This window comes from Corticimicrobacter populi, from assembly GCF_003123725.1.
Taxonomy (GTDB): domain Bacteria; phylum Pseudomonadota; class Gammaproteobacteria; order Burkholderiales; family Burkholderiaceae_B; genus Corticimicrobacter; species Corticimicrobacter populi.
The window spans coordinates 227,788-343,130 of record NZ_QETA01000002.1 but is presented as its reverse complement, the minus strand read 5'-3'; the positions used below and the strand labels follow the sequence as shown (position 1 = coordinate 343,130).

100 protein-coding genes, 2 tRNA genes and 1 pseudogene (2 of these 103 only partly in view) are annotated in these 115,343 nt (G+C 61.4%); 58 read left to right on the top strand and 45 right to left on the bottom strand.

Going from position 1 to position 115,343, the window contains the following annotated elements:
- From DD235_RS06875 to DD235_RS06865, 3 genes are all read left to right on the top strand, one after another.
- A protein-coding gene (locus tag DD235_RS06875) for an outer membrane protein assembly factor BamE (RefSeq protein WP_109061316.1) crosses the window boundary here: on the top strand, positions 1-392 show its 3' portion. It extends 37 nt beyond the left edge of the window; only the last 392 of its 429 coding nucleotides appear in the window; the start codon falls outside the window, past its left edge; its stop codon occupies positions 390-392.
- Positions 393-408: 16 nt separating this feature from the next.
- Positions 409-1,200, top strand: a complete 792-nt coding sequence (dapB, locus tag DD235_RS06870; RefSeq protein ID WP_109061315.1) for a 4-hydroxy-tetrahydrodipicolinate reductase — start codon at positions 409-411, stop codon at positions 1,198-1,200.
- Positions 1,201-1,355: 155 nt separating this feature from the next.
- Positions 1,356-3,074, top strand: coding sequence for a mechanosensitive ion channel family protein (locus DD235_RS06865; protein WP_109061314.1), 1,719 nt, complete (start codon positions 1,356-1,358; stop codon positions 3,072-3,074).
- A gap of 3 nt (positions 3,075-3,077) precedes the next feature.
- Here DD235_RS06865 and DD235_RS06860 read toward each other — a convergent pair whose 3' ends face one another.
- The 8 genes from DD235_RS06860 to DD235_RS06825 form a co-directional block, all read right to left on the bottom strand.
- The gene (locus DD235_RS06860) at positions 3,078-3,806 is read right to left on the bottom strand and encodes a glutamine amidotransferase (RefSeq protein WP_109061313.1); all 729 of its coding nucleotides are present in this window, start codon (positions 3,804-3,806) and stop codon (positions 3,078-3,080) included.
- Positions 3,803-4,429 carry a molybdopterin adenylyltransferase gene (gene mog, locus DD235_RS06855; RefSeq protein WP_109061312.1) on the bottom strand — a complete coding sequence of 209 codons (627 nt, stop codon included), beginning with the start codon at positions 4,427-4,429 and terminating at the stop codon, positions 3,803-3,805. The genes DD235_RS06860 and mog overlap by 4 nt, the downstream gene beginning before the upstream one ends.
- Positions 4,430-4,534: 105 nt before the next feature.
- On the bottom strand, positions 4,535-5,470 hold the full coding sequence (locus DD235_RS06850) for an AEC family transporter (RefSeq protein WP_109061311.1): 936 nt from the start codon (positions 5,468-5,470) through the stop codon (positions 4,535-4,537).
- Positions 5,471-5,727: 257 nt separating this feature from the next.
- Positions 5,728-7,080 (bottom strand): Na+/H+ antiporter NhaA, encoded by a 1,353-nt coding sequence (nhaA, locus tag DD235_RS06845; protein ID WP_109061310.1) that lies wholly within the window; start codon positions 7,078-7,080, stop codon positions 5,728-5,730.
- 170 nt (positions 7,081-7,250) lie between these two features.
- On the bottom strand, positions 7,251-8,135 hold the full coding sequence (gene yddG / locus DD235_RS06840) for an aromatic amino acid DMT transporter YddG (RefSeq protein WP_109061309.1): 885 nt from the start codon (positions 8,133-8,135) through the stop codon (positions 7,251-7,253).
- 8 nt (positions 8,136-8,143) lie between these two features.
- The gene (locus DD235_RS06835; protein WP_109061308.1) at positions 8,144-8,776 is read right to left on the bottom strand and encodes a TetR/AcrR family transcriptional regulator; all 633 of its coding nucleotides are present in this window, start codon (positions 8,774-8,776) and stop codon (positions 8,144-8,146) included.
- Between the two features lie 6 nt (positions 8,777-8,782).
- Positions 8,783-9,364: an NAD(P)H-dependent oxidoreductase gene (locus DD235_RS06830; protein ID WP_109061307.1), complete on the bottom strand. Its 582-nt coding sequence runs from the start codon at positions 9,362-9,364 to the stop codon at positions 8,783-8,785.
- 318 nt (positions 9,365-9,682) lie between these two features.
- On the bottom strand, positions 9,683-10,231 hold the full coding sequence (locus tag DD235_RS06825) for a DMT family transporter (protein WP_109061306.1): 549 nt from the start codon (positions 10,229-10,231) through the stop codon (positions 9,683-9,685).
- A gap of 101 nt (positions 10,232-10,332) precedes the next feature.
- On the opposite strand from DD235_RS06825, the gene DD235_RS06820 reads away from it, so the two are divergent.
- Positions 10,333-11,235 (top strand): LysR family transcriptional regulator, encoded by a 903-nt coding sequence (locus DD235_RS06820; protein ID WP_109061305.1) that lies wholly within the window; start codon positions 10,333-10,335, stop codon positions 11,233-11,235.
- A gap of 306 nt (positions 11,236-11,541) precedes the next feature.
- Positions 11,542-13,254 (top strand): amidohydrolase, encoded by a 1,713-nt coding sequence (locus tag DD235_RS06815; RefSeq protein ID WP_109061304.1) that lies wholly within the window; start codon positions 11,542-11,544, stop codon positions 13,252-13,254.
- A 437-nt stretch (positions 13,255-13,691) separates the two neighbouring features.
- Here the strand turns inward: DD235_RS06815 and DD235_RS06810 are convergent, their stop codons facing one another.
- The 12 genes from DD235_RS06810 to DD235_RS06755 form a co-directional block, all read right to left on the bottom strand.
- Positions 13,692-15,773, bottom strand: a complete 2,082-nt coding sequence (locus tag DD235_RS06810) for a DEAD/DEAH box helicase (RefSeq protein WP_094771177.1) — start codon at positions 15,771-15,773, stop codon at positions 13,692-13,694.
- The gene (locus DD235_RS06805; protein ID WP_146193451.1) at positions 15,770-16,624 is read right to left on the bottom strand and encodes a HamA C-terminal domain-containing protein; all 855 of its coding nucleotides are present in this window, start codon (positions 16,622-16,624) and stop codon (positions 15,770-15,772) included. The genes DD235_RS06810 and DD235_RS06805 overlap by 4 nt, the downstream gene beginning before the upstream one ends.
- Before the next feature lie 430 nt (positions 16,625-17,054).
- The gene (locus DD235_RS06800) at positions 17,055-17,270 is read right to left on the bottom strand and encodes an antitoxin VbhA family protein (protein WP_239990086.1); all 216 of its coding nucleotides are present in this window, start codon (positions 17,268-17,270) and stop codon (positions 17,055-17,057) included.
- Between the two features lie 698 nt (positions 17,271-17,968).
- Positions 17,969-19,045, bottom strand: a complete 1,077-nt coding sequence (locus tag DD235_RS06795) for a TrbL/VirB6 family protein (RefSeq protein ID WP_239990066.1) — start codon at positions 19,043-19,045, stop codon at positions 17,969-17,971.
- The gene (locus DD235_RS06790) at positions 19,045-19,305 is read right to left on the bottom strand and encodes an EexN family lipoprotein (RefSeq protein ID WP_109061302.1); all 261 of its coding nucleotides are present in this window, start codon (positions 19,303-19,305) and stop codon (positions 19,045-19,047) included. The genes DD235_RS06795 and DD235_RS06790 overlap by 1 nt, the downstream gene beginning before the upstream one ends.
- Positions 19,302-19,781, bottom strand: a complete 480-nt coding sequence (locus tag DD235_RS06785; protein WP_109061301.1) for a hypothetical protein — start codon at positions 19,779-19,781, stop codon at positions 19,302-19,304. Before DD235_RS06785 ends, DD235_RS06790 begins: the two co-directional genes overlap by 4 nt.
- Before the next feature lie 14 nt (positions 19,782-19,795).
- The gene (virB5, locus tag DD235_RS06780) at positions 19,796-20,521 is read right to left on the bottom strand and encodes a P-type DNA transfer protein VirB5 (protein WP_109061300.1); all 726 of its coding nucleotides are present in this window, start codon (positions 20,519-20,521) and stop codon (positions 19,796-19,798) included.
- 258 nt (positions 20,522-20,779) lie between these two features.
- Positions 20,780-21,037, bottom strand: a complete 258-nt coding sequence (locus DD235_RS06775; protein WP_239990065.1) for a hypothetical protein — start codon at positions 21,035-21,037, stop codon at positions 20,780-20,782.
- Positions 21,038-21,062: 25 nt separating this feature from the next.
- Entirely contained in the window at positions 21,063-22,058 is a 996-nt protein-coding gene (locus tag DD235_RS06770) for a relaxase/mobilization nuclease domain-containing protein (RefSeq protein ID WP_109061298.1), read from the bottom strand.
- On the bottom strand, positions 22,055-22,597 hold the full coding sequence (locus tag DD235_RS06765) for a plasmid mobilization relaxosome protein MobC (RefSeq protein WP_109061297.1): 543 nt from the start codon (positions 22,595-22,597) through the stop codon (positions 22,055-22,057). Before DD235_RS06765 ends, DD235_RS06770 begins: the two co-directional genes overlap by 4 nt.
- Positions 22,594-23,601, bottom strand: a complete 1,008-nt coding sequence (locus DD235_RS06760; protein WP_109061296.1) for a hypothetical protein — start codon at positions 23,599-23,601, stop codon at positions 22,594-22,596. The genes DD235_RS06765 and DD235_RS06760 overlap by 4 nt, the downstream gene beginning before the upstream one ends.
- Positions 23,598-23,825: a hypothetical protein gene (locus DD235_RS06755; protein ID WP_231968100.1), complete on the bottom strand. Its 228-nt coding sequence runs from the start codon at positions 23,823-23,825 to the stop codon at positions 23,598-23,600. The genes DD235_RS06760 and DD235_RS06755 overlap by 4 nt, the downstream gene beginning before the upstream one ends.
- Before the next feature lie 499 nt (positions 23,826-24,324).
- On the opposite strand from DD235_RS06755, the gene DD235_RS06750 reads away from it, so the two are divergent.
- Entirely contained in the window at positions 24,325-24,978 is a 654-nt protein-coding gene (locus tag DD235_RS06750) for a metallophosphoesterase (protein ID WP_239990064.1), read from the top strand.
- A 493-nt stretch (positions 24,979-25,471) separates the two neighbouring features.
- On the opposite strand, the gene DD235_RS06745 is transcribed toward DD235_RS06750, so the two are convergent.
- Both DD235_RS06745 and DD235_RS06740 read right to left on the bottom strand, forming a co-directional pair.
- Positions 25,472-26,557, bottom strand: coding sequence for a site-specific integrase (locus DD235_RS06745; protein WP_109061294.1), 1,086 nt, complete (start codon positions 26,555-26,557; stop codon positions 25,472-25,474).
- Positions 26,558-26,690: 133 nt separating this feature from the next.
- Positions 26,691-26,775: transfer RNA gene (locus DD235_RS06740), tRNA-Leu, on the bottom strand.
- A gap of 205 nt (positions 26,776-26,980) precedes the next feature.
- On the opposite strand from DD235_RS06740, the gene DD235_RS06735 reads away from it, so the two are divergent.
- The 10 genes from DD235_RS06735 (at position 26,981) to DD235_RS06690 (ending at position 38,477) form a co-directional block, all read left to right on the top strand.
- The gene (locus DD235_RS06735) at positions 26,981-27,511 is read left to right on the top strand and encodes a sigma-70 family RNA polymerase sigma factor (RefSeq protein ID WP_239990085.1); all 531 of its coding nucleotides are present in this window, start codon (positions 26,981-26,983) and stop codon (positions 27,509-27,511) included.
- Positions 27,512-27,561: 50 nt separating this feature from the next.
- Entirely contained in the window at positions 27,562-28,572 is a 1,011-nt protein-coding gene (locus DD235_RS06730) for a FecR domain-containing protein (RefSeq protein WP_109061292.1), read from the top strand.
- 111 nt (positions 28,573-28,683) lie between these two features.
- Entirely contained in the window at positions 28,684-31,146 is a 2,463-nt protein-coding gene (locus DD235_RS06725; RefSeq protein ID WP_109061291.1) for a TonB-dependent siderophore receptor, read from the top strand.
- A 143-nt stretch (positions 31,147-31,289) separates the two neighbouring features.
- Positions 31,290-31,541, top strand: a complete 252-nt coding sequence (locus tag DD235_RS06720) for an AbrB/MazE/SpoVT family DNA-binding domain-containing protein (RefSeq protein ID WP_109061290.1) — start codon at positions 31,290-31,292, stop codon at positions 31,539-31,541.
- Positions 31,535-31,951, top strand: coding sequence for a type II toxin-antitoxin system PemK/MazF family toxin (locus DD235_RS06715; RefSeq protein ID WP_109061289.1), 417 nt, complete (start codon positions 31,535-31,537; stop codon positions 31,949-31,951). Before DD235_RS06720 ends, DD235_RS06715 begins: the two co-directional genes overlap by 7 nt.
- Before the next feature lie 112 nt (positions 31,952-32,063).
- Positions 32,064-33,965: a molecular chaperone HtpG gene (gene htpG / locus DD235_RS06710; RefSeq protein ID WP_109061288.1), complete on the top strand. Its 1,902-nt coding sequence runs from the start codon at positions 32,064-32,066 to the stop codon at positions 33,963-33,965.
- Between the two features lie 48 nt (positions 33,966-34,013).
- Complete coding sequence (locus tag DD235_RS06705; protein WP_338028408.1) at positions 34,014-34,466, top strand: DUF6547 family protein; 453 nt, start codon at positions 34,014-34,016, stop codon at positions 34,464-34,466.
- An 83-nt stretch (positions 34,467-34,549) separates the two neighbouring features.
- Positions 34,550-35,905, top strand: a complete 1,356-nt coding sequence (clcA, locus tag DD235_RS06700; protein ID WP_204524207.1) for a H(+)/Cl(-) exchange transporter ClcA — start codon at positions 34,550-34,552, stop codon at positions 35,903-35,905.
- 56 nt (positions 35,906-35,961) lie between these two features.
- Complete coding sequence (locus DD235_RS06695) at positions 35,962-36,648, top strand: response regulator transcription factor (protein WP_109061286.1); 687 nt, start codon at positions 35,962-35,964, stop codon at positions 36,646-36,648.
- Positions 36,558-38,477 (top strand): sensor histidine kinase, encoded by a 1,920-nt coding sequence (locus tag DD235_RS06690; RefSeq protein ID WP_109061285.1) that lies wholly within the window; start codon positions 36,558-36,560, stop codon positions 38,475-38,477. The genes DD235_RS06695 and DD235_RS06690 overlap by 91 nt, the downstream gene beginning before the upstream one ends.
- A gap of 33 nt (positions 38,478-38,510) precedes the next feature.
- Here the strand turns inward: DD235_RS06690 and DD235_RS06685 are convergent, their stop codons facing one another.
- Positions 38,511-39,422 (bottom strand): LysR family transcriptional regulator, encoded by a 912-nt coding sequence (locus DD235_RS06685; protein WP_109061284.1) that lies wholly within the window; start codon positions 39,420-39,422, stop codon positions 38,511-38,513.
- A gap of 140 nt (positions 39,423-39,562) precedes the next feature.
- Between DD235_RS06685 and DD235_RS06680 the strand changes: the two genes are divergently transcribed.
- The 7 genes from DD235_RS06680 (at position 39,563) to DD235_RS06650 (ending at position 47,053) form a co-directional block, all read left to right on the top strand.
- Positions 39,563-41,191, top strand: coding sequence for an ABC transporter substrate-binding protein (locus tag DD235_RS06680; RefSeq protein ID WP_109061283.1), 1,629 nt, complete (start codon positions 39,563-39,565; stop codon positions 41,189-41,191).
- A 46-nt stretch (positions 41,192-41,237) separates the two neighbouring features.
- Entirely contained in the window at positions 41,238-42,215 is a 978-nt protein-coding gene (locus DD235_RS06675) for an ABC transporter permease (protein WP_109061282.1), read from the top strand.
- Positions 42,215-43,168: an ABC transporter permease gene (locus tag DD235_RS06670; protein WP_109061281.1), complete on the top strand. Its 954-nt coding sequence runs from the start codon at positions 42,215-42,217 to the stop codon at positions 43,166-43,168. The genes DD235_RS06675 and DD235_RS06670 overlap by 1 nt, the downstream gene beginning before the upstream one ends.
- Complete coding sequence (locus DD235_RS06665) at positions 43,168-44,160, top strand: ABC transporter ATP-binding protein (protein WP_109061280.1); 993 nt, start codon at positions 43,168-43,170, stop codon at positions 44,158-44,160. Before DD235_RS06670 ends, DD235_RS06665 begins: the two co-directional genes overlap by 1 nt.
- Positions 44,157-45,161 (top strand): ABC transporter ATP-binding protein, encoded by a 1,005-nt coding sequence (locus DD235_RS06660; RefSeq protein ID WP_109061279.1) that lies wholly within the window; start codon positions 44,157-44,159, stop codon positions 45,159-45,161. The genes DD235_RS06665 and DD235_RS06660 overlap by 4 nt, the downstream gene beginning before the upstream one ends.
- Before the next feature lie 34 nt (positions 45,162-45,195).
- Positions 45,196-46,332, top strand: coding sequence for a M20 family metallopeptidase (locus DD235_RS06655; RefSeq protein WP_109061278.1), 1,137 nt, complete (start codon positions 45,196-45,198; stop codon positions 46,330-46,332).
- Positions 46,333-46,432: 100 nt separating this feature from the next.
- Positions 46,433-47,053 (top strand): glutathione S-transferase family protein, encoded by a 621-nt coding sequence (locus tag DD235_RS06650; RefSeq protein ID WP_109061277.1) that lies wholly within the window; start codon positions 46,433-46,435, stop codon positions 47,051-47,053.
- Positions 47,054-47,101: 48 nt separating this feature from the next.
- Here DD235_RS06650 and ppk2 read toward each other — a convergent pair whose 3' ends face one another.
- Positions 47,102-48,055, bottom strand: a complete 954-nt coding sequence (gene ppk2, locus DD235_RS06645) for a polyphosphate kinase 2 (RefSeq protein ID WP_109061276.1) — start codon at positions 48,053-48,055, stop codon at positions 47,102-47,104.
- Between the two features lie 226 nt (positions 48,056-48,281).
- Here ppk2 and DD235_RS06640 point away from each other — a divergent pair, with 226 nt between their 5' ends.
- The 4 genes from DD235_RS06640 to DD235_RS06625 all read left to right on the top strand — a co-directional run bounded on the left by DD235_RS06640 (position 48,282) and on the right by DD235_RS06625 (position 54,286).
- A complete protein-coding gene (locus DD235_RS06640) occupies positions 48,282-49,565 on the top strand; it encodes a YbfB/YjiJ family MFS transporter (RefSeq protein WP_239990063.1) in 1,284 nt (427 codons plus the stop codon).
- 78 nt (positions 49,566-49,643) lie between these two features.
- Entirely contained in the window at positions 49,644-50,777 is a 1,134-nt protein-coding gene (locus DD235_RS06635) for a M20 family metallopeptidase (protein WP_420810452.1), read from the top strand.
- A 3-nt stretch (positions 50,778-50,780) separates the two neighbouring features.
- A complete protein-coding gene (ppc, locus tag DD235_RS06630) occupies positions 50,781-53,651 on the top strand; it encodes a phosphoenolpyruvate carboxylase (RefSeq protein WP_109061274.1) in 2,871 nt (956 codons plus the stop codon).
- A 20-nt stretch (positions 53,652-53,671) separates the two neighbouring features.
- Positions 53,672-54,286, top strand: coding sequence for a GNAT family N-acetyltransferase (locus tag DD235_RS06625; RefSeq protein ID WP_109061507.1), 615 nt, complete (start codon positions 53,672-53,674; stop codon positions 54,284-54,286).
- Here DD235_RS06625 and DD235_RS06620 read toward each other — a convergent pair whose 3' ends face one another.
- The 3 genes from DD235_RS06620 to mntR all read right to left on the bottom strand — a co-directional run bounded on the left by DD235_RS06620 (position 54,287) and on the right by mntR (position 56,817).
- Positions 54,287-55,591: an NAD(P)/FAD-dependent oxidoreductase gene (locus tag DD235_RS06620; protein ID WP_109061273.1), complete on the bottom strand. Its 1,305-nt coding sequence runs from the start codon at positions 55,589-55,591 to the stop codon at positions 54,287-54,289.
- A gap of 104 nt (positions 55,592-55,695) precedes the next feature.
- On the bottom strand, positions 55,696-56,316 hold the full coding sequence (gene trhA / locus DD235_RS06615; RefSeq protein ID WP_109061272.1) for a PAQR family membrane homeostasis protein TrhA: 621 nt from the start codon (positions 56,314-56,316) through the stop codon (positions 55,696-55,698).
- A 33-nt stretch (positions 56,317-56,349) separates the two neighbouring features.
- Entirely contained in the window at positions 56,350-56,817 is a 468-nt protein-coding gene (mntR, locus tag DD235_RS06610; protein WP_109061271.1) for a manganese-binding transcriptional regulator MntR, read from the bottom strand.
- Positions 56,818-57,017: 200 nt separating this feature from the next.
- Between mntR and DD235_RS06605 the strand changes: the two genes are divergently transcribed.
- From DD235_RS06605 to DD235_RS06590, 4 genes are read left to right on the top strand one after another with little or no spacing between them, the layout of a single operon-like run.
- The gene (locus tag DD235_RS06605; protein WP_275667542.1) at positions 57,018-58,013 is read left to right on the top strand and encodes a metal ABC transporter substrate-binding protein; all 996 of its coding nucleotides are present in this window, start codon (positions 57,018-57,020) and stop codon (positions 58,011-58,013) included.
- Entirely contained in the window at positions 58,010-58,915 is a 906-nt protein-coding gene (locus DD235_RS06600; RefSeq protein WP_109061270.1) for a manganese/iron ABC transporter ATP-binding protein, read from the top strand. Before DD235_RS06605 ends, DD235_RS06600 begins: the two co-directional genes overlap by 4 nt.
- Positions 58,912-59,826, top strand: a complete 915-nt coding sequence (locus DD235_RS06595; protein ID WP_146193449.1) for a metal ABC transporter permease — start codon at positions 58,912-58,914, stop codon at positions 59,824-59,826. Before DD235_RS06600 ends, DD235_RS06595 begins: the two co-directional genes overlap by 4 nt.
- Positions 59,823-60,665: a metal ABC transporter permease gene (locus DD235_RS06590; RefSeq protein WP_109061269.1), complete on the top strand. Its 843-nt coding sequence runs from the start codon at positions 59,823-59,825 to the stop codon at positions 60,663-60,665. The genes DD235_RS06595 and DD235_RS06590 overlap by 4 nt, the downstream gene beginning before the upstream one ends.
- A gap of 9 nt (positions 60,666-60,674) precedes the next feature.
- On the opposite strand, the gene DD235_RS06585 is transcribed toward DD235_RS06590, so the two are convergent.
- From DD235_RS06585 to DD235_RS06560, 6 genes are all read right to left on the bottom strand, one after another.
- Complete coding sequence (locus DD235_RS06585; protein ID WP_109061268.1) at positions 60,675-61,586, bottom strand: bestrophin family protein; 912 nt, start codon at positions 61,584-61,586, stop codon at positions 60,675-60,677.
- Positions 61,587-61,680: 94 nt separating this feature from the next.
- Positions 61,681-61,757, bottom strand: a tRNA-Pro gene (locus DD235_RS06580).
- Positions 61,758-61,808: 51 nt separating this feature from the next.
- A complete protein-coding gene (locus tag DD235_RS06575; protein WP_109061267.1) occupies positions 61,809-62,735 on the bottom strand; it encodes a polyprenyl synthetase family protein in 927 nt (308 codons plus the stop codon).
- Positions 62,736-62,939: 204 nt separating this feature from the next.
- Complete coding sequence (locus DD235_RS06570; RefSeq protein WP_109061266.1) at positions 62,940-63,377, bottom strand: type II toxin-antitoxin system death-on-curing family toxin; 438 nt, start codon at positions 63,375-63,377, stop codon at positions 62,940-62,942.
- Positions 63,378-63,394: 17 nt separating this feature from the next.
- Positions 63,395-63,616, bottom strand: coding sequence for an AbrB/MazE/SpoVT family DNA-binding domain-containing protein (locus DD235_RS06565; protein ID WP_109061265.1), 222 nt, complete (start codon positions 63,614-63,616; stop codon positions 63,395-63,397).
- A 162-nt stretch (positions 63,617-63,778) separates the two neighbouring features.
- Complete coding sequence (locus DD235_RS06560) at positions 63,779-64,378, bottom strand: nitroreductase family protein (RefSeq protein WP_109061264.1); 600 nt, start codon at positions 64,376-64,378, stop codon at positions 63,779-63,781.
- A gap of 133 nt (positions 64,379-64,511) precedes the next feature.
- Between DD235_RS06560 and DD235_RS06555 the strand changes: the two are divergent.
- Positions 64,512-65,360, top strand: a pseudogene (locus DD235_RS06555) (LysR family transcriptional regulator); the annotation flags it as partial.
- A 37-nt stretch (positions 65,361-65,397) separates the two neighbouring features.
- Here DD235_RS06555 and DD235_RS17005 read toward each other — a convergent pair.
- Complete coding sequence (locus DD235_RS17005; protein ID WP_109061262.1) at positions 65,398-66,333, bottom strand: LysR substrate-binding domain-containing protein; 936 nt, start codon at positions 66,331-66,333, stop codon at positions 65,398-65,400.
- A gap of 108 nt (positions 66,334-66,441) precedes the next feature.
- Here DD235_RS17005 and DD235_RS06545 point away from each other — a divergent pair, with 108 nt between their 5' ends.
- Positions 66,442-67,836 carry an L-serine ammonia-lyase gene (locus tag DD235_RS06545; protein WP_109061261.1) on the top strand — a complete coding sequence of 465 codons (1,395 nt, stop codon included), beginning with the start codon at positions 66,442-66,444 and terminating at the stop codon, positions 67,834-67,836.
- Between the two features lie 72 nt (positions 67,837-67,908).
- Here DD235_RS06545 and DD235_RS06540 read toward each other — a convergent pair whose 3' ends face one another.
- The 4 genes from DD235_RS06540 to DD235_RS06525 all read right to left on the bottom strand — a co-directional run bounded on the left by DD235_RS06540 (position 67,909) and on the right by DD235_RS06525 (position 73,070).
- Complete coding sequence (locus tag DD235_RS06540; RefSeq protein ID WP_109061260.1) at positions 67,909-69,084, bottom strand: M20 aminoacylase family protein; 1,176 nt, start codon at positions 69,082-69,084, stop codon at positions 67,909-67,911.
- A 17-nt stretch (positions 69,085-69,101) separates the two neighbouring features.
- Positions 69,102-70,601 carry an aldehyde dehydrogenase family protein gene (locus DD235_RS06535; protein ID WP_109061259.1) on the bottom strand — a complete coding sequence of 500 codons (1,500 nt, stop codon included), beginning with the start codon at positions 70,599-70,601 and terminating at the stop codon, positions 69,102-69,104.
- A gap of 84 nt (positions 70,602-70,685) precedes the next feature.
- Positions 70,686-71,555 carry an NAD(P)-dependent oxidoreductase gene (locus DD235_RS06530; protein WP_109061258.1) on the bottom strand — a complete coding sequence of 290 codons (870 nt, stop codon included), beginning with the start codon at positions 71,553-71,555 and terminating at the stop codon, positions 70,686-70,688.
- A gap of 174 nt (positions 71,556-71,729) precedes the next feature.
- Positions 71,730-73,070, bottom strand: a complete 1,341-nt coding sequence (locus tag DD235_RS06525) for a DUF3100 domain-containing protein (RefSeq protein ID WP_109061257.1) — start codon at positions 73,068-73,070, stop codon at positions 71,730-71,732.
- Between the two features lie 200 nt (positions 73,071-73,270).
- Here DD235_RS06525 and DD235_RS06520 point away from each other — a divergent pair, with 200 nt between their 5' ends.
- The 6 genes from DD235_RS06520 to proB all read left to right on the top strand — a co-directional run bounded on the left by DD235_RS06520 (position 73,271) and on the right by proB (position 78,225).
- Positions 73,271-74,182, top strand: a complete 912-nt coding sequence (locus DD235_RS06520; RefSeq protein WP_109061256.1) for a LysR family transcriptional regulator — start codon at positions 73,271-73,273, stop codon at positions 74,180-74,182.
- Positions 74,183-74,204: 22 nt separating this feature from the next.
- The gene (locus DD235_RS06515; RefSeq protein WP_109061255.1) at positions 74,205-75,032 is read left to right on the top strand and encodes a hypothetical protein; all 828 of its coding nucleotides are present in this window, start codon (positions 74,205-74,207) and stop codon (positions 75,030-75,032) included.
- 106 nt (positions 75,033-75,138) lie between these two features.
- Positions 75,139-75,450 carry a 50S ribosomal protein L21 gene (gene rplU / locus DD235_RS06510; protein WP_109061254.1) on the top strand — a complete coding sequence of 104 codons (312 nt, stop codon included), beginning with the start codon at positions 75,139-75,141 and terminating at the stop codon, positions 75,448-75,450.
- Positions 75,451-75,489: 39 nt separating this feature from the next.
- Positions 75,490-75,753, top strand: a complete 264-nt coding sequence (rpmA, locus tag DD235_RS06505) for a 50S ribosomal protein L27 (RefSeq protein ID WP_109061253.1) — start codon at positions 75,490-75,492, stop codon at positions 75,751-75,753.
- A gap of 131 nt (positions 75,754-75,884) precedes the next feature.
- The gene (gene obgE / locus DD235_RS06500) at positions 75,885-76,982 is read left to right on the top strand and encodes a GTPase ObgE (protein ID WP_109061252.1); all 1,098 of its coding nucleotides are present in this window, start codon (positions 75,885-75,887) and stop codon (positions 76,980-76,982) included.
- A gap of 109 nt (positions 76,983-77,091) precedes the next feature.
- A complete protein-coding gene (gene proB / locus DD235_RS06495) occupies positions 77,092-78,225 on the top strand; it encodes a glutamate 5-kinase (RefSeq protein ID WP_109061251.1) in 1,134 nt (377 codons plus the stop codon).
- Between the two features lie 15 nt (positions 78,226-78,240).
- On the opposite strand, the gene DD235_RS06490 is transcribed toward proB, so the two are convergent.
- On the bottom strand, positions 78,241-79,035 hold the full coding sequence (locus DD235_RS06490) for a response regulator transcription factor (protein ID WP_109061250.1): 795 nt from the start codon (positions 79,033-79,035) through the stop codon (positions 78,241-78,243).
- Between the two features lie 283 nt (positions 79,036-79,318).
- Here DD235_RS06490 and DD235_RS06485 point away from each other — a divergent pair, with 283 nt between their 5' ends.
- From DD235_RS06485 to DD235_RS06465, 5 genes are all read left to right on the top strand, one after another.
- Complete coding sequence (locus tag DD235_RS06485) at positions 79,319-79,723, top strand: helix-turn-helix domain-containing protein (RefSeq protein WP_109061249.1); 405 nt, start codon at positions 79,319-79,321, stop codon at positions 79,721-79,723.
- Positions 79,724-80,008: 285 nt separating this feature from the next.
- Positions 80,009-81,922, top strand: coding sequence for a phosphomethylpyrimidine synthase ThiC (thiC, locus tag DD235_RS06480; protein ID WP_109061248.1), 1,914 nt, complete (start codon positions 80,009-80,011; stop codon positions 81,920-81,922).
- A 217-nt stretch (positions 81,923-82,139) separates the two neighbouring features.
- Complete coding sequence (locus DD235_RS06475; protein ID WP_109061247.1) at positions 82,140-82,709, top strand: RNA polymerase sigma factor; 570 nt, start codon at positions 82,140-82,142, stop codon at positions 82,707-82,709.
- Positions 82,702-83,742: a FecR family protein gene (locus DD235_RS06470; protein WP_162300429.1), complete on the top strand. Its 1,041-nt coding sequence runs from the start codon at positions 82,702-82,704 to the stop codon at positions 83,740-83,742. Before DD235_RS06475 ends, DD235_RS06470 begins: the two co-directional genes overlap by 8 nt.
- A gap of 105 nt (positions 83,743-83,847) precedes the next feature.
- Positions 83,848-86,238, top strand: coding sequence for a TonB-dependent siderophore receptor (locus DD235_RS06465; protein ID WP_109061245.1), 2,391 nt, complete (start codon positions 83,848-83,850; stop codon positions 86,236-86,238).
- A gap of 69 nt (positions 86,239-86,307) precedes the next feature.
- Here the strand turns inward: DD235_RS06465 and DD235_RS06460 are convergent, their stop codons facing one another.
- The 3 genes from DD235_RS06460 to DD235_RS06450 form a co-directional block, all read right to left on the bottom strand.
- On the bottom strand, positions 86,308-87,405 hold the full coding sequence (locus DD235_RS06460) for a lipid A deacylase LpxR family protein (RefSeq protein ID WP_164497337.1): 1,098 nt from the start codon (positions 87,403-87,405) through the stop codon (positions 86,308-86,310).
- 247 nt (positions 87,406-87,652) lie between these two features.
- The gene (pbpC, locus tag DD235_RS06455; RefSeq protein ID WP_109061244.1) at positions 87,653-90,040 is read right to left on the bottom strand and encodes a penicillin-binding protein 1C; all 2,388 of its coding nucleotides are present in this window, start codon (positions 90,038-90,040) and stop codon (positions 87,653-87,655) included.
- Positions 90,037-95,886, bottom strand: coding sequence for an alpha-2-macroglobulin (locus DD235_RS06450; protein WP_162300428.1), 5,850 nt, complete (start codon positions 95,884-95,886; stop codon positions 90,037-90,039). Before DD235_RS06450 ends, pbpC begins: the two co-directional genes overlap by 4 nt.
- Positions 95,887-96,068: 182 nt before the next feature.
- Between DD235_RS06450 and DD235_RS06445 the strand changes: the two genes are divergently transcribed.
- The 9 genes from DD235_RS06445 to DD235_RS06400 all read left to right on the top strand — a co-directional run bounded on the left by DD235_RS06445 (position 96,069) and on the right by DD235_RS06400 (position 105,684).
- Complete coding sequence (locus tag DD235_RS06445; protein WP_109061242.1) at positions 96,069-97,499, top strand: gamma-aminobutyraldehyde dehydrogenase; 1,431 nt, start codon at positions 96,069-96,071, stop codon at positions 97,497-97,499.
- A gap of 17 nt (positions 97,500-97,516) precedes the next feature.
- A complete protein-coding gene (locus tag DD235_RS06440) occupies positions 97,517-98,290 on the top strand; it encodes a nuclear transport factor 2 family protein (RefSeq protein ID WP_109061241.1) in 774 nt (257 codons plus the stop codon).
- A gap of 30 nt (positions 98,291-98,320) precedes the next feature.
- Positions 98,321-99,073 (top strand): FadR/GntR family transcriptional regulator, encoded by a 753-nt coding sequence (locus DD235_RS06435; protein ID WP_109061240.1) that lies wholly within the window; start codon positions 98,321-98,323, stop codon positions 99,071-99,073.
- 25 nt (positions 99,074-99,098) lie between these two features.
- Entirely contained in the window at positions 99,099-99,839 is a 741-nt protein-coding gene (locus DD235_RS06430) for a cache domain-containing protein (protein ID WP_109061239.1), read from the top strand.
- A 110-nt stretch (positions 99,840-99,949) separates the two neighbouring features.
- On the top strand, positions 99,950-100,318 hold the full coding sequence (locus DD235_RS06425; RefSeq protein WP_109061238.1) for a DUF805 domain-containing protein: 369 nt from the start codon (positions 99,950-99,952) through the stop codon (positions 100,316-100,318).
- A gap of 21 nt (positions 100,319-100,339) precedes the next feature.
- Positions 100,340-101,872, top strand: coding sequence for an NAD(P)/FAD-dependent oxidoreductase (locus tag DD235_RS06420; protein ID WP_109061237.1), 1,533 nt, complete (start codon positions 100,340-100,342; stop codon positions 101,870-101,872).
- Positions 101,873-102,497: 625 nt separating this feature from the next.
- Positions 102,498-103,367: a toll/interleukin-1 receptor domain-containing protein gene (locus tag DD235_RS06410; protein WP_109061236.1), complete on the top strand. Its 870-nt coding sequence runs from the start codon at positions 102,498-102,500 to the stop codon at positions 103,365-103,367.
- Between the two features lie 132 nt (positions 103,368-103,499).
- On the top strand, positions 103,500-104,165 hold the full coding sequence (locus DD235_RS06405) for a hypothetical protein (RefSeq protein ID WP_109061235.1): 666 nt from the start codon (positions 103,500-103,502) through the stop codon (positions 104,163-104,165).
- 403 nt (positions 104,166-104,568) lie between these two features.
- The gene (locus DD235_RS06400; protein WP_109061234.1) at positions 104,569-105,684 is read left to right on the top strand and encodes a restriction endonuclease; all 1,116 of its coding nucleotides are present in this window, start codon (positions 104,569-104,571) and stop codon (positions 105,682-105,684) included.
- 212 nt (positions 105,685-105,896) lie between these two features.
- Here the strand turns inward: DD235_RS06400 and DD235_RS06395 are convergent, their stop codons facing one another.
- Positions 105,897-109,361: a hypothetical protein gene (locus DD235_RS06395; RefSeq protein ID WP_146193447.1), complete on the bottom strand. Its 3,465-nt coding sequence runs from the start codon at positions 109,359-109,361 to the stop codon at positions 105,897-105,899.
- Between the two features lie 781 nt (positions 109,362-110,142).
- A complete protein-coding gene (locus DD235_RS06390; RefSeq protein WP_109061232.1) occupies positions 110,143-110,781 on the bottom strand; it encodes a YiaD family glycine zipper/OmpA-like lipoprotein in 639 nt (212 codons plus the stop codon).
- A gap of 163 nt (positions 110,782-110,944) precedes the next feature.
- On the opposite strand from DD235_RS06390, the gene DD235_RS06385 reads away from it, so the two are divergent.
- The 4 genes from DD235_RS06385 to DD235_RS06370 all read left to right on the top strand — a co-directional run bounded on the left by DD235_RS06385 (position 110,945) and on the right by DD235_RS06370 (position 114,776).
- Positions 110,945-111,736: a thiazole synthase gene (locus DD235_RS06385; protein WP_109061231.1), complete on the top strand. Its 792-nt coding sequence runs from the start codon at positions 110,945-110,947 to the stop codon at positions 111,734-111,736.
- A gap of 59 nt (positions 111,737-111,795) precedes the next feature.
- The gene (gene thiD / locus DD235_RS06380; RefSeq protein ID WP_109061230.1) at positions 111,796-112,608 is read left to right on the top strand and encodes a bifunctional hydroxymethylpyrimidine kinase/phosphomethylpyrimidine kinase; all 813 of its coding nucleotides are present in this window, start codon (positions 111,796-111,798) and stop codon (positions 112,606-112,608) included.
- Between the two features lie 107 nt (positions 112,609-112,715).
- Positions 112,716-113,396: a protein-L-isoaspartate O-methyltransferase family protein gene (locus tag DD235_RS06375; protein ID WP_109061229.1), complete on the top strand. Its 681-nt coding sequence runs from the start codon at positions 112,716-112,718 to the stop codon at positions 113,394-113,396.
- A gap of 6 nt (positions 113,397-113,402) precedes the next feature.
- Positions 113,403-114,776: a TolC family outer membrane protein gene (locus DD235_RS06370; protein WP_109061228.1), complete on the top strand. Its 1,374-nt coding sequence runs from the start codon at positions 113,403-113,405 to the stop codon at positions 114,774-114,776.
- Here the strand turns inward: DD235_RS06370 and DD235_RS06365 are convergent.
- On the bottom strand, positions 114,700-115,200 hold the full coding sequence (locus tag DD235_RS06365; RefSeq protein ID WP_109061227.1) for an adenylyltransferase/cytidyltransferase family protein: 501 nt from the start codon (positions 115,198-115,200) through the stop codon (positions 114,700-114,702). The genes DD235_RS06370 and DD235_RS06365 overlap by 77 nt on opposite strands.
- 106 nt (positions 115,201-115,306) lie before the next feature.
- On the opposite strand from DD235_RS06365, the gene lptG reads away from it, so the two are divergent.
- A protein-coding gene (gene lptG / locus DD235_RS06360) for an LPS export ABC transporter permease LptG (RefSeq protein WP_109061226.1) crosses the window boundary here: on the top strand, positions 115,307-115,343 show its 5' end (the start). Its footprint extends 1,148 nt past the window's final position; only the first 37 of its 1,185 coding nucleotides appear in the window; it begins with the start codon at positions 115,307-115,309; its stop codon lies off the right edge, out of view.

The following is a 115,343-nucleotide window of genomic DNA, read 5'->3' as shown; positions in this document are numbered from 1 at the left end:
TGGCAGCGGGACTGCTGATCGGCTGCCTGGCACTGACCGGTTGCTCATCTGGCAAATGGGGTTTCCCCTACCGGGCCGGCGTCCAGCAAGGCAACTGGATCACCAAGGAACAGGTCGATCTGCTGCGTACCGGCATGACGCGTGCGCAGGTTCGCTTTGCACTGGGCAGCTCCACGCTGACCAGCGCGCTGCACGCAGACCGCTGGGAATATCCGTACTATTATCAGCCGGGCTACGGCGAAGCACAGCACCGCATTTTCACCGTCTGGTTCGAAAACGACGTGCTGGTGCGCTGGGCCGGCGATCCTCAACCTGAACTGGAACCCTTCCAGCAGGCCAAGGAAGACGAAAAACTGGAAAAAGCAGCCGAAGAGGCCGCAGAGAACCAGTAAACACAAGGATTCTGCTATGCGTATCGCCATTGCTGGCGCCAGCGGCCGCATGGGCCGCATGCTGATCGAGGCCGTTCTGGCCGATCCCGAACTGACCCTGGCCGTGGCGCTCGACCGCAGCGGCAGCCCGGCGCTGGGCCAGGATGCCGGTGCTTTCCTGGGCCAGAACAGCGGGGTGCTGATGACCGACGACCTGTCGGCACTGGCCAACGCCGACTGCCTGATCGATTTCACCCGCCCCGAAGCCACCCTGGCCCACCTGCCGGTCTGTGCCGCACATGGCGTGCGCATGGTGATCGGCACCACGGGTTTTGACGAAGCCGGCAAGCAGGCCATCCAGGCCGCCTCCGAACGGACCGGGATCGTCTTCGCCCCCAACATGAGCATCGGCGTCAACGTCACGCTCAAGCTGCTCGAAACAGCCGCGAAGCTGCTGGACGATGGCTACGATATCGAAGTCTTCGAGGCACACCACAAGCACAAGGTCGATGCACCTTCCGGCACGGCCATCAAGATGGGCGAAGTCATCGCCGCTGCACGTGGCGAAAAACTCGAAGACGTGGCCACCTGGACCCGTCATGGCCTGACCGGCCCGCGCGAGCAGGACACCATCGGGTTCTCGGTCGTGCGCGGCGGTGACATCATCGGCGACCATACCGTCTTCTTCTGCGGTACCGGCGAGCGCATCGAAATCAGCCACCGCTCGGGCAGCCGGGCCGGCTACGTGCAAGGCAGCCTGCGCGCCGCCCGTTTCCTGCAGGCCCATCAGAACGGCCTGTTCGACATGCCTAAGGTGCTGGGCTTCTGACCCCGGGCCTCGCCCGACCGTCGCCGCCCACACGCGTTACCATCTTGCGTGCCTGGCACGCAGGATTTGCCCCTGATGCGGGCCAGCCCAGGCCAGGTTAACGCGCCTGCGCTTCCCGCAACGATTCGGCTCCACCATCACACAGAGGACAGATCTTGCGCAAATTTCTTCTGCTGCTCCTGATGGGGCTGTGTTCCGTGATATCCGTGGCACAGGCCGCAGAAGCCACACGGCCGCTGGAACCCATCAACCGCACGAGTCCCCGCGACACCTACCAGTCCTTCCTGGCAGCGGTGCAGCGGCTGGAACACGATTATGCGGCCTACGTGGCTGACAAGAGCAACGCCCAGGTACCGCAACTGCGTCGTGATTTGCAGCGCATCCGCAACGTGATGGACCTGGAAAACCTGCCGCCTGCCACGCGCGCCAAAATCGGCAATGCGGCCACCGGCTATCTGTACGACATCCTGGCCCGCCTGCCGCCTCTGGATCCAGCCAGTATCCCCGGCCCCGCCGAAGACGGCACCCTCGACGAACAGAAACTGCCCAGCCGCTGGACCGTTCCCGGTACGGATATTCAGATCGCCCGCGTCAGCGACGGCCCCTATGCCGGCGAATACCGCTTCACGCCGGAAAGCATCCAGCATCTGCGCGAGTATTACTTCAGCATTGTCGACCAGCCCGTCCTGAATCCGCGCATCTATCCGCTCATGCACCGAACGCAGATCAATGCCACCGGGCCGCTGATTCCGGATGCACTGGTCCTGAGCCTGCCGGAGAGTCTGACCGGCACCTATTATTTCGACGCCCCGCTCTGGAAAATCCTGGCTGTCGTCATCGTCATCCTGAGCGCGCTGCTGATCGCCGCACTCTGGGCCGTGACAGCCGTACGCCTGTCCCGACGCGCATCGCTGGCAGGACGCCGCTGGTGGCAACTGACCATTCCCCTGGTCATCCTCGCGCTGTTTTCTTTCAGCGAATGGTTCATCGTTGTCCAGATCAACCCGGCCGGCCTGTTCGCCACCTCGGAAAGCATTTTCGTGTCCGTGGTGTCATACCTGACCTGGGCCTGGGCAGCATGGCGGTTCATCTACTTCATCGTGGATGCCATCATCAGCTCGCCGCGCATTCCGGAGAACAGCTACGACGCACACTTGCTGCGGCTGATCGCCCGCATCGCGTCGCTTGGCACCGTCTGCATCATCCTCATCAACGGAGCCAACGAGATCGGCATTCCGGCGTTGGGGCTGGTGGCCGGCCTGGGCGTGGGGGGCTTTGCGCTGGCACTGGCCTCGCAATCCACCATCGAGAACCTCTTCGGCGGCCTGTCCCTGTTCGCCGACCGCCCTTTCCGGGTAGGCGAAAGCATCAAATTCGGCGACCAGACTGCCAAGGTGGAACGCATCGGGCCGCGCTCGAGCCGCCTGCGAGCCCGCAATGGCACGCTCTGTACCGTCCCCAATGCCGACCTTGCCAGGATGCACATCGTCAACTACTCGATGCGCTCGCAGTGCTACATGGATCAGCACATTTTCCTGCGCGGAGACAGCCAGCCCGATGCTGTCCGGCTACTGCTGGAGCGCCTGCGCGCCCTGTTGCTTGCCGAACCGCTGCTCGAACAGGACAAAGGCTGGCCGACCGTGCGCATCATCGGCACACGGGACGGCCACATCGAACTCTGGGTCCGGGCCAATGTCCTGACTTCGGAGTACGACGTCTTCCTGGAAATCCAGGAACGCATTCTGTTGAGCCTGCTGGATATGCTGCGCGAACTTGACCTGAAACTGGGGCGTCCCCTTGATGCCGCAGCAGTCGATATGCCGCCAGCATCCCCTCAAGGCATCGAGGCAGCACCGACGCAAAAGACCTGGTAGGGATCACCCTTCCAGGTAGCGCCCCACGAACTGCGTCAGCAACGAGCGCGCCTGGGGTGTATCCTGCAGCGCATTCTCCAGCCCGGCGACGTCCAGGCCCTGCCCCTGCAAGGCCTCACGGCGCACACCGATGATCGCACCCAATTCGACCACCGTCATTTCCGGGTGAAACTGACTGGACATGGCCCGTTCGCCATAACGAATGATCTGGTGTGCATCATGATCCGACTCCGCCAGCCGCACGGCACCGGCCGGCATGCGCCGCACGCTCTGGTAATGCGTCAGTTGCGCCGGGAAGCTCGCCGGCAGGTGTGACAGCATGGGATCGGCCGATGCGCCGGGCAGCAGGCTGACCGTGCGCGTCCCGATCTCGATGCCCTCGGGGTGATCGGCCACCTCGCCGCCCAGGGCGTGGGCCATCAACTGGTGTCCGTAGCACACCCCCAGCAAGGGAAAATCACTGGCAACGGCTTCGCGGATCCAGCCGGCCACGGCTTCGCTCCAGGGCGCGCGGTCGGTCACCATCGCCCAGGAACCGCTGATCACGCCCACGGCATAACGGTTTTTCCAGTCCTGCGGCACCGTTTCACCCTCGAACACGCGCAGCACATCGACCTGCGCGCCTTGCGTCCCCAGCGCCCGGCGAAACCAGTCCGGCACATTGCCACCAGCGGCCGTCTGCACTGGTGCTGGTGCATCACCGGCTTGCAACAGCAAGACGCGCCGGGTCATGACGCCCTCCGGGCCGACTTGGGACGAAACGCCGCCACGACCTCGGGCCGGGTTTCGGCATACGGCCCGCCAATCAGGTCAATGCAATAAGGCACGGCGGCAAACACCCCCGGCACGACCACTGCGCCCTGCTCGTCACGCAGGCCTTCCAGTGTTTCACGGATCGCCTTGGGCTGGCCCGGAAGGTTGAGGATCAGCGCAGCATGGTCATCGGTTTCGCGCAGCACACCCACCTGGCGCGACAGGATCGCCGTCGGCACGAAACGCAGGCTGATCTGCCGCATCTGCTCGCCAAAACCGGGCATCTCCCGCGTCGCCACGGCCAACGTGGCCTCGGGCGTCACATCGCGACGTGCCGGGCCTGTGCCGCCGGTAGTCAGCACCAGGTCGCAGCCCAGCTCATCGACCAGTTCGACCAGCGCCGCCGAGATCCGTGCAGGTTCATCGGGCACCAGCCTGGACACACACTGCGGTGCGACCGTCAGCGCCTGCGCCAGCCACGACTGCAGCGAAGGAATGCCTTCATCGACATACACCCCTGCCGAAGCCCGATCCGAAACCGAAACCAGACCGACCAGCAGCTGGTCGGGGTGCGTGCGCGTCAAGCGCTGTGCCTTGCTCATGATGCCCTGCTCCTGAAAATCGTACCTGCGCATTGTACGCAGGCGCAGCCCGCCGCAACAGCTGCCCCGCAGCGTCCGTCAGATGCATATGCCCCAATCGGAAGATCAGGCCGGTGCCAGCAGAAAAGCCGCCATTGTCACCACGGACAACAGCGTGCTCACACCCAGGATGGATGCCATTTCCTTCTCGGCCACGTGGTACTGCACGGCAAGGATCACGCACATGGATGCCGTCGGAATCGCCAATGTGATGACCGACATGCGCAGGGCATCCGTGTCCATCCCCATCCACAGCCCGATGGCCAGCGCCGCAGCCGGTATCACGACATTGCGGACGACCACCGCCCACGCCACCGTGCGGCTCAGGGAAATCCGATAGGAAAACAGAATCACGCCCGAGGCAAACAGCGCCACGCCGCCGGTCGCACTGCCCAGCAACTGCAGGGACGTCCGGATCTGGCCCGGCAGGCGCACATCCAGGATCAACAGCACAAAAGCCAGCACGGGAGCCCAGACAATCGGCTCGCGCAGCGTCTTATTGAACATGTCGACCGGCGTATCCTGGGGTTCGTTTTCATCCTCGTTGGCATCCCGGGAGAGAACGAACAGCGTGGCCGGCACCTGCACCAGATTCATGACCAGGCCGCACAGTGCCACCGGCACCGCACTGATGCCGCCATACAGTTCGCCCAGTACAGGCATACCGACAAAAGGGGCCGCCGGGCCGGAAACAGCCAGCGCCAGCAAGGCCGCCGTCTTGATATCCCGCCCGAACACCTTGTGTGCCAGCACGAAGACCAGCGCATAGCTGGCCGTCATGCAGATCGCCAGCAAAGCCGCCATGGGCCCCTGCGCCAGCAACTGGGCACGCTCAATCCCCATCATGCCGGCGAACAGGGTCAGCGGCAGCGCATAGAGCATGACCATGCGATTGAGCACGCCCCCCTGACTGGCATTGAAGTCATGGTGCCAGCCCGCGAAATAGCCAAGGCTCAACGTCACGACTATCGGCAGCAGCGCAGCAACGACAGTATCTATCATGATGCCCCCAGGATTTGGGCAAATTTAGGTGAACAACCGGAATCCGGTTGGATGGAACGAGGCCGACGGAACCGCACGCTCAGTGGCGGCACACGCGGGAGAACACGCGTTGACGACTTACAGCTCATGAGCCAACGTGTAATGAATACATAAATCTGAAATGCAAAGTTACATAACAGCCAGACGACTGTCAATGATGGGAGACAAGTGTCATCTCCTTTTCGAACTCGTACCAAAGCAGGCGAGTACGGATGCATTCAGCGCGTGCGCAAGCTGCGTGCGTAGAGCCTCCCGATCAACAGGCCCAGCACCACTGCGACCAGGGAGCCCAGCAGCACACCCAGCTTGGCCGCCCCCAGCATCTGCTCATCCACAAAGGCCAGCATGGCAATGAAAATCGACATCGTAAAACCGATACCAGCCAACATGCCGATCAGGCCAATACCCTGCCAGGTCACACCCGGCGGTAAACGGCACCAGCCCAGCCTGACCACCAGCCAACTGACCCCGATCACACCTACCGGCTTGCCCAACACCAGGGCCAGCGCCACGCCAGCCATGACCCACTGTGGGCCCTCGGCCGACAGATCGATACCATCCAGGCTGACACCCGCATTGGCCAGGGCAAACAGCGGCATCACCCCATAAGCCACCCAGGGATGCAGCGCTATCTGCACGCGAGACACTGGCGGCAGCATTTCGCGCTGGGCACGGCGCAGCTCGTGCAACGGGTGCGCAATATTCGACACGCTCTTGCTGGCCCCGCCATCGAGCCACAGTAGATCACGAGCCACGCGCTGGATCATGTCCTGTGGACGTTCACGCATCAACACCGGCACCACCGGTGCCATCAACCCCAGCACCACACCGGCCAGTGTGGGATGCGCGCCCGTGACCAGCAATCCAATCCAGACCACAGCCCCCGGAATGACATATGCATAGGCCGAACCGATACCGATCCGCTGCAAACCCAGCACCATCAGGAGACCCACGCCGGCAATCAGAAAGCCCGTGTAGTCCAGGCCCCCCGTGTAGAAAAACGCAATGATCAGTACAGCCATGATGTCGTCGATGATCGCCAGTGCCAGCAGGAACACCCGCACATTGCCGGGTATCGAACGCCCCAGCAACGCCAGTACCCCGACCGCAAAGGCAATGTCGGTCGCCGTCGGCACTGCCCAGCCACCTTGGCGGGCAGGATCACTGTTGAGCGCCAGGTAGAACAGCGCCGGCACCACCACACCACCCAGGGCCGCCACGATGGGCAGCGCGGCCTGACGAAAGTCGCTCAAGGCACCTTCATGGATTTCACGCCGGATCTCCATGCCGACCACCAGAAAGAAGATGGTCATCAATGCATCGTTGATCCAGAAATGCAGGGTCTGGGAAAAAATATATTCCCCGACCCCGATGGTCAACTGCGCATGCCACAGGGCATGGTAGCTGTCAGCCCAGGCGGAATTGGCCCAGATCAGGGCAATAGCCGCCGCCGCCAGCAGCACAATGCCGCTGACCGCCTCGATATGAAGAAAACGCTCCAGCGTGGAAAAGGCTCGCTCGGCCAATTGCTGCGCGCGCGGCAGTGCCTGCCGTGAAGAAGGATGGGACATGGTCGCACTTCGCTCCGCGTGGCGGCCCGACCAGCGCATGAACCTGTCCCGCCGCAGAATGCGGCTAACACCCTATTACGCGATATTACACGAAGATAACCATGAAATCGATCTCATACCTTCCTCCTGGCTTGCTGATCACGAGATCAGCGCATCGCTGGCACAGGCTCCTAACGCCTGCGCGTCGCCAGCCAGCACAGCACCGACCCCAGGCAGACCATCGCCGCGCCCTGCCAGAAAGACAACGACAGTGGCGTGCGTAGCACCAGTGCCGCCAGCGCAGCAGACAGGACCGGAATGAAATACGACGCCCCGGCCAGCACCGTGACATTGCCATGCAGGATACCCACATTCCACGCGGCATAGCCAAACCCCATGGCTGCCGCCGCCAGCAACAGGTAGACAATAGCCGAGCTGCTGAACACCATCGGTTCGGCCCCCATGGCCAGGTACTTGATCCACAGTGCCGCCGCCGTCAGCATGAAAAACAGCGTGACACCGTTCTTGCCCTCGGCAATGCGTGCGGTCACCGTGCAATAGACAGCCCAGATAATCGCGCCCGTCAGGGCCAGGCCATAGCTCAGCGGGTTGTCCCGGACATTCTCCAGCATGACGGCAAAATCCAGCCCCTGGTCACCCCCCAGCACCCAGCAGATACCGGCAATGGCCAGCAGGAATCCGGGCACGATCAGCCAGTTCGAGCGCTGCCCGTTGAACACGATCGCACAAACCATGGTCAACGCCGGCCAGAGATAATTCACCATCCCGACCTCGATGGCCTGCCTGCCGGTATTGGCGTAGCCGATGGACAGCGCCAGGCACAGCTCGTACGACGTAAACAACACGCTGCCCCAGAACAGATAGCGCCGGGGAAATGTCCGCACCCTGGAAAAACCGACAGTCAGCACCAGAAACACCGATGCCACGGTATAAATCATGGCAGCCCCACCCGTCGCGCCCAGGCTTTCGCTGACACTGCGGATCAGGCCAACGATGGCGCTCCACAGCAGGACGGCGGTCAGGCCGATCAGGGTGGCGTTTTTTCTGCTTTGCATGGGCCGCTTCAATCCACTTGTGGCTGACTGCGCCGGATCATGGACAGCATCGTGTCATATAGTTCGGCGCAGGCCTGCGCCTCATTGATGTCACCCGTCACAGCCGCACAGGCCAGAGCATCGGCGGCACCCAGCATCGCCCACAGGCTGGCCGCCGCCAGTCCCTGCGGACCCACGAATGGGGCAAAAGTCTCGCGGCACCGGTCAAGAAATCGCAGCTGACACTGCCGCTTCATGACAGCCAGCTCCGGCGACCCTTCAAGCGCAGCCAGCACGCCTGGAATCTCCCGTCCTTCGGTCAGCACGCATGTGATATAGCCACAGGCGATGGTGCGGATCAGGTCTTCCAGGTTCTGCTGGCCGTCGGCAAGTGCCGTCTCGAAAAGCGTGTCATGCCGGATGTCATAGTCGCGGTAGAGTGCCGCGAGCAGGCCTTGCCGCGTTCCGAAATGATCGTAGACGGTCGGCTTGGTGATGCCCGCCGCCTCGGCCAGGTGCCCCAGCGTCAGCGCATCCGTGCCTTCGGTACGGATGATCTCCAGCGCCACGTCCAGCAATTGCCTCAGGCGATCGGCCCGTGACATCCGCTTGCGCACCGGCGCATGTTCCGGGACCTCGGACTCGGGCATCTGATCCGGCATGTTCGTTCACTCCTTTTGGACAATACGGCGGCCCAGCGCCTGCGCCTCCTCGAAATGCGCCTGCGGAAAGCCAGCTTCCGCCAGGGAGAATAGCTCGGATGACTGCACTTGCGCGCCGCAGTAGCCAAAAATTCCATGGTCGATCTGCGTACGCATGGCACCGAAATATCCATGCCGGGCATACGTGCGCATATCGGCTGCGCCGATAGCGACCGAATGCACCCGCAACCGGCCCAGCAATCCCCTGGGGCCGTCATCATAAGCCCATCCTTCGGTAAATACCCGGTCTATCCAGCCCTTGAGCAGTGCGGGAAACGACCACCAGTAGATGGGATAGACCAGCACCAGCGCATCGGCCCGATCCACCCGCGCCTGTTCGGCCGCGACATCGACCGACACCTGACCCGGCTGGCGGAATGCCGCCAGATCGGCATCGCTATATCGAGGGTCGAAGCCTTCGGCGGCAAGATCGGCGATCTCGACGGAATGTTGCGGCCCCGCGGTGGCAATCCCCCGGGCCACCTGCGCCGCAATAGCGTGCGTCAGCGAATCGGGCGAAGGATGCGCCACGACAATCAATACATGCATGATGAACTCCTGTTCAGCATCGAAAAACCCGGGAACGGGCCAGGATGCCTTTGATATCGGCGTAACACTGCAGCACCGTCCGAACACCGGTTGTCGGGCATCTGCACTGCAATCGTTATGTACTAATAGCAGCATACCTTTAGTATATAACGATTGATGGAGCCAGAAGCAGAACTGGATGATCTTCGGGCTGGGTGCCGAAGCCCAGTTGGGCAGGGGCTCGCTGCAGATCATGGGCAACACCACGACTGAAACGGATGGCCTGCGTCATTGGGGCAGCATCACATATCGGTTGCCGCTCCAAGCCGCCACACGTTTTCAGCGAGCAACAGGCCGATGCTGGGCTTGCGCTCGCTGCGCGGCTACCGCATCAGCCCCTTCTCCGGATAGAGGCAGCGCTGCCCGACGATCCAGCCCCTGGATCAGAAACACCCCCACAAGCATCAGCACGACACCCGCAATACGCGGCACGGTCAAAGGCCTTGTCGCCAGCCCCATCAGCCCGAAGTGATCCACCAGTACCGCCGCGACCATCTGGCCCGCCACCACGCAGACCAGGAACCCGCCTGCGCCGAGCCGGGGAATAACCGAGGCAGCCACCGCAACATACAGGGCACCGATGACGCCGCCGACCCATAGCCACCACGGCCCCTGCACGACACTGCCAAGATTGGGTGCAGGTACGCGAAAGACGGCCATCGTAGGCAAAATGACCAACAGGCTGACGCACAGCGAGATCAACGCCCCCCACAGCGGACTGCCCATCAAACGCCCCACGGTGGCATTGGCTGTTGCCTGAAAAGGCAGTACCGCACCCGCCAGTAGCGCCATGGCCAAAGGGGCCAGGTATTCGATTCTGTTCAACATGGATTTGCTCCGTTCTGGCCTGCTTGATTGCCGACAGGAACATGCTGAGTCATGTGATAGATTTATGGAAATCGTTTATATGCACATGAATTATTCGCATCATGGATGAACTCAGACGGATTGACCTGAACCTTCTGCTGACGCTGCATGCCATTCTCATGGAAAAACACGTCAGCCGGGCTGCACTGCGCCTGCACAGAAGCCAGCCGGCCGTGAGCCATTCGCTGGCACAGTTGCGATCGCATTTTGATGACCCACTTCTGGTACGCAAGGGCGGAAAATTCGAACTGACGACACGCGCCGAAGCCCTGGTCACACCACTGAGCGAAGCCCTGTCGAGCCTGAACGCACTCATGGCCGCACCCGATTTCGACCCCGCCAAGGCCGAGCGCCGCTTTCGGCTGGCCCTGTCGGACTACGCGACCAGGGCCGTACTGCCCCGGTTGACGCAACATGTCCGACAATATGCACCGGGGATCGCCCTCATCATCAGCCAAGCCAGCCGGGAGGCCATGCTGGCTCAATTGATGGATGGAGAACTGGATCTGGCGCTGGGTATCTTCCCGAACGCGCCCGCCGCCATCACACAGCAAACCCTTTTCTGCGACAGGTTTGTTTGCGTGGCAGACAAGCACGTATTGCCGGAAAGTGGCGTCTTGACTCTGGATGAATGGCTGGCACGACCGCATGTGATGGTGTCGCTACGGCCAGATGCGAACGATGAAATCGAGCAGGCACTTGCGGCGATTGGCCGACGGCGACACCTGGGACTGGTCTTGCCTCACTGGGGCGCTGCGGTAGAGGCCATCGTGGGTACAGATCTGGTGCTGACCATTGCGCAGCGGGCTGTCGATGCATCACGCCTGCATTCTGATTTGAGGCTGTTTACGCCACCGATTGAACTGCCTGAATTTCAGTACCAGCAGGCCTGGCATGAACGCAGGTCGGGGGATGTGGTACATCGGTGGGTGCGGGAGGTGGTTTTGGGGGTGGGAGCTGAGTAGGGAGTACCGGGGTTGGGATTGAATCGGTATGCCTATCCGTGGAGGATTTTGAATTGGTGATTTACGGTGCTTCCACTGGGATTTCGGCATATTGAACGTTATCTATAAATCAAATGCAGGATCAATAGATACGTGTAAGCGGACACTCCCTTTATGCTCGCCTATGTGATGTGAACCCATGCAGTAGTTATGGCTACGATAGCGCGATGCAATAAAAATACGCGATGCAATAAAAATACATTTGGGAGCAAGGGAATGAACAAACGCATGCACACAGTAGCGGCACGATGCACCTTGATAGCAGGTATGCTGGCCGGAATGATGGGGACTGCACAGGCCACGCCAGACGTCATTTTCATAAATGCTCAGGTATTTACAGCCGATGCCGATCAACCATCTGCAGAGGCATTTTCCATTCAGGATGGTCGTATTCTGGCTGTGGGTGCGCAAGACGATGTTCTGACCCAGAAAGGGCCACAGACACAAGTCGTGGACCTTCAAGGCAAGCGTGTGCTGCCTGGGCTAATCGATGCGCACACTCATGCGGTTATCGGCGGGCTGGCCGCCTTGTCCCCCAACTTGCAAGACGAGGAGCTTGACATTGCCGAGGTGCAGTTGCGCGTGCAAGCCTGGGGCGAAGCAGCGGGCGGCGATGTAGCGCTACCCCTAGTGATCTTCGGCGTCAATCCAGGCACTTGGCGCAACCCTCAGGCACTGTCAACCGTCTTCGACACGGGCACGTGGACACACAAGCCCTTGCTACTGATGGGATCCGATCTACACACTGCCTGGGCCAATCGTGCCATGCGCAACAAAGCTGGCATTAACGCGGCCTATGTACGCAGCCTGACACCCGCAACACACCATACCGTGGGCGCAGATGCCAACGGCGAACCTGACGGCATTCTGGTGGACGCCGGGGTGGACAAGGTCACTCTGCAACTCCCCAGGCCCGACAACGCTGTATTGCTAGAGGCTGCGCGTTATGCCGTGCGTGCCAACAACCGTTATGGCATCACCGCATGGATGGACCCTGCCGCCAATGCAGGACCGGGAGAGGCCTTGTTCTCGCGCATGCCCGGCAGCACCGGTGTTGGCATATTGCCGGCTTATCGTGAATTGGCTAGGGTCGGAGAGATGACCGCGCACGTTGCAGCATTGCTGGTTGCCAGTCCGCAAAGCGATGCAGCAGACCTGGAACGCCTGGACACCGTACGCAAGCAATTCCAGGATACGCTCAACCTGACCCTGCCCGGCATCAAAATTTTTACCGATGGCGTGCTGGAATACCCAGCACAAAGCGCCGCCCTGCTGGGCGAATATGGCAACTCTGGCAAGCACGGCAACATGCTGTTGACCCGTCCACACTTACAAGCACTCGTGGATGCTGCTGACGCACGTGGTTGGCTGGTCCATATCCATGCTCTAGGCGATCGCGCCGTGCGCGAATCCCTGGATGCCTTCGAGTTCGCACGCAAACAGCGCAACAGCGGTCTGCCGCATTCCATTACCCATCTGCAATTGGTCGACGCCAAAGACTACCCGCGCTTTGCATCGCTGGGCGTGCTTGCCGTCATGCAATTGCATTGGGCAGAAATCGACAACTACCTGCTGGATCTGGTCAAACCCTACCTGAGTCACACGCAATTCCAGGACCAGTATCCAGCGCGATCATTGCAGGAAAATGGTGTCCTGATTGCGGGTGCAAGCGACTGGCCCATCTCAACCGCCAATCCCTGGGAGGCCATGCATAACGCCATGACACGCCAAGGTCCGGATGGCGGCCTGAATCCTGCCGAGCGCATGGACAGAACCAGCATGCTGCTGGCCTATACTCGCCACGCAGCGCAAGCCATCGGCCTAGCAGATAGCATCGGCACCTTGACCCCAGGCAAACAGGCCGACTTCATCATCGTGGACCGCGACGTGCTGGAAGTAGATGTAACGTCACTGGGTCAGACGCAGGTGCTAGAAACATACTTCGCAGGTCAGCGGGTTTATCAGGCCACTGACTTCTGACAGCGTCATCACGGTACAGCAGGAGAGTATCCATTGCCCAGAACTAGCCCGCTTTGCGGCGGGGGATTTTGAGTCGGTGATTTACAGTGTCTCTACAGGAAAATGGGGCGAATTCTAGCGTAGGTTGAAATAGGTAAAACTAGTTTCAAATCAGTAGGTTAGCGTATTCCACCTGAATTGGTGAAAACTGGACACTGTACCTGTACTGTACCGAAATTTCGGTGCAGTTGGGATGTCCTCTCCGATGACTGCGCTCGACCCAAAGCGGAAGTTCGGCTATTTGATTTCAATGTCGGATGCAGACTGGTGGCGGTCAGTCGGTCTGATGGGTGAGCCTGATCGCCTCAGGCAGAAGTTTAGGGTGATGCGTAAGAAGCACACATGCCATTCCGAACGCTGAACGGGCCTCGGATGCGGGCGCACTTCCATTTTTACCATCATTCCAAAGCCGCAAGAATCCACTTCCGTTCGAACGCTGTGAGGTGTTGCGAACCTTCTCGGGCAAGCCGCAGGAGCTTGTTCGCCAACCCATCTTTGTCTTCCCCTTTGTGGAAGCGCTCCGAGATCTGGATGGGAACTCCTTCCTCATCAAGATTCTTGAGTTCTTCTGGCTTGAACCAACGGCTGATTGACTGAATAAACAGGCTGTAATCGGCGCCCTGGGCATGCTGTTTCACAAACATTTCGACGACTGCGAAGTACTGCGGCAGACCATATTCGCAAGCCCTCAGAAACTTGAAGACGTTGTCATGAGCCTCAGGCTTGCCCTCGTATTTACCGTCGTAGGTGATCAGGAAGTGGCGCATCGAAGGCGCGAGGCGAAGAGCATTAATCAAGAAGGTTAGCTGCGATGGCGTGAACGCACCGAATTCGGTGGCACGACGAACCGAGCAGATCACTTCGACAACGGCAAAAATTTCGCCGTACTTCGGTACGCCGGACCAAACAAGAGCGGCTCTCCGACCCAAAGCCTTGGGGACTGCCTGCTTCAATGCCAAGGCAGCTTCGAGGCCGACAGCCGCTGCCAATCTCAATCCAGCGGCATCCAAGCCAAGCGCTATTTTCAGGCTCGCTACGCGCGTGTATGTCCCCTTTGTGGTTTCCTGCTCATCTAGCTGAACCACATAGTCGTCAGGCGCTTCATCTTGGTCGCCGAACAGAGTCGGGGCTACTGCGGTGAGCTCGTGCTGCGGCGGCTCGTTGAACAGGTATACCTGTCCGACATGATGCTCCCCGAGACGACCCGCGCGCCCTTTTATGTTGGAATAGGTAAAGAAGTCGTAGTCCGATCTGTTGATGCTCTTGTCAAAGATCAGCACCGTTTTTGCAGCGGTGTTCACCCCCTCAATAAGTGTCGAGGTGCAGAAAAGAACGGGCAGATCTTTCTGGTTGAACATGCGGACCATCTGTGAAGCAATCGCCCGAGGCAGTCTCCCGTGATGTACGCCGAATCCGAACCGGACTGTTTGGACGAGGGACCAGCCAGAACCAACGTTGTCCGACAGCCATTGCGCAAAGTCTGCGCTTCCGTCCGAAATCGCCATTTGTTCTGCAGCCCGGCTGGCCAGGCGGTTTGCTTTGTCTGGTGCAGATACGAACACCAAGGCAGGCCAGTGACGATCCTCCGCAATCTCGTCGAAGAGCCGCGCTTCCTTTTCGGCAACGCCGCCCAAGTCATATGTGTCGACCGCAACCGTAGAAAAGCGAGTCCTGAGGAACTCGAACTTCCAACGCCCTTCCCCCGAAAACCTCACGTCGTCAATGTTCGGCCCAAGGAAGAAGAACTGGTTTGACCTGTTCAGTAGTTTCGAAACCGCTGCATTGAGTGTGATGCTTCTTTCATCCCTCCTGTTCGGATCGAGCTTGTAGAACTCGTCCACAACGGTCAGGTCGAGCTTGCCTAAGTCGGTACGATTGATCAGCCGTTCTTGAGTGCCAAGGAAAATCGTCGCACTCCCCTCTGTTGGCTTGTCACCGGGGTGCATAATGAGCTCGAAGCGTTCGACAAAGCGTCTCTTCAGCCTGCGGCGGAACTCGTCAAGGAGTGCGATTGTCGGCAAGACAATCGCAACCCTAGAGTACTTTCCCGAGGCAAGCAGGGCATCAATCAGCAAGCTCTTTCCGAAGCTGGTTGGAGCACTGAGAATGAGGTTTCGGCCAGCCAGCAGGTCGTTCAGGGCTGCCACTTGTTCACGATGCAATGTCACACCATCCAGCTCCGGCACCGTGACAGTCTCAGCGACCAACAGATCCGCCGTTGCTGCGACATCTTTGTCGATGTAGTTCCATAGCCCTGTGGCGCGCGCTAAGGAACTCAGGGCCTCACGAAGGTCTTTTAGCTCGGGTTTTGAAGCAAATAGCTCTGCTAAGCGCGGCACGACTTCCAGCAAACGCGGATCTTCCGTGCCTTGTTCTTGAATGCTGGCAGCGGCTGTCTGAAGAATTCGAAACACTCGCCTTTTCAGTTCCGTATCTGACAGACTACGCAACTGTTGCCATTCGTCCTGTGAGATGTTCATGCCTGCAATCCCTTGAGGCGCTTGTCGAATGCTGCTGCCAGAGCCTCCTTGGAGCCGAGAGGGACGTAGATCAGCATTACTCTGATCTTCTCCAGGAGGCCTGACGCCTTCAACTTCGTGTTGAGTTTTTCAAGCTCTTGCCGGGCAGTGACAACGTACTGGGCATCATGAGACTTGTGACCTGCAACCGCGGGGCTGTCGGCCGCAATGCAGACCGGGAAAACGGCTGTCTCGAAAAGCTTGTCGATAGACGCGTTCTGCGAGAACAGCGCCCGAATTTCCTCGTACTGTGGAATGTTTCTTGAAATCTGCGGACCGAGAAGGAGTTTTTCGCTCTTTAGGAATCCAGCGTCGATGTGTGCGTTGACGGACTCTATGGCTGACGCAATGGCTTCATCTGAGTTCTTGTAGAACTTGGCCTCTCCCAGCCAAAGCTCGAATGCGTCGCCGTCTAAATATCTGACATGCACCATGTCGAACGATTTCACTACGTCATTGGACGCAGTGAGGTAGTGCACACGGGGGGCAAAGGGAACGGTGCCGAAGAAATCGCGGCAAATGGCATGGAGGGCTAATTCTCCGACCTCACCGCGCTTCTTGTAATTGTCGCTGGTGTAGATCCGGACAGCAGCTTGCTGAAGCCGCACATACATATTGGCGTGGCTGACGTTCAGTTCTTCTTCAGCGAGGGCGTAGTCAGCGATCCACTCCATGATGTGGGTCGCAAATGCATCGCAGCGCCACTCTTGAAGCTCGAAGCCGGCGCAATAAAGGGCTGTGCCGCCGTGCGCGTCTTTAGAGTCATAGAGACACGCAAGGAGCCGCTCCGGGAGGTTTGAGTACGCCTTCACAGAATTACTTTCCTCCTGTTCATACAAGTGTCATCACGCATTCCATGCCTGTCCCGATACCTACGACCTGTAACTGGCAGCAAGCGATCTCCAAAGCGGACGACGTCTCCGCGCGTAGCATTATGTATTTAATCCGGAACCTGCATTAGACACAGGTCTACCGGCGCCGGTCCTGCGGCGGCTTATGCATCGGTTAAATCTACAGTACGAAGTGAGCAAACTCGGGCACGTTACCATTATCCTGGTCCCACATAACATACATTCCATTCGATATGCCGAACTTCCGCTCTTGGCTGACAGCAGAGGAATCTGAATCAGCGCCTTTACTAGAATTCCCACCACCTCTAAACAAGAAGTTCGCATGTAATGCAAATCCCGGCGACAGCCTATCCTGCACTAGCTTCAACCACCTATATTTTCTTCGTCATGACTAAGCTTTTGGGCTCGCCAAGGCCCTAGGGGGTTGCACAAATTCTTCGAGGTCAATGTCCCCGTTGATGAACCGTTGAGCATGTTCTTCATCTGCTGCACTGAGCGAGAACCCCTCCAAGCCGACTGATGCGCATGCGTAATTGACGGCCGCTATACGTCGGTCGTGCTCGGCACCGGATGTCGTTTTAGTTAGTTCCGTTTCGTGCGAACCCATCTCAGCCATGGTTGTCTCCCGTGCTTTAGGTAACGCTATTTTACAAGGTGTGGGATTTTTTTGGTGATTTGTCGAGGAAACAGGCAAAAAGGTTTCACGCAGAAATTGTCTTGTTTTTGTGCCTATCAATAGGTTTTCCCGATTGACGGCGAGATTGGCTGCCATCCGTGAGGGCACTTCCCAAAGAGGCTTTGCCTCTCTGGACTCTCCACCCTCGCCGGCGGGACCTCGGGGGCAGGGGTTACGGGCCGATGGCCCTGAACACCTCCCCCGGGCGCAGCGTGTGGGCACTCCTGCCGCGTCAAGGGGCCGTGTCCTCGCCCGTAGGGCTGCGGGCCGCACCAACCCCTTGACCCGTCATCCGCGCTGTCTATGGCGTAATTTGGCATGCGTGTAGTGATTCTGGCTGGAAGAGGTGTCAAGGGCGGGACCGGAGGCCGCAGCCCGGAGCCAAGCGTAGGGAACGGGTGAGGATGCCGGGCGCAGCCTTCACCCTTGACGCATCTGGAGGCCATGCAGCCTGTCGGCAAGGGGTAGGGACAAGGCAAAGCCGCTGTGCCTGCCCCCGCAGCCAGTCCGGCAAGAACGGACGCGGGATGCAACCGAAGAGGTTGCCCAAGCGAAGCGCGGAGATATTCGCGGTGATAAATGAAATGGCCCCGCCGATGGCGAGGCCGATGTGAGCGCTACGGGGCGCGTCACTTACCGTTGATCGAGCCGCCAGTAGCCGGACCCCAATTCTTGCCCATGTTCTGCATGACGTGCTGCCGATACGCGGGGTTCCACATCGTGTTACCTGCGGCAAGATGATTAAGCCGGCCCCCGGTGACCATCATGCCGCTTTGCATATCGCGGCGAGTCGTTTGGCGGTTCAAAACTTGAGTAACCGGGGATGCGGCCGCCTGGCTGACTTGCCTCAATGTGATGCCTGCTGATGACACGCCGCCAGCCAAGTGCGATGCAGCTTCATAGGCCCGTTGCAGCAAGAACAGCGTAACGCCGGTGACGATCAGGATTTCCAGCATTGTGGCAATTGGGTAGTCGGTAGTGACAGCGAGCACCTTGGCCGTTAGCGCGCTGAAGAACTTCATACCCATGCCGAGCACCGTCGTCACCAAGGCAATTTGCATGATGTAGGTCATCACTTGGCCGAACCAGCTATCGAACCACTTGGCAGTCACCGGGAACATCAGCATAGCGATGAAGAACGGGCCGATACCAAGCATCAGGGTAAGCATGATCTTGGCAACGATCACCATTGCCCCGGCAGGAATCGCGATGATGAGCGTGGCGGCGTAGATGATGAGAGAGTTCAGCAGATCCCAGAACACCATGCCAATCTCGTACCAGCGCCGCTTGCCCATTTTGTCGAGCATATCGCCACCGATTTTGAAGCCGTCGGAGACGGCCTTGTCGAGCACCTGATAAACCGAGTTGGCGGATGTGCTACTTCCCGAAGCCGAGAAGGCGTCTGCGACGCCCGTTTCCAAGCCACGCAATGCTTCGACAACCCATGACAGGTAAGTCGGGGCGCTCATTGCCAAGCCGCCTATGACGATGAACTTCCCGCACGTCTTCATGAAATTTGACGCCGGCGCTTCGACGTATCCGAAGATAATAGCGAAGCCCATCATCACGAACGTCAGCGTGCCCCCGTAGATGAAGATGTCGGTGAACATGGAAATGATATTGCCCGAGGTCACCTGAACAAACGTGTTCAGCGTCATGTCGATGCTCTCGCCCATCCACTCAAAGATGTTGGATTCAATAGCCACTATTTGCCCCCTTCGAGCACATTGATTGGCTCATGCTTTGTGTATCCGCGCTTCTCGACCGTCAAATGGTTCTGTGCGGTGATAGCGTTGATGCAGTTCGGTGATGCGTCCGACTCTCCGGGGTTGTTTCGGCACTTTGAAACCATCGCAGTGCGCTCTGCATCGTGTGCTTTGTACCAATCCACGGTTTGGACCGGCTCGGTCTGGTCGCAGCCCGCGAGTGTTGCTGCGACGAAAAGGGTGAGAACGAGCTTTTTCATTTCCGCATCTCCTGTGCGTTGGTTTCGATGGTTCGGCCGCCGGTGTATCGGCTCTCGTGCTGCTGCAATACGCCGAGTGCATGAGCCAGCTCGGCCGCGCCGATGATGCGTAGCGCCGCAACTGTGCGCAGTGCGCTTTCACTCGTGCCAGCCCAATTGCCTGCGATTCGCCCGCTAGAGTTGCGCAGTACGAACAAGCAGCCGCCGAGGCTGGACAGTGAAATAAAGGCGGCCACCCATGATGGCGTCGGACTAGACTGGCCGGGCAGGACAACCCCTGACCAATCTAGCGTCGCGATCACGAAGGGGAGGATGGCGAAGGCTGCGGCCAGAATGTCACCTTGAACAAGCGAAGGCGCGCGGCGGCCGACCTCGCGCGTGAAACCAAGGCGGTCTATGCATTGCCACCACCGGCGCATGAACATCAGTGTGAAAAAGCAAATTGCCAAAACAGGGATGTGAATATAGGAAATCATGGGCGTGTCTCCTCTTATTTATCCAGCAGATTGAAAGGCTGATGCTTCGTGTATTCGCGATTCGCCAGCACCTTCGCGTTGATTTCACGCTGGCGCTGTTCCTGCAATCGGTCTTCCGCTGCCGCGACCATCTGGTACATCTGTAGCTTGGTCTGCTCGTTCTGAATCATGGCTTGCTCGGCCGCGATACGGCCTTGCAGTTCCGCAATGGCTTTCGGGTCCTGTGTCTGATTGATCTGCCGCATCAACTGGTCGATTTGGCTGAGGCGGTTTTTCGCCGCGTCGTAGGCATCGAGCGCAAAGGCTTTGTCTTGCGCGCCTTTGACGGCCTGCGCTTCGCAGTTCGTGCGCTGCTCGTTCGAGACAAAGCCTGCGCAGGCGTCATACACCTTGTTGTTGTCGTAGATGGATTCAGCGCGCCCGCTCAGGCCGGCATAGCCGCCTGATTTCACGCTGTCATAGACGCCTTGCCAGTCTTGCGGCAGGTAGTCCCGCAGTTGCGGGTTGTTGAACAGTTCACCCATGCCGCGCGCGCCAGTGACCGCAGCGTATTGCTGCTTCATCTGGTCGATTTGGCTGACCATCTGGTCATACTGCATCTTCCACTTCGCCATCGTTTCGATCTGGTTTTCCACGCTCTTGGCGATGGAAGCGCCATCCGTCACGGGGATTTGTGCGAAGGCGGCCGACGACGCGGCAATGCCGACGGCCAGAATGCAAGAGGCTGATAATTTCTTCATGTTCGCCACTCCTGAGAGGTTGAGGGCGAACGTAGGACCGTGCTGTCCGGTCTGTCGGTCTGTTCAGGGACCGCGCCCAGTACGGCTATGCGTTCTTGGGGCGACTAAGCGGCCGATCTGCTCTCGGCGGTCGGAACCCTTCTTTTCGGGTCGGCACCCGGTACGCGTAGGCGTCCTTGGGGCGGTGCAACGTTCGTGTTGGTTAAAGGTACAACCGAAGTTGATTGTACTTACTGTTAATGCAAAGTAGCTTCGCGACTACGGCCACCACATGCGACGGTCAATGATGATGCGGTCTGACAGGTACGCGATGTTCGCCAGTTCCGCCATTGCCATTTCTACTGTCCTGAACCAATACGGCCGGCCTTTATCGTCCATGACGGGGTGCTCTGTGGTGCCATCCTGCACGGCCAAGGCAAAGCCCTTCCAGTAGTGCGCATACAGAATGACTTGCACGTCACCTGTGCGCGCTGGATCATCGCAGTAGTCTTGCAGGGCGTCGTAGCGTAAAGCCATCTTATGGTCCTTCTTACGCAATCAATTAACGGCTCAGGTCGTCTTTGCCTGAACGGTTGGTATTGTCCAGTTGCTGGGCGTCCTTGGTCGCTTCGGCGTTGCTCTGGTGGCGCTGTGGAGCCTGTAGCTTCCTGTCCTGAGTGGGGGCAAGGTAGCCGACGATTTTCAGGGCAAGCGATTTGTCCTTGGCGTCACCAGCGGCCAAGGCTTTTGCGATATGTCCGTAGCCGTTCCTGACGGCGCGTGACACACCGGAACGCCTGCGCGGTTCCCGCTCGGTCGGTTTGGTGCTCTTGCTTCGCTGGGCGGCATGTCGCGTTGCCTGCTTGACCGTAAGGTGCGTGTGCGACCGTGCCCTGCGTGGTGTGGCATTGGCTTCGATGCCTTGTTCACGAAGCGCCTCGGCAAAGCGTTCTCGCCAGCGTTGCAGGTCCGCTTTGCGCGGATTGAGTCGGCTGCCGTCGAGGCCCAGCGCTTTGACGCAAAGGTGCCCGTGGGGATGCGCCTCATCGTCATGAATGGCGAAGACATACGCATGGTTGTCGCCGAACTCTGCTTTCGCGAATGCACGGATGGCATCATTGACGGCGCGCCGGTCGGTGCCGGGAGGCATGGACAGCACGATATTGAACGTCTCACGGCGCGAGCCATTGTCAGGCAAGCCGTACTGGCCGCTTTTCCATTCGTCGCGCACGTCCTGCACTGCCTCGCGGCCTAGGATGATTTCGCCGTCTTGGTTCTCCAGTTCGACCAGGCCATTGCGCGATATGTAGTCGAGGTGCGCTTTGACCTGCGCAATGCCTTTGCCGCCGCCGGAGATCTTCACCATGACTTCGGGCGCTTTGCGGGTGGTCAGCATCAGTTTGTCGCGAACGCGAGCGCTACCGGTCAACAGCAGGGGCTTGGATGGCGGCGTAGTGCGTGACCGCGTCACCGTACGCTTGGCCTTTTGGCTGGTAACGGGCTTGGTGTAGATGCGTTCGCCCCAGTCTTTCAGAATTCCATCAATGACTCGGCTCATTCCAGCCTCCAGCGGTCAATGTTGGCGCGCATGATGTCTGCCACCCGCGCGGTGTGGGTCTTGATGTGACGGGTCAGTGTGTCGATACGCTCGGCAGTGACGACCGTCTCCAGCGCGCGTCCTGCGTTCATGTGCCGGGCGATCTGGTTCAGGTTGCGGCCGATGGCAAGCAGCCTTGAGTTCGACTCGCCCAGCGTCCGTAGCTCAGTCATGCCGAACTGAGGTTCGCCGCTGAGATTGGCGCGTATCAGGTGGATGACCCAGCGATTGGCGGACATGCCTTGCTGCAAGGCCAGCGTTTCGACGCGTGCATATTCCGTTTCGGTCAGGCGGACTTCCATCCGGCGGCGCGAGGTGTCCGGTTGCTCATACGCTGATGCGTTGGTCGAATCGTGCGTCGATACGCCGTTCAGCAGCCGCAGGATGACTTGCCGCAGTGCATCGCTGGGGTTGGTATCTCTTTGCTCACAATAGGCCTTCCAGCGCTGTTTCAGGTCGCCATTGAGCCTAACGCTGAGCGTGGCTTTGTTGCTCTTCATCGTGGCATCCTCGTGTACATGCTCAGTTGAGCTTTGAGGGCTAGCAGCCGGGCCTGAGATTCAGCCTTGCTGAGTGATGGTGCGTCCGATGCGCACACATTCACGCTGGCCGCGTGGTGCTCCCTTCTCGTTGCCACCTGAATGCCGGCGGACGGCACGAATCCGCCTGTGCGGTGACGGTCAACAAGTCCCTTGAGGTAAGCAACCTTCGACGTTCTGATGGTGCCCGGCTTCTTGATCGCGCCCTCCAGTTCATCAAGCAAAGCCTGAGCGCTATCGGTGGGAATGTTGGCTATCAGATTCTGAATCGACACCCTTTCGGCAGGGGCCAGCGAGCTAGGGTATTGCAGGTCGTGGTCGGCTCCCGTTGTAGTAGTAGTGTTATAGATAGAGTTAGTGTTAGTAGTAGTGTTACCCGGCCGCCTATCCATACCCTGTCGATAGGGTATGGATACGGTATCGGGTTCGCTAACGCCTTGATTTATAACGGTGTCACTTTTTCCGCTTTGAATCGGCAATGGGCTATCGCTAGGGTCTGCATAGGCTGTCGATACCCTATCGCTAGGGTATGCCAGTGCCATGGCTACCGTATCGCGCAATGGGTCGTCGGCGGGCAGTCGATTGATGAAGTCGCCCGCGTAGTCGTTGCGCCAGTGCTCGGGCAGGGCCGCAATCTGTTCAAGCGTTTTCTTCCTGAGCGTGGATGCGACCGCCATCTTGGCGGAGTTGTGGTCCCACCAGACTTTGACCCAAACATGATTGGCATCGGCGTCGAAATAGATGAGGTCAGCATCGACAAGACGGCGGATCACGTTCATCAGTTGCGATTCAACATCCCAGCCCATTTCTGACGCTGCAACGCGCAGGACGATTTCATAAGCGCCGATGACGTTGCTGAATGGCGAGGTCAGGAAGTAGAACAGCGCATAGCGGTCTTCAACCGTGCAGCCTGACAGGCGATTTGAGCGCCATATCTGGTCGTTGATGGTTCGTTGCCGACTCATGCGCGCGGCCCTCGCGTAGCGGCCTCTGCGGGCGTGATTTCATCGTCTGTCGGCTGGTCCAGATCCAGCGCTTCCGTGACCTGCAATGTCCGAAAGTAGACACGACGGCCAACGCGCAGCATGGCGGGTTTCAGCTTGCGCGAAAAATCGGTATCGGTATAAAGCGCCACGCGGACGCCATCGGGAGATCGGCCTAGCAGCGTGGCAACGTCAACAATGCTCATCAACGGGCCAAACCGTCCCAACAAGTATTCTCCAGTAGTCATTCATATGCCTCACAAGTTCACCGTAGGTAATGCCAGTCTTTACCGTGAGAGCATTGATGTCAAACTTAAGTATTTGATTTAAAAGACCAAAATAGGGTGTTTGCGAAAGCCAAGATTATTCATCGGTGAATGCCAAGATAGGGCATATTGGATTTTTGAAAATGGTCGATTTGAACCAAATAAATCTGGAAATCAAAGGCTTATAAGATGGCTCTGGGGCTGCCTTTTTACAGCGCCGAAACCAGCTTTTCGCATGAAAAATTTTGTGGAAAATTTCCAACGATGTGAGCTTCGTCGCGTGTCGAGTCGATGTTGCGATTGATGGTGGCTCGATCACGGGATTGGCTTCATGCGGCCCTTTAGTCCAAGTATCATTAGGGATACGCAGGACGAGTCTCAACGGAGTTGCATGGACATAAGGAACGATGACGGTACCGTCCGAGTTCGGCGTTTTAGCTTGAACACTGACGGCCGTGACTTCGCCGTGGGTGACATCCACGGTCACTTTGGCCGGCTAGATGCCGCGCTCGCCACGGTCAAGTTCACACGCGAAAAGGATAGGTTGTTTTCCGTAGGTGACCTGGTGGATCGGGGGCCTGAGTCTCCCGACGTGCTGAAATGGCTGGAGCGCCCATGGTTTCATGCTATCTGTGGGAATCATGACCTGATGACCTTCCGACGTGCGATGGGGAACCCAATTTCAGGCATTGATCACTGCGCGCACGGCGGCGAATGGTTAGATGCGTGTGTGGGCGATGTTCGCGAACGCATCGCCGCCTGCTTGAGCGCTTTGCCGCTGGCTATCGAGGTTGAGACGCCGCATGGCTTGGTCGGAATGGTTCACGCCGACTTCCCCTACGATGATTGGAACGCCATACACGGTGCTGGTTTCGGCCAAGAGGATGAAAACGCTTGCCTTTGGTCAATAGACCGTTATCAAGCGAAGTATGCGCAACCTGTCCGCAATGTACGCGCAGTGATTCATGGGCATATGACCCTGCTTAAGCCCATGAAGCTCGGCAATGTCTATTACATTGACACTGGCGGCTGGCAGGCTGCGGGCCGCTTTACATTGCTGGATTTGCACACGCTGAAATTGCCGTCACGGTGATTGGGTATTCTTGTTTTTGGCGTTCAGCTTATGAGAAATAATTTTCCCGGTGATAAATGTACAAAAGCCCCGTGACAGAATCACGGGGCTTCGGTACTCTAATTCTTGCAGATACCTGCTAGGAACCAGACTTCGCAATCTCATCCTAGCAAGGCTGGCTAGCATTGTCACTACCAGCTTAAAACCATTCAACGACATTAAACCGATATCTGCACCCTTGACGCTCAGGTCTCGCCCCGGACTCCGGCAGGATAAACAGGCGAATGGTGGAAACCTAACCAGCTCGGGAAAGAAGCTGGCTCTACCCCGTCTCGCTGTACGATAACAAGCACCTGATAAAGTGAGCATCAAGGCGGTTTCTGCGATGTAGTGATTGCGCGGTCTGGTGCTACATCCACAAAATCTGAATGCTCCGAATGGCCTGACGCTGGTCACTCCGTTCCCCCGTTTCTTGGTGTACCCACCACGGGGGCATTAGGTTTGCTATGTCGTTTTACTGAGATCTGCTCGAAGCGGCTGCTATGCGGTCCAGCTTCTGCACCAAGTCTTCGGCCCGAAGATGCGTATAGCGTTTCAGCATCTGCATTGACTTGTGGCCGCTGATGGCCGACACCTCCTGATCGCTCAGGCCAGCTTCCACAAACCGGCTGACAGCCTCGTGCCGCAGGTCGTGAAAACGGAAGTCCTCAAGGCCCGCTGCGCGCTTGGCATCGGTCCACGCTTTGTCGAACAGGTAGGGCCGTCGCATGCCATCCCGGCCGGGTTCGCCGAAGAACACCAATTCGGTTTCAGCAGGTCGCACGGGGTTGGCAAGCGCCTCGATGAACACGCGCGTTGCCTCGGCCGTCAGCGGGACGGTACGGGGCGAAGAGTTCTTGGTGTGTTCCAGCCGAACGACGCGCCGCTCGACGTCCACTTGCCGAATGCGCAGCGTGGCAATTTCAGACAGCCGCATGCCGGTCTGAACGGCAATGCGGACAATCCAACCGAACATCGGATTCGAGTGCTTATCCACGGCTTGCAGCAGGCGGTTCTGTTCTTCTTGGGTCAATCGTCGGTTGCGGCCCGAGCCGGGGGCCGGTCGGCGAATGTTCGACACCGGATTGAAGGGCAGGCCAATACCCCATTCCTTGATGGCGACGGTGAACAGGTGGCCCAGCAGCGCCAGTTCCAAGCGTACCGTGTTGTTACTGCGCGGCCGTAGCTTGCCATTTTTGTCCGGGTCGCCCGCCAGTCGCGTGTCGCGGAACTGCGCCACGATCTCAGCGTTCAGGGCGGCCAGTGAATACTTGCCAAGGTGCCGGATGATGACTTGCGCCTTCTTGTGCTCGCCGGCTTGGGTCGAGGCCCGCTTGGTGGGCGTGACTTCCTTGAGGTAGCGGGCCAAGGCCGCTTCGACGGTCATGCGCTCGGCCGGCGCGCGCTGGATGTACACGCCGCGTACCATCTCGTCTTCGGTACGGCGCGCCCAGTCTTCGGCGTCCCGCTTGGTGCGGAACGTCTTGGCCGTGGCCGGCCAGCCTGTCTTGCGGATGAGGGCTTTCCAAGTGCCCGAGGAAGTCTTAACAATCGTAGCCATCAGTGCTCCGGGGTGGGGCTAGCGCCGCATCACTGTACCGAAACTGTACCTGACCACTTTCTCAAGAAATCCCCTGGTACGGGGTTCGTGCTGCGAACACTTCCAAGCTATTGATTTCTCGGAAGTTCTTGAATGGTGCCCGAGGCCGGAATCGAACCGGCACGCCTTGCGGCGGGGGATTTTGAGTCCCCTGCGTCTACCAATTTCACCACTCGGGCGAGTCTGTCGCGGTCCCTGCTGATCACATGGACCGGATGGTGAAGCGCAACGCCGTATAGCGCAACGCAAGCCGATAATTATACCCGAACTCACCGCCTCGCGAACAGCGCACCCAGCCCGCCCTCAAAACCGCCTATAATCAATAACAATTTTCAATATCTTTGCTATTTCAGCAGACAGACCGGCCCGCCACATCCCGTGTCCATGATCGCAGACAGCCCCTCTCCCGACGCCATGCCTGCCGCGCCCCGGCAGGCTGTGCAGCGCATCTACGCCGAGCACCACGCCTGGCTGTACGGCTGGCTGCGCCGCAAGCTGGGCGATGCGCACGATGCGGCCGATCTGGCCCAGGATACATTCGAGCGGTTGCTGCGCAGCCGCGATACCGCGCCCATCCTCGAGCCCCGCGCCTACCTGACCACCATCGCACAGCGGCTGGTGATCGGTCGGGCACGTCGCACGGCGCTGGAGCAGGCCTATGCCGAGGCGCTGGCGCTGATGCCGGCGCAGCATGCGCCCTCACCCGAACAGCACTTGCAGGTGCTGCAGACGCTGGAGGCGTTGCTTGAGATGCTCGACGGCCTGCCGCTCAAATGCCGCAATGTCTTCATCCTTGCGCAGGTGCAGGGGATGTCGTATACAGAGATTGGCGCGCAGCTTGGCATGACGCGCAATGCCGTACAGAAATCCCTGGCACGCGCACTGGCGCACTGCTACGTGGTCATCTACGGCTGATTGCCACCGCTCGCGCCGCCCCGAACCTTCTGTCCGACGCCCAGCCGCCCATGCGCAAACCGCCGATATTCCGACGAGTCCGACCCGACGCCGCGCAGATTCCGCCCGAGGTCATTGCCGCCGCAGCCGACTGGCTGGTACGGCTGCGCGAAGCGCCCAGCCCTGCCGATGTCGAGGCCTGCACGCTCTGGCGCCAGAGCCATCCCCATCATGAGCTTGCCTGGCAACGCATGGCGGCGCTGGGCGAGCAGATCCATGACCGTACAGCCTCGTTCGGCCAACTGGCCGGGCATGCCCTGCGCCACCCGCAACTGGGCCGACCCAGCCGTCGCCAGGCACTCAAGGTACTGGCGACAGGCGGCCTGGTCGGTCTGGTGGCCTGGCAGGGCTATGTCCATCCGGCGCGTCGGCGCTGGGTGGCGGACTACCGTACCCGCCCGGGCGAACAGCGCCGCATCGCGCTGGCCGATGGCGGCGAACTGCTGCTCAATACAGCCAGCGCCGTGGATATCCGCTACAGCGGCGACCAGCGTCTGGTGGTGCTGCAGGCCGGCGAGGTCATGATCCGCACGGCCCCCGACCGGCAGAACCGGCCGTTCGTGCTGCAAACCCGGGCCGGTGCCATTACGCCGGTGGGCACGCGCTTTATCGTGCGCGACATGGATGCCCGCACGCCGGTCATTGCCGTCAGCGTGCAGGAAGGTGCCGTCGAGCTGCATCCGGTCGATGCTCCCGCCAGCCATACCCGCGTCGAGGCAGGCCAGCAGGCACAACTGACCTTCGACAGCGTGGAGATGCTCGACGCCCCCATTGCGGGCGCAGACAGCTGGACCCGCGGCATGCTGGTGGCAGACCAGATGCCGCTGGGCGAATTCATTGCCGAACTTGGCCGCTATCGCAGCGGCGTGCTGCGCTGCCAGCCTGAACTGGCCCACTTGCCCGTGACTGGCGCATTTCCCCTGGCCGACACGGATCGCACGCTGGCCATGCTGGCCGAAGTGCTGCCCATCGAGATCCGCCGCACCACGGACTGGTGGGTCCGCGTTGCGGCCAAAACGTAAAATTTGTAACCCATCCGGCGTTTCCATCGATTCCAGGCGTCAAGCCTCATGACTGCACCCGAGGGCCCCGGCGTGCGCCTCATGAACTTTTGATCCTGGAATCCTGACGCCATGCGCCGTACTCCCCTACCGAACGCCTTTACCCTGCGCAGCCTGGTGCTGGCACTCAGCCTGAGTGCCGCCCACGGCATGCTGCCACCGCCTGCGTACGCCCAGCCGGCCACGCCGCAGACCGACAGTGGTCACCAGGCACAGATCGATTTCTCGATTCCGGCAGGTAGCCTGGGCACGGCCATCGGGCAATTCGGCCTGCAGGCGGGCATTCCCATCCGTGCCGACGCCGAATTGATTCAGGGTCTGACTACCTCAGGCCTGGAAGGGCGTTATACCCCGACTGCAGGTTTGCAGCGCTTGCTATCCGGCTCCCGACTGGAAGCCATACCCAGTCCGCAAGGCGGTTTCATCCTGCAGTCGATACGAACCCAAGCTGGCATGCAGACGCTGGACACCATCACCGTCAGAGGCTCGGGCAGTGCCACTACGGAAGGTACGCAGTCGTATATGTCCGACACCATCAGCATCGGCAAGGGTGACCGAACACTGCGCGAAATCCCCCAGGCCGTCTCTGTGATCACCCGCCAGCGCATCGAAGACCAGAACATCACGGATATCCACGAGGCCCTGCAGAATGCACCCGGTGTCACCCTGATTTCAAATGAGCCAGGCGGGCATGCTTATTCACGCGGCTTTTTCATCGACAGCTATCAGTTCGACGGCGTGCCGCTGGAGCGGCAACTGTATGCACGCGGCTCGTCCTTCAACAGCGACATGGCGATTTATGACCGCGTCGAAATCCTGCGTGGTGCGCAAGGCCTTTTCGAGGGGGCCGGCAATCCATCGGGCTCGATCAATCTGGTCCGCAAGCGCCCCACACATGAACGCCAGGCCATTTTGAGCACGACAATCGGCTCGTGGGATACCGGCAGTGTGCAAGCCGATCTGGGCGGCCCTCTGAACGCCAACGGCACCGTACGCGGCCGCCTGGTTGCCCACTATGGCAAGGCCAACTCGTTTCGCGACTACCTGAACGCCAGGGAACGGACGCTGTATGCCGCCCTGGACATCGATCTGGGGCCGGCCACGACGCTGGGCCTCGGCTTCAGCAGCGAAAAGCCCTACGGCAGGATGGACTGGCAAGGCCTGCCCAACTATCCCGACGGCAGCATGCCCGACTATGGCAGAAGCACCAATCTCAGTACCCCCTGGAGTCGCCGCAGCAAGGCACAGGACACCTACTACCTGGACCTCGGACACCGCTTCAACGAGGACTGGGCGTTCAAACTGTCGACGGTCAAGGTCGATGAGTTCAACGATCAGAAATACCTGCTGCGGCGCTACCGCACCGGCACGCCGACCTCCATCCACGGCGATGTCTATTACTTCGACATGCACTCCAGCACGGTCGGTGCCGATGCCTATCTCGATGGCAAAACCACCCTTTTCGGGCGTGCGCTTCGACTCACGGCCGGAGCCAACTTCTCGCACCAGTCGAGCAAGGATCTGTGGGGATGGAAGCGCGACATAGAACTGTTCGGCAGCGACTATTTCGGGGTCTCCACCATCCCGGAACCCAGCGCTGCGGAAATTCTGGCAGCCAATCGCATGGACGACGGCTACCGCTCGCGCAAACATGGCATGTATATGGCCGCAGACTATGCGCTGACCGATAGACTGAACATGATTCTGGGCGGGCGACTGTCGTCTTTCAATCAGACCTACACGTCAGACGGTGCCTGGGGTCTGTCGGAAACCAACGCCAGCATCAGCAACGAATTCACGGCTTTCGCCGGCCTGAGCCATGCGCTTGATGCGCAATGGTCCGTCTATGGCAACTACGCCGAGATATTTCTCCCGCAAAGCCAGCGCGACGTCACAGGTGCCTTCCTGACCCCCATCACCGGACGCAATTACGAGGTCGGCATCAAGGGAGACATCCTTGAGGGACGCGCCCTGGCCAGCTTTGCCCTGTTTCGCACAGAGCAGCACAATATCGCCTTCGAGGATGACGCCGTCTCTGAAACGGTTGCCAATGTGCAATGCGGCGGAACCTGCTATCGCTCGTCGGCCACCGTTCGCAGCCAGGGCTTCGAAGCAGAAATCAACGGCGAAGTCCTGCGCGGCATGCAACTCTCCGCCTCCTATACCTACACATCAGTCAAGTACCTGGGGGACACGCCTGCCGTTGGCTACAACATCTCGGCCAATACCGGCCTGCCGCGCCACATTCTGCGTCTGTGGGCAAATTACCGCCTGCCGGGAGAGTGGCATCGCCTGTCGGTTGGCGGGGGCATGAATGTGCAGAGTCGTGCGGCCGGCTTCGGCTACAACGGCCGCATACAGGGAGGTTACACCGTGCTGAACGCCCGGCTCGCATACCAGTTCACCCCTGCATTCTCGGCTGCGCTGAACATCGACAACCTGACCGACAAGCGTTATTTCAGTTCAACCAGCTACAGCCACAACTTCTACGGTGCGCCACGCAACTGGATGCTGACACTGCGCTATCAGATGTAAGGCATTCGGCATGGGACAAAAACGTCCCGTCTCCCGCCAGTCACAACCATGCCCGGCTTACAGTGGATATCCATTGCTTTGGGCATTCACCATGTATATACTTTATTTAAACATTTTGCATACAATGAAGCCGGGAGTCGACGATGGAAACCGAGCAGGATATCAAGCGCTGGGGCAACAACCTGGGGGTCAGGCTGCCTGCGGCCATCGCGCGGTCGGCCCGGTTGCAGGCCGACCAGCGGGTACGCATCTGTGTCGAGGGCGACAGCATCATCATCACCCCCATTCGCGATACGCAGCCCACGCTGGCGCAACGCCTGGCCCGCTACGACCCATCGCGTCACGATGGCGAAACGATGGTGACAGACCGGCCACTGGGCGCAGAACAATGGTAAGCCGTACAGCGCCCCCCGCAGGCGGGCGTACCAACAGGCAGGCCGAGCCATCCTGGGTTCCCGAACGCCAGGACATCATCTGGATCGACTGCAATCCTCAAGCTGGTCGTGAAATGCGGGACATGCACCCCTTTCTCGTACTATCTCCCCAGGCCTTCAATGCCCGTACCTCGCTGGTCGTCGGGCTGCCCATGAGCACAGCGGCCTACAACACAGACCATCCCTTTGCCATCGAGGTCGGCACCGCCACCGGGCTCAAGGCCGGACAGGCCAGCTACGTACTGTGCCATCAGCCCAAATCATTCGACTGGCGGGCTCGCCGGGCCAACCCGCATCCCGCAGGGCGCGCACCGGACGGCCAATTCACCCAGGTGCTGGCAGTACTCAACCAGATCATCCAACTGGCCTGAACCTTTCTGCTGCTCTGAGCCCACGCGGCACACCGCCCTCTTGAACTTCGCCACACCATCCCCATATGGATCGGGTTACGTCTTTGATCAACCTACCAACCCGATCCATACCATGACAGACTCAAGCACACAGTCCGCCGAAACCCTGGGCTTTCAGGCCGAGGTCAAGCAGTTGCTGCACCTGATGATCCACTCGCTGTACAGCAACAAGGAAATTTTCCTGCGCGAGCTGGTCTCCAATGCGTCGGATGCCTGCGACAAACTGCGCTTTGAAGCCCTGGACAAGCCCGAGCTGCTCGAGGGCGGCGAAGAGCTGGCGATCACCATCGACTACGACAAGGACGCCCACACCCTCACCATTTCCGACAACGGCATCGGCCTGTCGCGTGAAGAGGCCGTGGCCAACCTGGGCACCATCGCCCGTTCGGGCACGCGGGAGTTCTTCTCGCAACTGACCGGCGACAAGCAAAAGGATGCGCAACTGATCGGCCAGTTCGGTGTCGGTTTCTATTCGTCTTTCATTGTGGCCGACAAGGTCACCGTTATCAGCCGCCGCGCCGGGTTGCCGGCAGACCAGGGCGTGCGCTGGGAGTCCGACGGCCAGGGTGAGTTCACCATCGCCCAGGCCGACAAGGCCACCCGTGGCACCGACATCATCCTGCACCTGCGCGCCGACGAGGACGAACTGCTCAACGGCTGGAAGCTGCGCGAAATCCTGCGCCGCTACTCCGACCATATCTCCCTGCCGGTACGCATGTACAAGGAAGAGTGGGACAGCGAAAAGTCCGAACAGGTCAAGACTGCCGAGCTGGAAAGCGTCAACCAGGCCAGCGCCCTATGGACCCGCAGCAAGTCGGACATCACCGACGAGCAGTACAAGGAGTTCTACAAGCACGTCTCGCACGACTTCGAAGACCCGCTGGCCTGGACCCACAACCGCGTCGAGGGCCGCAGCGAATACACGCAATTGCTGTACATCCCCAAGCGCGCTCCCTTCGACCTGTGGGATCGCGATGCCAAGCGCGGCGTCAAGCTGTACGTGCGTCGCGTCTTCATCATGGATGATGCCGAGCAACTGCTGCCCAACTACCTGCGCTTTGTGCGCGGCGTGATCGACTCTGCCGACCTGCCGCTCAACGTGTCCCGCGAGATCCTGCAGGAAAGCCGCGACGTGCGCGCCATCCGCGAAGGCTCGACCAAGCGCATCCTGTCGCTGCTGGAAGAACTGGCAGAAAACCGTGCCGAAGACTATGCACTCTTCTGGACGGGCTTTGGCCAGGTGCTGAAAGAAGGCACCGGCGAAGACTTCGCCAACCAGGAACGCATCGCCAAACTGCTGCGCTTTGCCTCCACCCACAGCGAGGATGCCACGCAGGCCGTGTCGCTGACCGACTACGTGGGCCGCATGAAGGAAGGCCAGGACAAGATCTACTACGTCACCGCCGACAGCCATGCCGCCGCGCTGGCCAGCCCGCACCTCGAAGTCTTCCGCAAGAAGGGCATCGAAGTCCTGCTGCTGTCCGACCGCGTGGACGAATGGATGCTGTCCTACCTGCGTGAATTCGACGGCAAGTCGCTGGTGTCGGTCGCCAAGGGTGGCCTGGAGCTGGACGATCTGGCCGACGAAGAGGAAAAGAAGCGCCGCGCCGAAGTGGCCGAGCAGTTCAAGCCGCTGGTCGAACGCCTGCAGAAGTCGCTGGAAGCCCGTGTCAAGGAAGTGCGCACCAGCTCGCGCCTGGTCGATTCCCCCGCCTGCATCGTGGTGGGTGAAAACGAACTGAGCCCGCACCTGCAACGCATGCTGCAGGCGGCTGGTCAGAGCGCCCCCGACATCAAGCCGACGCTGGAAATCAACCCGGAACACGCCCTGCTGGCGCGTATCCAGGCGGCTTCCGACGATCAGTTCGACGAGTGGGCCAACGTGCTGCTGGATCAGGCTCTGCTGGTCGAAGGCAATGCCCTGCCGGATGCCGCCGGGTTCGTGCAACGGTTGAACAAGCTGCTGCTGCAATAGGCTTTCAGCATCGTCAGGCTGTAAAACTGTGAGACAGCCCAACGGATTATGAGTCCGTTGGGCTGTTTTCTTATAATCGGTACCTCAGCCTCACGCCATCGTCGCGACACCCGGACATTTACCTTTATGCCAGGCACTGCCCCCATCCCTGTCTATCAAGCCATGATTGACGAACTGGTTGATGAGACACGACTCCACAGCCCGCTTGCCAAACGCGTTGCGACAGATGATTCTTTGCCGGCGGCCAGGGAAGATAGCGCCATCCACAAACTCGTGCCCTCACTCACGCAAGAACAGCGGATCTGGTTGTCCGAGCTGTTAATGCAAGAACGAAGCAGCGCCATTCACGACACGCTGTCTGTTCTGTCCTGGTGGATCGAATGCCGGGACGTGGCACTGACCGTCAACGGCAACGCATTGCCTGCAGACCTGAGCGGCATGGGCATGCAGGGTGACTATATCGGCAGAGTGGATGGCTGGACGTGGCCTGACGACACCTGACCCGTGAAGATGACTCAAGCCCCTCTGGGTATCCATGCCCCTGACCGCACCATGCGCACAACCCACCTGTTTTTTGCTTCGCCGTGACAGACTCCCGACACATCCATGCCTCCACGTATTACGCCCTGGCCGCCGTTATCGGTGCCCTGACCGGCGTGCTGGGTGCCGCATTTCATTTGCTGGTAGAGCGGACCCTGAGCGGGACACATCATTTACCGACTCTGCTGGGGCTGGAAGGCCCGATGCTCTACGTGGTCATGGCGCTGTTCTCGGCGATGATGTTCTGCGCCGCCGTGGCGCTGGTGCGGTGTTTCGTCCCCGAGGCCAGCGGCTCCGGCGTGCAGGAGATCGAGGGCGCAATGGCGGGCCTGCGCGAGGTGCGCTGGAAGCGGGTGCTGCCCGTGAAGTTCATCGGTGGCATCCTGGCGCTGGGTGCCGGCCTGGTCGGTGGCCGGGAAGGGCCCACCATCCACATGGGAGCCTCGATCGCCAAGGCAATCGGCGATCGTTTCACCATGCGTATCCGTGATGCCCGTGCCTTGCTGGGCGCAGGTGGCGCAGCCGGCCTGACGGCAGCGTTCAATGCGCCGCTGGCGGCCTCTCTGTTCGTTATCGAAGAGGCACGCAAGGTTTTTCCTTACAGCAAACAGCGTTACCTGGCGGTCATCCTGGCCTGTGTCTGCAGTGCCATCGCCACCACGGCCATCACCGGCACGACGCCCTATATGGCCTTGACCTCCGACTATATGCCCGCCCGGTTTCTCCCTGCCTTTGTCCTGCTGGGCATATTGCTGGGCGTGATCGGCGTGATTTTCAACCGGACCATTCTGGTTTGCCTGGACCTGGCGCGCCAGGTCGGACTGAAAACATCCCCCTACCTGCTCCCGCTGATATTGGGATGCATCATCGGCCCCCTGCTGGTTGCCTTTCCCGAGGCGACAGGCGGTGGCGAATCCCTGGTCAGCGTGCTGGCAAAGCATCCGCTGCCGATTGGCCTGTTGGCAATCGTGGTGCTGGCAAGGTTCATCATGACGGCAGCGAGCTACTCGATCGGTGCGCCGGCAGGTATCTTTGCGCCGATTCTGGCGCTGGCAGCCGCCCTGGGCAGCCTGCTGGGCAACTTGCTGGCATTGATCATGCCGCTGCCTGTGGATGGCCTGGTCGCCTTTACAGTGGCAGGCATGGCAGGGCTGTTTGCCAGCACCGTGCGCGCCCCGCTGGTCGGGGTTGTCCTCGTGATCGAGCTGACCGGCAGCTATGCGCTTGCCATCCCGGCGCTACTGACCAGCATGACAGCCGCCATGATCTCGATCGGACTAGGCGGCAACCCCATTTATGAAGAACTGCTCAAGCGCACCCTGCGGCTTGCAGAACCACCACAGCCTCCTCAGGGTTCGGCGGATCAATGCCAATCCCACGAACCTACCCATTTTCGGTGATAGCGGCCACCGGCATTCCATGACACACTAGCTGTCCCATTACGCTTTGTGCCGCCATGACTGCCCTGCCTTCCGCTGCCGATCCGCTGCTGCCTGCCCCAGTCCTAGTGGTGGAAGACGATCCGTCGATGCAACAGCGCCTGGCCGCCATCCTGCGCAGCCTGGGCTACCCTGACGATGCCGTGACCTTTGTCGGCGATCTGGCACAGGCCCAGCGGCACATCGCAGAACACCCCTTGTCAGTGGCGCTGGTGGATATTGGCTTGCCCGATGGCAGCGGCATCGACCTGATCCAGACCCTGCATGCCGCCGATCCCTGCCTGTGCATCCTCGTGATCTCTGCCTGGAGTACCGAGGAAATCATTCTCGGCGCGTTGGGTGCCGGTGCCACCGGCTATGTGCTCAAGGAGCGTGATGACCTGGAAGTCACGCTGTCGATCCGCAGCGTACTGCGCGGCGGTGCGCCCATCGATCCCTTCATCGCACGCCGCATCCTCAAGCTGCTGCCGGCCACGCAGCAATCCCGGGCAGATACCCCCCCGCTATCGGGCGTACTGAGCACCCGCGAGTCGGAAATACTCGAACTGGTTTCCCAGGGCCTGTCCAATCGGGAAATTGCAGAACACCTGGTCATCTCCCGCTATACCGTCGAATGCCACATCAAGCACATCTATCGCAAGCTGGCCGTCTCGTCGCGCACCCGCGCCGTGAACGAGGCTCGCCTGCGCGGTTTGCTGCCCTGATCCTGCTGTGGCTTGGTCTGTTCCTGCCGGTACTGGTGCAGGCGGCCTGCCAGCCCCAGATCACGCAAGTCCGCATGGCCCCTGAGCGGGCCGGCGACGGGCAACGTCCGACAGAAGGCTGGCAGACCGTCACGCTCCCGGATATCTGGCAAAGGCACTGGCCCGGTTTCAACGGGCCAGTCTGGTATCGCGTGGACTGGCAAACCGCCTGCCCCGCACAGACAGTGGCGCTGCATGTCAGCGGCATGGCGATGGCGGGCCAGGTATTTCTGAACGATGCCCTGCTCTGGCAGGACGACAGCCTTGCCGAGCCGATGTCCCGCAGTTGGAACGTACCACGCCAGTGGCTATTGCCCGCCGCCGCGCTGGATGACACCAATACCCTGTGGTTCCGCATCGTGGCACCGGCCCACCTCTCGCCAGGGCTGGGCAGCGTGATGCTGGGCACACAGGCACAGATCGATGCCCGCCACCAGGGCAGAACCCGGCAGCGCGATCTTTATGCGTTCAATCTGGTCGTGTCGCTGGTACTGGCCGGCCTGTTTCTGGTGTTCTGGCTTGTGCGCCGCAGCGAGCACGCATTTGGCTGGTTTGCCCTGGCCTCGCTGCTCTGGTCGGCGACCCTGAGCAACGTACTGGTCACCACCCCCTGGCCCTTTGACAACAGTACCACCTGGGCGCGCTGGAACATCGTTGCGCTCATTGCCTATTGCTGCGCATTCTGCATGTTCACCTGGTCGTTCGGCAACATCCGCATGCCACGGCTGGCGATGGCGCTGTGGAGTCTGTCGGGCATCGTGGCGCTGGCCCTGCTGTTGATGCCGGCAACTGATCTGTACGACGCCTCAGCCGTTGTCGCCCTGGTCTATGCCTGTTTTTTCTGTGCCAACTGCCTGCAGTTCATCTTCCACGCCTGGCGCAGCCGGGAGCCCAGTCAACTGCTGTTTGCAGCCTGCCTGGCGCTGTTCGTCCTGATTGCAGTCCACGACGTACTGGCACATCATGGCCTGATCGACGTGCCCTCCAACCATGGCCCCATCTCTGCGCCCCTTATTTCCATCTGTCTGTTCCTCATCCTGGCCTGGCGCTATGCCGGCAACCTGCGACGCATCGAAGCGTTCAACGAAGAGCTGCAGACGGCAGTACAGCAAACCCGCACGGAACTGACCCAGACCCTGCAGCGCGAACACCAGCTGGAAGCCGACAACATCCGGCTCAATGAACGCCTGCGCATGACACACGACCTGCATGACAGTCTCGGCAGTTCACTGATGCGTTCGATGGCCGTGGTCAATCAGTCACGCCAACTGGGCGGCGAACAGTTCCTGTCTATCCTGAGAGAGTTGCGTACCGACCTGCGCCATGTGATCGACGGCAGCTCCGACAGCATGACGCTGGAACAAGGCACCCCCACCGAATGGATCGCGCCGCTGCGACGCCGCTTTACCAGCCTGTTCGACGATCTCGGCCTGGCCTCGCGCTGGACACTGCCACCCGAATGGTCGGTGCACCTGTCCCCGGCACAGTTGCTGGGGCTGACCCGCTTTCTCGAAGAAGCGCTCACCAATGTGCTCAAGCACAGCCAGGCCTCGCACCTGAGTGTGTCCATGCAAGGGGAGCCAGACGGACAGACCCTGCTGCTGTCCGTAGAGGACGATGGTCGAGGCTTCGATGTGGAGCAGGCCCGCCACGCAGGCATTGGCATGCAGAGCATGCACCGCCGCATCGAACGAATCAATGGCACCTTGCTCGTGACATCGACACCGGGCATCACCCGACTGTCGGCACGTATCCGCCCGGACAAATCGCCTGCCACACAAGCGGGCTGAACGCCGCCCTCACACCCGTTTTCACAGGCCGTATCAGCTCGGTTCGGCTTGCCGCTTGGCCTCCAGATCCTGCACGATCAGATCAATGAACTCGCGGATTGCCGGTGGCAGCAACCTGTCTTTCATCAGTTGTACCTGGATGCTGCGTGAATGCATTTCGGCATCGGTGACCGGCACCGCCACCAGGTCATTGCGCACCAGTCGGTCCGCCATCGACACATAGCTGGCAAACAGGATGCCCTGGCTATTGCGCACATAGGCATGCAGGGCTTCTGCATAATTGCTGTTGAGTACCGGCTCGATGCTCAAACCACTCATGTTGCAGGCCATGTCGAACAGCTTGCGGGTCGAGGTGGTCGTGTCGGTCAAAGCAATCGGATAGGCCTTGAGTTCGGTCAGCGACAGGCGCGGCCGGCCCGCCAGTGGATGATCGCGGTGCATGATGGCCAGGGCTGGCGAGCGATGCGCATAATGCACCACCACGTTGGACACAGGGCGCGTGCTGAAGGTGATCGCCATGTCCGACTCGCCGGCCGCTACCCGCTCGGACGCAGCCACCGCGCCCCCGACCCATAGTGCAAACGTCGTGCCCGGGCGCAGCCGCTGGAAATCGGCAATCGCCTTGGGCACCATCTCATTGGCCAGCCCCTGCGAGCAGGCGATGCGGATATGGCTCTGCTCCATGCCTTGCAGCCGCGCGATTTCCTGCAGCGTGGCTTCGGTTTCGAGCGTCTGGCGCTGAGCATGCGACAGCAGCAACCGGCCCGATGCGGTCAGCGTCATGCCGCGCACGCCGCGCTCGAACAGGGGTGCCCCCACGCGCTGTTCCAACTGGGAGATCTGCCGGCTGATCGCCGAAATCGCGACCTCCAGGCTTTCGGAAGCTGCGCTCAGGCTGCCGCGCTGGGCGACTTCGACAAAGTATTTGAAGGCGAGGCTCTGCATATTTACTTTCCAATAAAAGCAAATAGATTGCTAAATATTCCAATTATATAGAAAACCCTAATTGTTCCCTATCCGTACAGACCCCTAGAATCTGCTCCTCAACATCAGGTCCGATCCACCGACACGAAAAGAGGCATCCCATGACCCTGACCCGTCTGACCCCCGCCGCCACCTGCGTGGCCCTGCTGACGGCAGCACTGAGCACGGCCGCATCCGCCCAGACGCTCAAGATCGGCCTGGCAGCCGAACCGACCGCCGTCGATCCCCACTATCACCAGACCACGCCCAACGAGGCGTTGCTGATGCATATTTTCGAGCCGCTGGTCGCCATGAATGCGGATATGCAGATGCAGCCGGCACTGGCCGCATCCTGGCAACCGCTGGATGACACGACCTGGGAATTCAAGCTGGACCCCGCCGCCAAGTTCTCCAATGGCGAACCCTTTACCGCCAACGACGTGATTTTCACGTTCTGCCGCATCCTCAACAATGAAACCGCCATCGGCGGTGGCTCCACCAACGTGGCGCGACGCATCATCGGCATCGACGCACCGGATGCGAACACCGTGCATCTCAAGACGGCCTCGCCCTATCCCGTGCTGCCCAATGAGCTGGCCCGTATCCCGATGATCTGGAGCGGCATGGCCCAGTTCGAGAACCTGACCTACGAACCGGCCAAGGGCTGCGGCGTGACCAGCGCCTGGCCGACCGTGACCGACTTCAATACCGGCAACCTGGTGGTCGGCACCGGCCCCTACAAGCTCAAGTCGTACGTCAAGGGTGCCGGCATCGCGCTCGAGCGCAACGATGCCTACTGGGGCAAGACACCGGCCCCCTGGAGCGAAGTGCGCATGACCGCCGTGCCTTCGGCCGGCCCGCGTCTGACCGGCCTGCTCTCGGGTGACTTCGACCTGATCGAAAACCCGGCCGCCCGCGACCTCAAGCGCATCACCGACAGCGGCTTCGAATACACCACCAAGCCGTCGGTGCGCATCATGTTCTTCCAGCTGGACGTGGGCCGTGCGCCCAGCCCCTTCGTCAAGTCGCCCAAGGGTGCCGACGATAATCCGCTGCAGGATGCCCGCGTGCGCCAGGCCCTGTCGATGGCCATCGACCGCAAGGCCATTGTGGACCGCATCATGGATGGTGTCGCCACGCCCGCCAACCAGTATCTGCCCGAAGGCATGTTCGGCTCCATCGTCGGCGCGCCGGCTCTGGAATACAACCCGACCCGTGCCAAGGAACTGCTGGCCGAGGCCGGCTATCCCAACGGCTTCGAGCTGACGCTGTCCTCGACCAACAACCGCTACATCAACGATGCCCAGGTCACCCAGGCCGTGGCGCAGTACCTGGCCCGCATCGGCGTCAAGACCCAGGTCGACACCATGACCAGCTCGGTGTATTTCCCGCGCCGTGCCCGCCAGGAATTCAGTGCCGCACTGGGCGGCTGGGGCTCCGAGACCGGCGAGGCCAGCAACTTCATCCAGTACTGGGTGACCACGCGCAACCCTGAGCTGGGTGTGGGCAGCAGCAACTACGGCAGCTACTCCAACCCCGAAGTGGACAAACCCTACCTGGAAGCCATCCGCACGCTGGATGACGCCCGTCGCAGCGAACTGCTGCAGGACAGCGTGAAACTGGCCCTGGAAGACATGGCCAACATCCCGCTGCACTTCGAAAGCGGTGTCTGGGCCTTCCGCAAGGGTCTGGCCTACGACGGCCGTGCCGACCAGCGCACCGTCGCCACGGCGGCCCGTCCGGCCGAGTAAGCCCCGTTAAAGCAATACCTGAGTACAGGTCCAACAGGAGTACGCGTTGTCTGTCTTTATCCTGCGCAGATTGCTGCAAAGCCTGTTCGTATTGCTGGCCGTGTCGCTCGTCGTGTTCTTCGCCGTGTATGCGGTGGGGGACCCGATCGAGCTGCTGGTCAGTCCGGACGCGGGCCAGGCCGAACGTGCAGCGTTGATCGCCCGCCTCGGACTGGACCTGCCGATCTGGCAACAATACGGACATTTCCTCTGGCGCGCCCTGCACGGAGACCTCGGCATCTCCTTCGTGCATGGCGTACCGGCCATCGAGCTGATCCTCTCGCGCTTTCCGGCGACGCTCGAACTGGTCATCGTCGCCATTCTGCTGACCTGTACGATCGGTATTCCGCTCGGCCTGGTCGCGGGCCTGTACCGCGAGCGCTACCTGGGCCGCGGCATCATGGCCAGCTCGGTGCTGGGCTTTTCCCTGCCCAATTTCTGGCAGGGCATGGTCTTCATCCTGCTGTTCTCGGTCTGGCTCGGCTGGCTGCCTGCCTCCGGGCGCGGCCCGACCGTGACCGTGCTGGGCATTCCCTTCAGCATTTTCACGGCCGAAGGCTGGTCGCACCTCATCCTGCCGGCCGTCAACCTGGCCGTGGCCAACATCGCCCTGGTGCTGCGCATGACCGCATCCGGTGTGGCCGAGGCGCAAAGCCAGGACTATGTGCGCTTTGCACGCGCCAAGGGCATCCGCCCGGGCCGCATCGTACGCCGCCACATCCTGCGCAACATCATGATCCCGGTAGTGACCGTAATCGGCATGGAGTTCGGCACGCTGATTGCCTATTCGACCATTACCGAGACGGTGTTCTCCTGGCCCGGCATGGGCAAGCTGCTGATCGATAGCGTCTACCAGCTCGACCGCCCGGTGGTCGTGGCCTACGTGATGCTGGTCACGCTGCTGTTCGTCCTGATCAACCTGGTCGTGGACATCCTGTATGCCGTGCTGGACCCCCGTGTGCAACTGACGGAGCAGAGTCACTGATGAATACCCCGCACTCCACCCCGCCTGCACAACAGGATGCAGCGGCCACACAGGCCGCCCCCATCGAGCGAGTCAAGCCGCTGCTGGAAACGCCCCAGCGCCGCAATATCCTGCGCCGCCTGCATGCCCGCCCCACCGTGCGCGGCTCGCTGCTGGCGCTGGTCCTGCTGATCGGCGTCATCCTGATCGCGCCGTTCTTCGCGCCACAGGACCCCTATGACCTGCTGATGCTCAACATCATGGACGGTCGCCTGGCCCCCGGCTCGCAGCACATGGACGGCTGGACCTACTGGCTGGGCACCGATTCCCAGGGCCGTGACATGCTGAGCGCCATCCTGTACGGCCTGCGCATCAGCCTGATGGTCGGCCTGACAGCCGTGCTGCTGTCGACCCTGATCGGTTCGGTCGCCGGCCTGCTGGCCGCCTACAAGGGCGGCTGGGTCGATACCCTGCTGATGCGCCTGGTCGATTTCATTCTCGGTTTCCCCACCATCCTGGTAGCCCTGGTACTGCTGGCCGTGCTCGGCCGCGGCGTCGACAAGGTGATCTTTGCGCTGGTGATCGTGCAGTGGGCGCACTATGCCCGCATCATGCGCGGCCGTGCCCTGCAGGAACGCCGCAAGGAATACATCGAGGCGGCGCAGAACCTGGGTTTCCCGACCTGGCGCATCATGCTGGTCCACCTGCTGCCCAACTGCATGGGACCGATCATGGTGTTTGCCACCATCCAGATCGCCACGGCCATCGTGCTCGAAGCCACCCTGTCTTTCCTGGGAGTCGGCGTGCCGATCACCGAGCCCTCGCTGGGCCTGCTGATCGCCAGCGGCTTCGAATACCTGCTGTCCGGTGATTACTGGATCAGCATGTTCCCCGGTATCGCACTGCTGCTGCTGATCCTGTCCATCAACATCGTGGGTGACCGCCTGCGTACCAGCCTGGATCCTCGCCACTGATGACTACCGATACTTCCCTGCTCGATGTGCGCGGCCTGCAGACCGCGTTCCATACCGAGGCCGGCGCCTGGCTGGCCGTCGATGGCGTAGACCTGACCGTGGCGCGTGGTGAAATCGTCGGCCTGGTCGGCGAGTCCGGCTCCGGCAAGTCCGTAACCGGTTTCTCGCTGCTGGGCCTGATCGACCCGCCCGGCGAAGTGGTCGGCGGACAGGTGCTGTTCAACGGCACGGACCTGCGCTCGCTGGACGAGGAATCGCTGCGCAAGCTGCGCGGCGACCGCATCGCCATGATCTTCCAGGATCCGCTGATGACGCTCAACCCGGTACTGCGCGTCAAGGAACAGATGATGGAGGCCATCCTGACCCATCATCCCCGCACGCCCCGGCGCGACGCCGAGGCCCGCTGCCTGGAAGCGCTGGCCATGGTCGGCATCCCCGCCCCCGAAAAGCGCCTGGACAACTATCCGCACGAGTTCTCGGGCGGCATGCGCCAGCGCGTGGCGATTGCCATCGCCATGCTCAACCATCCCGAGCTGATCATTGCCGACGAGCCGACCACGGCGCTGGATGTCACCATCCAGGGCCAGATCCTGTACCAGATGCAGAAGCTGTGCCGCCAGAACGATACGGCCATGATCTGGATCACCCATGACCTGGGTGTCGTGGCCGAGCTGGCCGACAAGGTGGCCGTCATGTATGCCGGTCGCATCGTCGAGTACGGCCCGGTCTCCGAAGTCCTGGCCGCACCGCGCCACCCCTACACCCAGGGCCTGCTGCAATCGATGCCAGGCGCAGCCGTACCCGGCAGCCGCCTGAACCAGATCGATGGCATGGCCCCCACCCTGACCGGACGCGAGGCCGGCTGTACGTTCCGGCCCCGCTGCCCGCATGCCGGGCCGGAATGCGCACGCGCCGTCCCTGACCGCACCGATGCCGGCGAGCGCTATTTCCGCTGCTACCGGCCGATCGCCCTCGCCCAGGAGCAAGCATGACGACGGAACACGTGATCGACATCCGCAACCTGCGCAAGCAGTTCGGCAAGAAACCGGATGTGGCGCAGCGCCTGCTCGGCCTGGCGGGCCGCAAGATCGAATCGCCCACGGTGCATGCCGTCAACGACGTCAACCTGGCCATCGCCAAGGGCGAAGTGGTCGGGCTGGTCGGTGAGTCGGGCTGCGGCAAATCCACCCTCGGCCGCATGGCCGCCGGCCTGATCCGCCCCTCCGCCGGCAGCATCCACTATCAGGGCAAGGACATCGCCACGCTGCGCGGCAAGGCGCGCCTGGACTATATCCTGGGCGTGCAGATGATCTTCCAGGATCCGCAGGCTTCGCTCAACCCCAAGCAGCGCCTGCACCAGATCCTGGGTGAAGCGCTCAAGGTCCACGGACTGGCTCCGGCCAGCGAGATTCCGGGCCGGGTCGATGCCGCGCTGGCCGAAGTCGGCCTCGAGCGCGACTATCGCAACCGTTTCCCGCACCAGATCTCGGGCGGCCAGCGCCAGCGCATCGGCATCGCCCGCGCCCTGATGGTGCAGCCGTCGTTTCTGGTCTGCGATGAACCGGTCGCGGCACTCGATGTCTCGATCCAGGCACAGGTCATCAACCTGTTCATGGACCTGCGCGACCGCCACGGCTTTACCTACCTGTTCATCAGCCATGACCTGGGCGTGGTGCGGCACATCTCCGACCGCGTCGCCATCATGTACCTGGGCCGCATCGTCGAGATCGCTGCCGCTGCCGACATTTTCAGCCGCGCCGCACATCCCTACACCCAGGCCCTGCTGGCCGAGATGCCCGACGTACAGCGGCAAAAACGCGTCTTCACCCCCATCAAGGGTGAGATACCGTCGCCCCTGAATCCGCCCTCGGGCTGTACTTTCCATCCGCGCTGCCCACACGCCACGGCACGCTGCAAGGAAGAAGCCCCTGTCCTGCAGGACATCGGCACCGGCCACCAGGCCGCCTGCCATTTGCTGACCCACCCAGCCTAGATCCCATTACCAGATACAGAGCCACACACAGACCATGCCTGACACCCATTCCGACACCGCCTCCGCCATCGTCGCCGGCATTCGCCGCTGGATCGAGTGCGAATCCCCCTCGCACGACCGCGCCGCCCTGCTGCAGATGGCCGACATGCTGCTGACCGATGCCCGCAACATGGGCCTGCAGACCACCGCCCGCGACATCGGCACGGAGACGGGTCCACTGCTGCACATCCACAACCGCGCCGCAGGCGATGACCGACCCGGCATCATGATCCTGGCGCACTATGACACCGTGCATCCGGTCGGCACGCTGGAAAAGAATCCCTGCCGCATCGAGGAAGACCGCTTCTACGGCCCCGGCACCTACGACATGAAGGCCGGCACCTGGCTGGCACTGACCGCCCTGGGCACGCTGGCGCAGCCCGGCAGCAGCGCCCTGCCCATCGATTTCGTGATCGTGCCCGACGAGGAAGTCGGCAGCCACGCATCGCGCGCCCATATCGAGGACTTTGCCCGCCAGGCCCGTTATGTGCTGGTCTGCGAACCGGCGCGTGCCGATGGCGGCCGCTGCGTGACCGCCCGCAAGGGCACCGGCTTCATCTATGTCAGCACCCAGGGCCGGCCGGCCCATGCCGGCGTGCAGCACCAGAAGGGCCGCAACGCCATCCAGGAAATGGCCCACCAGATCCTGGCGCTGCAGGCCATGACCGACTACGAGCGCGGCATCACGGTCAGCGTCGGCGTGATCGAAGGCGGCACCACCTCCAACGTGGTGCCCGAGCACTGCCGCATCGAGACCGATTTCCGCATTCCCGACCCCGAAGCCGGCGACATCCTGCGTGCCAGAGTGGAGCAGATGAAGGCCGTCGATCCGGACGTGAAACTGAACGTCGAGTTCATCCTCAACCGCCCGCCCATGCCGCGTACCGAAGGCACGGCCGCACTGCTGGCGCGTGCCCAGGAATATGCGCGCGCAGCAGGCTTCGACCTGGAAGAGGCACCGATGACCGGTGGCGGCAGCGATGCCAACTTCACCGCCGCGCTGGGCCTGCCCACGCTAGATGGTCTGGGTGCCGACGGCGACGGTGCCCACACGCTGTGGGAGCACATCCTGGTCTCGACGCTGCCGGCACGGCTGGATTTCTGGAAGAAGATGCTGCGCGCGCTGGATTGAGCGGCATGCCGGGCGGTATCAGTACCGCTCCGGCACCAACATGTTTTCGATGCCAGGCGACCGGAGTAGCATAGCGGTTTCATTGGCAAGGAGAACAGGCATGAAAATCTGGGGTCGCATCAATTCAAGCAATGTCCGCAAGGTACTCTGGTGCGCAGAAGAACTGGGGCTGGACTACGACCATATTCCTGCCGGTGGCGAGTTTGGTCTCACCGACACCCCCGAGTATCGGATGCTCAATCCCAACGGTCGGATACCCTGCCTTGAGGACGGTGACTTGGTATTGTGGGAGTCGAATGCCATCGTGCGCTATCTGGCCCGCCAATATGGTGCCGCCCCCTTCTCGCCAGCAGCCGACGTGCGCGCCTGGGCCCGCGCCGACAAATGGATGGACTGGACCTCGCTGTCATTCGCCGTGCCATTTCGCGGCATGTTCTGGAATCTGGTGCGTATCGCCCCCGAGCAACGCGACCATGCTGCCATTGAAAGCGGAGCAAAAGAATGCGCCCGACTGATGACCATCGCTGACAATGCGCTGGCGACATCACCCTTTCTATCAGGTCAACACATGGGCATCGCGGATATTCCGCTCGGCACCCTGGCCTACCTGTGGCTGTCGCTGCCTGTGGAAAGGCCAGCCTTGCAGCACCTGGATGCCTGGTATGCGCGACTGTGTGAACGGCCCGCATACCGCAAGGCCGTCATGACGCCGGTGACCTGAGCCATCTGCCGCTCAGATCACGCGCTGCGGCTCACTGCCAGGTTCACATCAGTAGCGTTCCGGCACCAGGATATTTTCCGGTACCCGATGGCGGGTATAGTCTCCGTGGCGCTCGCGCTCGGGCAGCACGACCGGCGCACGCTCCACTTCATGGTAGGGCATCTGTTCCAGCAAGTGCGCAATGCAATTGAGGCGAGCCTTTTTCTTGTCCACCGCCTGCACCACCCACCATGGTGCCTCGGGGATATGAGTACGCTCCAGCATCACTTCCTTGGCACGGGTGTAATCCTCCCAGCGACGCCGCGACTCCAGATCCATCGGGCTGAGCTTCCACTGCTTGAGCGGATCATGGATACGCGCCAGGAAGCGCAGGTGCTGCTCCTCGTCGGTGATCGAGAACCAGTACTTGATGACCTGAACACCCGAGCGCACCAACATGCGCTCGAACTCCGGCACGGAGCGGAAAAATTCCTCGTATTCATCATCAGAGCAGAATCCCATGACTCGCTCGACCCCGGCGCGGTTATACCAGCTACGGTCGAACAGCACCATTTCGCCGGCCGCCGGCAGATGCGACACGTAACGCTGGAAATACCACTGCGTACGCTCGCGGTCATTGGGTGCCGGCAAGGCCGCCACGCGGCAGACACGGGGATTGAGTCGCTGGGTGATGCGCTTGATCACGCCGCCCTTGCCGGCCGCATCGCGCCCCTCGAAAATAATCACGACCTTGTGGCCGGTATTGACCACCCAGTCCTGCAGCTTGACCAGCTCGCCCTGCAACCGGAACAGTTCCTGAAAATAGACACGACGGTCGATCTGCGCCTGCAATGAATCGATGGCCAGCGGCTTGCCATCCTCGCCGATGTAACGATCCTCGAGTTCCATTTCGAACTCTTCGTCGTAGCTGTCGATCAGGTCGAGATGCAGGCGGCGTTCCAGATCATCGGGATCGTCGATGACGGGACGGCGGGCAGTCTGGGAAGCGGCGGGGCGTGTCATGGCATCACCTTCGAAAATAGGTATGGTTACATTTAATCATACTATGCCAGACCAAGATGTCGAGCGAATGACATGGAGCGAGATCACGGCACATTCATCATTGCCCTGCTGAGCCGCAGCCTCCACATTCCCCTTTGCTGAATTTAGGGTGTATCTTCTCTACGAGGCCTTGTTTCCCCAGGCCGGGCGCTTTATCCTGCCACATTGCCCAGACTCCGATTCTGCTGTGTCCTCCCCTCGCCTGCCCTCGTCCCTGCTGATCGCCCTGACCGGCCTGCTGTCGCTCTCCATCGCCATGGGGATCGGTCGCTTCGCCTTTACGCCGGTGCTGCCGATGATGCTGCACGACGGTACGCTGGACCTGCCAACCGGTAGTTGGCTGGCGACCGCCAACTACATCGGCTATCTGCTGGGTGCGCTGCTCTGTGCCGCCAGTCCCTTCTGGCAACGTTATTGGCGAGGTGCTGCATGGCCACCCGCGCGGCTGGTACACACGGGTCTGGCCGCCACCGTGGCCCTGACGCTGGCCATGGCCCTGCCCTGGCCGGATGCCTGGCCGACCTGGCGTTTTCTGTCCGGGATCGCCAGTGCCGTGGTCTTCGTTTTCACCTCGGGCTGGGTCATGGCACAGTTGGCACAACGCCAGTCCACCCACCTGGGCAGCATGATCTTTGCCGGCCCCGGTGCCGGCATCGCGCTCAGTGGCCTGGCCGTCATGGGCATGGTGCAGCAGCACTGGCTGGCCAGCAGTGCCTGGATCGCGTTCGGTATCCTGGCACTGCTGCTGACACTGGCCGTCTGGCGCACGCTCGACTCACCCATGCCCAATGCTGTCTGTCCCCCCGCCAGCCTCTCGGCATCTTCACCTACCGAATCGGCGGCACCATCGACCCCGCCTACTGTACCGCCAGAAGACAACACGGGGGGCACGCTGGAAATCGGCCTGCTGGCAGTGGCCTACGGACTGGCCGGGTTTGGCTACATCATCAGCGCGACCTTCCTGCCGGTCATCGCCCGGACGGTGTTGCCGCCATCACCCTGGCTCGACATGTTCTGGCCGATTTTCGGCATTTCGGTTTCCGTGGGTGCCTTGCTGGCGACCCAGGCACCCCGCACGCTCGATAATCGGCTGGCACTGCTGGTCAACTATCTGCTCCAGGCTGCGGGTGTGCTGCTGTCGATTTTCTGGCAGACCCTGCCGGGGTTCGTCCTGAGCAGCATCCTGCTCGGCCTGCCGTTCACCTCCATCACTTTTTTCGCGCTGCAGGAAGTCCGCCGCCTGCGACCGGGCCAGACTGCCAGCCTGCTGGCCCTGATCACCGCCCTGTACGGCATCGGTCAGATCGCCGGGCCGCCACTGGCGGCAGCCCTGGTCGAACACACCGGCGATCTCGCGCGCGGCTTCGACCTGGCGCTGGGTGCTGCGGCGGCGACCCTGCTGATCGGGGCCGGACTGTACTGGCTGATGTTCCGCCGCTGGCCGACCACGCCCAAACACCCTACTCCGTGAGTCTGCTCCGGTGGCGGCCACCTGCATCGCAGCCACCGTATTCCTGAGCGCCACGGCACCGATTTTCTACTATCCTTGATCACCATGACCCATACCACTGCTCTCGACATACTCGCCCACATCCGGCGCTGGACCGAATGCGAATCCCCCTCCCAGTCACTGGAAGCGCTGAACGGCATGGCCAGCCTGATCGTGGCCGATGCCCGCGCCCTCGGCCTGCAGGCCGAATTGCGTGACATCGGCACCGAAGCCGGCCCGCTGATCCACATCCACAACCGCGCACCGGGTGACAGCCGTGCCGGCATCATGGTGCTGGCGCACTACGACACCGTACATCCCGTCGGCACGCTGCAGCAGAATCCCTGCCGCATCGAGGGCGACCATTTCTACGGTCCCGGCACCTACGACATGAAGGCCGGCACCTGGCTGGCCCTGTCGGCACTGGGCACGGTCGCACAGGCCGGCAGCAGTGCGCTGCCCATCGACATGGTGATCGTGCCCGACGAGGAAACCGGCAGTACCGCCTCCCGCCCGCACATCGAAGACTTCGCCCGCCGCGCGCGCTACGCGCTGGTCTGCGAGCCGGCGCGGGCCGACGGCGGCCGCTGCGTGACCGCCCGCAAGGGCACCGGCTTCATATGGGTCACTACCCATGGTCGCCCTGCCCACGCCGGCGTCCAGCACGACAAGGGACGCAATGCCATCAAGGAAATGGCCCACCAGATCCTGGCGCTGGAGGCGATGACCGACTATGCACGCGGCATCACGGTCAGCGTGGGCATGATCAGCGGCGGCACCACTTCCAACGTGGTGCCCGAGCACTGCCAGGTCGAGGTGGATTTCCGCGTACCCGATGCGGCTGGCGCAACCTGGCTCAAGGCACAGGTCGAAGCACTGCGTCCCGTCGATCCGGATGTCGCGCTCAAGGTCGAGTTCAAACTCAATCGCCCGCCCATGGACCGCACCGAAGCCACCGCTGCGCTGCTGCGTCGCGCCCAGGACTCGGCCCGCGCAGCCGGTTTCGAGCTGGAAGAAGCGCCGCCCACCGGCGGCGGCAGCGATGCCAACTTCACCGCTGCGCTCGGCGTGCCGACCCTCGATGGCCTGGGTGCCGACGGCGATGGCGCGCACACCCTGCATGAGCACATTCTCGTCTCGACCCTGCCGGCCCGGCAGGCTTTCTGGAACCATCTGCTGCAGCACCTGGACTGAACCATGAACGAGCAAACACGCTATCTCCCCGCCCCCCAGATCGACTCGGCACTGCGCGACGACATCCGCCTGCTGGGCCGGACCCTGGGCGAAGTGATCCAGGCCTGCGAAGGCAAGGCGGTCTACCAGACCATCGAGACGCTGCGCCGCACCGCCGTCCAGTTGCGCCGCACCAGCCAGCAGGAAGATGCCGCCCTGCTGGAGCAGAAGGTCAAGGCGCTGAAGGCCCCCGGTGCCAATGCCGTGGCCCGCGCGTTCAGCTATTTCCTGCATCTCTACAACATTGCCGAAGACCACAACCAGAAAATCAGCCAGCGCCAGACGCAACTGTCCGGCGACGGCCCCCTGCCCGGCAGCCTGCGCCATGTGATCGGCAAGCTGCGTGACCAGGGTATCGGTGCCGGCAAGATCCGCAAGTCGCTGGAACAGGCCTGCCTGGTGCCGGTACTGACGGCACACCCGACCGAAGTGCAGCGCAAGAGCACGCTCGACCTGCATCGCCACATCGCGCAAGCCCTGGCGCAGCGCGACCTGCCACTGACGCCCGATGAGCAGCGTGCATCCGACGAAGCCCTCACGGGCTATATCGCCACGCTCTGGCAGACCCGCATGCTGCGTTATTCGCGCCTGACGGTCGGCGATGAAATCGACAATGCCCTGTCGTACTACCGCAGCACCTTCCTGCATGCCATCCCGCGCCTGTATCGCGACCTGTCGCGACTGCTGGACAAGGACGCCGGCTCACCATTCGGCCCGCTACCCAAGCCCGTCGCGGCCTTTCTGCGCATGGGCAGCTGGATCGGCGGCGACCGCGACGGCAATCCCAATGTCGATGCCGGCACCCTGCGCCATGCCCTGCTGCGCCAGGCTACGGTCCTGTTCGAGTATTACCTCAAGGAGTTCTACCTGCTGGGGACCGAGCTGTCGATGTCGACCCTGCTGATCGACGCCTCGCCGGACCTGATGGCCCTGTCCGACGCCAGCGTGGACACCTCGCCACACCGCGAAGACGAACCCTATCGCCGCGCCCTGATCCAGATCTACGCACGCGTGGCCGCCACGGCGCAAAACCTGACTGGTCAGCCACTGGCCCGCCGCAAGACTGCCCAGGCCGAACCCTATGTCGATCCCGACGAACTGGCCGCCGACCTGCGCACCGTGGCCGACTCGCTGGTGACACATCACGCCACGCCAGTGGCGCGGCTGCGCCTGAACCTGCTGCAACATGCCGTCGCCACCTTCGGTTTTCACCTGGCGACCGTTGACCTGCGCCAGAGTTCCGACGTACACGAGCGCGTGCTCGACGAGCTGTTCAGCCGGGCCAGCGTCACACTCGACGGCAAGCCGGTCCGCTATCAGGAACTGGGTGAGGACGACCGCATCCGGCTGCTGCGCAGCGAGCTTGCGCAGGCACGGCCGCTGTCCTCGCCCTGGCTGGCCTACAGCGAGGAAACCGCCCGCGAACTGGAAATCCTGCGTGCCGCCGCCGAGGTCCGCAGCCGCTATGGCAAGCTGGCCGTGCGCCAGACCATCGTCTCCCATACCGAAAGCGTCAGCGATCTGCTCGAAGTCATGGTGCTGCAGCAGGAAGCCGGCCTGCTGTCGCATCCCGACCTGCCCATCGAACCCGGCGACGGCCTGATGGTCGTTCCCCTGTTCGAGACCATTCCCGATCTGGAAAACGGCCCGGCCATCATGGCACAGTGGCTCGACTACCCCGAGGTCAAGGCACGGGTACGCAAAGCCCAGTCAGGCGTCCAGGAAGTCATGCTCGGCTATTCCGACAGCAACAAGGACGGCGGCTACCTGACCTCGAACTGGTCACTGTATCAGGCCGAACATGCCCTGATCGACGTGTTCAAGGCACGCCGCCTGCGGCTGCGCCTGTTCCACGGCCGGGGCGGCACGGTGGGGCGCGGCGGTGGTTCCACCTACGAGGCCATCCTGGCGCAGCCACCGGGCACCGTCGATGGCCAGATGCGCCTGACCGAGCAGGGCGAAGTCATCCAGAGCAAGTACAAAGATGCCGAAGTCGGCCGCAGCCACCTCGATCTGCTGGTTTCGGCCACGCTCGAAGCCTCGCTGTCGGGACAGGACGGCAGCAGCCACCAGGCCGACGACACCTGCCTGGGTACCTACGGCCCGCTGATGGCGCACCTGTCGGCTCAGGCCATGCGCAGCTATCGCGGACTGGTCTACGAAACGGACGGCTTCGAGCGGTATTTCTTCAATGCCACACCGATCCAGGAGATCTCCGGCCTGAACATCGGATCGCGCCCGGCCTCGCGCAAGAAAAACCCGACCATCAATGACCTGCGGGCCATTCCCTGGGGGTTTTCGTGGGCACAGTGCCGCCTGCTGCTGCCGGGCTGGTTCGGCGTGGGATCGGCCCTGCATGATTACCTTGAAAATGGCACCAGCGGCCAGCCGCGCAGCCGCAGCGCCCGCCTGGCGCAATTGCGCACAATGGCGGCGGAATGGCCGTTCTTCAACACCACCCTGTCCAACATGGAAATGGTGCTCTCCAAGGTCGATCTGCACATTGCGGCGCGCTACGCCGAACTGGTACCCGATGCCAAACTGCGCAAGAATATTTTCGAGCGCATCCGCACCGAGTACGCGCTCACCCGCGAAATCCTGCAGGAAATCAACCAGCGCGAACTGCTGGCCGACAATCCGCAACTGGTGGCCTCGCTGCAGGAGCGCTTTGCCTACATCGATCCGCTCAACTACCTGCAGGTCGAAGTGCTGCGCCGTTTCCGGGCCGGCCAGCAACAGCGCAGCCAGGCCAATGCCGTCGCCAACGAGCGCCTGCAGCGTGCAATCCACCTGACCATCAACGGCATCGCCGCCGGTCTGCGCAACACTGGCTGATGCCGCCACGGGGACACACCATGACGCACTGGGTCCAACCCATCACCCTGGCCATGAACGGCCTGCACCTGGAACCGCTGTCACTGGCCCACGAAACGGGCCTGCGACAGGCGGCCGCCGATGGCGAACTCTGGAACCTGCGCGTCACTTCGGTGCCGCGCCCCGAGGATACACGCACCTATATCGAAACGGCATTGCTGCAACGCGAGCAAGGCACGCGCTTTGCCTTTGCCGTGATCGACGATGCCAGCGGGCAGGTGCTGGGCAGCAGCAGCTACCACGACATCGTGGCTGATATCCGGCGGCTCGAGATCGGCTACACCTGGTATGCCCGCAGCGTGCAGCGCAGCCACGTCAATACGACGTGCAAGCTGCTGCTGCTGCGCCATGCCTTCGACACGCTGGAGGCCGATGTCGTCGGCTGGCGCACGGACAACTACAACTTCGCCAGTCAGCGGGCCATCGAGCGGCTCGGCGCACGCCGCGACGGCGTGATCCGGCATCATGCGCGACGTCGCGACGGCACCATCCGGGATACGGTCATGTACAGCCTGCTGCGCGGCGAGTGGCCAGAAGTGCAGGCCCACCTGGTCTATCTGCTGGAAAGCCGCCGCAACGCCAACACGCAGGGCTGATCAGTCCAGCCGGATCGTGGCGCGCAAGCGCCTGTTGAGGCAATCGACCAGCCACAGCAGACTGCCGCGCCAGAATCCATGCAAGCGTGCCTGGTGACTGCGATACAGCATCGTATGGCTGAGCTGTGCCAGCCGTCCCCGAAAGGTCACGCCCTTGAACAGGCCATACTGCCCCAGCGACCCATAGGCATCGTAGGCACCCAGCGAGACCAGCGCCCCCATGTCCCGATAGGCGAACGCAGGCACCGACCGCCCTGACAGGATCATGTCGGGCAGGTAGCGGATCAGGTGCCGGGCCTGCTGGTGCGCCACCTGGGCTGTGGGCGGCAGAGGCTGCGCAGCCCCTTCCGGCGTACAACTGGCGCAGTCTCCCATGGCAAACACATGCGGATCCAGGGTCGTCTGCAGCGAGGGACGCACCACCAGTTGATTGGCCCGGTTGACCTCCAGGCCGTCCAGGTTCGCCAGCACATCGGCCGCCTTGACCCCGGCAGCCCAGACCTTGAGCGTGGCATCGATGCGACTGCCATCGGCAAGAACATAGCCGGCCTCATCCGCCTGGCTGACACGGGCATTGGTCAGCACACGGATACCCAGCGCTTCCAGGCGCGCCTGGGTGGCAGCCGAAATATCCTCCGGAAATGCGGCCAGCAACCTGGGGCCGCTCTCGATCAGCGTGATTTTCATACGCTCTGCCAGGCCATGCGCCCCATACGCGACCGAACTCTCGACCAGTTGTACCAGCTCGGCAGCCAGTTCGACTCCCGTCGCCCCACCACCCACGATACCCACTGACAGCATGCCCCCCTGCGAGAGGCACTGCAGCGTGCGCAGGCGGATTTCCTGGTTGAATGCATCGGCCTGCAGGCGCGAATCGATCTTGAAGCAATGCTCTGCCACACCGGGCGTGCCGAAGTCGTTGGCGCGACTGCCGATGGACATGACCAGCGTATCGTAGGCAAGCCGCCGGGCCGGAATCAGCAGGCGGCCATCCGGCGCATACAGCGCAGCCAGCAGCAATGCGTGGGCAGTCCGGTCCAGCCCCGCCACTTCACCCGGCTGATAGGTGAAGCCGGCAGCCCGCGCCTGGGCCACGTAGGTGGTCTGCTGTTGGGAGATATCGCTGGTGCCTGCGGCGATGGTATGCAGCATCGGCTTCCAGATATGCGCCGAATCACGATCAACCAACGTGACCTCGAAGCGCCGCCGGCCCCGCGCCAGCCGGCCCAGCGTACTGGCCACCTCGAGCCCGGCCACGCCACCGCCGACGATCACGACGCGATGCGGCTGTGCACTGAATGACATGGCTAACTCCTGGTTTTAAAAACAGCTATCGAAATATGATAGTTGATATTTTATCCCGAAGAGATGGCCGGATCTGCACGCACTACACGTCAGTGCCGCATCGATCACATGACCACGTAGCCGGCGATCGCCAGGAAGTGCGCCGCACTGCCGGCCAGCACAAACAGATGCCAGATGCCGTGCCAATGTCGATAGCGCTCATCAAAAACGAAAAATACGATACCGGCGGTATAGATCGCGCCACCCGCCGCCAGCCAGGCAAAACCGGCCTTGCCCAGCCCCAAGGTCAGCGGCCCGAGCGCCAGCAGCACGACCCAGCCCATGACGGCATAGATCACGATGGACAGGATGCGCGCCGGCGAACGCGGCTTGATATCCTGCAGGATGCCGATCAACGCCAGTCCCCACACCACGCCGAACAGGCTCCAGCCCCAGGGGCCACGCAGGGTCACCAGGCAGAACGGCGTATAGCTACCGGCAATCAGCAGATAGATCGAAAAATGGTCCAGCTTGCGAAACACATTCTTGGCGCGCCCGCGCACGCTGTGATACAGCGTGGAAATCAGGTACAGCAGGATCAGCGTGGCACCGTAGATCGACACGCCCACGATACGCCAGGGATCACCGGTCAGGCCCGCCATGACCAGCAGCCAAGACACCCCGGCCACGGCCAGTACTGCGCCGGCCAGATGTGTCCAGGCATTGAAACGCTCACCGTAATACATCACGCACTCCCGTGTAAAACCTGCAGCGACCCATCATTCGCCCCTTGACTGACAGACATCCAGATAGTGGCGGAACGCCGCCAGCGTCGCCTCGCTGACATGGTGCTCCATGCCCTCGGCGTCCCGTCGTGCCGTGTCTTCGTCCACGCCCAGTGCCAGCAGAAACGCCTCGACCAGTTGGTGCCGCTGGCGACTGTACTGTGCCATGGCCTCGCCCTTTTCGGTCAGCAGCGTACCTTGGTAGGGGCGCAACACCACATAGCCTTCCACCTCCAGTCGCTTGAGCATTTTGGCCACCGTCGGCTGCGCCACGCCCAGCCGTTCGGCAATCTCGACCTGGCGAGCCTGGCCTGCGCTGTGCAGCAGGTCGGAGATCAGTTCGACATAGTCTTCGATGATTTCGAGCCGGTGCGCCTCGCGTACCTGCTGGAACCCCGCCACCTGCAATGTGGGATTCAGCAAACGGGCGGCCGTGCGCCGGGAAGGAAAAGTATCTGTCATGCGTAGCAATGCCATACGGGTGAGGCTGTCCAATTATCCCCCATCTCTCGGCTAAAAGCGGACATTTGTCGGGATGCAGGCAGGGATTTCCGTCAAAAGGCACGATAACTTTTAATTGCCTAACGTACTCTTAGAAAAAAATAATGGACAAAAGTCAATCAATTGCTATACAAAATATATAGCACTAGCTATATTAGAAAATGAAATTCATTCTTGATGAGGTAGACATGCCCCTGTCCACGCTGCAGCACACCCCACGCACGCCCATCCGGACTGGCCGACTCGGCCAGCGGCTGACACATATGCTGGCCTGCGCACTCGCTGCCGTTGGACTGGCCAGTATGCCCTGGAGTACGGCACAGGCCCAGCAGGAACAGGACAAGTTCAAGGTCGTGACGACCTTCACCGTAATTGCCGACATGGCCCGCAACGTGGCCGGCGATGCGGCCATCGTCGAATCGATCACCCGCCCTGGTGCCGAAATCCACGAATACCAGCCCACGCCCGGCGACCTCGTGCGTGCCCAGGGGGCGCAACTGATCCTCTGGAATGGCCTGAACCTGGAACTGTGGTTCGAGAAATTTTTCTCGCGCCTCAAGAACGTGCCCAGCGCCGTGGTATCCGACGGCATCGAACCGATCGGCATCGGCGAAGGCCCCTACAGCGGCAAGCCCAATCCACATGGCTGGATGTCGCCCACCTCGGCGCTGATCTATGTCGACAACATCCGCGATGCCCTGGTCAGCCACGACCCTGACCATGCCGATACCTACCGCGCCAATGCCGAGGCCTACAAGCAGCAGATCCGCGATGCCATCGCGCCCGTCCAGGCCGAGCTGGCTGCGCTGCCGGAAGAAAAGCGCTGGCTGGTCACCAGCGAAGGCGCTTTCAGTTACCTGGCACGGGATTTCGGTCTGCAGGAGCTCTACCTGTGGCCCATCAATGCCGACCAGCAAGGCACGCCACAGCAGGTACGCCGCGTGATCGATGCCGTGCGCGCGCACCATATTCCCGCCGTGTTCAGCGAAAGCACTATCTCCGACGCCCCTGCCCGGCAGGTCGCCCGTGAAACCGGAGCCCAATATGGCGGCGTCCTCTACGTGGACTCGCTCAGCGAACCGTCCGGCCCTGTCCCGACCTACCTTGACCTGCTGCGCGTCACGTCCGACACCATCGCCCAGGGACTCTCTCGATGAGCCTGGCCACTTCCCCGACTGCGGCAGGCACACAGGCACAAGCCGCAGGCCTGGATGTGCGCCATGTCACCGTGACCTATCGCAACGGCCACACGGCGCTGCGGGACGCCTCATTCGATACCCCGCAGGGCAGCATCACGGCCCTGGTCGGCATCAATGGCAGTGGCAAATCCACACTGTTCAAGTCCATCATGGGCCTGCTGCGGCTGGGGCGTGGCGAGATCCGCATCCTGGGCCTGTCGGTACAGGAGGCCATGCGCCGCAACCTGGTGGCCTATGTGCCGCAGAGCGAGGAAGTGGACTGGAATTTTCCGGTACTGGTCGAGGATGTCGTCATGATGGGCCGCTACGGCCACATGGGCTTCATGCGCATTCCACGCCGCGCCGACCGCGATGCAGTCGAGCAGGCGTTGCAGCGCGTCGGCATGCTGGAACTGCGCACGCGCCAGATCGGCGAACTGTCGGGTGGTCAGAAAAAGCGCGTGTTCCTGGCCCGGGCTCTGGCCCAGGATGCCCGCGTCATCCTGCTAGATGAGCCCTTCACCGGGGTCGATGTAAAGACCGAGGATGCCATCATCGGCCTGCTGCGCACCCTGCGCGACGAAGGCCGGGTCATGCTGGTCTCGACCCACAATCTGGGCAGCGTGCCGGAATTCTGTGACCGTACGGTCCTGGTCAAGGGTACGGTGCTGGCCTGTGGCCCCACGGGCGAGATCTTTACCCGCGCCAATCTTGAACGCACCTTCGGCGGCGTGCTGCGTCACTTCGACCTGCCGCAGGAACATGCCGCAGAAGGCATGGCCGTCGGCATCATGACCGACGACGAGCGGCCCCTGGTACTGCTCGATGGCCGCTTTTCAGTACGCGACCCGGCCCCTGGTCCGCAGGAGCCACGCACATGAGTGCCACCCTGCCCCTGTGGCAATACCTGGCCGAGCCATTCGGCTACGCCTACATGGTCAACGCCATGTGGAGCGCGGCGCTGATCGGCGGCGTCTGCGCCTTTCTGTCGTGCTTCCTGATGCTCAAGGGCTGGTCGCTGATCGGCGATGCGCTGTCGCATTCCATCGTGCCCGGCGTGGCCGGTGCCTACATGCTGAGCCTGCCCTTCTCGGCGGGTGCCTTTTTCGCGGGGGGGCTGGCAGCCGGTGCCATGGTCTTCCTCAACCAGCACACTCGGCTCAAGGAAGATGTCATCATCGGTCTGATCTTCACGACCTTCTTCGGGCTGGGGCTGTTCATGATTTCCCTGTCGCCCGCCAGCATCAACATCCAGACCATCGTGCTGGGCAATATCCTGGCCGTCACGCCGGGCGACACGCTGCAACTGGCCCTGATCGGCGGCATCACCCTGCTGGTGCTGCTGCTCAAGTGGAAAGACTTCCTGCTGGTTTTTTTCGATGAGACCCATGCTCGCAGTTGCGGCCTGCCAGTCACCACGCTCAAGATCCTGTTCTTTGCCCTGCTGTCGGCCTGCGCCGTGGCCGCAATGCAGACCGTAGGAGCCTTTCTGGTGATTGCCTTGATCGTCACACCGGGTGCCACAGCCTATCTGCTCAGCGACCGATTCGGGCGCGTGGTCGCACTGGCCGTGGCCATCGGCAGCCTGTCCAGCTTTGTGGGTGTCTACGCCAGCTACTACATTGATGGGGCCACCGGGGCTATCATCGTTTTGCTGCAGACGCTGCTGTTCCTGGCGGCCTTTTTCTGGGCACCCCGCCATGGCCTGATCGCCGTCCGGCGTCGCGCCCGGCTGGCTTCACAGCCACTGGCTGCCTGCGATACCCAGGCAGGAGGCCAGGCCACGCCATGATGATCCTGGACATGATGTTTGCACCGCTGCAATTCGACTTCATGCGCTCGGCCCTGCTGATCGCCGCCATCGTGGCGGTCCCGGCCGCGCTGCTGTCCTGCTATCTGGTGCTCAAGGGCTGGGCGCTGCTGGGCGATGCCATCTCGCATGCGGTTTTTCCCGGCGTGGTGCTGGCCTACATGCTGGGCCTGCCCTATGCCGTCGGAGCCTTTGTGGCCGGTATGTGCTGCGCCCTGGGCACCGGATACCTGCAGGCCAACAGCAGAGTCAAGCAGGATACCGTCATGGGCGTGGTGTTTTCCGGCATGTTTGCGCTGGGCCTGTTGCTGTATGTCTGGATCCGCAGTGATGTCCATCTGGACCATATCCTGTTCGGCGACCTACTGGGCATCACTGGCCGAGATATCCGGGAAAGCGGTGCCATCGCCGGCGTGATCAGTCTATGGATCATCCTCAAGTGGCGCGACCTGCTGCTGCACACCTTCGATCCCATGCAGGCACGTACTACGGGGCTGCGGACCGGCCTGCTGCACTACGGCCTGCTGGCGGCGGTATCGCTGTCGGTCGTCGGTGCCCTCAAGGCGGTCGGGCTGGTCCTGTCCATTGCCCTGCTGATCGCACCGGGGGCGATTGCCTTCCTGCTGACACGCAGCTTTGGTCGCATGCTGCTGGTAGCGACCGGCGTAGCCGTATCGGCCTCGGTGGCCGGCGTCTACCTGAGCTTTTTCCTGGACAGTGCGCCTGCCGCCACCATCGTGCTGCTGCTGTCCATCGTATTTATTGGCGTGCTGGTCGTGCAGGCACTGCTGAAAGGCAAGTCATCCGCACATCAAAGTTAGCCGCACGCCTCAGTTCAAAACATAGCCCTTGGCAACCGGTTGCCGGGTACGAGGCTGTTCGCCAATCATTTCGAACAGGGTGGCCTCGATTGTGTGTGACATCGCGTCCAGGGCGAGGTCATTGGCTTCCAGGCCAAACGGATCTTCGATCTCTGCGCCCAATGCCTCCAGCGCGAAAAAGGTATACGCAATGAAGCAGACAATCACGGGGGTCATGAGCCCGATGGCATCCTGCAGACCAAACGGCAGCCAGAAACAATAGAGATAGATGCACCGGTGAATCAGCACCGAGTAGGTAAAGGGGATCGGCGTCCCGGCAATCCGTTCACACCCACCCAGCGCCGTACTCAATTGCCCAAGGGTAGACTCAAAAGCCGGTGCCAGCGGCACGGCCACCTCACCGGCACGCAAGCGGTCCCGCAGCCATTCGCTCGCCATCAGCAGCGCGATGGCCGGCTTGTAGATCGCCTTGCCCACCCTCTCGGCTTCTGGCGGCGACAGGAACAGGCGCACATCCGGCATGGCATCCGTCCCCCGCAACTGATGCTTGAGCGTATGCACAAACACGCTGAGATCGTTGACCAATGCCTTGGCATGCTCGGGACGGGTATTGAGCGACAACGCCTGGCGTACCAGTGACCGCGTATCGTTGAGCACCTGCCCCCACAGGGAGCGGGCTTCCCAATAGCGGGCATAACTGGTGCTGTTGCGAAACCCCAGAAAAATGGCCAGTGTCACACCGATCAGGGAAAACGGCACAAAGTTGAGGGAAACCTTCCAGTCCAGCACCTGCCCGTGGATAAAGGTCACCAGTACCGCAAATAGGGTCGTCGCAATCAATTGCGGCGCAATGGCCGACAATACCGAGCCACGCAAGACAAACAGCATTCGCAGCCAATGCAGCCGCGGCCGGATAATCATGAGGACATCCTCAGACGATTTTTTTGCCTGGACACGCCAGGGGCCTCAATGCAAAAAAGTCAGACTAGTTTCCTAGTCTGACTTTTTCATATCCTGGTCGGGGTGAGAGGATTCGAACCTCCGACTCCTACGTCCCGAACGTAGTACTCTACCAGGCTGAGCTACACCCCGTCGCGGGCTTCAGAAACCAGTCGCGAAAAGCTGTTTTAGAGCTTTTTTTGCCTACCGATCTCTTTCCACTGCGAAAGCGCAAAAGTTTAACAGAGAATCCTTGAAAATGGAAGCGGGGAAAAAATCGAGCGCGCGACGCGCCGTTTCCGCTTCAGCCAGAGCCGCCTTGCGGGCATGCTCAAGTGCATCCGAAGCATGGATCGTGCGGGCGATCAGATCGAAGTCTGCCTCACCGGTACGAATGGCCTCACGCACCAGTTCTTGCTGTTCCGGTGTGCCGGTTTCCATGATGCGGATCAGTGGCAGCGTGGGCTTGCCTTCGCGCAGGTCATCGCCCACGTTCTTACCCAGTGCACCGGCATCACCGCTGTAATCAAGAATATCGTCCACCAGTTGGAAGGCAGTGCCGATATGGCGGCCGTAGGCCGCGGCTGCCTCTTCCTGTTCGGGGGTGGCCCCCGCCAGCACCGCACCGACCTGGGCGGCCGCCTCGAACAGTTTGGCAGTCTTGTAGCGCACCACTTCCATGTAGCGCGCTTCGGTCACGTCCGGATCATGCACATTGAGCAACTGCAGCACCTCGCCCTCGGCGATGACCGTCGTGGCACCGGAGAGGATGGCCATGACGCGCATCGAGTCGGCCTGCACCATCATCTCGAACGAGCGGGAATACAGATAATCGCCCACCAGCACGCTGGCGGCGTTGCCGAACACTGCATTGGCGGTATCGCGCCCGCGACGCAGGTCAGACTCATCGACCACGTCATCATGCAGCAGCGTGGCGGTGTGAATGAACTCGACCACGGCAGCCAGCAGGTGATGATGATCCCCCTTGTAACCCAGCGCCCGCGCCACCATCAGCAGCATGGCCGGACGCATGCGCTTGCCGCCCGCGCCGATGATGTAGTCGGCAATCGTGCGAATCAGCACTACATGGGAATCAAGCCGGGCACGAATGACGGCATCCATCGCCTTCATGTCGTCGGCTACGCAGGCAAGCAAGTTAGGGGAAGGTTTCAACGCAGATCCAGCGAAAAAAGCCGTCGCGTCCTGTTTGCATCAGGCCTCGCGACAAGCCAGGTCATCGGGTCATCCGCACGCCGGGGGCAATGCGGGTACATGGCTGCAGCCTGCTATCGGAGCCAGGCAAGGTAAGGGCGATTATACGGCAGCAACATCGATTTACATCTGGTCGGAGCCATACAAAGCAGAAGGCTCATGCAGACGGTCGCCTGCTGCAGCCACAATCCTGACCCTCAGCCATCCAGCAACGTCAGCCTCGGTCAACGTACCATCGGCCAGCCCAATATATTGCGGATAAAGCTCCAGGTCATCTGCCTGTAGCAAACCACCATTCAACTCGATGAAAACTTCACATATCACTGCTGCGGTACGTTTGTTGCCATCGGCAAATGGATGATTGCACGCCATGCCGAAGGCAAGGCTGGCAGCCAGTTCGGCCAGGTCCGGAGGGGGATTGCCATAAGCATATCGCTGCTGCGGACGCGCCAGCGCAGAATCCAGCAGGTTTTCATCACGCACGCCCGCCACCCCGCCATGTTCGGCAAGCTGCCGGTCATGAATTGCCAAGGCCAGTGCCTTGCTTATCCAGATAATCATGACTGCCTCCCTCGACCTTACTGGGCCAGTTTGTGCAGCAATGCCTTGCGCTTGCGCATCACTTCTTCCGCCACCGCCATTTGTGCCGCCAGCGTAGGATCATAGGCAGTCAGGCGGATGCCGTCGGGGGTTTCGATGGCGAACAGTTCATCGCCCTTTTCCAGACGCAGGCGCGTCAGCAGTTCTTTGGGCAGGATGACACCGGCAGAGTTGCCGACGGCGGTGATCTTGAGTTTCATGATGATCTCCATCAGGTTATAACTAATGTTATCACTTAATCGGTGGAACAGATTTTTCATCTCGCCCGCCACCGCAGAAAAAGAACAGCCCCGCAGACAAGGCCTGCAGGGCTGTCGAATATGAGGCACCTTGCCCTGGCAGCGGCCAGGCCGCTGCCTCGATCAGGCGAACACGCGGAAGCGTTGCTCGTCGTCGATGAAGCTCTTTTCGCCGAAACCGCCTTCGTGCGAACCGAAGGGCATCTGCGCGCGCAGCTTCCAGCTGGCGGGGATATTCCACTCGGCAGCGGCCGCAGCATCAGGCAGCGGATTGTAATGCTGCAGGCTGGCACCGATATTGGCTTCTGCCAGTGCATTCCAGACTGCGAACTGGGCCATGCCGCCCGACTGCTCGGACCAGATCGGGAAGTTGTCGGCATAGGCGGCAAACTGCTTTTGCAGGCCGGCAACCACGTCCTGGTCTTCATAGAACAGCACCGTGCCGGCACCGGCTGCAAAGCTGTTGATCTTGGCTTCGGTGGTGGGGAAGGCATCTGCCGGCACGATCTTGCGCAGCGCGTCCTTGACGAAGCCCCAGAACTTGTCGCTTTGGGCACCGAACAGGATCACGACGCGCGAGCTTTGCGAATTGAAGGACGACGGCGTATGGCGCACGGCTTCCTGAATCAGGACAGTGGCATCCTGCTGCGACAGCGGCAGGTTCTTGCCCAGCGCGTATTGGGTGCGGCGCTTCTTGATGGTGTCGATGAACGAACTGCTCATGCTGAAAATTCCTTGGTGTGATGTGTTGGCGGATACCAATACGGCATGGATCAACTATATACCAACCAAAAACAGAACGTAATCCGATTTTGTGGATAATATATTTCCATAAACAGAACAATCAGGAGCCATCATGCATCCAGCCGACCTTGATGCCAATGACCTGCTGCTGTTCCAGCGGGTCGCCGAAACCGGCAGTCTCAGCCGTGCGGCAGAGCAGAGCGGACTGCCGCGCTCGTATGTATCGCGCCACCTGTCGGCGCTGGAAGCACGGCTGGGCGAACGGTTGTTCCATCGCAGCACGCGCAAGCTCGCCATGACCGACTTCGGCGCAGGCCTGCTGGAGCACACCCGAGACCTGAGCGACAGCATGGCGCAGATCGACAGCTACGTCGCCTCGCGCAGCGGCCTGCCAAGCGGACGACTGCGGATCTCGATGCCGCCGGACTTTGCCGACCAGGCACTGCCAGCCGCCTTCTTCCCCGACTTCATGGCGCGATTTCCAGGCATCCGACTGGAGCTCGACCTGTCGGCCCGGCAGGTAGACATCATCGGCGAACAGTTCGACCTGGCCATCCGTGCCAGCCGCAACGGTAGCCTGCCCGACGATGCCAGTCTGGTCGCCCGTCCGCTTTTCCCACATCGCTGGGCGGCCTATGCCAGCGCCGACTACCTGCAACGCCAGGGCATGCCAAATCATCCAGCTATGCTGGAACAGCATGAGGTGCTGGCGCTCAGTTCCACTTCGGGACGCCCGCGCACCTGGGCATTGCAGCACCAGGAAACCGGTGAACAATGGCGCGGCCTGCCGCCCACCCGCTTTCAGTGCAATTCGCTGCGATTGCTGCTGCACATGGCCCTGCGCCACCAGGGCATCGTCCTGCTGGGACGCCACCATGCCCAGGACGCACTGGCCCAGGGTGCGCTGCAGCGCATCCTGCCTGACTGGGAAACCACACCATCCCAGACCTGGCTGGTCATGCCCGGTCGCCGTCTGGTTCCTGCCGGCGTGCGGGTTTTCATAGAGGCGCTGCAGGCGGCTGTGCCTGATGCAGCAACCAGTCATGCACCGCCCGGATCCGGCGATCATCCAGTGCGCCAGACGGATACACAATCCCATAACGCTTGCCCGTCGACACCCGGCGATTGAAGGGTTCGACCAGCACGCCACTGGCCAGTTCGTCGGTGGTCAGCGCGCGCCGCGCAATAGCCACCCCCATGCCGGCGATGGCAGCACCAATGGTCAGGTGATTGCGATTGAACATATAGCCGCGTCGCACATCCACATCGGCCGCACCGATCTGGCGCAGGTACTGCTCCCATTCTGCATACGGCTGGCTACCGCGCCAGGCGGTCATGTCATGCAGCAGCGGAAAATGCCTGAGGTCGGCTGGCTCGGTGAGTGATGGCCCCCGCTCCAGCAACGCCGGCGCGCAGACCGGGAAAATATCCTCTTCCATCATCAGCGAAATCTCGAAGCCCGGATACACCCCGTCATTCAGGTCTATCGCCAGATCGAACAGGCCCGGCAGCAGCGCCTGGGCACTGTCTTCCGCTTCGATCCGCAGTTCGATCTGCGGATAGCGCCGCTGGAAATCAGGCAACCTCGGCACCAGCCATTTGGTCAGAAAGGAAGGCACGGCCCGCAGTCGTACGATCCCGCTGAGATGGCCACCATCAAGTCGGTGGATTTCCAGATCGACCGCGCCATAGGAAGCCTCGACCACCGGCAGCAGGCGTCGCCCTTCTTCGGTCAGCGCCAGGCTGCGTGGCAGGCGTCGGAACAACCGAAAGCCCAGCCATTCTTCCAGTTGGCGGATCTGCTGGCTGACCGCCCCCGTCGTGACATGCAAGGCATCCGCGGCCTGGGTAAAGGACAACAGCCTGCCACAGACCAGGAACACCTTGAGCCGGGCATGGATCTGCCCTGGTATTTCGCGCCTATCGTTTAGCATTTCTAAACCCAATCCAGAATTCACGCATTGAATCGCGCAGCATTTCCGATAGGATACCCTCATATCTACAAAATAACTGAAGCATCGCTTCCACCCACAGAGATTCAAATGTCCTTCATCAGCGTGCTCGACCTCTTCAAGATCGGCCTTGGCCCTTCCAGTTCGCACACCACCGGTCCGATGCTGGCCGGTCTGACTTTCCTGTCCGCACTGACCCAGGCCGGACACGCCAGGGAGCAGGTGCGACGCCTGGAAATCCGTCTCTACGGTTCGCTCAGCGCCACCGGCATCGGCCACGCCACCGACCGTGCCGTAGTGGCCGGTCTGTGCGGCTTCGATCCCGCCACCGCCGATCCCGACCAGATGCAGGCCACACTGGACACGGTGCGCCAGGATGGCGGTCTGCCGCTGGGCGGCGTACATGCCGTGCCCTTCGAGTGGTCCCGCGACCTGCGACTGCTGCCGGTTTCGCTGCCCTACCACCCCAATGCGCTGCGCATCACGGCCTACGGAGAAGGGGCCGTACTGCTCGAAAAGACCTATTACTCGACCGGCGGTGGCTTCATTACCGACGCCGACAGCCTGCATGATGGAGCCCAGGAAGACGACGGTCCGGACATTCCCTACCCCTTTGCCTCCGCACGCGAACTGCTGGCGCTCTGCGAACTGCATGACCTGGATATCGCCGGGATCATGATGGCCAACGAAAATGCCCTGCGCCCGGAAGCGGAAACCCGCGCAGCCCTGCTGGCACGCTGGCAGGTCATGCAGGCCTGCGTGGCACGCGGCCTGCGCAAGGACGGCATCCTGCCCGGCGGCCTGGAAGTACCACGACGCGCACCGGGCCTGTACCGCAAACTGCTGGCGTCCGAAGCCGGCTCAGGCCAGGACGGCAGGCACGCGACCCTGTTCGGCGAGATGGACTGGGTCAATCTGTATGCGCTGGCGGTCAACGAGGAAAATGCCAGCGGTGGTCGGGTCGTGACAGCCCCCACCAACGGTGCCTCCGGCATCATCCCGGCCGTGCTGCACTTCCATGTACGGCATCACCCAGACTGCCCGCCCGACGATATCGTCCGTTTCCTGCTCACGGCAGGCGCAGTCGGCTCGCTGTGCAAGCGCAATGCATCGATCTCGGGTGCGGAAGTGGGTTGCCAGGGAGAAGTCGGCGTGGCCTGCGCCATGGCCTCGGCAGGACTGGCCGCACTGATGGGCGGCACGCCGCAGCAGGTTGAAAATGCGGCAGAAATCGGCCTGGAGCACAACCTGGGCCTGACCTGCGACCCGGTCGGCGGACTGGTGCAAGTGCCCTGTATCGAACGCAATGCGATCGCCTCGGTCAAGGCCATCAACGCTGCGCGCATGGCCCTGCATGGCGATGGCCGCCACCTGATTTCGCTGGATCAGGCCATCCGCACCCTGCGTGACACCGGGCGCGACATGCTGACCAAGTACAAGGAAACGTCCGAGGGTGGCCTGGCCGTCAGCTACGTGGAGTGCTGAACAAATCCGGTTTGCATGACAACGAAGGCCACCCTTCAGTATTGCTGAAAGGTGGCCCTCGCCATATGCGCATCACGCCTTGGGCAGCTTGCCGTCGCGCAGCAGTCCCAACGTCAGCTCCACCCAGTAACGCACGCCCAGCGGCAGCAGCCGGTCGTTGAAATCGTACTTGGGATTGTGCAGCGAGGCGCTGTCTTCGCCATTGCCCATCCAGATATACACGCCCGGGCAGGCCTGCGACATGAAGGCAAAGTCTTCCGAGGCCATGCTGGGCGGCAGATCGCGACGCACGCTGTTGGCCCCCAGCAAGTCCGCCAGCACGCCGGCACACACTTCGGCATGCTCAGGGGTGTTGATGGTGGCGGGATAGCTGGCACGGTAATCCAGCTCGACCTCCAACCCGTGCAGCGTGGCCGTAGCCACCACCGCATCGCGAAAGCGCTGCTCGATGCGGGCACGCTGCTCCATGTCGAAACAGCGCATCGTGCCGCGCAGCTTGATCTGCTCGGGCATCACATTGAATGTATCGCCACCGTTGATGCTGGTCACGCTCAGCACCGCCGGCTTGTGGACTTCCTGCTCGCGGCTGATCAGCGCCGGCAACTGGGTCACGAGCTGGCAGGCAGCCAGCAGCGTGTCCTTGCCCAGATGCGGCATGGCAGCATGGCAGCCCTTGCCCGTCAGGGTCAGGCTGAACACATCGAACGCCGCCATGACCGGACCGGCATGAACGGCCGCCGTCCCGACCGGCAGACCGGGCCAGTTGTGCATGCTGTAGACCGCCTGCATCGGAAACTGCTTGAACAGGCCATCCTCGATCATGGCGCGAGCACCACCCTCGTTTTCCTCGGCAGGCTGGAAGATGAAATGCACCGTACCGGCAAAATCCGGATTCGAGGCCAGCGCCCGGGCACCGCCCAGCAGCATGGTGGTGTGACCATCATGTCCGCAGGCATGCATGCGACCGGGATTCTGCGAAGCATGCGGCACCGCATTCAGCTCGGTCACATGCAGCGCATCGATATCGGCGCGTAGACCGATGGATGGCCCCTCGCCACGAGCACCGCGCAGCACTGCCACCACGCCGGTGCCGGCCAGGCCCTCATGCACTTCCAGCCCCCAGCTGCGCAGCAGTTCAGCGACGCGCGCGCTGGTGCGGTGTTCTTCGAAAGCCGTCTCGGGGTGCTGGTGAAAATCATGGCGCCAGCCTTTCAGTTCATCCAGATGCGGCCAAATTGTCGTACTCATATCCTTTTCCTTGCTGCTTACAGATAACCGAACGGTGCCGCAGGTTCGGCAGCCGTCTCGACCCAGACACTCTTGAGCTGAGTATATTCCTTGAGCGCATCCAGGCCGCTGGAACGACCATAGCCGCTCTGGCGATAGCCGCCAAAGGGCGAGGCCACATTGATGGTCTTGTAGCCGTTGACCCAGAAGGTCCCTGCCTGCACCTGCGCCGCCACCCGGTGGGCACGACCGACATCACGTGTCCAGACCGCGCCGGCCAGGCCGAAGCGGCTGTCGTTGGCGATCTCGATGGCTTCCTGCTCGGTGTCGAACGGAATCACCGCGACCACCGGGCCGAAGATCTCGTTCTGCGCCACGTCCATGCGATTGTTCACGCCGGTCAGCACGGTGGGCGACACAAAGTAACCGGTATCGCCCGGCTCGGCACTGCCCAGAGCCAGCGTGGCCCCTTCTGCGAGCGCGGCCGTGATGCAGTTGCGCACATGCTGGAACTGGCGCTGATTGCAGATCGGGCCGACTTCGGTCGTCGCATCGAGCGGATCGCCAACGCGCAGGCGTCCGGCACCATTGATCAGCATTTCCACCAGCTTGTCATGCACCGTGCGCTGTACCAGCAAACGCGAGCCCGACACGCAGCTCTGGCCTGCACCGGAGAAGATGGCTGCCTGCGCACCCAGGCAGGCACGATCCAGGTCGGCATCGTCGAACACGATATTGGCCGACTTGCCGCCCAGCTCCAGCACGCACGGCACCAGATGCTCGGCCGACAGTGCGGCGATGCGCGCACCGGTCGGCACCGAACCGACAAAGACCACTTTGCCGACCTGCGCCGTCTCGAGCGCGGCCGGCGCAATCGTCTGACCATAGCCGGCCAGCACATTGACCAGCCCGGCCGGCACGCCTGCCTGCACGGCGATGGCGGCCAGCGCCAGCGAGCTGAACGGCGTCAGTTCCGACGGTTTGAGCACCACGCCATTGCCGGTGGCGATGGCCGGCGCAATCTGCCAGCCGGCCGTGAACACCGGAGCATTCCAGGGGGTGATCTGCAGCACCACGCCGATGGGCTCGCGGCGCGTGTAGTTGAGGTGGCCGCTGGGCACGGGGATCACGTCGCCATACAGTTTGTCGGTCCAGCCTGCGTAGTATTCGAACATCTCCGCCACGCGCAGCGCCTCGCCACGACAATCGCGAATCGGCTTGCCGCTGGTCAGCGACTCGAGCAATGCCAGCGGCTCGGCCTGGGCCCGCACGGCCTGGCCCACTGCGTACATCACGCGACCGCGCTGGGCATGCGACAGCGCCCACCACTCGCGCTGGCCCTGGCGCGCAGCCTCGACGGCGGCCTGTGCCACGCTGGCACCGGCGTCGGCGTAACGCAGCGTTTCCTCGCCGGTTGCGGCATTGCGCAGCACGACTTCGTCGCCCTGCCCCACCAGCAGGCTGCCGCCCACATACGAACCCACGGTCTGTGCATCCGGGAAGAACACACGGAAAGCCTGCAGAATACGATCTTTCATTTCTTGCTCCTTGCTTGTCTGTTTCGGTTCGCCGCCCGAAGCGCACGCTCGCCCGGGCAACGGATACGGTCTACATCGGGATAATCAGGGCCGCTCTTCGTAGGCCACGATACGGTTGAAATCCTCGGCATCATCGACCGAGGCAGCCGAATCGGCCCACAGCCGCAGCGCCTCGCGCGACAGTGGTGCGCCAGCACCGCTCTGCTCGATCATGGCAGCGGCCAGGCGCAGGTCCTTGCGCATCAGCTTCATGGTGAAGCCGGAGTTGAAGGCATCGTTCAGAATCCAGGTCGGGCAGTTGACCTCGGTCACGCCGCTGCGACCGGAGCCGGCATTGACGCCCTTGAGGATCTGCTCGACATCCAGGCCGGCCGCCTTGGCGACGCGGATCGCCTCGCCTGCGGCAATCAGATTGATGCCGCACAGCAGGTTGTTGAACAGCTTGGCGGAGTGCCCTGCGCCCACCGGGCCGACATGCACCCGCTTGGCCGTCAGTGCCTCCAGTACCGGTGCCAGCGTATCGATATCGGCCGCTTCGCCGCCCAGCAGCATGGTCATGGCACCACTGTGCGCCGCCTTGGGGCCGCCACTGACCGGGCCATCCACCAGACGCAGCGGACTGCCCTGCAGTGCCTGTGCGATGCGCGCCGTACTGGCCGGATCGGCCGTGGACGTATCCAGCACGATCTGTCCTGCACGAGCCTGCGCCAGCAGCCCACCCTCGCCCAACACCACTTTTTCGACGATGTCCGACGTCGGCAACGACAGCACGATCACATCGGCCTGGGCCGACAGCGCTGCGATATCGTCCACCAGCGCCACGCCGGCATCCAGCAGTGCCTGGCGCGATGTGGTGGCCGGGTCGAAGCCCGTCACCTTCAGGCCAGCCCGCGCTGCCGACAGCGCCATGCCGGCACCCATGTTGCCCAGACCAATCACACCTACGTTCGTCATAATGCCTGCTCCTTTTCTTATGGATGAACCCGCCCGGCAGACCGGGCAAAGCCGGTCCACTCGGAACTTGGATTGAAACTTGAATCGAAAATGGCGGGTGCCTGCAATGCACCCGGTTCAGCAGTGCGGGCTCAGCCTGTACACATGGACACAGGCGCTATCACCCGCCCTTGTTTACAGCGTATGCACGAAGAACTGTGCAATCGCGGCAGCAGCCAGGAACACGCCGGCATTGGCCATCAGCGAAACTACCACGATGCGCCAGCCCAGGCGACGGAAGGCCGGGATGTCCTTGGCCAGCGACAGGCCGGCAAACGTCAGCATCGGCGTGATCAGGGCCAGGAAGCTGACCTTGCCGGTCAGCTCGGCGATTTCGGCCGCATAAGGCGTCTGCGGGAAGGTCATGGCCATGGCGATGAACGAAATCCAGCAGACCGCAGGCAGCTTGCGCTTGGTGCCGACATAGATCAGGTCGCCCACCAGCACGGCCAGGATGATGATGGCCACGCCCGGCAGCGCTTCGATCATCAAGGTGCCGTAACCGATGCGGTTGCCAATCAGGACCATCAAGCCCACCAGCAGCCACGAGGCAATACGCATACCCAGGCCCAGGTTGGGCGTGTGGGCAACTTCCAGCTTGACGGCCGGTGCATCCTCATCCTCGATGGACACGCTCTTGCGATTGCGCCCCAGGATGGGCTCCATGAAGCGGTAGGCACGCACGGCCAGCGGCAGCGAGATGAACAGCGTCAGGTAGGTACCCAGCGTGGTGGCGATCAGATTGGCGGCGGCAGCAAAGGCAGCAACATCCTTGGCCATTTCAGGCGTCTGTTGGGCAGCGATGGCACCAACGGCGGCAGCCGTCATGCTGCCCGAACCCACGCCTGCACCCATGGCCAGGGCCAACGGGTGGAAAATATTCAGGCTGGTGATGAAGCCGGCCAGCAGCGAGATGAAGATTGCACCGATCAGGGTACCGGTCACGTACTCGGCCAGCACACCACGACCTTCGGGGGAATCCATGCCGAAGCGCTCGCCCACGATCGCCAGGCCCGGCTCACGACCGATCGAGAAGGTGGCACCAATGGCCTCACGCTTGATACCCAGCATCAGGGCAACCGGCATGCCCAGCAGGATACACCCGACCAGGTTACCGACTTCCTGCAGCGCCAGGCCCCAGCCAGCTTCGGCCAGCTTGGGCAGCGAACCGCCTACCAGCAGGCCCAGCTTGGCGATAAACAGGAACAGCGCCGACGACAGGATGGCTGCGGCCAGGTGCTGACTCTGCAGGCTGATCTTGAGCGGTCCCGGCATGCGCTTGGACAGCAAGCCGATCGTCAGGCCAATCAGCAGCGCCCAGATCATGGGCAGCAACACCACTTTGCCGATCCCCAGTTCGATAGGCAGCGGCCCGAACCACTCGGACAGCGCCGCGATGACCAGCGCAAGCCCGAAGATTTGCGCTACGCTACCGAGATCCAGCGGCTCTTTTGCTTGATGAGCGGCAGTACTCATTTACTTCCCCTATATCGCCACAGCATCGTATGCCCGGCGTTGTTGACAAGAATAGATAAAATTGCAACCGCCGACAGGACAAGCCTCTCCATGCGGCGCGCTAACTATATCAATGTGTTTATATCCGTATTTCAAAATTTTGTTCTAATAAACAGAACATAAGTAGTTACCCTAGGCATCACTCTCCGGCAGGATACTCCATGCAACTCTTCAATGACGCACGCGCCCGTTATCTTTACGAAGCCGTCACCTGTGGCTCGGTGCGCGCCGCGGCAGAAAAAATGGGTATCGCCCCGTCGGCCATCAGCCGTCAGGTCAGCCTGCTGGAAGAAGAACTCAATGCCGTCCTGCTGGAGCGCCATCGCAAGGGCGTGGTCCCCACGCACGCCGGCCAATTGCTGATCGACTATTACCGACAGCACATGGCCCACCGCCACGACATGCTGGCCAAGATCGAGTCGCTGCGCGGGCTGCAGAGCGGCTCGATATCGGTCGTCAGCGGCGAAGGCTTTGCCCAGGAGATGATCGCCGGTCCGATCCAGCAGTTCCGCCAGCAGCATCCCGGCGTGTCGATATCGCTCGATATCTTCGGTACCACCGAAATCATGCGCCGCGTACGCGAGGACGAAGCCGAGATCGGGCTGGTGTACTACGCTCCGGCCGACGCGCATATCGTCTCGCGGGGCACGGCCCTGCAGCCCATGCATGCCATCATCGGCCCCAACCATCCGCTGCGCCATGCCCAACAGACCTCGCTGCAGGAGTTGACGGCCTGGCCGATGGCACTGCTGCATGGCATCTACGGCATCCGGCAACTGATTGACCATGCCGAACGCAGCGAAAAAATCCACCTGAAAGCGGCACTCACGACCAACCTGATCAGCGTGGCGATCGGCTTCGTCACCAGCGGCCAGGGTGTCACCCTGCTGCCCCGCTGCTCCGTTTCCACTGAACTGGCCCAGGGCCGGGTGCATGCCATCCCGGTGCACAGTGCCGCGCTGGGCCATGCCGAAGTCCAGTTGATCACCCGTGCCGGCCGCCACCTGTCACCTGCCGCCAACCGTTTCCTGCAATACTGCATGCACGGCATGCAGGCTTTCCAGCGGGTGTGAGCCCTCCACCATCCAAGCCCCCATGGCATCTACAGACAACGACATGCATCCCGACATTCCCTGCCAGGACATCCGGCAGGCACAGCCCTGGCTGCGCGCCTTTCCGGACCCTGCCGAGGTCTTTTCCCCTGAGCAACCCTGGCTGCCGCACTATTTCAATGCACTGGTGTCAGTCGATCTGGGCCGGATCGATCCGACCTGGCAGGGATGGCTGCACCTCGTCAGCCCGATCGAACCCCTGGACGGTTATCTTGGCGAAGAAGGCACCCACACCCCTTTCACCGCTCCCAACTGGATCGCTTTCCGGCAGGACGAGACAGGCCATTACCATTTCCTGGGCGAACGCACATACTTCGGCCTGGATGCCCCGCTGGTCGCCACCCATCCCTTTCGCATCAAGCGGGAACAGGAGGCTCGCGAGCAACTGGCCCGCTACTATCAGGAAGAACACGCCACATTTTCAGCCTCTCACGCCCGCTGGCTGAAAAACGGCATCCTGGACTGGCCCCATCCCGACGACCCGACACGCTGCAAGAGCGAATATGACCGAGAGCGCTATCCCGACATCATGCATGGCCGCGATCCGCTTGAATGCGGCCAGCCCCTGATCGAGCAACTGGGTGGTACGACCGGCTACGGCAACTGGAGCGATACGCCTGAGATCCCGTCGGCCTTCATTCTGGACAGCGGCGACAGCGACAACGTCTTCCCACGCTGGCAGGATGGCCGCCCCTTTCGCTTCATCGCCAGCACAGCGGGCTACCCATGGCGACGCCATGGCGCAGACAGCATCCTCGTATTCTTTGAACCGCAAGAGCGGACTGTGCTGATCACGTTCGACTGGAGTTGAGGCGCTTGATCCGCCCCACAACACTTGACATTGCCAAAAATCCAGTATCGAGTGTAGAATAGCGAGTTCGGCAAAGTGCCGAGCATTTTTTACGAGGTCCTATCCCATGAATGCGGTCATAAAAACCGGCGGCAAGCAGTATCGCGTTACCGTTGGCGAAAAACTCAAAGTAGAACAGATACCGGCAGACGTTGGGCAAGAAATCACGCTAGATCAGGTTCTGTCCGTCGGCGAAGGCGAGCAACTGCAAGTTGGTACGCCTCTGGTCAACGGTGCCCTGGTCAAGGCAACGGTTATTGCGCACGGTCGCCACGACAAGGTCAAGATCTTCAAGATGCGCCGTCGCAAGCACTACCAGAAGCATCAAGGCCACCGTCAAAACTACACCGAAATCCGCATCGAAGCCATCACGGCCTGATTGCAGATACGGTCAACCATCATTAGCAGGAGCTAAAACATGGCACAGAAAAAGGGCGGCGGCTCAACCCGGAATGGCCGCGACTCAGAATCGAAACGACTTGGCGTCAAGGCCTACGGCGGTCAACTGATCCCCGCTGGCTCGATCATCGTGCGCCAGCGCGGCACCCGCGTCCACCCGGGCGTCAATGTCGGCATCGGCAAGGATCACACCCTGTTCGCACTGGTTGACGGCACGGTTCAGTTCGGCTTCAAGGGCCACCTGAACAAGCAGATCGTCTCCATCGTCGCTGCTGCCGAGTAATTCCGGCTGCATGGTTGCAGCCATCAGGCTGCAGCGTCTCGACGAGACATCAAAACCCTGCCGCATGCGGCAGGGTTTTGTATTTTGAGGCAAAATAGCCTTCCAGTTCCGACCTTCACAGATAAAACACCATGAAATTCGTTGACGAGGCGACCATCGAGGTCATTGCCGGCAATGGCGGCAACGGCTGCGCCAGTTTTCGCCGCGAAAAATTTATTCCGAAGGGCGGACCTGACGGTGGCGACGGCGGCCGGGGCGGCAGCATCACCGCCATCGCCGACCGCAACATCAATACCCTGATCGACTTCCGCTATGCGCGCTTGCAGCGCGCCCGCAATGGCGAGAACGGACGCGGTTCGGATCAGTACGGTGCCGCAGCAGCCGATATCGTCCTGCGCATGCCCGTCGGCACCATGATCTTCGATGCAGACACAGAAGAACTGCTGTTCGACCTCAAGCAGCATGGCGAAGAAGTCACGTTGGCCACCGGCGGCAGCGGCGGCCTGGGCAACCTGCACTTCAAATCCAGCATCAATCGCGCACCCCGCCAGTTCACTTACGGCAAGGAAGGCGAGCAACGCCGTCTGCGCCTCGAACTCAAGGTACTGGCCGACGTCGGCCTGCTGGGCCTGCCCAATGCGGGCAAGTCCACCCTGATCAGCAAGATTTCCAATGCCCGGCCCAAGATCGCCGACTACCCCTTTACGACGCTGCACCCCAATCTGGGCGTAGTGCGCACATCGGCCTCGCGCAGCTTTGTGGTGGCCGACATTCCCGGCCTGATCGAAGGTGCCTCAGAAGGTGCCGGCCTGGGCCACCTGTTCCTGCGCCACCTGGCCCGGACCCGGGTGCTGCTGCATCTGGTCGACATGTCCTCGCCTGATCCCGACGTTGACCCGGTTCCCGAGGCCATCACCCAGGCCCAGGCCATCGTCGAAGAACTGCGCCGCTACGATGCCGATCTGTACGCCAAGCCGCGCTGGCTGGTGCTGAACAAGCTTGATGTCAATCCCGATCCCGAAGATGCCAAGCGCCGACTGTGCGAAGCACTCGGCTGGGAGGGCCCGGTATTCGGCATCTCCGCACTCAATGGCGACGGCACGCAGGAACTGGTCTGGGCGCTGCAAAAATACCTGGATGAGACCAAAGCCGCCGAACAACGTGCCCAGGACGAAGCCGACGGCATCAATCTCGACCCCCGCTTCGACCCGGATCGCCAGGCTCCCTGAGAAACTGCAAGTCACCGCGCCGGTCACGCCCGGCGCGCCTGCAGACATCCCGCATCGGCCTGCCCTGGCGACCGTCACATCCTTACCCACCTGCCGTTTACTGCTCAGCATGTCTTCCTCCGCCACTTCTGCCACCCTGACCCACGCACGGCGCCTGGTCATCAAAGTCGGTTCATCCCTGGTTACCAACGACGGCAAGGGCCTGGACAGGCAGGCGGTACGACAGTGGACGCAGCAAATCGCACAACTGGCGGCACAAGGCAAACAGATCGTGCTGGTATCGAGCGGAGCCATCGCCGAGGGCGTGTCGCGCCTGGGCTGGCCGCGCCGGCCAGCCGCCATCAATGAACTGCAGGCAGCGGCAGCCGTGGGGCAGATGGGCCTGGCTCAGGCCTATGAAGAAGCCTTCGACGAGCACCACCTGCGTACGGCACAGATCCTGCTCACCCACGAAGACCTGAGCGACAGGCAGCGCTACCTGAATGCTCGCTCCACCCTTTTCACGCTGCTGGAGCTGGGCGTCGTGCCGGTCGTCAACGAGAACGATACCGTCATTACCGACGAGATCCGATTCGGCGACAACGACACCCTCGGTGCGCTGGTCACCAACCTGATCGAAGCCGATGCGCTGATCATCCTGACCGACCAGCGAGGCCTGTACGACGCCGACCCCCGCGCCAATCCGGATGCCCGCTTCGTACACCATGGAGAAGCCGGAGACCCGGCTCTGGAAGCCATGGCTGGTGGTGCCGGCAGCAGCATCGGTACCGGCGGCATGCTGACCAAGATCCTGGCCGCCAAGCGCGCAGCCCGCAGCGGCGCGCACACCGTGATTGCCTCGGGTCGGGAAAGCGATGTACTGCTGCGTCTGGCGGCAGGCGAAGCCATCGGTACCGCCCTGCATGCCCCCATGGCGATCCACTCTGCCCGCAAGCAATGGCTGGCCGACCAGTTGCGGCTGCGCGGCAAGGTCGTGCTTGATGCCGGTGCCATCGAGGCCTTGAGCCACCATGGCAAAAGCCTGCTGCCGATTGGCGTCACCGCTGTCGAAGGCAATTTCCGGCGTGGCGACGCCGTGGCCTGCGTCGATGCAGAGGGCCGCGAATATGCGCGCGGCCTGATCAACTACTCGGCCAGCGATACGCGCCGCATCATGCGCCATGCATCCAATGACATCGCCGATATCCTCGGCACCATGACTGAACCCGAGCTGATGCACCGGGACAACATGGTCGTGCACTGACACGGGACATCCCGTTCAGGGAATAGACACCGCCGCCCGATAGGGCTCGAAAGAAGCCGCAAACATATAGCCCTTGCCCCTGACGCAGTGCAGGGGTAACTTCAGCGCGGCCTTGCCCGCCTTGCGACGCAGCCGGAACACCAGGACATGCATCCGGCTGACAAAACGCTGCTCCAGCCAGACCGCCTCTCCAGTCAACGGCATGTCTGCAACACCTTCGCTGCTCAGCAACCGGTAGAGTTCCTCCAGGCTCAGATAACCTGTATCGGTTCGGAAGAACCCTTGCAGCAGGATGCGCTCCATGACCGTCAGGCGCAGAGCCGGCCCTTCCGGACTGTGCAGTTGCCATCCCGAATCCCCCAGGCACCAGCTTTTGTCCGCAGGGACAACGGCTGGCGCTGCCTTTTCAATCGGGGCCGAGGCGGCAAACTGCAGCGGAACCAAGCTCGACTGCCAGCTCCGCGCTCGCCGCAGCGCCTGCAAAACCGACAGCAGCTCGGACGGGTCCGGCCTACCCGGCAGGCAGTAATCGATGCCGGCCAGCAAGGCATGGGCACGATCCTGGGCCGACTCAGGGGCCATCAGCAATACGATGCCGGCTCCGGCACGCTCCAGCCGCAATTCCGCCACCATGAACAGGCTGCTGCCTGCCAGCCCCCACAACGCGACGCAGGCGTGCTCATGACCGGCGCGCAACGTATGCAGTTCCTGCACACTGCGACTGCGCAACACATCCACACCATGCGCCTCAAGCCAGACGGGCAAGGGCTGCCCCTCCATCCTGTCCAGCCAGCCATCGGGATCATGCATGATGACGCAGCCCCCCTCACCCGCCCTGCCTATCTCGATATGTCGCCTCACACGCGCCCCCAAATAAACACGATAGTGTTATTCAGTCTAACAGATTTCCACATCCCACCATGGCGGCCACCTGAGAAAAAGGGCCGTTTCCATGCACCAAAATTGCCCATCCTTTCTTTGCCTACAGGGAAAAACGAGACACTGCCCCCGTGCCACCTCATAAACAGCGATCACACCACAGGAAATCATCAAAAAACACCAAAGTGATTGCGCTTGATTGTCCAATTAGGGGGTGAATACATTCGGAAGCAGACTACGGCATGCGCGCAAGCTGCGCGGGCTGACTCAACAGCAGTTAGCCAGGATCGCCGGTCTTTCTCAAAGTGCCGTCGGCAACTACGAGAGCGACCAGCGTCACTCCAGCCGGGCACTCATCGCGCTAGCCAGCGCACTCAATATCGACCCTCGCTGGCTCGATAGTGGTCGGGGCACGCCTCCCGGCAGTCAACAACCACCGCCGCTCAAAGAACCCGAAACCACCTATGCGGCAGAAAGCTGGCAAGCGACCCAGCTCTGGCCCTTTCCCTCGATAGACCCAGCCAGCCTGTCCGCGCTGAGTCAGGCCGATCGCCAGATTCTCGAAAGCCTGGTCCGTACATTTATCGAAGCCTGCGCAAAACGCCACGGTTCGCGCTGATCCGCTATACTTCGCTCACAACGCAGGGGTACTTGGCTGCAGTCATGCTGCAGCCGGGTTGAGAGAGTCCCTTTGCACCAGTACGGATAATGCCGACGCTGGAAGCGCGTTCCCGGTTCCTTTGCAGGATGCCCAGCCCTGATCAGACAGGAACAAGGCATCCGTTCAGGTTACCACCACTGCCGGTCACCAGACAAAAGTGTCAGCCAGCCTGACCTCATGCTGCAACCGTCATGCCAGGGAACAGATTTCCGCTCGGCTCCAGACCTTTCCTTGGAGCGTGCCATGAAAACCCAGACCCCCTTCCTCGCTGCCGATGCGACCGTCGATTCCGCCGCCGTCGCACCGTTGCCGTGTTCGCGCAAGATTTACGAGACCGGCTCCCGGCCCGATATCCGGGTGCCGTTTCGCGAAATCAGCCAGGACGACACCCCAACCCTGTTCGGTGGTGAAAAGAATCCGCCGCTGACGGTCTACGACACCAGTGGCCCATACACCGATCCCGACGCCCGCATCGACATCCGCAAGGGACTGCCTGCGCTGCGCCAGGCCTGGATCGAAGAGCGTGGCGATACCGAACTGCTGTCCGGCCCGACCAGTGACTATGGCCGCGAGCGGCTGGCCGATCCCAAGCTGGCCGCCATGCGCTTCCAGCTGCAGCGCGCGCCGCGCCGCGCCAAGGCCGGCCAGAACGTGACCCAGATGCACTATGCCCGACGTGGCATCGTCACACCCGAGATGGAGTTCATTGCCATCCGCGAGAACCTGCGCCGCGAGCAGTACATCGAATCACTGCGTGCCAGCGGCCCCGATGGCGAGAAGCTGGTGCGCCGACTGCTGCGCCAGCACCCCGGCCAGTCGTTCGGTGCCGCCATTCCGGGGGCCATCACGCCCGAGTTCGTGCGCGACGAGATTGCCCGGGGCCGTGCCATCATTCCGGCCAACATCAACCACCCCGAGATCGAGCCGATGATCATCGGCCGCAACTTCCTGGTCAAGATCAACGCCAACATCGGCAATTCGGCAGTCAGTTCCGGCATCCACGAAGAAGTCGAAAAGATGACCTGGTCGATCCGCTGGGGCGGCGACACCGTCATGGACCTCTCGACCGGCAAACACATCCACGAAACCCGCGAATGGATCATCCGCAACTCGCCAGTCCCCATCGGCACCGTGCCCATCTACCAGGCACTTGAAAAGGTCGATGGCAAGGCCGAGGAACTGACCTGGGAAATCTTCCGCGATACGTTGATCGAGCAAGCCGAGCAGGGCGTGGACTATTTCACCATCCATGCCGGCGTGCGCCTGCCCTTCATCCCCATGACCGCCGACCGCATGACCGGCATCGTCTCGCGCGGTGGCTCGATCATGGCCAAGTGGTGCCTGGCACATCACAAGGAAAGCTTCCTCTACGAGCGTTTCGAAGACATCTGTGAAATCATGAAGGCCTACGACGTCAGCTTCTCGCTGGGCGACGGCCTGCGTCCCGGCTCGGCCTGGGATGCCAACGACGAAGCACAGTTCGCCGAACTCAAAACCCTGGGCGAGTTGACGCAGATCGCCTGGAAGCACGACGTGCAGGTCATGATCGAAGGCCCGGGCCACGTACCGATGCAGATGATCAAGGAAAACATGGATCTGCAGCTGGAGCACTGCCACGAAGCCCCCTTCTACACGCTGGGGCCGCTGACCACCGACATTGCCCCCGGCTATGACCACATCACCTCCGGGATCGGCGCGGCACTGATCGGCTGGTACGGCACCGCCATGCTGTGCTATGTGACGCCCAAGGAACACCTGGGCCTGCCCAACAAGAAGGACGTCAAGGACGGCATCATCACCTACAAGATCGCCGCCCATGCCGCCGACCTGGCCAAGGGCCATCCGGGGGCCGCCATTCGCGACAACGCCCTGTCCAAGGCACGTTTCGAATTCCGCTGGGAAGACCAGTTCAACCTGGGCCTGGACCCCGACACGGCCAAGGCGTTCCACGACGAGACGCTGCCCAAGGACTCGATGAAGGTGGCACACTTCTGCTCGATGTGCGGCCCGCACTTCTGCAGCATGAAAATCACTCAGGACGTGCGCGAATACGCAGAGAAACTGGGCGTCGAGGAAAAGGCGGCGCTGCAGCGCGGGATGCAGGAAAAAGCCATCGAGTTCGTAAAGAAAGGCGCGGAAATTTATCACGCCGAGTAGGCCGCAGCAGCCTAACTCATGCAGCATGGTCGCCATGGCAGCAGCGACAGCGGCATGCCTCCGGCCGGAAAACAGGTAGCCACCTACCTGTTTTCCGGTGCGTGGCGACCCGACAGACGCAGCATATCTGCCACGTCTTACCTGTTTCCACGGAAAAATCAGGAACATACACTACAATAAAAATGGTTCTTAATCCACTTCAAAGCATCCTGCTACCGTGTCCTCTCCTGCTTCCCCCATTGTCGATGCACTGGCCTGCTACCGCGAACTGCACCGTTTTCTGACGGGCAAGCTGGGGAGCCGCAGCGATGCCGAGGACATCACGCAAAGCAGCTATGAGCAGATGCTGCAGGCCCTGCAAACACAGCGTCAGTTGCAGGTAGAGTCGCCACGGGCCCTGCTCTACAGGATCGCCCATAATCTGTGCATCGATCACTACCGGCGCCAGAAAACAGCCCGCAACTGGGCCGAGCTGGCATCGCATGCCTCACCTGCCACACGGTTCGCACCAGCGGCCGAGTACCTGGCCGCCCAGCGGCAGATCATCGAGCGGGTCGTCACGCAACTCATGCAATTGCCCACGGCGCGACGCAACGTATTCATCCTGTTTCGTGCCTACGGCATGAGCCGAACAGAGATTGCCGCTCACCTCGGCATCAAGGAAAGCACGGTCGCCAAACACGTCGTTCGCGCCACACTCGACTGTGCTCGCGTATTTGCCATGCTGCATGCCAATCTCCCCGAGCACATCGAGCCTGGCGAATGCAGCGCGGGTATCCGTGAATAGCCACCAGGCAACCATGCCCGACAGGATCGACGAACAGCGCGTAGAAAAGGCACTGGCACTCATCGCGCGCGCCGCGATCGATGTGCCGGAGGCTGCCGCCAAGGCAGAAGATGCGCTCTCACGCTGGCGTGCACGCTCTCCGGAAAACGCCGCCGCCTGTATCGAGGCGCATCACCGCTGGCAGATGCTGGCCCAATTGGCCCCCGAACTGCGCGAACAGTTTGATGCGCCCGCGGCCGGAAGGCGCAGTCCGCAGCGCCGCCAGTTGCTGGCCTACCTGGCCGGTGCAGGCATCACGGGTCTGCTCGGCAGCAGCGGCTGGTGGGCATACCGGCACACGCCACAATTCGTCAGTGCGCTCGACAATACCAGCCTGCTTCCCGAGTCGTTCGCGGTCCCCGATGGTCCGGACGGGCAAACAGCCAGCCACATTGTGCTGGCCCCTTCCACCCGGCTCCAGATTTCGCTCAGCCGCGCCGAACGCACTGCCACCCTGGAGCAGGGCGAGGCTTATTTTGCGATTGCACAGGACAACGCACGTCCATTCAGGGTGCGCACCCAGGCCGGCGATATCGAAGTATTGGGCACGGCCTTCAGTGTATCTGTGCGCACCCATGCCGTTGCCATCGAGGTCGAGCATGGCCATGTCCGCTTTGCGCCTCGTGCTGCGGGCATACGCCGCCTGCCCCTGTTCGCGCCACCCGCCATTGACCTGTATCAGGGCCAGGCACTGACAATACGCACAACAGGCGTCGCCCAGTCCAGCCAAGTCAATCCGGAGCAGGTTGCAGCCTGGCGCGACGGCTGGCTGATTTTCGACAATGCACGACTGGATGATGCCCTCCCCACCATCAATGCCTATCGCCTCACCCCGTTGATCCTGCAGGATCAACGCACCGGCCAGTTGCGGCTGACAGGACGCTTTCGTACCGACGACCCGGACAGCCTGCTGCGTGCGTTGCCCGTCATTCTGCCGCTGAATATCGTGACGCACCCAGATGGCAGTCTACGCCTGGCGGTACGGACTTCCTGACGCCAGGGCGTATCACCAAAGACCTGTCTCCATTTTCCGGACTTGCACGTCTTCTGTCATGACACGCACGGTGCAATGGCCGTGCCCCCTAAAGCAGGAGATAGCATGCCTTTACAAACCCCGGCCGGACATCACCGGCTGCTTCCCATCACGGCCTTGTTGTGCAGCGCTCTGGCCTTCTACACAGCAGTGCCACGACCCGCATTGGCACAGGAAACAGCCCCGCATGCCGAAACGGTTTTCGATATCCAGTTGGCTGCCCAGCCCCTGGGCAGCGCCCTGCATGATCTGTCGAAGCAGACCGGCATACAGATTTTTGCCGCTGGCGACCTTGTCAGCGAGCAACGCCAGGCACCCACGGTGACCGGACGGTTCTCGGTCACCCAAGCACTGGGTCGCCTGCTCGCGGGCAGCCGCCTGACATTCCAGCAGAATGGCGAGCATGGCTATGCCATCATCCCGGCAGACGCCACCCAACTCGACACCGTTACCATTTCCGGCAAGGCCTCGGGCTCCACCACCGAAGGCACCGGTTCCTACACGACTTGGTCAACCAGCAGCTCGACCCGCCTCAACCTGACACCACAGGAAACCCCGCAAGCGATTACCGTACTGACGCGGCAAAGACTGGATGACCAGAAACTGGAAACGCTGGTGGACGCGCTTGATGCCACGCCAGGCATCATCGTGCAAAGAACATTCGTCGGGCAGGGGCAAGACAGCAGCGACATCTACGCCCGCGGCTCCTACCTGCAGAATTACCAGATCGACGGCGTACCGACCTCGCTGGCGGTCGGCCCCTTCCTGGCCAATACTGCGGCCTACGATCGCATCGAGATCGTGCGGGGTGCCACCGGAATCATGAATGGGTTGGGTACGCCCGCAGCAACGGTCAACCTGATCCGCAAGCGTCCGACCGCCACGCGTCAGATATCGATGACGGCCCAGGCAGGTAACTGGCAGCGCCATGGATTCGGTCTGGATGTCTCCAACGCCCTGAACGAAAGTGGTACGGCCCGCGCCCGCCTCGTTGCCGACTACAACAAACAAGGTGCCTGGGTTGATCGCTTCGACCAGAAAAACATCGCACTCTATGGCATCGGCGAACTCGACCTGAGCGACCGTACATTGCTGACCATCGGTTTCAACCACCTGAGTCAGCGCACCGACTCGACCATCGTGGGATACCCTATTTTCTTCACCAATGGCGAGCGCATTCCGCTGTCGCCTGCGGATAATGGTACTCCCGACTGGAACTACTACGATAATGCGCTGAACAGCTTTTTCGCCTCAGTCGAGCATCGCTTCGAATCCGGCTGGGTCAGCAAGATCGAATACAGCCAGGCGCAGTACCGCGACGATGCCGTCACCCAAAGCATCACCGACTCCATCGATGCCGGAACCGGCAATGGCATGGAGCTCTGGCCCTTCCACTGGCGCACCAAAAACCGCCAGGAAAACCTGGACGCGTATGTCAGCGGCGCATTCTCGCTGTTCGGGCGCGAGCACGAACTGATTGCCGGCGTCACACTCTCGCGCGAGCGTGCCAGGACCCACCGCTACGAGGACGACTGGATGAACTATCCGGCCGACTTCAATATCTTTGACTGGGCTGCGACAGCCCCCACACCCACTTTCTTCAAGACAGGCGAATCGGATTCGCGAGAACGCCAGTACAGCGCCTACCTGAACGCACGCTTCCAACTCAGCGACGCTGCCAGCCTGCTGCTCGGTGGCCGGAGCACGCACTGGAAACGTACCCAGGCATCGACCCCCACCGAACGCAAGGAAAATGTGTTCGTCCCCTATGTCGGACTGGTCTATGCTCTCAACGACACATGGTCGGTCTACGGCAGCTATACAAAAATCTTCCAGCCCCAGGACGGGCGGGTATTCATCTACAACGCGCCGGGCACATCGCCTGACCCCGAGCAGGGCGAAGGCTACGAAGCCGGCATCAAGGCCGATTTCTATGACGGCCGCCTGACGTCCAGCCTGGCGCTGTTCCAAATGGATATCTCCAACCTGGCAGTCTGGAACAGCGATGCCTACATTTACGATATCCACGGCAAGACCAGAACCCGTGGCGTAGAGCTCGAACTCAATGGAGAATTGGCAGAAGGCTGGCAGGCCAGCGCCGGCTATGCTTATGCCCGAACCGAGGACGCCCAGGGAGAGCGCACCCTCACACGGTTGCCGCTGCACAGCATCAAACTGTTCACGACCTATCGCCTGCCGGGTGCCTGGAACAGGCTGACACTGGGTGGCGGCATCAACTGGCAAAGCGCCATCAGCAGCAACAGCACGTTCGACTACCGGCAGGGGGATGTGACACTGGTCAACATGATGGCACGCTACGACATCAGCAAGCACCTGTCGGCCGCGCTGCACGTCAACAACCTGCTGGACAAGCGTTACTTCTCGACCGTCTCCAGCAACTACGGCACCTATGGCGCGCCGCGCAGCTTCATCCTGTCAGCCAAATACAGTTTCTGAGCAACATCCAACACCCTGCATGGCTGAAAAACAAGCAGATCACCACCTGTTTCCCAGCCATGCAGGCGATCAAAATACCCGACTGATCGTCATGCTGCCGAACACCGGCCGATCCCCCTGGCCGTCAAATTCGCGGGTACGGTGATAGCGTGCAAACGCCACCTTCCATGGTCCGTACGTGACAGCCAACCCATACCCGAAATCCGCCACAAAAGGCCGCTTGTGTACGCTGTGGCTGTTGCGGAAGGTATTGCCGTCCAGCGTAATGTCGTGCACCATCCAGCGCCCATCCACTGTGGCAAACAGGTGCCCGCCCCAGCCCCTGTTGCGTTCACCGCGCGGCTGTGGTGCCATGTTCTCGCCCGAGGGCCGCAACGGCGAACTGCCGAAATCATCCGGCAGGCGCCAGCCAAAACGGATCTCTCCACCCACGTTGGCATAGGTGGCCAGATTGCCCAGGCTGCCCCCCCAGTGCGTCGAGGCATCCCACCCCCAGCCCCGGCGCGCCTCGGCTGGCTGCCAGCGACGGGTACGCTCGTGGATCAGTTGGAAAACCGGCTCGTTGTGCAACTGGTTGTCCCATCCCTTGAAGCGGTCGGCACCGATGATGCGATGCCATTCACTTTGCGTCTTGCCCGCCAGCGCGGCGGGGCCGACGACGCCCAGGCGCAGTACGGTAGTACGCAGCAAATCATCAGCACGTGCGTTGTAGCCGGCACTGACGAACAGCACACCGGCATACGGGCGATCATCCTCGATCAGATCGGAGCGATAGCGGTCCTCGGGCGTGAACATACCCTGACCAAGGCTGAACACCACATTCTGCAGATCGGTCGCCTCGGGATGCAGCCAGCGCAGGAAATGGCTGGTTTTGCGCATCCAGGCCGGCTGGCAGGGATCATTGCTGAAATCGGTCAGATTGGGCGACACCACCGACAACAGCAAACCATTGGTGTAGTTCTGATCCTGGTCGTCCCAGCCGAACATATCGTTGTCGATCCGCAGCGTGACCCCGAACCCTGCCTGCTCGACCGAACTGTCGCGCACGCAGTCCTGCGCCACGGCCGTGCCCGCCAGCATGAACATGAGCACGCCCAGCAGGCCGCTGCCGCGCAGCCTGCGCGATACACGGCGTTGCCCGGATCGGTATTGAGTCCGTGGAGTCATCTCGTTCTCGCCTCATGAAAGGGATAAGCAATGCTGCATAGGGTCCGGCCATGCCGGAAGCCGGAAAATTGTAACTGCGCCAGCACCGACAAAACGTGTCAGAGGGTAAGTCAATTTCGGCCCCCCTGTGACAATTTTGTCCAATTTTCAAGGGCATGGCGATCCGGTAGATTGCCTTTTCGCTGATCGAACAAGGGCGCGTCATGCCAGCATCGAAGACATTTTCGATCCAGCGGCCTGATACGGCCTACGCCCCCAATTCGACCTGCACCTGTCTTTCGGCACTGCGCCCCAGATCATCACTGACCCGCAACCGGTAAGCCCCGCTGCGCGGCGGATGCCAGGCCAGTCCTTCGCCAGGTGCCGATTGCCCCAGGTACGACTGGCCGGCAAACCAGTACAGGCGCGTGGCTGCGCTGTCGGCCGAGGCGCGCAGCAGCAGCCCGGCTTCCTGCTCGGCACTGCCCAGCCTGTAGGTCACGCCCTGCAATGGTGCCAGGATCGACGGCGGATCACCTGCCACCTGCGCATGGCCCGTCCCGCATGCCGGCAGGCTGGGCGGATGACGGCGCGGCACGCTGGCGGCATCGAACAGACGCCGCATCTCGCCCGGCCAGAATTCGAACACCTCAAGGCGGCTGCCCTCAGGAAACGGCGGTCCGCACACGGCCCGTCCGGCTGCATCGACACGTACCGGCCGATGCAGCGTGGACACACGAATGGGCGACACGCCGGGCATGAACCAGGACGGCACGGTCTGCGGACACCAGCGGTCAGGCAGGTCGCCCGAAGCGCGGCACACCTGTACCGCCTCGACGCCCTGCGGGGGGGAATCACGCCAGTCGACACGCGGCCCGATGGCCGCCAGCGCATCGGCCAGCCGGAAAAACAGCGGCGCAGCCATCTGGGCACCAATGAATGCAGGATTGGCCCGCCCATCGAAATTGCCGACCCAGACCACCAGCACGTACGGGCCGATCAAACCCGCACTCCAGGCATCGTGAAACCCCCACGACGTACCGGTTTTCCAGGCCACGGGCCATTGCGCACCCCGCCGGTCGGGAGGCAAGCCATCCGGGCGGGGGTTGTAGCGCAACATGTCGCGCACCATGAAGGACGCGCCTGGCGACATCAGTGTTTCGCCCACCGTCGCAGGATCGCCCTGCAGCATCCGGGCGCGGACAGCGCGGCCATCACGTCCCAGCGCCAGATAGAGCTGTGCCAGCTCCAGCGGCGTCAGTTCCCCGCCCCCCAGGGCCAGCGCCAGGCCGTAATGCGCCTCTTCTCGCAAGCCGCTGACCCCTGCCCTCACCAGCAAATCATGCAGGCCGGGCCGGCCCAGCCGGTTGGCCAGCCATACGGCAGGGATGTTGCGGCTGCGGATCAGGGCATCACGCGCGGTCAGCGGCCCGGCAAACTTGCCGTCGAAATTCTCCGGCTGGAAATACCCGAATGCCGTCGGAATGTCCCGCAACATGCTGAGCGGATGGATCAGGCCACGATCCAGGGCCAGCCCGTACAGGAATGGCTTGAGCGTGGAGCCCGGCGAGCGGCGAGCGCGTATGCCATCGACCTGGCCGTGGATAGAGACATCGAAATAGTCGGCCGAGCCGACCCAGGCCTTGACCGACAGGTCACGACTGTCCAGCAGCAGCGCCGTTGCATTGCGCACGCCCCGGCTGGCCTGCTGCCGCACGAACTGCCGCACGGTTGTCTCTGCCATCCGCTGCAGTACCGGAGACAGCGTGGTCTGCAACACGGTATCACTGCGGCTGGCCAGCAGGTGATCACTGAAATGAGGTGCGGAAAACGGCAGGCGTCGCTGCGTCGCGGGCGGCAGTTCCAGTGCCAGGGCACCGCCATTGCGGGCATCATCGGGATAGGCCTGCAACCAGTCCTGCAGCAATGCTTCGGTCGCCCGCCGCTGCGCTGCACCAGAGCGACTGCGCCAGGTCGGCTGCTGCGGCATCACCGCCAGCGCCAGTGCCTCGGATAACGACAGGCGGCTGGCCGGCTTGCCGAAATACAGTCGGCTGGCCGCGCCGACCCCCTCGATGTTGCCACCCATGGGCACCAGGTTGAGATAAGCCTCGAGCAATTCATCCTTGCCATGACGCAACTCAAGCCAGAGCGCCAGCGCCATCTGTTGCAACTTGCCCCCCACGGTACGGGTATTGAGGCCGTAGAGCCGGCGCGCCAGTTGCATGGTGACCGTGGAAGCCCCCATGCGCGTCCCGCCACCATAGGTTTCGCGCACGGCACGCAACAGCGCCACCGGGTTGATGCCCGGATGCCAGTAAAAATATCGATCTTCCTTGAGCAACATGGCCTGCACCATACTGTCGGGAATATCGGCCAGCGGCACATGCTCCCGGTATTGCTGGTCCGGGGCCAGGGTCATGCGCAGCAGACTGCCGTCGGCGGCAAGCACCTGGCGTGAAAAAGCCACTTCGGCAAACAGGCCCGGCCCCGGCCACAGCCGTACCCCCACGACGACCAGTCCCAGCACAATCGCCACCACCAGCACACCATATAGCCAGCGCCAGCCTCGGCGGCGCGATGACAGTGTTTGCTGCAAGTCCGAAGCTGGAGGTGGCGGCCCTTGCGCCGGACGCCACCACCCAGCACGCCTCATGGCTGGACGATTTCCAGCCGGCCCACGGCACCGCGGGCCTGCAGCGTCGGATCGTACATGCCCTCGGCATAAGCCGGCGGGATACCGAACTCGCCGGCGCTGACCGCACGGACACGATAGACGAAGGTGCGATCCTGACGATCCAGCCAGCCATACAGGATCACGCGATCCTCGCGTACATCAACCTGCTCCGGTTCCCAGTCGCTGCGTTCCGGTTCGCCGATCGGCGCACGCCAGCCGCCCTCGCCCCCTTCCTCGTCGAAGTATTCACCGGACTCATCGGCTGCGGCATCGTAGCCCGAGCTGTTTTCATCGACCTGCGGTGCCATGCGGTAGACAGGTTCGACGCCCCCCGGCAACAGATCGACTACGGCCACCTGGCCTGAACGATTGTCATCGGTCACCCGCACGCGCACCTGCACCAGCATTTCCTGGCCGACTTCGGCACGCGTCAGCGGCTTGCCGCCCAGATCCAGATAGGCATGCATCACCTCCAGTCCTTCGTATACCGGCTGGGTCGGCACGTCACGATCAAAGCCGGCCTGGCTCAGCATGTAGAAGGCCGGTGCCCGCCCCGTCTTTTCCAGTTCGACCTGGCGAGTGCCCACCGGTACGGTCGCTTGCGGCGGATTGCCCTGCAGGTCCAGGGCAATCTGCTGCCCTTCGGTCGCGCCAGCCTGGGCGGCCATGCGTGCGCTGGCCTGCAGTGCCATGTCGGCACCAGCCTGGGTGCCGTAGGCATCGAGCGCCCGCACCAGCAATGCGGCCGAATACGAGCTGTAGCGCTGTGCAGCAATCGCCTCGCCCATGCGGTCCAGCACCGCATCCGGCACGTTCTTGCGGGCGGCAGCAAAGTGCCGGCTCATCAGCGTCAGACGCTCGGCATCATGGATCAGCGGATCGCTGTACTGGCCACTGCGCTGCCAGGGCGACAGCAATTGCCAGGGCACATCGGCGAACAGGGCGTCGGCCTGCCGGTCTTCCCGCATCAGGCGATAGGCAGCAGCCAGATAGGCCGCGCCCAGGTCTCGACGCCATGCGTCACCATGGTAAACCTCGTACTGTTCACGGATATCGGCCAGCATCCGCCCGGCCTGTCGCCCTTGGCGGGTCAGCAGATAGGCGGCATAGGCACGCAGGCGCAGATCCTCCATGCCTTCGGATGGACGATTCGCCAGTGCTTCGGCATAGTCGAGCGTACGCGCCAGCAAGTCATCCGACACGACCAGGCCACGCTGACGGGCCTCGATCAGGAAATCGAGCGCATACAGTGTCGCCATGTCGTCGGCCGCCAGACTGGCTGACCACATGCCGATCCCGCCGTCGTAGTTCATGCGCTGGCGCAACAGCCTCTCGGCCTGCGCATAGGCATCGCGAGCCTGCTGTGTCGTGCCGCCCGCCTCGGTACCCAGCACCAGCGCCGGCATGGCCTTGGACACCATCTGCTCGGTGCAGCTGTAGCTGTAGTCTCCCAGATACTGGGACAGGCCGCTGATCCAGGCCAGCGGCGATGCCGCTGCACTGAGCCCGACCTGCCGATAGGCGTCATGCAGGTTGCGCGACAGCGCCAGCGTCTGGCTGCCTGCCGAAAAACGGCCGGCATCGAGCGTCACGCGATGCGTGCTCAGAGGTCGCACCGAGATTTCCTCGCCGATGCTCACCTTGCGGCCATCCGGCAGGTGAGCAGTCCAACGCAGCGCCGCCGCCCCCAACTGCTCGCCGGCCTGAACCTGCAGCTTCAGCGTCTGCTCGCGACGCGGTGCCAATGTAAGCGTCTGCTGCGTGCCATCGGCCAGAACCAGGCCCGTGTCGGCAACGACCTCGAGCCGCACTTCGGCCGGCGCGTCCAGGTTGCTGTAGACCCCTGCGGTCACTTCGAAACGGTCCCCCGGCGAGACAGCCGCCGGCACGTTGGGGGTGATCACCAGCGGCCCGCGCACGGCGCTGGCAGCTTCTGCCACACCAATCCCCTGAGCATCGACCGCCACGGCAAAGAGCCGCAGCGAGCCGTTAAAACTCTCCGGCACTGTATAGCTGAACTGCGACCGGCCCGCCGGCACATCGATCAGACCGGACCACCAGGCGACCGGCGGCTGGCGCTTGCGCTTGAAGGGGTTGAGATGCGCATCGAGCACGCCTTCACCATCCCCCCCGGCAGCCGCAGCATTCAGCAGGCGACTGAACTCGGGCAGAATCAGGTCGAGGATCTGGCTGGTTTCGACTTCCAGCGCACGCTTGCGGAAGAAATGCGCCAGCGGCTCGGGTGTACGGTAGCGCGCCACGCTCAGGATACCTTCATCCACGGCATAGACCACGGCCCGCGCCGGGCGACCGCTCTCCAGCGAAAAGGTCAGTGTCTGGCCGGGTTCTATCTTCTCAGGCGAGGTCAGCGCCAGCGGCAGTGTACGGCGCTCCAGACTCAGCTTGAAGGGGGCCACGCCGACCGACAGCGGGCTGGCATAGATCTCATCGGAAGACGGTGCACGCACGAACTGGACATTGACGTAGGCATTGCCCTCCAGGCCATCGGGAATGCGGATGCGCTGTACGCTGCTGGTCGTATCGGCACGGAACCACTGCGCCTGGTAGACGCGATCACGCTCGATGGTGATCAGGCCGGCACCGACATAGGGTGCTCGCACCGAGATTTCGATCTCGTCGCCAGGGCGGTACTGCGCACGGTCGAGTTTCAACTGCAGCTCGGCATTGCGATCCAGGGCACGCGTCATGTTGGCGGCACCTGCAACCGAATAGTCGATGGCATTGAGCAGCCGCCCTTCGGCATCCATCAGCCGCAGGCTGAAGTCACCCGGCTTGCCGGTATCCAGCGGCGAGGCCCTGCCTGCCACCGGCACCCCAAACGGCTGGCTGCCCAGCGACACTTCCTTGAGCCGCGAGACATAACGATAGGTATCGTCAGGCTGGCGCACCAGCACCGATACATAGCGCTTTTCGACCAGATCCAGGGTCAGCCCCTCGACCGCCACCGGTTCGAGATCCGGCCCGACGGCCAGCCAGTCCACGGCGCGCTGGGCACCTCGCGCCACATAATCGAGCGCATCGCGGCTGCGCACGCCCACCAGCCAGGGCGCGCTCGATACCAGCACGCGCGACTGGGCCGCCACATTGCGTCCGCCTTCTGCCTCATAGACCCGCGTCAGCAATTGCAGGCCGTAGGTCCCCTCGGCAAACCGGTCCAGACCCAGGTCGAATGTGGCCTGGCCGTTTTCGTCGGTCTGCTGGTCCGGCAGGTTCTCGATGCTGACTTCGCTGCGCGGGTTATAGGCCCGGAAGCGATAGTCGCGATAGCGCTCGAAACCGGCAAAAGCGGGGGCCAGGCGCATCTCGGCCGATACGCGCCGGTCCGAAGCCGGGGCACCGAACAGATGCATGGCCTCGACCCGCGCCTGCACCTGATCCGGGCGCACCCAGCCGACAACCGGCTGCGCCGTCAGATCCAGACCGACTTTCATCCGGTCCGGCTCGAAATCACGCACGCGGAATGTCGTGCTGCCGATTTCGGTTTCTTCGCCATCCGGTCCCATCAGGTGCAACGACGCCTGGTAATCCCCCGCCGCAGCGGTTTCGCTGCTGGTGTACTCCATTTCGTCAAACCCGCCCGCCGACAGGCTGTAGCGCTGGCGCAGCACCATCATGCCGCGTGGATCGAATACACGGAACTCCAGCGGCATGCCGGCCAGGTCACCCTGCCAGTCGGCGCGCCGCACGATCAGGCCCAGGTGTGCCGTTTCGCCCGGGCGGTACAGTCCTCGATCGGTGAACAGGTAACCCTGCAGCCGGTCGGGCTGGCCACTCTCGTAGGCACCGCCCACGTCAAAGCGCGAATAATCCAGATAATGCGAGCGCTTGGCCAGCGGCAGGAACGACATGTCGGTACCGGCAGAGACCACGATCATCAGGGGTGCACGTTCGCGCCGCAGGTCGCCCAGTTGGGCAAAGTGCGCACGCCCCTGTGCATCGGTGAACTGGCGGGCCACCGGCAGGCCGTTGCGACCGACCAGTTCGACCTGCGCCTGCGCCACCGGCTCGCCGGTGCCGATGGACTGCACAAACACATCCTGGCTGCCATCGCTGGCGCGCTTGGCAATGATGCCCAGGTCGGTGACCACGATGAAACGCGTATCGCGGGCCTCGTAGCCCTGTACAAACGTACGGTCATCTTCGTCGTCGGTGGCGGCAATCCGCACCACGAACACGCCCCGACGCCCGCCCTGGGCCGTCAGGTAATCGCCCAGGTCCACACTGCTGTAGCGCGTCTTGGCCGGATCACCGGGCGGCAACATGATATCCAGCCGCTCGCGCTCGACCATGCGGTCAAACGACGATTCCGGCAGGGATGGCCGGGCAAAGGTCCCGCTGCCCTGGTCCACCAGATGATGCAGTTGATTGGGCAGCATGCGGGCGATTTCCACCTGCGCGCCCGGTACGCCACGCGCCATGAAGCCCAGCCGGCGCTCGCCCGACAGGCCCAGCAGCGCGCCATCGGACATGAAGCGCAGCACCCGCGGGTAATCCGGCATGGTCTGCACCTCAAGATGCGGATTGCGCGCCAGGTAACCCCCGATGGCTTCCAGCCCCGCCTGGACCCGCACGAATATCTGGCGTCCCGGCGGCGCATCGAAACGGAAGGCATGCTGCGTATTGAGCGGCTCGATGCTGGGCACGTGCGTCAGCGCAATCCGCGACGACCGCGCCAGCACGGCATCGGTCACGTCCATCGTATCCCAATAGCCCTGATCCCGCGCACGCACGGGCAACACCCAGGCCTGCACGCCGGCCGCAATGGTGTCGTCCGTCATGGGGCGGGTACTGTGCAGCATCAAAACCGGTTCCGGCTCGCCCTGGTCATTGTCGGCAAAGATGATGCCGCCGCTTTCGAATTCCAGCTGATAGCGTCCGGGCACGGTCAGGGCGCGATGCATGTCCCTGTCCAGTGCCGGGCCACCGCTGCGTGCCTTGATACCTTTGTCCAGCCGCAGTTCGGCCTGCACGGACTCCAACGGCACCGCCAGCGCAGCCGACAGGATATAGGCCTTGAGCCCCTGTTCATCAAAGCGGATGGCCGGCTCTGCGGCCTGCCCGGCCTGATATTGCAGGCCCTTGCCCAGGTTGAAGGCGACCCGCCGACGCACGCTTTCCTCATCGACCGGATGGGTGAAGGCAACCGTGGCCGCCGCCCGCTTGATCTGCTCGTCCTGCGGATCCTGGTAGAACGTCAAGGCCTCAATCCAGCCATTGAAGGCCTGCGTCTCGAACGTACCCTGCGCCGACGACAGCAACACGCCCGGTGCCAGCAACCGCTCAGGCTGCATCGTCACATCATATTTTTGCCCGACCGGCCAATCGCCTGCCGGCTCGAACACCAGCAGGCGACTGCTGCTCCAGCGCCATTGCCCGTCGATGGCCGGCGACACGGACACACCTTGCGTCAGCACCTGCCCCACCGCCTCCAGCGGTGCCACCGGCTCGGCAAAGGCTACGCGCAGCGGCTGCACATGGCGGCCGTTCTCGTCGTAGCGGGTCAGCTCCGGTGCCACGATGCGGTACTGCACAGTGTGCGGCTGCGGCCTGGATTCATACCACTGCCAGCCATACCAGGCCCCTGCGGCCACCAGCGCCAAACCGGCCAGTGCCGCACCTGCAACCCGCGGCCGACGCCGCATGCCATTTCCCAGCCATGCAAAGCCACTGCCCAGGGCAGCCAGCCAGGCGGGAGCCTGCCACTGCACCCGTCCGAACAGGAATACCCAGCAGGCGGCCAGCAGGCGGCATACGCCACCGCTCACGGCACGCAACGGGCGGGCCAGGGAAGAGAGGAATTTCATGGTGCGGGCAGATATCAGGGGAACAGACGCATTATCGCCTATTTGCTGCTGCGGCGACGCCACGCAAGCGTGCCTGTTCACCCGGAATGCGTCTCGCATCGGCCTAGGGTTTTCCTAGGTTTGCACAATACATATTACTTCATATGATATTTGATAAGAACCCACCATAACAGGAGACAAACATGTCGCACACGACACTCAAACACTTCATCAACGGCGAATACGCAGCCGCCGCAGACAGCGAATACTTCGACCTGGTCAGCCCGGTCACCGGGCAGGTCTACGCTCGCTCGCCCAATGCCACCCAGGCCGATATCGACCGCGCCTACGATGCGGCCAGGGAGGCGTTTCGCACATGGGGTCGCAGCACACCCTCGCAACGCCAGAAAGCCCTGCTGGCACTGGCCGATGCCGTCGAACAAAATGCCGACCGTCTGATCGAGGCCCAAAGCCGCAACACCGGACAGCTCAAATACCTGATTGCGTCCGAGGAAGTCGCGACCTCTGCCGACCAGATCCGCTTCTTCGCCGGCATGGCACGCTGCCTCGAAGGCAAGGCCAGCGCCGAATACATGCCGGGCCTGACCTCCTCGATCCGCCGCGAACCACTGGGCGTGGTCGGTCAGGTCACCCCCTGGAACTACCCGTTGATGATGGCCGTCTGGAAATTGGCACCGGCCCTGGCCGCCGGCAACACCACCGTGCTCAAGCCCAGCGACACCACGCCGGAAAGCACCCTGCTGCTGGCCGAACTGGCCGTCCCGTTCTTTCCGGTCGGCACCATCAATGTCTTGCTGGGCAAGGCCGATGCCGGTGCCCGAATTGTCTCGCACAAGACCCCGGCACTTGTCTCCATTACCGGCTCCGTCAGGGCCGGCCTGCAGGTCGCCGCTGCAGCCGCCTCCAACCTAACCCGCGCCCATCTCGAACTGGGCGGCAAGGCACCCGTCGTGATCTTCGAGGACGCCGATCTCGACAAGGCGGCCACCACCATTGCCACCACAGGCTATTTCAATGCCGGCCAGGACTGCACCGCAGCCGCGCGGGTGCTGGTGGCAGAATCCGTCCACGACGATTTCGTGGCCCGCCTGGTCGAAGCGGCCAGGGCCACCCGCTTTGGCGACCCTGACGACGAAGATGCGCTCTACGGACCGCTCAACAATGCCAGCCAACTGGAGCGGGTCCAGGGTTTCATCGAGCGCCTGCCGGCCCATGCGCGCATCGAAACGGGTGGCAAGCAGGCAGACCGCCCGGGTTTCTACTTCGAGCCCACCGTCATCACCGGGCTGCAGCAGCATGACGAAGCCATCCAGACCGAGATTTTCGGGCCGGTCATTACCGTGCAGTCCTTCCGGGACGAAGCCGATGCCCTCGACAAGGCCAACGATGTCGAATACGGCCTGGCCTCCAGTGTCTGGACCCGCGACCACGGCCGTGCCACGCGGCTGTCGGGCGCGCTCGACTTCGGCACGGTCTGGATCAATACGCACATCCCGCTGACCGGGGAAATGCCGCACGGCGGCTTCAAGCGCTCGGGCTACGGCAAGGATCTCTCGGGCTACGGTTTCGAGGAATACACCCGCATCAAGCATGTGATGAGCGCACACGACTGAGCACACGGGAGAACACCATGACAGCAATCGAAAGCCTGCGCGAGCGTGTCGCCCGCGCACACCGCGAACTTTTCACAGAGCGCGACACCGGCGCGCTGGAGCGCTACTTCTCACCCGATTTCATCGAGCACTCGCCCCTGGTTGCCGATGGGCTAGAAGGTCTGCGCACGCTGGTGGCGGCGCATCCGGACCTGCACCATGAGGCTCATCGTGTGCTTCAGGATGGCGATCTGGTTGCCATCCACGGCCGCTATACCGGACTGGAAAAGCAGCCACTGATCGGTTTTGATCTGTACCGGATCGCCGATGGCCTGATCGTCGAGCACTGGGACGGGCTGGTGCCAGAGGCGGCCCCCAACGCCAGCGGCCGCAGTCAGCTCGATGGCCCCACCGATCCCGGCACGGGGCACGACCCGGAACAGAACCGTGCACGGGTGACGCGCTTCTTCACGGAGACGCTGATCGCAGGTGACTACGAAGGCTTTCGGCGCTACACGGACGGCAAGACTTTCCTGCAGCACAGCCCGGACATCGCCGATGGCGTCGAGCCGGTCATCGCCTTTCTCGAAAAGCTGCGTGACGAGAGACAGGCCCTGGACTATGCCCGCATCCACCATACCGTTGCCGATGGCCAGTTCGTGCTGACCCACTCGGAAGGTGCCATCGCCGGGGCACGCCATGCCTATTTCGAACTGTGGCGCGTCCAGGACGGCAGGATCATCGAACTGTGGGATGCCATCATGCCCGTGCCGGAAGATGCCCAGGCACTGCACGGACATGGCATATTCTGACTTTCGATTTTCCACCACTGCATTGATGTCATGACTGCGCATACTGTCGTCTACTCTCCCATCGGCCAGAGCTCCCGCGCCGAGCAGATTGCCGAACGGCTCAGCAACGCCATCGTGGCCGGCCTGCTCGAAACCGAGGAGCAACTGCCCAACGAGGCAGAGCTGTCACGGCTCATGGGGGTTTCGCCGGTCACGATACGCGAAGCCCTCAACACGCTGCGCGCGCGCGGCCTGATCGACACCCGGCGCGGCCGCAACGGCGGCAGTTTCGTCTGCCGCCTGCCCGAGCGAGCTCGCCAGGAGCATCACCCCCTGCGCCTGGCCAGCAGCGACGGCATCGCCGACCTGGGCGAACTGCACGCTGCCATCATCGGCCACAGCGCCCTGCTGGCCGGACAACGCAGCACGGCCAGGGATCAGGAGCGACTGGCCTCGCTGATTGCGGATTTCGCCCAAGCCAGTCAGCCCGAAGCCCGTGCCCAGGCCGACATGCGTTGCCTGCTGACACTGGCAACGCAGGCGCAGTCGGCCCGGCTTGCCAACCAGGCGCTGGCCATCCAGGCAGAATGGGCACCACTGGCTGCGGCGCTCTACCACGACAGCCAGGCTCACGCCGTCACGGTCCAGGCCTACGGCCGGATCCTGGCCGCCCTGGCAGCCGACGACGGCATGGCCGCACGCGATGCCGCGCAAGGCATGCTGGCCGCGCTCACCGCACAGATGCTCGACCTCAAGTTGCGCCTGCGCGATCCGACATCATCGCCCCCCACTGCAGCAGCCTGATGCATCATCAGGACAGGAGCAGAAAATGCGCATTCAATCCCAGATAGAACACGCCCAGGACACGCTGGAACGCATCATCGGCGACATGCAGCACAGCGCCGCCGCACTGGCCCGCATGGCCGCCGACATCGTCCCTTCGCCCCAGCCCGGCACCCAGGGCACACGGCTGTCGGACAGCCAGCGCCAGGCACTGCAGGCACACATCCAGGTGGCCCTCGAACGCCATGCCTGGTGCCACGGTGCAGGCTTTGCCAGCTATGCGTCGCCCACGGCCACCGACAATGGCTACTGGACCCTCGAATGGTGGCTGCGCGAAGCCGGCAATGCCCGCCAGGCGCATCTCGACCAGAGCCAGGAAATCCGGCAACGCCTGGATTTCCGTACCTTCGACTGGTTCGAACAGCCGGCACGCCGCCACCAGCCCTTTGTCGACGGCCCCTACGTGGATTATGTCTGCAACGGTGCCTACACCATGACGGCGGCCCACCCGGTCATGATCGGCGACGCCTTTGCCGGTGTCACGGCGGTCGATGTGCTGGTCTCGACACTTGAAACACTCGCCCTGCCGGCGCTGACGACCATCTCGCAGCCAGCGCTCGTCCTCAACAGCGACCGCCGCGTCATTATCTCGACCTCACCCGACATCCGTACCGGCGACCTCTGGAAGACGGACCGGCTGCCCGCATGCCCCAGCAAACCGGGCATCCCCCTGCAACTGGTCGTTCTGGACGACGCGCCCGGCCTGCCGCCCAGCGGCCCCCGCTGACGCCCCCGCTCCCGCCGCAGCACCACCCCGACAAGACGCAGCACCCTGTCCGCCCGGACCGGGCAGGCCGGCCTGCGCCCTGATTTTTTACCTTTGATGGAGAACATCACATGAAATGGTATCTGCACGCCCTCAGGCATTACGCCACCTTCAGGGGCACGGCCAGCCGCCGGGAATATATCGGCTTCCTGCTGGTCCAGCTCTGCGCAATTGCGCTCATTTCCTTTCTGGAGCGGACCTTTGCCCTGGCCAACCCGGAAATCGGTATGGGCTGGCTCACCGCGCTGTATCTGCTGCTGACACTACTGCCCGGTCTGGCCCTGGCTACCCGCCGCCTGCACGACACCGGCCACAGCGGCTGGTGGCTGCTGCTCTGCCTCCTGCCGCCTATCGGCCTGCTCTTCGTCTTCGGACTGGCCCTGCCGAAAGGCGGCTCGGCCACGCATGGCCACCTTCAAGCCGCCACGCAGCCTCATTGACACCACACCAGGAGCCCTATCATGACCCTCAATCGACGCAATTTCATGCTCAAGAGTGCCGCCCTGTCCGGTGCGAGTGCCTGCGCCGCCCTGCTGCCCGCCCCGCTGCTGGCGCGGATCGCGGACCTCACCGGCCCGGCCGGTCAGGCCGCCCCCGCCCCCGTGCTGCTGCCGGATGCCCACCAGACAGCGTCCCGACTGGGGCTGGATCCCCGTATCTGGAACTGGCATCGCGACACCTCGCCTGCCGACCCGGCACCGGCCAACTATTACGAGGCATCGCTAGCAGCCTGGCCTGATTTCGGCCCGTTGGCAGGCGACCGCACCTGCGACGTGGTCATCGTCGGCGGCGGCCTGCTCGGCGCATCGACGGCGCTGCACATGGCCGAAGCCGGGCTCGACGTCATCCTGGTCGAGAAGGATCATATCGGCTCGGGGGCCTCCGGCCGCAACGGCGGGCAGCTCACACCGGGCCTGGCGCGCTGGGAAGCCGAGACCATGCTCGACAACCTCTCTGCGGAAGATGCACAAAAACTCTGGCGCTTCGCCTCGGTGGAAGCCATGGAGCTGCTGGACGCACTCTCGGCCCGCCACGGTTTTGAATGCGACCGCAAACACGGCCACATCACGGCCGCCGTGCATGCCGGCCACATGGGTGCCCTGGTCCAGAATGCCGACGCCCGACGCCGCCTGGGCGATCGGGCCGTTCGCATCATCGGGCCGCACGAGCTGCAGGAATATGTCCGCTCGGATATCTACCACGGCGCGGCGCTCGACAGCTCGGGCGGCCAGGTTCATCCGCTGGCACTGCTGCGCGGCCTGATCCATGCCTTCACGGCGCAGGGCGGAACCGTACACGACGGCACGCCCGTTGAAAAAATCGAGACAGATTCTGCAGGCACTCGGGTCGTGACCCCCGGTGGCGTGCTCCATGCCCGCAAGGCGGTCGTGCTGGGCGTTCACAGTGCCACCGGCCAGTTCCTGCCCGGCAGCTCTACCACGGTGCCTTTCTACACCTACGTGGCCGTCACCCCGCCCTTGCCTGTGCCGGCCGCCGAACTGCTGCCCGCCGACCTGCCAGTCTATGACACACAACTGCAGATCGACTATTACCGGGCCGTGCGCGGCAACCGGCTGTTGTTTGGCGGCCAGGGCACCGGCAACTCATGGTCGTCACGCGATGTGAACAATTACCTGCTGGAACGGATCAGAACCGTCTTCCCGCAACTGGAATCGCCCGAACTGGAATACTCATGGGGCGGCATCAGCGACATCACCCTGAGCGGAGTCACCGACTGCCGCAAGAGCGATGCTGCCGTGCCTGTCTACATGGCCCATGGCTGGAGCGGCCACGGCGTGGCCCAGACCGTACGGATCGGCAAGGCCATCAGCGACGACTTCACGGGTCGCAACCATGATTTCGCGATGCTGACGCGTTTCGAGCATGCCCCCATTCCCATGAGCGACTATCTCGGCCCCGTCGCCATACCGCTGGTCAAGGGAGCCCTGAGTCTGAAGAGTCTGGTGAATCCGGCGGATATGGTGTCGTTTTGAGGGGTGTTGTACGGAGAGAAAGGGCGCGACGTTGTAGGCTAGGATCACGCACAAACCTGGAGAAAGCAAACTGGGCTCACGATCACAGAGTCGATTTCAAAGGGTTGGCGGGCTTGTTTGTGGTCATCATAGCCCGCTCCCTCTCATCTTATAGAACGAAGACTGCAGGGTGCTGACAAGGCGATGGATGTCGGCTTTCGACCCAGAGCCGCCATCCAGCTAGAAGCTCCAAAACCGCCATTCAGTCTGACTGTAAGTGCAAGGCCACCCGCCGCTCGTCCGCCTGCTGTGCCATGTCGCACGGATGCGGCAAACCATGCCATTTCACAAACAAGCGCACCCATTGCACATAGGCCTGCTCGGTGTGTAAACTATAATAGTTGTAACAAATTCACTCACAAACCTGATCGAGCTACCGTGTAGCGAGCAACACAGGAGGGGGCGGCGGGTTTTATGGCTGAATTAGCACTGTATTCTGCACAGAAAACGCGCCGTGAAGCTAGGCAGCAAGACCCTTTCGCGTTCTCTTCGTACCAATTTAGACCGCAAGGGCCAGATATAGCCTGCGGCCCGGTGTGGTCTATGTTGCGTTAGGCCTCACCAACACCACCCACACCAGCGTTGTATGCCAATATTCATCAGCTATTCGCACAAAGACAAAGATTTTGTAGATCGCCTAGCGATGCAACTCGTCCGCACCAATGTCCACGTTTGGCTTGACCGATGGGAATTGTCAGTCGGTGACTCGATTGTGGATAAGGTCCAAGAAGCAGTAGACGGCGCAAGTGCTTTACTTGTCATATTGTCGAAAGCATCTGTCGAGTCTGAGTGGTGTAAGAAGGAGCTCTCGGCTGGGTTGCTTCGAGAGCTAGAAGAGAAACGGGTTGTAGTCATGCCTGTCATGCTCGAAGAGTGCACAGTACCGGTATTCGCACGCGGGAAGATGTTTGCTGACTTTCGCACCGACTTTGATGCCGGATTCAGATTAATTACAGAGGGCATCGCAAAGGTAACTAGTGCTTCGCTTGGCCGAACCAAGGAGGCAACATATCACACCGACTGGTCAATAGACTGGGGCAATGTGAACGGCCGAGTCACGATCATCCTGAACTACGTGCAAGTCCCAAACAAGGAACCACACACCTGCCTTACGAATATCGCGATTCTCGCAACACCCGCCGCTACGCGCGCATTCGAGAGCACCAAGGAGGCCGAAGGCGTTGAGGTGGCCAAACTACACGTCGTTAAGCTCCTACTCGACAAAGTCAATAAGGCAGGCGGCTTGCTGCCGCGCCTAGCTGATGAACGAGAGAAGATCTATAAGTTCGAGATGAAGGGGGCGGGAAGGGATGAGGCCTATGAAGTCCGGATTGGCGTGCGCCGAATCGGTGAGGACAACGGTCGGGACATCCTCGTGAACACGGGAAACGTCATCGCTGAGACATATCAACACATGACTGAGGTCCTCGGGAAGCCGAAGAACCAACGCCCGTGAGGTGAGGCCTAACCCATCGTACGAGCGGCAGGTGCCGGCACCGCCACGCCTGGCCTTCATTTCATTCTGGGCTAAGCGCGTCCCACCGGAGTCTGCCGCTCAACTCAAACGTTAGACATCACAAGACCACCTATGTCACCTGCAGCTAAGTTCAACGCACTACTGTGCGGTCTCACTGTGTCGCTCATGTTCTTATTGGTGGCGTGGGCCTCGCCGCGACTAGCGGCCCTCGGTGCGGACAATCCAATAGCACTTTCGGCAAGCGGGCTGGTCCTTTCGGCCGGTGTCTATCGACTTCTTACGATCGGCGTTCGCTGGGTGATGGAGCGATCTACTACTGCGGCCAAGCTGGTTTTGGGCCCACATTTTGTTCATGGCACATGGGTCGGCTGGTTCGATGGACACTCTGGCGAAAGGCGCTATATGGTCGAGCACTTCTCACAGGACCTCGATGGATTGGTCATTACGGGTAGGTCATTCGACATCAACTTGAAGGAGCATGGTTATTGGGAGAGCGAAGCTGCTGTCGTTGATGCAAAACGAGGAAAACTGATATTTACCTATAAGTTTGACGTTCTAACGCGGCAAATATCTCTCTTCGGCATTCATACTTCGTTTCTGGCGCGGCAGGCACCTCATCTGCCTGCGATCGCACTTTCGGGGTTCGCTCATGACCTGAACGATGCCACTCGCATCGCAGTTCACTCGAGGAAGATCACTGAAGATCTCGCGTCCTGGGACAGCTCTTTGCAAGAAGCCGTCAAACTTTCTGCAGGCGATAGCAAACGTGATGACTAACCTTTCGATCCAGCGTTGAGCGTCCGCTTCTAGTAACCACCACCGCCTGCTTCTGGCCGCGAGCCGCCGCTGGTGATAGGTGCCTTCCGACCATGAGCCGCCAGTGCTGCCCCCCCCCAAAAAAGCGGCCATTGACTTAATATAGGCTGATCGCTCCTAAGCGAACAGTCGGCGCTCTCAAGTACGGTCTACGCCAACGGTTGCCGACTTTATGCTGCCGGATCTCGCGGAATTCTTATACTTTGACGTTAGAAAAGGCTCTTGCTGGCAAGCTTAGATGTAAGTCCGTTCCGAGGGGATTCAGTGTCCGAAATATCTCCCATTGCCCAGGTTATTCGACAGATTTTCGGTCTGCACCACGTCAGACGGCGTATTCATAGCCCAGTTGTTAGAGAAATAAAAAATGAAAAGCAATTTCGTCTTTAGTGCAGCAGAAGATCATTCGCATCACCCATTTCAAATTGGGCGCGAGACCGAATCCGAAAAACTAAGCTCTTCAATACTACAAAATCGTAGCAAAGTAGTAGCGATCACTGGCCCTAATGGCACTGGAAAAACATTGCTATGGATGCACTTTTTAAAGACAAAAGGCATCGCCCTTGCGGAGCATACCGAGGTAATTTCGCTACGCCGACCATCACATGCTATCCCAAGTGTGGGTAGCACGACAAAATTAGTTGTCATCGAGGATCTCAGCTACGATTTTACTTATGAGCGATCAGGGTACATTTCTTCGCTATTGCAAAATCATGCAGACAAGCAATTCATCCTTGTTAGCGCATTCGCAAATTTCATAGAAAAATTCTCACCCAACACACACATCAGGCTTGAAGCGCTGCCTCATTCCGGATCGCAACAGTTCCTGCTGGCGGCGTTTGATTCAATGCTCTCAGATTTTGAAATCGCAAAGGTTGCAGACTTCACAAAAGGCATTCCCTATCTGATGAAATTAGTTGCAACCCGTCTCAACAGACGTGGCGCAACTATCGAAAGCGTCCTGACCTCGCTAACAGAAGACCTAAAATACAAGTCCATTTTTCATGAGTTCAAGCAAGACAAGAATTCTCAAAAAATAATTCAAGTCGTAAGCGATATTAGAGTAGTAAACGGAAGGCTGCTTGAGGCCATTCAAAGAGATCATAACGCAATTCATACATTAACTCCTCGTCAATTTGAGGAGTTCGTTGCTGAACTCATGGAGAAGAGAGGGTACAAAGTAGACCTTACCAAAGCAACACGCGACGGGGGGAAGGATTTAATAATAGCAAATCATTCTGACATTGGAGATTTCATATTTTATGTCGAATGCAAGAAACACTCCCCCACTAATCCGGTTGGCGTCAATCTGGTTCGAGAACTAGCGGGCACGGTACTGACCGACAGAGTCACGGCAGGAATAATGGTAACCTCATCGTACTTTTCACCAGACGCTATAAAATTTTCCAACCAAATCAAACATCAGTTGAGCCTTATCAACTATCTTAAGTTAAAAGAATGGATCAAAGAGTGCGAAAAATAGCAATATATTTGGCGACGCTATCACTCGGGCAGGCACCGTCTAACTGTTGATTCAACGGGGACGCCAACACTGGCCATGTCTTCGGCATTTCTATGGCCAGTGTTGGAGCCCTGGGCGCTGGGCGTCGGCTTTCATTTTGGTGACCGACTGCTTCTGGCCGTAACTGCCCGCCGCTCGTGTCAGCTTCCGGCCAATGGAAGCGTCGGGGTAGCCTATTCGAAGCTCCCAGTACGCTCGCGCTCATCTTCGTCCTCTCGAAGCTCTTCCGCTGCGATTCTTCGTTCGAGGCTCGCTCTAGCTGTCGCCAATACTGGCTTCAGTTCTTCCTCGTTGCCGAGATTCAGAGCATCAAGAAGCGGAATCCGTTTCCTCAGGATTTCGGCCAAAGACCCGGACCAGCCTGAAGGCGTAAATCGCATTAAATAGCACTCGATTACAGCCCTCTTATCAGGAGCATTAGCGAGCACAGCGAGCGCGGCCTCCGAAATAACCAACTCAGAATCGTCCACAGAGTCGATATTGACATGCTTTTCACTCGCTCGACTTCGGGTATCGAATAACTTACAGCTCCGTGCCGCAAACACGTAACGATCAGACGGCGAGGCATTACACCAATCGATCAATACGTCCACTGGGACTACGCTGAGTGCTGTCTCTTTCCGATCACTGTAAGGGTGCCCAATCACCGGCGACATCTGACGGCAGTAAGCTTCTTCACCGGGAACATAGATCGTGTCAAGCGCTCGTCGCGGCATGTGCCTGAGGAACGGCGAGATGGCGTCTTTGATTACATCCCTATTGGAATAACTACATTCCTTCGTGCGCGCAAAGGCAACTAGACCGTTCAATACCTCCAGCGCTGCTTCGGAAGAAGCTAATCGCTTCAGCGAAAACTCCAATATGCTCTCAAGGCGGTAACCGCTATTGGCACTATCCCCAAGAACCTTTCCCCATTCGGCTGAGCCGAGAAGATTTAGGCAGGTTTCCGCCAGTGACTCCTTATACGCATCATCGTGATCTGATGCGCAGTGGACGACCATGGCAAGGACTTCGAGAAACACGACACCGCCATCAGGCAGCAGTGTTATCGCAGAAAGCAACTCACCAATCTCTTCAACAGAGAATGAGTCGGTTTGTCTGCCCATCCCGAGATAGAAGTATTGCCAAGCAGGAGTATTTCCAGCCTTGATTGATTGGTGGATTCGAGCGTAAGCCGCTTGGTTCATTGGTATGCTGCAATGCAGGTCCATGATCCACCTGACCCAAATTGCATCACTCACCGCGCTGTCGAGGAACTCCTCGGCAGAAGCGGGAGACGCGTGATGCCAGCCGTTGAGCAAGCCGCGAAGGAACAAGACACCGACTGTTCCGGGCGTGGCAGTGGCGATATGTTCCTTTGCTGCATCCAAAATCCAGCCCGGGTCCGCAATCTGCTTTCCAACCCCAACCCCCAAATAAAATGCACTGGCTACTGACTTGGTTGAGATCAATTGCGGGAGTAACTCCAAGAGAAGACCTTCAATGGTGGCAGCAGCCTCCCCAAGCTCCTCCACGGCCTTGTTTGATCTGCAGATGCGCTCACCAGTCGTTTCAGCGCGCAGATCTGCATCATCATCAAGATCTAGGTCGAATTGACTCGATTCTAGAAGTCGAGTTCGAATCATGTCGGGTATAGCCTTCGGTTTGAGAAGATTCTCCAGCTCGCGCAGCTCGTTCTGAATTGACTCATCGCATTTATCCAAGTCAAAGCGAAGGATGCTTTTGACTCCAAACCAACCTTGAGGCCAGCTCACGACTGAAGCCAGTTCTTTTACGGCTGCACACACTTCTGGCCTCAGATTCGTGTCAACCCAAAGTCTTCTTAAACGGCGACCCAAAATAGATCTGCAACTTTCAGCAAGGTCGGACTTCTGCTTACCAATACCGAGTGCCATCCGGATGAATGGCATAAACCACGCGTCAACGTCTGAGCGGGATAGCGGAGCCCATCCCTCGCTCCGCTTTCGAGCTCCGAAATCGAATCTACTCACGGAGGTAAAATGCCATGTCTCAAGCGCCGCGTCGAGCGCCAACAGCCCCAACTGCTCTCTCTCGGCATCGCCGGATTCAAGCAATTTTCTGACAAAATCTGACCTTTGATTGGGAGAGGCATTCGTCCCGGATAGCATGCAGAAAAACAGAGATTTCAGAATCTCGACAATAGATTCGCGCCCCCCATTTTCCTGGGGATCTGCCAAAGCGAACCGGACAAGAATATCGGCGGCGGTATCGAAATGTTCTTCTTCGAACGCGATGGCTTTCAACGTATGCGCATACTGAGCACGCTTGCTGTTCTCGTCCGAAAGAAAGCTAGGGATATTGGCAGCCCGTCCAATCGCCGCTAGGGCGACCTTCGGAGATATAGGTGCAATGTTGTGAAATATTTCATGGCCAATGTCATTGAGAGCCGTTAGGTCTCCAAAACGCCCGGATGGCGAGAGCCAGTCCCGTATAAGCTCGGCGGCTTTTGCGCTTTCATGTAGGTAACCAAGTCGTCGCGAGAACGACCGGACAACACGGTCGGTAGCGGTGTCGACAAAGATATTCACGATTTGCGATTTGGGTATCGCTTCTAGTGCCTGGGCCGCGAGTCGATTGGCAATCGCGTGTGGCAAAACAGCACGCCATTTGCCACGCACCTGTACGAGACCTCTTCGCTGTAGATCAATCACTTTCCTCTGTAGGGTGATCAATGAAACGTCAGCAACAGCGGCAATTTTGTTGAACTCTGACCCAGGGCCATCGTCCTCGCCGTCGAACGAGTACAGGATACTAGCCGCTTCCGCGCATCTGAGGAGATCTTCATTCTCGACATTCTTCTGATGAAACAGGCGCTTGAACAGCTCGGAGTCTCGCAACCGTGCAAGTTCACCAGTCGTCGTTACCGTCGCTGCCAACGCAAACGCAATGCGAGCGTTACCGTCTGAGAATGCCGTGATGGTATCAACATCACTGATTGATAGGACCGAATAGCGCCGCTGAAGAAGCTGCCTGATTACGTCATCGGAGGAGCCTTCGAGACGGTAGCACCTCGTGGCGTCTGGCAAGTCATCTCGAACGTCGTACTCAACAGTAACCAGGCCAATCTTGTTGCCAGACGTCTTAAGCAGCTCGGTGAGCTTCTGATGAGTGTCAGCTCCGCAATTGTCCACGACGAGAACACACTGACTTCCGTCTTCAATCAGCGCTTCGAGCATCGCTGAAGGTTGAGGTGAAGGTCCATCTGAAAGGTCCGTGTACAGCACGTCATCAGTACTCAGCGCAGCCTGATTCGCCTTTACACTCGGATCGAAGAGTGCCTGTACTAATCTAGTTTTGCCGACGCCAGATAAGCCGACAATACGTACGCTTGCCCCCTTCGACAGGTCGATGCGCAGGCGATCAATGGTGTCCGAGACATTAAGGCCCTTCTCTGCGTCAGGCGTGAACACTTTGACTCGATCATCGAGCAGATATTCTGAGTCGACGGTCGTCTCCTGGTAGGCCCAGCCCGAGTATGGGCGCCAACCCACAAGTGGCTTTCCTAGCTGGTGTTTGACCCAAGCTACGATTGCTGGGTGTTGCTCGACCCAGTCTGCAATCTTTCTTGCATCATAAAAGCCAACATGTGGCGAGGAGCCGAGGCCGTTGGCCGACAAGCAATCTCTCATCGCATTGAGTCGTAGATCGAGAGCGGACTCGGAGGTATTGTCTCGCGTCGCAGCGATAACGTAACTTCCTTTGGTCGTAGCGAGGTCGCGTATTGCTTGTCTTAGCACTCCCTTGGGCACCATTTCCCCAGGTATCTTGCTGGGGGGGAACACCTCGGCCTTTACCTGAAAGGCTGTGTTGTCATTGGGTAGATAGCCAGATATCCCCAGTGGCGGATTTATCTCTACCCTGACGTCCACCCCCCCCATCTTTTGCTCTTTGATCGCCACCCCAGGTGACGACCGACTCGGAGCCCCCGTGCTTGCGAATCTCAGCCCGACACAATCTTGCGATCAGTGCGCGCGCTTGCTCGTCGTTCAGGGCTTTTATGTCCGCTGTATCTACATGAAATAGTGTGTGCATTTGGGGGGCGTCAGGCTGACTGAGGCCTTAGTTTATAGCCTGAAAGCGCTTTTGACACAGCAAGGACTGGCAAGACGAAATAGTTGAGGGTTGGTTCCATCCGGCTAGCATGGCTGCAAACCAAACTGGGAAATCCAGAGTCCTCCGGGTATTCATCTCTGGCCGGTAGAACCCTCCACTTGGTGAGGCTAGTTGTCTTCGGTGCCACTGCTTGGAAACCTGGATGACTGCTTTTGGCTAGGTCTACTATTGGCCGTAAGCAGTCATCGTATCATTTTATTACCTTATGCCAATTCAGCCGTCGCCCCCTCCCAAAAAAGGCACCGGTTCCACATCCCGGTGCCTTTTTCACCCCATAAGCCTGCCCTACTGCACAGCGTACAGATAAATCTCCACCCGCCGGTTGGCCGCACGACCTTCCACGGTGTCATTGCTGGCCACCGGATCACTAGGCCCCCGGCCCTCGGCAGTCAGCCTCGACGCCGCCACGCCATTGTTTTCAAGATAGGTCGTGACACTGCGCGCGCGATTGAGCGACAGCGTCTCGTTGTAGGCCAGTTGACCAGTACTGTCGGTGTGGCCGATCACCTTGGCGCGGATCTGCGGGTGCTGCTCCAGCGCCCGCGCCACGCTGTTGAGCAGCGGTGCCAGTTCGGGCTTGATCGCATAGCTGCTGGAGGCAAAGCCTGCGCTGCTGGGAATGTTGACCTTGAGTGTACCGTCAGGCATCTCGACCACATCGACGCCCAGGCCATGGCCGGACTGTTCCACATCCTTTTTGATGCCCTTCCAGTTGTACCCCACCACACCACCGGCCACTGCGCCGATACCGGCACCGATCAGCGCAGCCTTGCTGCTGTCACCGATCAGCGCACCCAGGCCGGCACCAATGGCAGCCCCCGCCCCTGTACCCATGGCGGTGCGATTCTGCTGGTCTGTCGCGCAGCCGGCAATCAACAAGGCGGCACTCAGGATGGCGATCCGATTCATTGTTCTGCTTTGCATGGCACTCTCCTCGTTTCTTGGAAAAAGCGGATTGTTCCGCAATCGTTGCGACCCGTGACAGTTGTACACCATCACCTGCCACGCGAAGATCGGCATTGATCATTTTTGACAATCGATACACGATGGTACGATTCTCTTTTGCCTTCGTTTCACTGTCTATACCATGAGCGCCCAGGACACCCTTTGCATTGCCGGCAAGCACTATCACTCCCGTCTGCTGGTTGGCACCGGCAAGTATGCCGACTTCGAACAGACGCGGGCCGCACTCGACGCCAGTGGTGCCGAGATCGTCACCGTCGCCATCCGCCGCACCAATATCGGCCAGCATGCCGACCAGCCCAGCCTGCTCGACCATGTCCCGCCGTCGCGCTTCACGCTGCTGCCCAATACGGCAGGCTGCTACAGCGCCGATGACGCCGTACGCACGCTGCGCCTGGCGCGCGAACTGCTCGACGGCCACGACCTGGTCAAGCTTGAGGTGCTGGGCGATCCGCACACGCTGTTTCCCAACATGCCGGCGACGCTCGAAGCCGCCCGCACGCTGGTGGCCGACGGCTTCAAGGTGATGGTGTACTGCACCGACGATCCGATCCAGTGCCGCATGCTCGAGGATATCGGCTGCGTGGCCGTCATGCCGCTGGCATCGCTGATCGGCTCCGGCATGGGCATCCTCAATCCCTGGAACCTGCGCCTGATCATCGAGCAGTCCAAGGTGCCCGTGCTGGTCGATGCCGGTGTCGGCACGGCCTCCGATGCCGCCGTCGCGATGGAACTGGGCTGCGACGGGGTGCTGATGAATACCGCCATCGCCGGCGCGCAGAATCCTATCCTCATGGCCAGCGCCATGAAAAAGGCCGTCGAGGCAGGTCGTGAAGCCTTTCTGGCCGGCCGCATTCCCCGCAAGCTGTACAGCGGCAGCCCGAGTTCGCCCACGACCGGCCTGATCCAGAGCTGATTGACCTGGCCGGCCCAGCGCCGGCCACTGACTTCACAGAACCGAGGACGCTTCGCGACATGATTCCCCATGCATTGAGCATTGCCGGCGTTGACCCTTCCGGCGGTGCCGGCGTACTGGCCGACATCAAGGCCATGAGCGCGCTGGGTGCCTATGGTTGCGCGGTCATCGCCGCGCTGACCGCCCAGAACACCCAGGGCGTGACCGACATCTGCCCGGTCCCCCCCGAATTCGTGCGCAGCCAGATCGACACGCTGTTTGCCGATGTCCGCATCGACGCCGTCAAGATCGGCATGCTGGGTCAGACCCAGGTCACCGAAGTGGTTGCCGAACGGCTCGCCCACTGGAAGCCTGTGCACATCGTGCTCGATCCGGTCATGATCGCCAAGAGCGGTGCTGCGCTGCTGGAACGCGACGCCGTCACCGCCCTGCGTGAAATGCTGCTGCCGCAGACCACCCTGCTGACGCCCAACCTGCCCGAAGCCGGCGTGCTACTTGAGCAGGCACCGGTCGAGAACCTGCGCGACATGCGCCGGGTTGCCGAAAAGCTGCGTGAAAAAATGAATCACTCGGGCGAGCGCTGGGTACTGGTCAAGGGGGGTCACCTGCCGGCCGACGACGCCATCGACCTGCTGCATGACGGCGATCGCATGATCGAACTGCCGGCACGCCGCATCGATACCCGCAACACCCACGGCACTGGCTGCACGCTGTCGGCCGCGCTGGCCGCCTGCCTGCCGCAGGCACCCGACGTACCGGCTGCCGCCCGCCGTGCCAAGGACTATATCAGTCAGGCCATTGCCCATGCAGACGAACTGCAGGTCGGCCACGGCCACGGTCCAGTGCATCATTTTTATCACTGGTGGAAATAGCCATTTTCAAGAAGTTGATGCAACCACTGCATCAGCCCACAACATCCGTCCGTCCAGCCCCACTGAGGTAGAATGGAAAGCTGGACTGTCTTCAACTCCGAGCTGCCATGAACGCCAACACCCTGCCCGATATCGAACAAGCCCGCTTCAACATGGTCGAACAGCAGATCCGACCCTGGAATGTGCTGGACGAAAACGTGCTGGAAGCCCTCTCGTCCGTGCGTCGTGAACTCTACGTGCCCACCTCGATGCGCGCCCTGGCATTCGCCGATATCGAGATTCCGCTCGAATCCACCAAGGGCACTTCCTGTGCCGCCATGCTCTCGCCCAAGGTCGAGGCACGCCTGGCCCAGGAACTGCAACTCACCGCCAAGGACTGCGTGCTCGAGATTGGCACCGGCTCGGGCTACCAGGCCGCCCTGCTGGCACACCTGTCGCGTCAGGTCACTTCGGTGGAAATCGATCCCGAACTGGCCGCCTTCGGCAAAGCCAACCTCGAGCGCAACCACGTCACCAACGTGCAGGTCGAAACGGGCGACGCCCGTAACGGCTGGGGCAGCACCGAGTACGATGCCATCCTGCTGACCGGTTCCACGCCGGCAGTCCCCGATCCGTTCAAGTATCAGTTGCGCATCGGCGGCCGACTGGTGGTGGTTGTTGGCCAGGCTCCTGTCATGACGGCCTATCGCATCACCCGCACCAGTGCAGCAGGCTTTGACGTCGAGCCGCTGTTCGACACGCTGATCAAGCCGTTGCGGGGCATCACCGTATCGCGCTTCAAGTTCTGATCGCGCATGGCGCGTCGGCTGCTTGCGCTTCTCTGCCTGACCGGCGCGGCAGGCTGGTCACAGGTCGTACTTGCCGATGATCTCTGGCAGACCTGGCAGGCAGCCCAGGCGCACGACCCGGGCTATGCCGCCGCCCAGGCCCAGTTTCGGGCATCGCAACAAAAAGTCCCCCAGGCGCGTGCGCGCCTGCTGCCGCGCCTCGACGCCGCAGGTGGCGTCGAACATCGCCAGGACCGCAGTACCCATAATTTCGAGCGCGCCGGCAATCGACAACAAGCCGACTGGGCGCTGCGCCTGACCCAGCCAGTCTATGACCGCGCCGCCTGGAAACAGATGGCACAGTCCCGCCTCGTCCAGACAGAGGCCGAACTGGCACTCGAACAGGCCCGCCAGGACCTGATGCTGCGTGTGGCGCAAGCCTATTTCGACATCCTCGCGGCGCAGGATACCCTGACCGCCCTGCAGGCCGAACAGCGCGCCACCGCCGACCAATTGCACTCCGCGCAGCGTCGTTTCGAACTGGGTGCCGCCACCGTCACCGATATCCATGAGGCGCGTGCACGCCTGGATCTGCTGGCCGCCCAGGAACTGCAACTGCTCAATGACCTGGATATCCGGCGCGACCAACTGGCTCAGATGACAGGCCGCTATCCCGATACGCTTTCCCGCCTGCCTGCCGGTCTGGCCTTGCCGGCCCCCGAGCCCAACCGCATCGAACCCTGGTCGGAGCAGGCCCAGAGCGCCAATCTGGCCGTGCTGCGTGCGCAGTTGCAGTCAGAGATCGCCCAGCAAAGCATCGAGATCGCCCGCAGCGGCCACTATCCTACCCTGAGCCTGCAAGCCGGTAGCAGCCAGTCGACCACGCAAAGATTCGACGAGGCACGTCGCGGACGTCCCATCGAAAACACGGTCGGGCTGCAACTGAGCATTCCACTCTATAGTGGCGGCGGCGTCTCCGCCCAGGTCGAGGAGCAGGTCCAGTTGCAGCAGAAAGCCCGCTTCGAGCAGGAAGCGGCACGACGCCAGGCCATCCAGACCGTACGGGCACAGTTCCAGACCCTGCACAGCGGGCTGGGACGCATCGAGGCACTGGAGGCCGGCGAAGCCTCCAGCCGGGCAGCCGTCGAGGCCAACCTGATCGGCTATGAAATCGGTGTGCGCATCAATCTTGATGTGCTGGCCTCACAGCAGCAGCTCTACGCGACGCAAAGCACGCTGGCCCAGGTGCGCTACGACACGCTGATGGCCGGCCTGCGCCTGAAGGCGGCCGGCAGCACCCTCTCGGAAATCGATCTGGAAGAGATCAACGCGCTGCTGGCACGTCCGCCCGAATCTTCTTCACCAGCGCCGTCGTCGAGCGCTGGAAATCAAACGGAATAGCCACCGCACGCCCACCCCAGCTGCGCACCAGCGCGGTTTCGGGCAGGGTTTCCATGTCGTAATCGCCGCCCTTGACGATGATGTCGGGCCGCAACTCGGCAATCAGGGCTTCGGGCGTCTCCTCGTCAAACCAGGTCACGATGGCCACACTCTCCAGCGCCGCCAGCAGTGCTGCACGATCAGCCTCGCCATTGAGCGGCCGGTCGGGCCCCTTGCCCAGGCGCCGCGCCGAGGCATCGGTATTGACGGCTACCACCAGCGTGCCGCCCAGTTGCGCAGCCGCATCCAGATAGGTGACGTGCCCGCGATGCAGGATATCGAACACACCGTTGGTAAAGACCAGGGGACGCGGCCAGTCACCCTGCGTGACAGCCTGCCGGCATTGTGTTCTGGAAAGAATCTTGGTTTCGAATCGTGCGCTCATGGCCGGATTCTACCGTGCCCGCCCGAACCGGATACATCCGGACGCGAAACGTTCGCGACAACAGCGGTTAAAATCGCCCCTTTCCCTGTTTTCCGGTTATCGCCACATGCGCATCGCCCGCAACTACCTGGGTCGCGAAATCT

Coding starts and splice junctions, on each gene's coding strand:
- dapB (WP_109061315.1), top strand. CDS start 409: ATGCGTATCGCCATTGCTGGCGCCAGCGGCCGCATGGGCCGCATGCTG.
- DD235_RS06860 (WP_109061313.1), bottom strand. CDS start 3,806: ATGACCCGGCGCGTCTTGCTGTTGCAAGCCGGTGATGCACCAGCACCA.
- mog (WP_109061312.1), bottom strand. CDS start 4,429: ATGAGCAAGGCACAGCGCTTGACGCGCACGCACCCCGACCAGCTGCTG.
- DD235_RS06850 (WP_109061311.1), bottom strand. CDS start 5,470: ATGATAGATACTGTCGTTGCTGCGCTGCTGCCGATAGTCGTGACGTTG.
- nhaA (WP_109061310.1), bottom strand. CDS start 7,080: ATGTCCCATCCTTCTTCACGGCAGGCACTGCCGCGCGCGCAGCAATTG.
- yddG (WP_109061309.1), bottom strand. CDS start 8,135: ATGCAAAGCAGAAAAAACGCCACCCTGATCGGCCTGACCGCCGTCCTG.
- DD235_RS06835 (WP_109061308.1), bottom strand. CDS start 8,776: ATGCCGGATCAGATGCCCGAGTCCGAGGTCCCGGAACATGCGCCGGTG.
- DD235_RS06830 (WP_109061307.1), bottom strand. CDS start 9,364: ATGCATGTATTGATTGTCGTGGCGCATCCTTCGCCCGATTCGCTGACG.
- DD235_RS06825 (WP_109061306.1), bottom strand. CDS start 10,231: ATGTTGAACAGAATCGAATACCTGGCCCCTTTGGCCATGGCGCTACTG.
- DD235_RS06820 (WP_109061305.1), top strand. CDS start 10,333: ATGGATGAACTCAGACGGATTGACCTGAACCTTCTGCTGACGCTGCAT.
- DD235_RS06815 (WP_109061304.1), top strand. CDS start 11,542: ATGCTGGCCGGAATGATGGGGACTGCACAGGCCACGCCAGACGTCATT.
- DD235_RS06810 (WP_094771177.1), bottom strand. CDS start 15,773: ATGAACATCTCACAGGACGAATGGCAACAGTTGCGTAGTCTGTCAGAT.
- DD235_RS06800 (WP_239990086.1), bottom strand. CDS start 17,270: ATGGGTTCGCACGAAACGGAACTAACTAAAACGACATCCGGTGCCGAG.
- DD235_RS06790 (WP_109061302.1), bottom strand. CDS start 19,305: ATGAAAAAGCTCGTTCTCACCCTTTTCGTCGCAGCAACACTCGCGGGC.
- DD235_RS06785 (WP_109061301.1), bottom strand. CDS start 19,781: ATGATTTCCTATATTCACATCCCTGTTTTGGCAATTTGCTTTTTCACA.
- virB5 (WP_109061300.1), bottom strand. CDS start 20,521: ATGAAGAAATTATCAGCCTCTTGCATTCTGGCCGTCGGCATTGCCGCG.
- DD235_RS06775 (WP_239990065.1), bottom strand. CDS start 21,037: ATGGCTTTACGCTACGACGCCCTGCAAGACTACTGCGATGATCCAGCG.
- DD235_RS06770 (WP_109061298.1), bottom strand. CDS start 22,058: ATGAGCCGAGTCATTGATGGAATTCTGAAAGACTGGGGCGAACGCATC.
- DD235_RS06765 (WP_109061297.1), bottom strand. CDS start 22,597: ATGAAGAGCAACAAAGCCACGCTCAGCGTTAGGCTCAATGGCGACCTG.
- DD235_RS06760 (WP_109061296.1), bottom strand. CDS start 23,601: ATGAGTCGGCAACGAACCATCAACGACCAGATATGGCGCTCAAATCGC.
- DD235_RS06755 (WP_231968100.1), bottom strand. CDS start 23,825: ATGAGCATTGTTGACGTTGCCACGCTGCTAGGCCGATCTCCCGATGGC.
- DD235_RS06745 (WP_109061294.1), bottom strand. CDS start 26,557: ATGGCTACGATTGTTAAGACTTCCTCGGGCACTTGGAAAGCCCTCATC.
- DD235_RS06735 (WP_239990085.1), top strand. CDS start 26,981: ATGATCGCAGACAGCCCCTCTCCCGACGCCATGCCTGCCGCGCCCCGG.
- DD235_RS06730 (WP_109061292.1), top strand. CDS start 27,562: ATGCGCAAACCGCCGATATTCCGACGAGTCCGACCCGACGCCGCGCAG.
- DD235_RS06725 (WP_109061291.1), top strand. CDS start 28,684: ATGCGCCGTACTCCCCTACCGAACGCCTTTACCCTGCGCAGCCTGGTG.
- DD235_RS06720 (WP_109061290.1), top strand. CDS start 31,290: ATGGAAACCGAGCAGGATATCAAGCGCTGGGGCAACAACCTGGGGGTC.
- DD235_RS06715 (WP_109061289.1), top strand. CDS start 31,535: ATGGTAAGCCGTACAGCGCCCCCCGCAGGCGGGCGTACCAACAGGCAG.
- htpG (WP_109061288.1), top strand. CDS start 32,064: ATGACAGACTCAAGCACACAGTCCGCCGAAACCCTGGGCTTTCAGGCC.
- DD235_RS06705 (WP_338028408.1), top strand. CDS start 34,014: ATGAGTCCGTTGGGCTGTTTTCTTATAATCGGTACCTCAGCCTCACGC.
- DD235_RS06695 (WP_109061286.1), top strand. CDS start 35,962: ATGACTGCCCTGCCTTCCGCTGCCGATCCGCTGCTGCCTGCCCCAGTC.
- DD235_RS06690 (WP_109061285.1), top strand. CDS start 36,558: ATGCCACATCAAGCACATCTATCGCAAGCTGGCCGTCTCGTCGCGCAC.
- DD235_RS06685 (WP_109061284.1), bottom strand. CDS start 39,422: ATGCAGAGCCTCGCCTTCAAATACTTTGTCGAAGTCGCCCAGCGCGGC.
- DD235_RS06680 (WP_109061283.1), top strand. CDS start 39,563: ATGACCCTGACCCGTCTGACCCCCGCCGCCACCTGCGTGGCCCTGCTG.
- DD235_RS06670 (WP_109061281.1), top strand. CDS start 42,215: ATGAATACCCCGCACTCCACCCCGCCTGCACAACAGGATGCAGCGGCC.
- DD235_RS06665 (WP_109061280.1), top strand. CDS start 43,168: ATGACTACCGATACTTCCCTGCTCGATGTGCGCGGCCTGCAGACCGCG.
- DD235_RS06660 (WP_109061279.1), top strand. CDS start 44,157: ATGACGACGGAACACGTGATCGACATCCGCAACCTGCGCAAGCAGTTC.
- DD235_RS06655 (WP_109061278.1), top strand. CDS start 45,196: ATGCCTGACACCCATTCCGACACCGCCTCCGCCATCGTCGCCGGCATT.
- DD235_RS06650 (WP_109061277.1), top strand. CDS start 46,433: ATGAAAATCTGGGGTCGCATCAATTCAAGCAATGTCCGCAAGGTACTC.
- ppk2 (WP_109061276.1), bottom strand. CDS start 48,055: ATGACACGCCCCGCCGCTTCCCAGACTGCCCGCCGTCCCGTCATCGAC.
- ppc (WP_109061274.1), top strand. CDS start 50,781: ATGAACGAGCAAACACGCTATCTCCCCGCCCCCCAGATCGACTCGGCA.
- DD235_RS06625 (WP_109061507.1), top strand. CDS start 53,672: ATGACGCACTGGGTCCAACCCATCACCCTGGCCATGAACGGCCTGCAC.
- DD235_RS06620 (WP_109061273.1), bottom strand. CDS start 55,591: ATGTCATTCAGTGCACAGCCGCATCGCGTCGTGATCGTCGGCGGTGGC.
- trhA (WP_109061272.1), bottom strand. CDS start 56,316: ATGTATTACGGTGAGCGTTTCAATGCCTGGACACATCTGGCCGGCGCA.
- mntR (WP_109061271.1), bottom strand. CDS start 56,817: ATGACAGATACTTTTCCTTCCCGGCGCACGGCCGCCCGTTTGCTGAAT.
- DD235_RS06605 (WP_275667542.1), top strand. CDS start 57,018: ATGAAATTCATTCTTGATGAGGTAGACATGCCCCTGTCCACGCTGCAG.
- DD235_RS06600 (WP_109061270.1), top strand. CDS start 58,010: ATGAGCCTGGCCACTTCCCCGACTGCGGCAGGCACACAGGCACAAGCC.
- DD235_RS06595 (WP_146193449.1), top strand. CDS start 58,912: ATGAGTGCCACCCTGCCCCTGTGGCAATACCTGGCCGAGCCATTCGGC.
- DD235_RS06590 (WP_109061269.1), top strand. CDS start 59,823: ATGATGATCCTGGACATGATGTTTGCACCGCTGCAATTCGACTTCATG.
- DD235_RS06585 (WP_109061268.1), bottom strand. CDS start 61,586: ATGATTATCCGGCCGCGGCTGCATTGGCTGCGAATGCTGTTTGTCTTG.
- DD235_RS06575 (WP_109061267.1), bottom strand. CDS start 62,735: ATGAAGGCGATGGATGCCGTCATTCGTGCCCGGCTTGATTCCCATGTA.
- DD235_RS06570 (WP_109061266.1), bottom strand. CDS start 63,377: ATGATTATCTGGATAAGCAAGGCACTGGCCTTGGCAATTCATGACCGG.
- DD235_RS06565 (WP_109061265.1), bottom strand. CDS start 63,616: ATGAAACTCAAGATCACCGCCGTCGGCAACTCTGCCGGTGTCATCCTG.
- DD235_RS06560 (WP_109061264.1), bottom strand. CDS start 64,378: ATGAGCAGTTCGTTCATCGACACCATCAAGAAGCGCCGCACCCAATAC.
- DD235_RS17005 (WP_109061262.1), bottom strand. CDS start 66,333: ATGCTAAACGATAGGCGCGAAATACCAGGGCAGATCCATGCCCGGCTC.
- DD235_RS06545 (WP_109061261.1), top strand. CDS start 66,442: ATGTCCTTCATCAGCGTGCTCGACCTCTTCAAGATCGGCCTTGGCCCT.
- DD235_RS06540 (WP_109061260.1), bottom strand. CDS start 69,084: ATGAGTACGACAATTTGGCCGCATCTGGATGAACTGAAAGGCTGGCGC.
- DD235_RS06535 (WP_109061259.1), bottom strand. CDS start 70,601: ATGAAAGATCGTATTCTGCAGGCTTTCCGTGTGTTCTTCCCGGATGCA.
- DD235_RS06530 (WP_109061258.1), bottom strand. CDS start 71,555: ATGACGAACGTAGGTGTGATTGGTCTGGGCAACATGGGTGCCGGCATG.
- DD235_RS06525 (WP_109061257.1), bottom strand. CDS start 73,070: ATGAGTACTGCCGCTCATCAAGCAAAAGAGCCGCTGGATCTCGGTAGC.
- DD235_RS06520 (WP_109061256.1), top strand. CDS start 73,271: ATGCAACTCTTCAATGACGCACGCGCCCGTTATCTTTACGAAGCCGTC.
- DD235_RS06515 (WP_109061255.1), top strand. CDS start 74,205: ATGGCATCTACAGACAACGACATGCATCCCGACATTCCCTGCCAGGAC.
- rplU (WP_109061254.1), top strand. CDS start 75,139: ATGAATGCGGTCATAAAAACCGGCGGCAAGCAGTATCGCGTTACCGTT.
- rpmA (WP_109061253.1), top strand. CDS start 75,490: ATGGCACAGAAAAAGGGCGGCGGCTCAACCCGGAATGGCCGCGACTCA.
- obgE (WP_109061252.1), top strand. CDS start 75,885: ATGAAATTCGTTGACGAGGCGACCATCGAGGTCATTGCCGGCAATGGC.
- proB (WP_109061251.1), top strand. CDS start 77,092: ATGTCTTCCTCCGCCACTTCTGCCACCCTGACCCACGCACGGCGCCTG.
- DD235_RS06490 (WP_109061250.1), bottom strand. CDS start 79,035: ATGCATGATCCCGATGGCTGGCTGGACAGGATGGAGGGGCAGCCCTTG.
- thiC (WP_109061248.1), top strand. CDS start 80,009: ATGAAAACCCAGACCCCCTTCCTCGCTGCCGATGCGACCGTCGATTCC.
- DD235_RS06465 (WP_109061245.1), top strand. CDS start 83,848: ATGCCTTTACAAACCCCGGCCGGACATCACCGGCTGCTTCCCATCACG.
- DD235_RS06460 (WP_164497337.1), bottom strand. CDS start 87,405: ATGACTCCACGGACTCAATACCGATCCGGGCAACGCCGTGTATCGCGC.
- pbpC (WP_109061244.1), bottom strand. CDS start 90,040: ATGAGGCGTGCTGGGTGGTGGCGTCCGGCGCAAGGGCCGCCACCTCCA.
- DD235_RS06450 (WP_162300428.1), bottom strand. CDS start 95,886: ATGAAATTCCTCTCTTCCCTGGCCCGCCCGTTGCGTGCCGTGAGCGGT.
- DD235_RS06445 (WP_109061242.1), top strand. CDS start 96,069: ATGTCGCACACGACACTCAAACACTTCATCAACGGCGAATACGCAGCC.
- DD235_RS06440 (WP_109061241.1), top strand. CDS start 97,517: ATGACAGCAATCGAAAGCCTGCGCGAGCGTGTCGCCCGCGCACACCGC.
- DD235_RS06435 (WP_109061240.1), top strand. CDS start 98,321: ATGACTGCGCATACTGTCGTCTACTCTCCCATCGGCCAGAGCTCCCGC.
- DD235_RS06430 (WP_109061239.1), top strand. CDS start 99,099: ATGCGCATTCAATCCCAGATAGAACACGCCCAGGACACGCTGGAACGC.
- DD235_RS06425 (WP_109061238.1), top strand. CDS start 99,950: ATGAAATGGTATCTGCACGCCCTCAGGCATTACGCCACCTTCAGGGGC.
- DD235_RS06420 (WP_109061237.1), top strand. CDS start 100,340: ATGACCCTCAATCGACGCAATTTCATGCTCAAGAGTGCCGCCCTGTCC.
- DD235_RS06410 (WP_109061236.1), top strand. CDS start 102,498: ATGCCAATATTCATCAGCTATTCGCACAAAGACAAAGATTTTGTAGAT.
- DD235_RS06405 (WP_109061235.1), top strand. CDS start 103,500: ATGTCACCTGCAGCTAAGTTCAACGCACTACTGTGCGGTCTCACTGTG.
- DD235_RS06400 (WP_109061234.1), top strand. CDS start 104,569: ATGAAAAGCAATTTCGTCTTTAGTGCAGCAGAAGATCATTCGCATCAC.
- DD235_RS06390 (WP_109061232.1), bottom strand. CDS start 110,781: ATGCAAAGCAGAACAATGAATCGGATCGCCATCCTGAGTGCCGCCTTG.
- DD235_RS06385 (WP_109061231.1), top strand. CDS start 110,945: ATGAGCGCCCAGGACACCCTTTGCATTGCCGGCAAGCACTATCACTCC.
- thiD (WP_109061230.1), top strand. CDS start 111,796: ATGATTCCCCATGCATTGAGCATTGCCGGCGTTGACCCTTCCGGCGGT.
- DD235_RS06375 (WP_109061229.1), top strand. CDS start 112,716: ATGAACGCCAACACCCTGCCCGATATCGAACAAGCCCGCTTCAACATG.
- DD235_RS06370 (WP_109061228.1), top strand. CDS start 113,403: ATGGCGCGTCGGCTGCTTGCGCTTCTCTGCCTGACCGGCGCGGCAGGC.
- DD235_RS06365 (WP_109061227.1), bottom strand. CDS start 115,200: ATGAGCGCACGATTCGAAACCAAGATTCTTTCCAGAACACAATGCCGG.